The organism is Pantoea sp. PSNIH1 (assembly GCF_007680655.1).
Lineage (GTDB): Bacteria > Pseudomonadota > Gammaproteobacteria > Enterobacterales > Enterobacteriaceae > Pantoea > Pantoea eucrina.
In genome coordinates this window covers 1-92,763 of sequence record NZ_VEIP01000010.1, presented here as the reverse complement: position 1 = coordinate 92,763, position 92,763 = coordinate 1, and the positions used below count along the sequence as shown (strand labels likewise).

The window sequence follows — 92,763 nt, the reverse complement described above, 5'->3', positions numbered from 1 at the left end:
TGCTGTCGCTTTTCAGGTTCCCCCTGACTTCCATCGCATAAGCACTGTCAGGCAGACCATAGCTGGTGCCACCAACGATTGTCTGTCCCATCAGAAGGTTTGGCGCGGTACCCTGCATGCAAAGGTTCCAGCGGGTTACGCCGTCGCGGGCGTTCAGACGCCCGTCAAAAGCGACAGCCGAGAGGATATTTGCGCTGGTTTTATCGTAGGCGCGGAACGACGAAAAATTGCTGATTTTCGTGGTGCTGTTGACGGTACCGGAGTTCGCCCAGAACTCTACCGCGTCACCCAGCGTATGATCCGTCAGCCCGTCGCCAAACGTTATTTCAGTACCAAAGCCTATAGCGCGCGTCGTCGCGTCTGCGCCGATATTTGCATAGGCCATCGCCATCAGCTGCGTGGTGCCTGTCAGATTACCGTTGCCGGCGGTACCGTTACCCAGCGTCAGCAATCGTGAAGCGGACGCGCCAGCACCCAGGCCAATTGACAGCTGACCTTTAGAACCAAAAGCCGCGCAATACTTACTCCACGTTTTCCCGTTATCCCGGTTATCCGCTTCCAGCAGCAGATTAGTGCCGGAGGTTCGCCAGCGATATGACGGGTTATTTGTAGTGCGATCGACGAGCGCCAGCGCAGGCGAAAAGCTGTTAACGGTAATGCCCTGGCTGCCGTCGCTGTTGCTGCCGTTCACCACCAGCGCCGCATTAGTTAGATCGCCAATGGCAGTTGAGCCTTTCGCCAGGACGGTCACCGGACCGGTAAAGTCAGCGCCGGCCGCAACAGTCAGACTGCCTGCGACTGAAGCACCGCCGCGGAACTTCATTGTCGAGACGTTGGTGTCGCCCGTGCCGTCGGCTGAGAGGCTGATCCACGTATTCGGGACCGAATTTCCCCAGGTCACGGTATCGGTGTTATCAACTGACTGGCCAAGATACCAGTGCAGCGTATTATCCTGCTTACGCCCGCGCAGGTAGTAAGCCTTGTCTCTGGTTGCAGGCTTCAGCTGCAGCGCGATTTCATCAGCCGTAAACAGGCCTGCGCCATCTGACCGGAGACCGCCGCCGCCAAGCACTGAAAGCCCGCCGGACCCCTGCAGCGTGGCGGTACCGTCGCCGCTGTTGAGAGCAAAGCGCGCCGTGGTCGCGCCGGAACGCGCGCGCGCATCGAGCGCAAGCTGTCCGCCGCCGTGCGTCATGTTCGTGATAGTGATACTGCCGAGCACCCTTCCGCCCCAGGTATCGGTCGTCGTGGACGCCAGACGCCCGAAGATGTTCATCACGTCGGTGTCATACGCCGTCGGCGTATCTTCCGGCTGATCGGTACGCACAAACGTCATGACCGGCGTTGACGGCTCAGAGCGGATCACACCCATACGGAATCCGGCCTGAATCTGTGAATTAACTTCCAGATTCTTTGCCAGCCTTACCTTTGCCGTATTGATATCGGTCAGGCTGTTCAGGCTGGTAATGTCGTTGTTCCAGCCCGCCCTTGCGGCGCCCAGGTTCAGCAGATCGGTCAGCGTCATGCTGGCCGTGTCCATCTGTTTACGCCAGCCGTTTGCATCAGCGCCGCTTGTCAGGCCATGCCACGCCCAGGAGCCGTTACCGCCGCCTGCGGTGCGGATATACACCGTGCCGTTCTGCGCGGCCAGCAGCTGCACCAGCGACGCGCCGGCATCATAGCTGCGGCGCATGTTAATCAGCTGCCCGCTCAGCGCCAGTGGCGCTTTACCAAGCTCAACCGGACCGTCCGTAAAGCTGCCGCTCAGCGTCCAGAAGGCACTCAGGCGGGTGACGACTATGTTAGACAGTGAAGTGATTTTGCTGTCCAGCACGGCAGACGCGGCGCCCAGGCCAAACGCCCCCACGGCCATCAGCGCGCCTGCCGTATTATCAATCGCTGATTGCTGGACGTTCGCCAGCGCGGCGGTACCAAGCCCAAGATGTTTACGGGCTTCCGGAACGTCCGGCAGATCCCCCAGGTTTTCAGAGGCCTTCAGCTGCTTGTCATTGGTTACCTGGTCGAGCCCGATGTTCTGACGAAAAAGCGCTTTATCCTCAATGTCCGAGCCGTTGTTGGCGCTGACCATGTTGTTATCGATCAAGGCCTTCAGGATTTTCAGCCCCTTCAGGTTAGCGGCGGTCAGTTCGTCGTCGCTGTCGTTCACGGAGTCGAGGGTGATACCTACCTGCCGGTTGATGCGGTAGTTCGTGACGATCATTGCCTGCGTCACCTGCGTGGTGCCGGTTGGCACAAGCACGCGGCAAAGCTCCAGCTGGTTCGGCGCCAGCGCAACCGACAGATCCTGCGCAAAGACGCGCGCGGCCTTAACGACGGAATCGCGGTTAACCTGTTCTGTCACAGTGCCGACTTTGTAGTTCGCCTCCAGCACTATGCGGGTGGTTTTGCCCGCCACTACCGGCAGCGTGAGATCCGCCAGGTGCTGTACCGTGATCTGGTGCGCGTTCACGTCAATGGAGGCGGCGCCCTGCCCGTCCTCTGCCCCTTTTGAGGTGACGACAACATTCAGCCCGGTCCCGGCAACCGGCGAGAAGCCCAGGTAAAAGCCGGGGCGCACCACCCCTTTTAACTTCCTGTTGAGCGCGGAACTGGTGTAGGTCTCCAGGTACTGCATGTCCGCTGACAGCGGCGCGGTACCATACGGAATGCCGGACATAACGCCTACGTCGGTAATTTCGTTATCAGTCATGTGCGTTACGCCGTTTTCTGTTCAATGGTAACCAGCAGGTTATAGGCCTTGCCGCGGAATACGCTGTCCTGCTGCAGACAGAGCACGGCAAAGGCGTTGCCGTCGCCGTCCACCAGCGTAAGGGTGTTCAAGTCATAGGACTTATCAGCGGCCAGCGCAGCGTCATTCAGCTGGATGGAGATAGAGATATCCGCGCCCGTGCTGGTCAGGATCAGCGGCGTTTCCGTGAACTTGTTCGTCAGGTTGGCGTTGCTGAAGGTGGAAGGAATATCCGCAATGTTCCAGCCGCCGGCGGGATTGCTGGTGACTAACGCAGACTTGCCCCAGTAGGCTTTGACCATCAGGAAGCGGCTACCCTTGCCGATGGATGATTCAGCGCGTCGGATGTAGTAGTAGTCCAGCAGCTTCGCCTTAAACAGCTTGCTGCTGACGGAGATAGTATCAGCCATAAAAAAGCCTCTCAGAGTTAAGAGGCCAGAGGGTAAGGAGTTTGTAAAATCCGCAGGTCAACTATGAGACAAATTGCTCATAAAAAAGTGTCGTGACCGTGCTGGTGCCGCTGTCGCCCGCGGGCAGCGCCAGAACAAACTCCGGCGTGCCATCGAAGGGAAACGCCACTGTTTCCCTGCTGCCGTCGTCGCGCGCGATCGTAACGCCCTGATAATCGCTTTTCAGAATAGCGATATACTCCACGCCCTCCTCTGTAAACAGCCGCGCGCGGCTGTCGTCGCCAGCGCTGGCAATAACAACCGGCGCCGGGGCAGCGTCGGGTTTGCTCCGGTAGTCATTCCACCACGCGTCCGCCGCAAACATATCGTAGCGCTCGCACCGCTTCACCTCCCGCACCGGCACGGCAGGGACCGCATACTGATGCCGTGTGGCCATGTGCAGGTTTTTAATCTCCGACTGAAGATCCGCGTAGGTCATTTTGGCCTGGTAGTCGATGCCGGCGCTGATAAGCCGGATGCGATCCCGGTCCGCGGTCATTTCAAACGAGATAAAGAGCGCTACCCCGTCAAACACGATGTGCAGCGGCAGCAGCGGCTCGATAATCTGGTCAAACTGGCTCAGCAGCTTGTTCACCGCCTCCGTCTGCTCCTGATAGCCGTAGCGCTCGTACAGCTCGTTAAGCGCCACGGAGATTTGCGCGCGCGACGTCAGGAAAAACTCGCCGTAATGCTCCTGCGCGACGTCCACGCCCTCTTGTGTGGTAAAGAATGAGCCATAAGGCGCTTTCTCCTGATCCACCGGCGCATAGAGCGGTTGCCAGGTCACGGGCAGGTTATCGAACTCGCGCCAGAACGTTGACGTGATCGGCTTATCGGTCCCCTTAAAATGCACTTCGTCCAGGCGCTGCGCCAGCAGCACCGGCCTGCTGGTGTCCGTGGTTTCCGCCACGATGAAAAAGCGGCCATATTCGCTCATGCGCAGCGTCAGATCGTCTTTGTTCATCGTGAAATAGCTTTTGCGATTGGTTATGCGCTCAAGCGTTGGCTCTACCGCCTGCTCAAATACTGACTGCAGGATATTTGCAAAGCCTGACCACAGCTCTGACGTGCTTTTCTCTTTAGTGAGCCGGTCTTTTACCCAGTTTCTGATCATGGCTCAGCCTCAGAGATAGTTAATTTCGATGCTGGAGTTAGCAACGTCGAGATAGATAAAGTCATTCAGCTGCACGGCAGTTTTCAGATTGTTTGTCTGCACGTCATAGGAGATAAACAGACCAAGCTCCTCAATGACGCGCCACAGGTCTTTTACCTGCACCTGCGCAAACTGTTTGCCGGCGGCGACATCACTCTGATAGCTGTCGCCAAACGTAGTCGCGTCGCGCCCGAATTGCGCCTCAAGCAGCTTCTGCACCTCGTCTTTCGCATCAGAGATAATGACGTTCTTCTTCGCCACGGCGTTGATGCTTACCGTGAAAGGCTCCTCCTGCGTGCGCACGTAGCGGAAGGTTTTATTAAGCTCGTTGGGTACCGACAGAACGGCGGTCATGATCAGTTCTTCGAGCTCTGCCTGCGTGTAACCTGGTTTGTGGCCGCAAAAGAAAATCGTGTTGATGTTGGAAAGCGATTTTATGCCGGTTGACTTCTCCTGCTCCTGCTCACCCCAGGCGCTGATCCACGACATACCCGGCACTTTACGATTCAGGAAGTATTTGTAATCACCGCCCCACACAACCTGCTCGTCATAGGCAACGTAGTACTGCGCCCGGTTGCGGGTTTCTTCAGTCGTTTCAAAGCCGCTGCCTCCCGTTATTGGCGTGGTTGTCACTACCTCAATTTTACCGCTCAAATCGGCAATATTGCCCGCCGGCGTCAGCTTCTGGCCCTGCGTCAGCGTGGTATCGCCCCGGCTGCACCAGACGTCCAGATCGACTTTGCTGCCGGTTGTTGGCATTTTGCCGATTGCACCGTCGCCAAAGCGAACGCCCAGCTGTTCGGACGGCTTATAGACCATCACGTAATGCTTACTGGAGCCGCGCGACAGGCGAAACAACGGATTATTTGTCCACTGCGTTTTGTCCTCGTTTTCCGTTACAAAAACGTCGAGTGAAACGGCTTCCTCGGTAATGTCACGCGGCAGCATAACCGTGTAAAACGCCGATTCAGCCTCAATGGTAGTGGACACGTTGACGTACTCCATCTGGCGCACGTCGTTCACCGTCACGCTTTTGCCTGCCGGAATATAAATCACGTCGGTTGTGACGTAGGGCAGCTGCGCCAGCGACAGTAATTCTGCATAAATCGGCAGCTGAATGTCCTGATCCGTTTTATTAGTGATCTTCACGCTGCCCCAGGACGGCGTGATTAAGTGGCCAATGTAGTTACGATCTTCGGCTGCGGCCAGAATGCTCGATCGCTTCGTTGCCGTGGAGATAAAGCCCTCAGTCAGCCCGCGTTCAGCGGTGCTCTGCGCGGCGTAAATGATCTGCGCGCCAAACACGGCCATCATCTGAATGAACTGGCTATTGGTAAACTTTCTCCACCAGCTGTTGCTCTGCAGCAGCCCGTTAAATTTGTCCTGTAATGCCTGAATGTTCACGATATTCCCCGATTAACTTTTGTTCATGGACACGGCCAGCGTGCCGTTTGATGTGACGAATGTGATTTGCCAGGTATCAACGCTCTCCGGGGCGCAGCGGATAGCACGCAGCCCCAGCCCCGGCAGATCGATACGCAGCTTGCGCAGCAGCGCCGCTTCTATGGCGACTTCGGTTAAATGGCCGGTCTCCGATCCGACCGGCTCATGTTTGTAGTCCTGCATGGTGTTCCCCCAGCCAGGCAGGCCATAGACGCTGCCCTGCGGGGTTCTCAGCCACTCCTCAAGGCGGGCAAGCCACGCCTGAGAATCGCCCTCTTTCAGCACGACGCCGCCCTGATCCACGCGCATCAGGCAGTCAATTTCATTTTGCATGCGTTAGTCCCTCAGTAATTCGTTGAGCGCCGGATCGCTGATGCTCAGCGACGACGACTGGCGCGGCGCCGGCTGCGCGGTATTGACCACTTTATCCGGTGCTTCTTCGCCTTTTTTCTTGGTGACGCCCAGCAGCGCCTCCAGCTGCGTGCGCATGGCTTTCAGCTCTTTGAGCATGTCTGAATCCTGACCGGCGCTGTCGCCCTTCATCATCGGACGCATGCCGCTGGCGCCTAAATCAGTGACGTTCGGGATTTGTGCCGGGTGACTCAGCAGCGGCTGCTGCGGTGCGGAACGTGCCGGGGATGCGCTGCCGCCTGTAAAAAATGACTGGCCGGCGCTGGCCAGCGACTCTATGCCGCTGTCCAGAAAACCGCCCGCTTTGCTGGTGAGCGGTGACACGGCCCTGAGAATCCCCGGATCGGATATGCCTGCCTGACCCAGCACGCCGCTTATCATGTCGTTACCGCTGAAGCCCCCCAGCGTCTGGCTGAAAGTGTCGCCCAGGGCAGGCATGACGGCAGAGCCAACGGCTTTCACGCCATCCATCGCGCCACCCATCATGCGATCAAAAAATCCGGCTTCTGCTGCAGGCTGCGCTGGCGCGCTGTCAGCCGCCATAGCCCTGTTGATGACCTGCTCTTTTGCCGCATTAACAACGCTGCCGGACGTGGCAGAGTTCGGACGGACGCGGGCGCGGCCAAACGATACGCCTGACGTAGCAACGGGACGTGAGCGCGTGGCAATCTGGCCCGGTGAAAGCGCCGCCAGCTGCAGGCCAGCCGGGAGCGAATCGCCGGCAGGCAGCGAAAGGCCGCTGGTTGGACGGTTGCGGGCCAGACCTTCCACGCCCAGTGATTCAGCTGCGCCCTGCAACTTGCCGTCAGCCCACTGGTTGAGGCCTTTCACGCCGCCCCAGGCGGACGACGCACTCTGTCTGATTTTGTCGGTTAAGCCCGCGGCAGGTTTGTCTTTGTCAGATTTCGCGGCGGCGGCGGCAACCTGTGAGCCGGTTGGCGCAGCGGGCGCATTTACCACGACGGCGGGTGCTGCAGCAGGTGTCGCTGGCACGGCAGTTGCGGCAGCGGGTGCCGCTGCGCCAGGCGTTACTTTTACCTTGTCGCCGGCTGAATAAAGCGAATCGGCGGCAACGGGTGCCAGCCCCTGCTTTGTCCGCGCTTCGTTTACCGATTTCAGGGATTCATCGCTGAATTTGCCCCCTACCCACTTGCCGTTTTCATTGTGGCCAATGGCATTCATCATGAAGTCATTCGTCACCTGCGGGTTTCCGCCCTCAATGGTGGCGATACCCCGCATCATCTGCGTCATGACTTTGGGATCTTTGAGGTCAAGCTGCTGATTGCTTTTCACACCCAGCTTTTTAGAGAGTGAATCGACGTAATTTGACGTGTCATTTTCACTCTGCGGGGCATACAGCTTGATAATGTCCTCAACGGTATTGAGCTTCTTGTAACCGGCAGCTTTAGAGGTGCCTTCGGAATAGCTGGTGAGCTGGTTGGCCAGCGCCCTGAAACCTTCCTCCGGCGTGTTGAATTTCGCAAAGCGCGCCTCGCCTTTGGCGTTCTTCGCTTCCAGGCTTGCGCCCTCCTGCCCGACAAAATTCAGGTTGCCAAAATTGTTGTTGCGAAAGGATCGGGTTTTCGCGTTGGCGCCGCCGATGTTGAGACCCGCGCCGATGCTGTTTTTCGCCACGTCGGCATAGTCAGCTGTGCTTTTACCCTGTGCACCTACGCCATCCTCACCCCATGTTCCACCCTGCAGCTGTGAGCCCAGCCGGTTGATCGCCGTAACGGTTTTCTCGGTCCCGTCCGTGATCGCCTTCGTCTGCTCAGCGCTGGTGCCGGTGAGCTTGTCATAGGCGCTGACAGCGCTGGTGGAAAACGAGGTGAACACGTCGCCTACCTTGCTCAGCCCCGAATCCAGCCCCTTAGCGATATCCCCGGTGTCAAACGTCAGCGCCTTAGCCGCACCATCCATACCCAGCGCGCTCGCGCCCTTCGCCAGCAACCCGGCGCCGCCCGACAGCAGCCCGCCCATGTTCAGCACGTTAGCAGCGGTGTATTCGCCTTTCTGTCTGCCGCTGACAGCCTGATTCTCTTTCAGGCCGAACGCCTTTTTCTGGCCGTCGGTATCGTGAAAGCCTTCATAGGCGTCCATTCCCGCACCTATTGCGGTACCCACCAGCGGGATCGCTTTCAGCGCGGTTTTTCCGGCGACCTTCCCGGCCACTTTAAGACCACCTTTCTCAGCGGTTTGCTCAGCGGCAGCGGCAGCGGCTTTCTCAGATACGGCAATGCCCTCTTTAGCTGCTACCTTGCCTGCGGTATCTGTAGCGGCTTTAGCTCCTTCCTTTGCGGCGGCCTCGCCTGCTGCTTTCGTACTGGCGAGCACTGTTGCGCCGGTGGCCGCTGTTGCTGCTGCAGCGCCAGCGCCGGCAACAGTTGCCGCTTTTTTGCCGCCTTTCAGGGCTTCCATTGCCTTTGTCAGCAGGCTTTTCTTCTTAGGCTCAGGCCGGGTTTTTTCCCCATGAGGCTTCTTCTTGCCGTCCGGCAGCAGATCGCCTGCGGTATCAAGCGCCCCTGCAGCGGCAGTAAGCGCACCACGCTTTCGTCCGCGGGAGCGTCGTTTACGCCTGCCGGGTATGAGCGAGTCCAGCAGCCCGCCGTCTTTCCCACCCGACGCATGCGCGAGCTTTTTGATTTCGTCGCGCACGTCGTCCAGGCCGCTGATGATGCGATCGTCATTGGCGGCGAGTATTTTGGTCTGCTCCTGCGTGACCTGTACGGCCTTTGCCTGCTGCGCGCTCTTATAGCCATCAGCTGATTTTGGCTTGCCGACGGCCGGCGGCTGCTTCGCTGCTGCGGTAACTGGCGGGTGCGTCACCGGCGGTTCAATTTTCAGCGCGGCGTTGCCTTCGGTTTTTCCCTGCATGAAGTTTTTCAGCGAGACGACGTTTTTACCGACTTCGGCGGAAATGTCGTACATGCCTTTACCCATCATCCAGAGCGGCCCCCCTGCGGCGGTACCGGCAATGTCTGTCCCTGATGACATGGCATCGCTGTTTGTTTCAGTAGCAGATTTCATCATGCTGGTTAGCGATCGGTAAAAGCCCTGCTGCTGCTTATGCTCGGCGCGACGGGCATTTTTCTCCTGCTGCGCAGCCGATGCATCACCTGACTCAGTGCGCGATTTGAAGCGTCCGTTAGCGTCCCGGTTGGACTGCCCCTCAGCCTGCGGATCAGAATTTTTAGCCGCGGAATCACGGGCTGCAGGCGCACGGTTTCCTGCTAAATTTGTGCCGCTATTTATGCGCGTAATTCTATTTTTATGCCCCGATTGTTGCTTAATTTTTTCATTTTTTTGTCTTTCATTACGTCTAAATTCTGAAAGCGTTACTATATTGTCGTTATCAGACACATTAAAGCGCGATTTTTTGACGGATGATCTGACTTTTTTATCACCTGAATTTTCATTTTTGTGATTAATTTTCTCATTTGTATTATTTGTGGATTTTCTTCTCTCTTTTTTATCGTTTCCTGCGTCATTTTTTGGCAATTTTTTCTCATTTTCACTGTATGAAGTCCGCTGTGAAAGGGATCGCCTTACTGTTAACCCGCCCGTATCTTTACTGCTTTTTTCTGTTATCTTTCCAGCATTATTCAGCAGGGCGCGCCTGATTATCGCCAGTTCTTTCAGTTCCTCGCGGCTGGCATGCTCTATGGCTGAAATTATTTGTGAAAATTCTTCTACGTTTTTCATTCCGATCCGCCCCGGCTCCTTTGCAGTTGGTCGATAAGCGTTTTGTTCATCTGGATTGCCCGCCATAGCGGCAGGGCATCCACGTCACTGACAGGCTGGCGCGCAACCAGCGTCAGGTTGTCAATGATGGTTAGCCATCCACTGAGTTGAAAATTTCGGAATAAATAATCCAGAGCGAAAGGTGATAAACAGTTGAGTGGTGTTCATCTGCATGCCCTCCTTTTCGCATGGTGTTGGCGGAAGCAGCAGGCGCACCTGACCCTGTGTGATCTGCATGCGCAGACCGTGACGCAGGTTTCTCTGCATCAGCTGGATATGCGCCACCAGTGGTGCAAACTCCAGATCGGGAACCATGTTTTCCATGATGTCGAAGCGACGGTTTGCGGCAGCTTCAAAATCCTCCGGATCGTCATCCAGCGCGGTGCAAAGCGCAAACTCAGCAATGCGCATGCGTACAAGCGCTGCCTCATACTCCGGCGCGTCTGCATCCGGCAGGCTCACGCGCAGGCGCTCCAGCATCTCCTGACCGCGCCCGGTAAGCGGCTTTAGCGTCCAGTTGGTTGCCACGCCGTTGACCGGCACGCTCACGCGCTCGTATGGCTCAATGGTCAGCAGCTCGACGGTTTCCGCCAGGTCTGACAGGTCAAAGTCGTAGGTATGCACTTCGCGGCAGTGTTCGCAGGTGTAGTGAAACGCCTCAAGGTTATCTGCGCGGCTGTTAATCATGATCCACCAGAGCGCGGTGCGCCGTTCCTGCGCAGTCCAGTCGCGGCTGTCGCTCAGCGGGCCTTCCTGCAGGTGATTGAGGTATTCAGTCACGCGGCGTTCGTCACCGATTTCATCCGGCGTGCTGTATTTGAGCGCGTCTTTCATGACCGGCTGGCGAAACTGGATTTCGGTACCGGGACGCGAGGCCAGGGGAAGCGGAGGAATATTCACGGCAGTGTCCTTCAGAATTTAATGAGGTTTGATGCGGACGATTGAACCTGGTTTGTAATTCCCCCGGTTAATCCTTTTACCAATCCGTTTAATGCGCCGCCGGCGCTGGTGTACTTCACAAAGGTCACAGGGAAGGTGGCAAACTCGCCCACGGCATCGCGCGCGCGGGAGATCTCGCCAATCGTGGTAATGAAACCCTTCATTTCCTCTTCCAGTGAGGCCTGACCATCCTGCGTCACCCGGTAAATCCGGATGTTTAACAGGTAGGCAGGAGGGAGGTTAAAGGTGCCGTCGCCGTTGGATATGCGCGCCCGCTTCTCCTTGAATTTCTGCAGCAGTTCGCCGCTTTCGTTGTCGCGGAGCGTCATGGTGACAGAGCCCGCCGTAACGTGGGTTGGCTTCACGAACTCCACGCCGCCAATCAGCTTGCTCTCGGTCTCCACGTTGTTAGCGCTGTAGGTGATATCTTTCACGTACATATCCACGCGCGAGAAGCCGTCTATTTCGATGTTCCATTGCCAGCCCTGCGCGTAGCGAATGCGCATCGCCATTTCCAGAATGGCTTTAGCACTGGAGAGCTCAGGCGGCAGGCCTGCATAAGACGCGCCACCGCCGCCGCTCATGTTTGAGGAGGCACGCGCCAGAATGTTTGATATCAGGCTACTGCCAGCCTGTCTGGCCGTACTGGAAGCCAGGCCTTTGATGTTCCCGGCCAGCCCGTCAAAAAAGCTCATGCAGTCTCCTTACCAGGAACTCATTGCGGGGATAATTGCCCGGTTAGCGGAGATCTGCGCTTCCAGATCGGTTTTGCGCTGGTGCAGCGTGGCTTCATCCGGCAGAAACGTTGCATCAAACTTTCCGGCGATATGCAGCCGGCGCAGGCGCTCCACGTTAGGAATCGCTATCAGCGCTTCAAGGTAATCTTCAATCAGCCCGGTAATGTCCGGCGGCAGCGTCGCCACGTCATAATCGCAGTCGCGGATATTGCGAAAGTAGAGCAGGGTGAGCGGCCACTTTTCGCGGCCAGTCAGCTCAAGCTCTATGGTGGATTCCCAGGGATCGGCGTATACCAGCGCGCCATTGAAGTCGTTCACGTTTACCAGCGAGAGGTAATCAGACGGAAACGGGAGGCTTGCGCCCCCCGTTTTTTCAATGCGTATGCGACCGGTTACGCCGGCCCGATCCTGATAGACGCCCAGTGCCTGGCGGAGAAGGCTTTGCAGCAGCGGTGCCTCGTCCACCAGCAGCGTCGTGAAGCGCGTTTTTACGGCTTCAAGCAGTTCGGCCGGCGTCATGATTATTCAGCCCAGTTGTACACAACGCGCAGCGGCAGCTTGACGGCTGCAGTCGTGTCCTCGGAGCCAAAATCCACGGCATCTGAGTAGATTTTGCAGTGCAGGTAGTTACGCGTCAGGCCAGCGTCAGCGCCGCTGTTTGACTCGGCGGCGGCGGCAAAGGTGAGATCCAGATACTCTTTGTTGAGCACCATTTTGCGGACGGCTGCAAAGACGTCGCCCTTAATGGTTTCAACGCAGGTCATCTGGAACTCGCCGGAGTTTTTCAGTACGCCGTGCTGGTTAAACTTCATGCCGCCTGGCGCAACGTCCTCAACGTCCTCGCGCGCCATTTCAGGCAGCTGAGTTGTGCGGACCAGAATGGACAGATTCGGGTAACCCTTAACGGTCATCCAGTATTCGGAGCCGATAAGTTTTTCACCGGCGGCAAGGTTCTGGTTAAAGCGTTTTTTCAGAAATGCCACGTCGGGTTTTGTATTTGAAAAGCCGGACATAAATTGTTCCTCAGATAAACATAAATGGAATATCAGACTGGTTCTGGACGCTCTGGCCGGAGCACTGCAACGTAACGGTGTTGTGCGTGTAATACCCCTCAGCGGTGCGGGGCGCGTCCAGCTGGTAGCTGACGCTTTTGATCACAACGTCCATGATTTTCAGGCGGCGACCGACATCCAGAATGACGGGGAGAGGACGGCGACCGCCGGGGAGGGCGGCGTTCAGCTCAGGCGAAGCCATCTGCTGAAGCGCCATGATTGCGTCCATAACTTCGATCTTCGCGTTCACGGTGGCCATCAGGTCTACCACGATGCTGAACTCTGGCGGCTGCTGGCCTTCCCAGATAAGCAGGGAGTTGAATTCTGATTTTGAGGTGTTTCCGGTTGCCGCCTGCGCGCCGCTCGCCAGCTTGCCCGCTGCCGTGCTGACCGCGCCGGCAACGCCGCCAAGTGAGTCATTGGAAAAAGGAGATTCCCACATGGATTCGAGACTGGCGCTCGACCCTTCCCCGATATAGCCCACGACCATCGCCGTCTGAGACGTGATGTAGAGCTTCAGGAATGGGCTTACCCCGTCCGGCATGATTGCACCGCAGATCATCGCGCTATCCTCATTGCCGCCGGCGTTAACCGGCGGCTATCCCTTACAGACCGCGCTTTTTGCGCAGCTTCATCGACTTCTTACGGTGCGCGTTCGCCATTGAGCTGTGCGCCTTCATGCGGGCTTTTTTGAGCGCCTGCTTCTGCAAAGACGTCATGCGGCGCTTCTTCGGACGCTTGCGGATAAGCGTTACCACGCCATCGCGCACGGCTTTGAACGTGGCTGACTCAAGCATGGCTTCGCCACCTTTGCCGCCAGCAACGGTGTAATCAGCAATGGCTTCGTCGTCGTCGCTCAGGCCGGAAAGCGCCTCGAATACGTTCTCAGCGGCGCTGTCGTCGTCGTCGTCGATCATGCTGGTGACGTCATCCTGATCCGCACCCAGTGCAACGGCAGCGTTAGCCAGCTGGCCCAGTGCGTCGTTAAACTGATCTACCTGGTCATCAGTCAGATCGTCGTCCTCTGCAATGCCATCCAGACCGGCCAGCACCAGCGCCAGCGCTTCAAAACTTTCAGCGTCGGCTTCGCCGTCGGCAATCCAGCCCGCCAGCAGGGACGCTGCAACAGAGCGGGCATCCTCACCGGCGCGACGCTCCACGGCTTCAAACATCGCTATGACGCGCGACTCTGCCGCTTTTTCGTCGTTGACGCCTTCCGCCATAAAGTCCTGTTTTACGGGCTCAGCTGCCGGCGCGGCAAACGCCGCGCCCAGGAGGCCATGAGACTTGTGGTTAAAAATGTTGTTCATAATTTCCTCTGTTAGCGGAGCAGGGTTGGCTTACCGACAATGCGGCGTGAAGAACCGGTAGGGCAGACAGACCAGGTGGCTTCCCACAGGTCGATATCTTTCTGCACAACGGCGATGACAAACGGCTCGGTACCCTGCGTGGCGTCACGCGGCTTAACCAGCGCCTCAGCGGCAACGAAGCGCTCCAGAACGTCTTTCAGGCCATCCGTGAGGCCTTTAAAGGTGATACCGTCCGGCTCATGCTTGAGCGCTTCCGCCACGTCGTAAAAACTGCGCGCGATTGCGTTCATCAGTGAACTGATGTGCTGCAGGCGCAGGTAGTTGTTTTTGGCGAAGGTGGTCAGGGAATCGTCAATGTACATATTCCCGTTCTTGTCCAGGCTGACCGGGTTAATACGCGCATTTACAAAGGCTTCGCGGTCGATTTCATCCAGGCTCGGGATCGGCTTGATGTTCTGGCGTCCGATAATGGCGCGCGATACGCCTGCCGGCGCGTAGTGCCAGCCACCGACGTCGGAGACCAGCGCAACGCCTTTCGCTTTCGCCACAAACGCATCGCAGGAGATCCCCCAGCTGACGTTGGTCCCGGTAAACGCGTCGCGCGCGGTGTATGGCCAGTAGTAACGCGCCGCCTGATGCGAACCGCCGAAACTATGGCTCTGCGCTTCGGCAATAGCGGCGGCTGACAGCTGCGCCCCGTGAATGTCATAAAACATATCGGTACGGGTATCTTCAGCCAGCTTCACCAGCGCGGCGAGGATGGTCGGGTCATAGCAGCCCAGCGACAGCACGGCGGTCCAGGTGAACATGGACTTGCGCAGCACGGTCAGCGCTTTGGAGTAATCCGCCGTTTCAATCGCAGACAGATCGCCGTCGGTACCGCCGCTGAACTGCATATCCTCGAAGCCTTCGGTGATCTGCAGCATCTGCGTTTCAACGTCATCAGCTACCACGGCGCGCAGGCGGGTAGAGCCGTTTTCCAGCGCGGTCGGCAGAAACGCCGGAGATCCCATATCGCTTGAGGCGTCGGGATTAAAGGAGATCTGATGTGACTCCAGCTGCGTTTCACCGCCAGCCGCATCAACCTGCTTCAGCGTCAGGATGTAGAAGCCCGGAGCGGTTTTATCCGCCTCCATGCTCAGCGTGCGGTCTGCAGAAGCGTCGCCATCCTCGATGTAAATCATGGCCGCAGCGCCAGCCGCCAGAACCGGGTCGGTCCCTGGCGCGAAGTTGGTGGCCACCACGCTCAGCTCCTGCATGGTGGTATCAGCAGTCAGGGTCAGAGCGGGGATCTTCATTCCCGGCGCCGGCACGCGTACCACATAACCGTCGCCGCCATTTACCGCCGTTGCAACGTGGCGCAGAGGTTCAAAGGCAGCGCCGCTGCGCGGGTGAATCGCCGCGCCCAGCACCGCCTGAAAGTTGTCAGCGGTAACGCGCAGCACGGAGCCAATTTTACCGCGGCGGGAAATGACCAAACCTGCAAAGACAGACGCGCCGCCGGATGTGACCGACGTCGTTGCGTCAGCATTGACTTCACTTATGCCGACGCCAGCCGCCTGGCCTACTGCAAAAGGGATCTTATTCATGTGATATTTCCATGAAATGCCCCCTTAACGGGGGCGTTAAAGGGGATTAGCTGGCAGTACCGGTAGTGGCAGCTTCAGGTGCGGTTTCGCCCTGAATTTTCTTGCCGGTCAGCATGTCGTAAGCGCCTTCTTTCGCATTGGTCAGCGTCAGCTTGGCGAAGTAGTTTTCACCATTGCGCGGGTGCAGCTCGTTGAGGGAAGAACCCCAAAGCGTGGTGCGGTTGACCAGAGACGGGTTGGTTTCGTGGACATACGGGATTGCCGGAACGGCGTCACCGGCGATCAGGCCAGCGTCACCGATGGAATCACCACGGCCATAAAACAGAATGTCCTCTTTGCTCAGTGCGACGCCGTTGGCCACGAACTGATCGCAGATAGCGGTCGGTACTTCGTAGATCGGATAGATGCCAAACAGGGTGCCGATGCGCTGAATGTATGGCGACTGGACGAAGTTCGGATCGGCCTGGAACACGTTAGCCGGAAGGCTTTTCAGGAAGTTTGCCGCCTCGCCACCTGCAAAACCGCCACGGATGCCAGCCTTACGGGTACGGTTCACCATGTCAGTGCTCAGCTGCGTAATGGCATGCTTCAGCAGCGTTACCCACGATTCGTAGGTCTGGCCTTCCGGCAGCGCTACGTCAAACTCACGATTGTAAACGGTGTGGAATGCCATAGTGCGCAGACGCATCATGTCCTGCTCATGGCTCAGCCAGTTACGCATTGCAGTAAACTGCGTGGACGACAGGTTGATGCCAAATTCACGGCTCAGATCGGACGCAGACATCACGGTGTGCTCGGACGCAATAACGAACTGCGACGGCTTGATGGTGAACTCACGCATGGACTGGTTGATAACCGGGATCAGGCCTGGCGCTTTTTCAACGTTGATCTCGACCTGCGCGGCCAGCTCAGTACCTTTAGCCGGCGCATCGGTAAAGGTTACAGCGATGGTGCCTTTGTCGTAATCGACTTTACAGGTAGCCTGGAACTGGTTGCCTTTAACGTCTTTGTCGGAGAAAAACAGGTTGCCATCAGTATCATCGACTTTACTCGGACGACGGTTGATCAGTAGCTTGGTGCGGCCAGCACGGATCGGCATATCCGCGTTCTCAATCGCCTTAATGCTGAAGGTGAAGGTTTTCTTGGTGCCGTCCGGCTGCGCGGCAGCAGGGAACAGGTACAGGCGTTTCATCTGCGAGTAAACCGCCGCAGACTGCATGTGCATTTCATCGCCCTTCTGGAAGGTGCCAAAGCTGGTACCGGCCACGTTCATCAGCTCATAAATCTTCGCTTCGTCGCGCTCGCACGGAACAAAGGTACATGCGTCGCTGGTGGCAGCGCCCAGCACCGCAGGCAGGATCAGCGCTGCAAACTGCGCCTGACGCATTACGCCGTCAGAGGTGCGCATATCAGCAGCCACGGACTCAAACATCGCTTTGCCGTTGCCTTCATGCTTTTCAGCCGCTGATTCGATCATCAGGTTTTCAAGCGCGCGGCTGGCGTTCGCCAGCTGGTCAGCAGGTGGATAGGTGCCATTACGCTCTTTGTATTCGATCATGCTCGACGCCCACGCGGTGCCTACCAGACGGCAAAACTCCGGGTTAACGCCTTCAAACATCGGATCACGGCCAGCCGCCTCGCCAATACTGACGGACATATCCTGGCGGTTAGAAATCATTGAGCCATCTGCGTTGCGCTGTGCGTCAACGGTGAAAGCCATAACGCGCGATGCACGCTGCATAACGTCCTGCTCGCGCTGGCGAGCCGGGGAAATATCTTTACTCACAAGTAGACCCTTTTTTCAGGGCGCGGCTGCGAGGGAACTTTTGACGGGGCAAATTTAGGCGGTTTGTAATTTGCGTTGTGCGATAGGCAAGAAAAAATTGCAATTATGAGGATTTATTTTAGAAATGAATGTACATTTAGGCAATGAATTTGACCACTGGTATACCTCATGGCTTATAAGCTCTACTTTCAATACGCAAACGGCTCCCGCTCACACATGCTTTCGACCGGCAGCCGGCGCGACGCTCAACAGCACCTTGATTACCTTCTGAGTGAGGCCGAACCCCGCTCACTGGCGCAGCAGATCATCATCATGTACGGCTCAGAAATCATTATGGAAGTCAGCCCGACATTAGATGATGACGGGATTCGCGCACTGCCTCGCTGGCGCAAAGCCGGGAATACGCAGCAGATGCACAACCCGGTTACGGCGTCTATTTACATGCCAAGCGCGGCGCGTGATTTTCTGCTGCTGGCGGGTGAGGGCAATCTGGCGGCAGGAATGCGTAAAATCATGCTGGAAACAGGCAGGCCGGAAATCACAGCAGCGTATATGGCAGACACAGCGGGTAATTCTGAAACTGCCGCGCAGCCAGTGAATTGAAAGTCTGAATAAAATAAAATAGCCATACATTAATAAATCATAAGCCGCTATGTCAGCGGCTTTTTTTGCGCGCGATTTGCGCCTTGCAAGGAACACACATGGCTATTATTTCTACTCAGAATAAAAATAAATCCAATCGTAACTACTGCCGAAGCATACTACTGGCTGCATTAGCATCAACTGCCTTCGCTGGCACACCAGCGGTGGCGCAAAACGATATGGCAGCATTTCAATATCAGAAAGTTAGCAGCTACTATCAGGCAATCTGGACTAATCCCATTACTCACAACAGAGTTTATATGGATTCTTCCTGGAACATTACTACAAAGTATGAGAATGGAAACCCAGTCAGCACCTTTAATGATCCAACTATATCTGGTGGATTGAGTGTAGTAATTGGTCAAAGTCAGGAAGATTTAAAAAGTAACGCAGAATACCTTTTGAACACTAACGGTAACGGCGAGTACCATTTTACTCATTCAGAATTTTTTAATTACAAAAACGAATTAACATGGTTTGCATCCGGCTACTTAATAAGTAAGCCAGACCACGGATTTATACTTTACCTGAGAAAATCGGGTTCATCTTTGTACAATGTGCTTGGGATATATACGTTGGATAAAGAAACCAACGATAAAGTGGGGCATCTTAGCTCTAAGTTAGTTGATTCATTCTCTAGGTAAAACAGCCCCGAAGGGCTGCTTTCAGCGACTGGCGTTATAGTCTGATATCAGACCGTTTCGCCGGTTGCATTCATCGACTGAGGCCAGTATTCCTGCCACATAAGCGGGTAACCTGTCGGTGAATCCGGGGATGTTTTCATCCACCTGGCACGGCTGGTAGGCCAGCGCCTTTTGAGGCGGCAGTTCCACCAGCTTTGTGACCGTCACGACTTCGGGAATTAACGGCGCGGGCTTTGTCCCGGAGCATGCGAATAACGCTGGCAGGCAAAGCAGTATGATTAACGCCGGCAAGCAGTATCGCCCGGTTAATTTCATCAATTTCATTCTGACTATCCTCTTTAAGTCTCTGCAGATCCTGCTCAAGCTGCGCCTGTTTCTGCGCGTAGTCCTGGCGTTCTTTTTCCCGTTTCTCCAGCGCCTGCTGCAGCGTCTGCAGCTGCGCCTGCTGCTCAGAGAGCGAGGTTTTAAGCGTGCTGTTATTACCGGTCAGCGTTTTGTTGTTCGCAGTAAGCGTGCTGTTTGCCGCCTCCAGCTGCGCAACGTGCGCAAAGTGATCCGTGACAATCACATATCCCTTATGGCCTGCGGTCAGCAGCACGACGCAGAGCGCCACGGCTACCGCACGCTTGAGCCAGCCGGTCAGGGTGATTTGACTGAACATAGTTACTCCTCGTTGAGCGCAGCCAGAACGGCCGCGGGCATAATGGCGCTGACGGCCTGACCCATAATCGGATCGCCGCTCAGGCCGGACGTAAGCGCAATGGCCACCGCATCCGACATGGCTTTTTTTGCCGTGCTGGTGGACGCGCTGACCTGATCCGCCAGGCGGGCAAGTGCAGACGTACTGCCGGGAAGGGGCAACAGCAGTGCATCGAGCGCGCTGGTAGCCTCGCTCAGCGCGGCTGTTTCCTCTTCGGTGAACGCCGGCGCGGTTGCGGCACTTCCCGTAGCGCCCGGTGCTGCAGCAGCACCTGCTTTTGCGTTAATTGCCCCCATTGCCCCGGAGAGCGCGGAGAGCGATACAGCCTGCAGCAGATCGCCCACTGCGCCTGTAATGGCTTGATCCCCCATTGCGGCCACCAGCGCGAACGCCGGAGCCGGAGAGAGACGATTACCCTTTACGTGACACTCCCATCCGGTTTTCAGCTGCAGCAGCTCTGACGGGCTGCTAAAGGGCTTAACCGCTGCTACGAATCCAGCAGCAGCGCCTGCTGCAGCGTCCAGGCTCGCCGCATAGCCTGACAGCTTCCCGGTATAACCGGAGACGTCCGTCGGATAGGTGACGTCCGGCAACAGCAGCGCCCTGACAGATGCGGCCAGCTGCTCAGCGCGCGCCTGCGCCCCCTCGCACACTACGACCGGCGCTGGCGTAACCATGCCGGAGGCGGAGAGGGCAGCGAACGCGTTGATCTGTTTGTCGTTGTCGAGCATTACTTAACCTCGAATCCGGCTTCGCCCGTGGCGACCACCGATCCGCACGAAACCGGATCGTTGACGCACACAATGCCTTTGCCGTTGATGGTGAACCACGGACGGCCCGTAACAGCCGTGCCGTTGTGAGTACTGCTGCCGTCGGTGTGATCCGGAAACAGCTTGCCGTCCACCAGCACGGGCTTGCCGTTGATGGTGAGCCCCGCGTCAGCCTCAGCGGTCTGACGCGAGGGGAAGCCATCGTGTCCGGAACAAACCGAGTCCAGCGTGCCGGCGGCAGGCATCAGACTGCCCCGGCGCCGGAGCGCGTTTTATTCGTCATCAGGTATCAGCTCCAGATCCCCGCGGGTGTAGTTAAGCGGGCAGGTGTAGTACGGGTGTTTCAGCACGAAGCGCTGCCCGTTATCCAGCCAGTCCACCCGGTCAACTACGCACACTTCACCGTTAAACAGGTTGCCGCGTATGCGCACGCGGGAGCCTTTGCGGATCGGCTTCTCAGCTGCGTCCATCAGGATTCCAGCAGCTCGTAAAAGTCATCAGGGATATCGCTGAACGACATGAACATACCCAGCCAGACGGCGCGGCTTGCGTCGGTGATATAGCGCGACATTTTGACGGTAGACAGCACGTTACTGACCCATTTGGTCTGCGTGCGCTGGTCAAGCGGTGACATTTCATCCCACTTATCCGTAGCCATTTCGCGGGCCAGGTTAAGGGCGTACATGGTGGCCCACATTACCGGCATCAGATCGACGGTTTCCGGCTCGTCCGGCAGCTCTGCCTGCGCTTCCAGATAGAACTCATATGCGACCTGGCAGACGTAGGTTGGTGTCAGCATGTAGCGCGATTCCGGGCGCATGGCCATCAGGCGCACGCGGGTATCTTCTGCCGTGGCGTTTGCCATGATCTGCTCAATCATGATGTTGCGTGTGGCGCGCTGCGACGGGGTAAAGCGCCAGTAAGGCGTTTCCAGCAGCACGCGGGTTTCAGGGGAGTAGTTATATTCGTACTGGAACTGCGGATCTTCGCGCAGCGCCATGCTCAGGTTGTGGAAAAGCTCAAATGCGGTAGGCTTACGGTTGCTCATAATTTACTCTGTTGAGTTAAAGGAAGCGGCACCTTAACCAGTTTGTAATTTGCAGGCGGAGAACAAGAAGGGAATTTATATACTTAGTTTCTGATTAATTTATTTAGAAACCATGTTGCAGTTTTTGTATATTTTGGCTTATAGTCTGGCCTGCGGGCAGGTAGTGCCTGCGCATAAAAAATAAGGAACATTAAATGAAAAACCTTTTTGGAAACGTTGTCCCGATGAGTGGTCTGCCTGTCGACAAAACCGTGCTGGCGTCGTCCGGCAAATCCGGCGTGCAGCTGCTGGACTGTGGCGAGGAATGTCAGGGCCGTTATGAAGTGGTTTCTCAGGGCGTGCTGGTGGCCTGCACCGACAATTACGCGAAAGCGAGTGATTACTACTTTAAAGAGAGCGCACGCATCAGCGCTGAAAGCCAGGCCAGCTATAACGCTAAGGTCAGAGAGGCAGAGTCAGCAGGGCTGAGCGGGTATCGCGTGCGGGATTATGCCAATGACCGCATAACGCTTAGTGACGCGCTGGCGCAGCAGAACACACCGCGCGGCATCCCGGCAGAGTTTCTGCCCGCTCACAATCCAATGTGACGCACCACGAACAAAAAGAACCCCGCACAGAGCGGGGTTTTTTGTTTTAGAGAACAGCAATTATGTCGTCTGCCGTTTTGCGCGTATCGCCCTTACAGGACACGGATCGGCGTGCGGCCAGCGGCATGATCCTGAAGCCGTTACGCGTGTACAAATCCACGACTGACGGCGCGCTGCTGTTGGTAATGACTACCTTAGCGCCGCGCTTGCGCGCTGCCACCAGGCACTCCACCAGCCGCGTCTGATGCTCAAACGTGAAGGCGTTGCCGCTGTAGGCAGTAAAGCCGTTTTCGTCCGGCATCGGCTCATAAGGCGGATCGCAGAAAACCACGTCACCTTCGCCCGCCTGGCCGATCACATCCTCAAACCCGGCGCAGACAAAAGTCATTTCTTTCTGCAGGCCAGCGAAGTGCTGCAGTTCATCCAGCGGAAAGTAGTTTGTCCCTGCCTTTTTGTTCCAGCCCACGTTAAACAGGCCTTTCAGGTTATACCGGCACAGCCCGTTAAAGCAGGTGCGCATCAGCGCCAGGAACAGCGCCGCATGCCGCACCGCGTGCGCCTGGCGTCCGTTAAATTCATCGCGTATGGCCACATAGGCTTCGTTAGTGAGACAGCCCTTTTCCAGCTGGTGAGCCGTATTAATCACGGCGTCCGGGTTGCCCTGCAGCTGATTGAAGAGGTTAATCAGATCCGGGTTGATATCCCCCAGCAGGTTGCGCTTAAAGCCAGCGTTGATGAATACGGTACCGCTGCCAACAAACGGCTCAATCAGGCGCTTCCCGGCTGGCATTACCGCCAGTATTTCATCAAGCACAGAGTGTTTGCCGCCCGCCCATTTCAGGAACGAACGCGGGTATTTGTCCTCTGCAACCTTTCGCGCCGGCGCACGCTTTTTCTTTGCCGCGGGCGCTTCACGGACGTAGGCTACGCCGTGACGGTCAGCAGCAGTAAGGCAGGGCGCTATGTCGATCATCGGCTCAGTAGCGTTACCGCCGCTGCCCGGAGCGCGGCCTATCCAGTTGCCCGGAATCCCGTAAATCGTGCCATCCGTATCAGCGCTATTTTTTGTCGGTGCCTCCGGCGGCGTGGTTGTGGCCACCAGCATGATCTGATTGGCAATGCGATCGCCAATCCAGCGCATAACCGGTACCGCCATAGAGTTACCAATCGCTTTATAACGCGGACCATCAGCCGCCAGGCGGTGCGCTTCTTCTTCAGGCATGTCAGGGTGCGTCAGGCGCAGGTAAGCCAGTTCATCAGCAGCAAGCGCGTTGCGTTTCTTCTCCGGTATCAGTGTCCAGCCATCCGGGAAGCCCTGCAGGCGCTCACATTCTTTAGGCGTCAGGCGCCGGACTTCGCAGCGGGTGACAACAGAAGGGTAGCCCTGTCCGGGCTTTCCGCCGCCGGCCGACAGTGCGCCCGTTATCTGTCCGTCGCCGTTGAACAGGCGGACTTCACCACGGGTGTTTTCAGCAAACGCTGCGTGCTCCTCACAGCGGGCAACACATGGCGCTGCATCACCTTTGCCCGTTTCGCCGGATTCAGCGTTAAGCGTGTGGCACAGTTCGCCCATGTCACTACGCCCTATTTGTGCGTGTTGCAGGCAGTAAGTAATTACTGGTGACTCGTCGGCGCCCGCCTGACTCTGGGTGCATCCGGCAGCATCTGACGCTGGGTATACATCCTTAATCGCACCCTGCCCGCGGTCTTTGGAAGAGAAGGCAACAACGGGAGTGCCGCGCCCGGTACCATCTTCTGAGGCATCATGCCCCTCAGCTGTCAGGGTGTGGCTCACTTCGCCCGTGGCGCTCTGTACTGCGAACGTCTCAACGTCAAAGTCATTACGCTGCCCTTTAGCCGTCAGGCACGCTGCCACATCCAGTGCGCCGGAACAGTTTCCGCCGCCAAAAGCAACAGGAGGAGTATAGCTGCCGTCGCAGTCTGCTGATTTAAGGCCGTTATCGCACTCAGAAACTAAATGACCGGCTGCGGCGTGTGCGAAGTCAGGGCCACCGACTCCAACGCCACTTGCAGTAAGGGCGGCAACTGCCTTCCCCGTTTTTCGGCACGGCGGAGAATCCCGACGCATGCCGTCGAACTCAAGAAGTATTTCTGCGGGATCAACATCGTTTCGAGCACTTGCGACAACGAAGATACGACGGCGGCGTTGGGCCACTCCGAAGTATTGGGCATCAAGGAGTCGCCAGGCGAGTTTGCGCTGTCGCCCATAAACGCAACCAGACTTTGGCCACTTCGGAACATGCTTACGCTCGCTTTTGTTCCAGCGCCAGCCCGGTCCGCTTTTGCCGTGCTCAGGTCTTGGGCCTGGTTCAAATGCTTCATTTTCGCCAGCCATTCCGGCAAGGAAGAATCCAAATGCGTTGTCAGGTGTGCTGAGACTTCCCGGCACGTTTTCCCACAGGTGGACGGCAGGCTGCTCGCCGTTTTCAATTCGTTTTTCATCAATGGCATTCGCTAAATCTACATAAGACAGGGTGAGCTGACCGCGCGGGTCATCGAGGCTTTTACGGAGCCCGGCGATAGAAAACGCCTGGCAGGGGGTGCCGCCAACCATGACGGCCGGCGCCGGAATAGAACCGGCGCGAACGCCGGCCGCAATCTTTGTCATGTCGCCCAGGTTCGGCACGTCCGGGTAACGGTGAGCCAGCACGGCTGCAGGAAACTTTTCTATCTCCGCAAACCATGCTGCTTTCCATCCAAGCCCGTCCCAGGCCACGCTGGCCGCTTCAATGCCGGAACAGACAGAGCCGTAAGTGATCATCGTTTTGCCTCACCGCCCAGCGCATCCACCAGCCCGGAGAAGAAAGCAGAAAATTCGGACGTGAACAGCATAAAATCAGCCAGCATGCGTGCGCGCTGATCCTCACGGTCAATGTCGTCGTTCTGCTCAGTGAGCATGTCGGCATACTTAATGCCCTTGATGCTCAAATCGTCCGCCACACGGCAGAAAATACGCTCCTGCCAGTCAAGGCTCAGGTGCGTGACTACTTTCCCGGCCTGGATATGCGCGCGCACTTCTTCGCTGATTAGATCCTGCTTCTTACAGCGGATTTTGCCGCCTTCTTCCAGAATCGCCGCAAGTCCGGCCTCGTCGCCCAGCATAAAGCCCGCCGGCAGGTCGCCGGAGCGCAGCCATTCAGTCAGCGTGAGCTCGACAGGCTCCTCAGCCATCAGCGGCACAACCGGCAGCGAGCCGATAGTTTTGCGCAGCATAGCGAGCATATCCTCTGCCGCTTTGGCGCTGGCCGCGTCAACGTAGATGCGGCTATTCACGCTGTCTATCCACAGATAAGCCTGCGTGCGGCGGGTAAAGGCGCGCGGCAGCAGCGTGTGAAGGGCTTCATCCTTCAGGGAAACACGTTCGCTGCGACGTACCTTGCGCGCCTCTTCCTGCTCAATTTTCGCCACGCGATCGGCCACAAACTCGTTAAGCGTGGCGGCGGGCATGATCTTGCTTTCGGTCTGACAGCACAGCAGGTACTGCCCGTTTTCAGCCAGCAGCAACTCTTCTGAGGTAACGTTGATCCAGCCTGATTTCGCCATGTCCTGCGCGGTACAGGGAGTAAACGCCATCGTCTGCAGCTGCTGCGCCAGTTCTTCCGCGTCTAACGGAATATCCCGGCTCAGGCTGTAGACCATGACGTTTTTGAAGAAGGGAGATTTCATGCGGCTATGTCTCTTAGATAACAATAGCCGCCATTCTAAATTAATGTTTTAGAATTACACTTAAAATCACTGACTGAACTCAAACTGAGGCGCTTTAGCGCTGAAGGTATCGCCTGAATCAAACACGGTTTTCCCGCCTGCTTTGACCTTCACATTACCGCCCACGTCGATAACCAGATCACCCGGCCCCAGAATGTAAATCTGCCCGCTTTCATTCATGCCTATGCGTGAACCGCTGGCCGTGTTGGTAATTTCATACCCGCCACCAGCGGACCGGAGTTCCAGCAGATTATTACGATGCGAGACAAAATCTTCCGTTGCGCTCAGGGCAGGGCGCGCCGGTGCGCCATCAACAGCTGGTGGCTCGTATGTACTGCCCTGTCCGGAGGCTTCAGGTGCCACGCTTGGCACGCCGCCTGGCGCTGATTGTGCCGCGCCGGTGATAAGCGGCCGGCGCGTGTCCGGGCGCCCGCGCGCGTCGGTGTACGGAAACTCTACCCACACTTCATCCCCCGTTTTGCAGGGAATAAACGCGTTGCCTACAGGCAGCTGGTATTCAGCCCAGGGCAGCGTCTCCGCTTCGACGTCCGCCCACTGCGGTGTAAGGCGGATCTGCGCGCGCATGTGTCCTGACGGGTCTTTGGTGGCCGTGATTACGGCGCGTTGCTTACTCACTGGTTGGGTACTCCTAAAATCATGCGCGTGGTGTAGCCGATGCGATCCTCATGATGAATAGCCGCGGTAACGATAAAGTTTTTCGGCAGCGTCTCGTCAGTCTGGTTTTCCGGGTCATAGCGGTGGATTTGTACGCCTATCACCATGCCAGCGGTAATGTCCGCGTTGCCGCTGACCTCAATATCCAGCTTTGGAATAAGCACGCGCCCCATATTGGTGAGCGTGGCCACGTCGGCATCAGAGATATATTTAACCGGCTTGGATTTATCGCCCACGGCAATGTAGCCATCAGTCATGGAGTAACCCACAAACTGATAATCAGCGCTGCTGGTGGCGGCGGCGTCCTGGTTGATATGGCTCAGCTTGCTTATCGTGTATTCCGCTTTCGGGTTATTGGCCTCGTAGACAACCGCCGGTTTGGTGCCAATGAGTTTGCCTATCTCCTTCATGCAGAACATGCCGCGGGCGCACCACACCAGCGCGCCATGATCCTCTGCCATCTGGCGCAGAACGCCGGACGGCTTCTCGCTCATATTCAGGTGATAGGTCATCGCTTTTTTGAACGCATCAGCCTCGATCGTCAGTGTGCCGGCGAACTCTTTCATGACGTCGCCAGGCTGACGATCGGCGTACAGGCGCACGCGGGCTGAGGGCGTTTTCAGGCGCTTCAGGTCGGCTGACACGGCGATAATGCGCACCACGTCGCCGCTGGCCGGCGCGGACGTAACGAAAAACGTCTCACGGTACGCGCCGCGCTTCCCGGTCGGATCGCCCAGCTCCGCCACCAGCGTTGCGCCGTAGCGGGCGCCCATTTCGTCCATCAGCTTGCCTTCCGGATCGTGCGCCTCCAGCACCAGCAGCGGGGCAGTAAGGGCGGTTTTCTCAATGTAGAGCGCCGACGTTATCCAGCTGCGCGGCAGTTCTTTGTCATTGATGATCACCGACTGCAGGAAGTACTGCATGGGCTTGTTCTTCTGCTCTGCTGCCATCCGTTATGCCCCCGCCGGCGCAAGCTGCGTGTCGTGGCGCACGCTGCGCGCCGTGACTTCGTATGCCGTCAGCACGTCCACCATGACAATCATCGACGTCTGGCAGGCGTAGATGCGCTCCTGAGTGAACGGCGGCGACATATCGCTGTACATGATGGATTTTGCATCCTGAATGCTGCAGTTAAGCTCAACAGGCCAGCCAGCCAGCTTGTCATGCGCCATAAAGCGGGTGGAAAGGCGGGAACGGAAGTTAGCGGCCAGCGTATTGCACATCAGCGACAGCGTATCTTTGTCGCCGGCAATCAGCGTGATGGTGTAGTTCAGCGAGGCCTGCGCGGCTTCGATCTCCGCCAGCGGTTTAGCATCCTGCTCAGACACGATCACATTGGCGTAGTTGCGGCGGTCAATCTCATGATCGTTGTTGTCGTAGGTGATATCGAACCCGCGGGAGAGGTTGATAACCGGCAGCGCGTCGCGGTTGAGGTTCGGCATATCTTCCTGCTTTACGCTGTGGCGTCCGGCGCCCGCCAGGCGGACGGCGCGCAGAAACTCCAGCACGTCATCAAACTTGCCGACGAATACCCGATCCTCCGGTTTGCGTGCCAGGAAGGCGGCGTAGCGCGCTTCATGCGGGCGCGGTGCGACAATGACAGCACCGCGGAACACGTCATTCAGCGCCTTTGCAATGGCGGCATCAGCAGCGGTAAAGCCCGTACTCTGCATCTGGCCGGTGCGCGTGGTGTCCCATTCGCGGGTGCGGGCGAGTAATTGTTTCATTCGATACGTCCGTTGCTGGTGGTGTCAAAGTTGCGGGCGGGAATGCAGTAGTAGAGCGATCCGACGTTCTGCGTGCCGAAGCCGTAAATGCGGTGGACGTACCACCAGCGGCGCGCCAGGGTGCCGCTGGCCATCTCTTCGTTCCACTCAAGAATTGAGCCAACCGGCACGCCTTCTGCAGCAATGCGCAGGATCAGCACGTCATCGGTTAAGCCGTCCTGCTCGTCGCCGGAATCGAGCACCTGGAAACTCTCGCGCTCGTCCGGGCAGTCCAGCACCGTGACAATGGCCGGATCGGCATCCTGATAGCTCAGCGTGCGCTGGTTATTGTTCAGTTCGGTAAACGCGGGTTGTTCAAAGCCGGTTTCGTCGTCCACCTCGCCCACGTCGCGCATATCCGGCAGGTACAGCAGCGCCTGAAACGCGCTGTAGTCGCTCTCTATTGCCTTAACCCAGTCGCGGCGGACCATGTTGTTGAAGGGGGCGTGACCTTTGAAGCGGGGCTTAATCGCCGTGCTCTGCTCGCGTGCCGCCAGGGCATCCGGCAGTAGGGCGCTCAGCGGGTCATAATCTTCACTGCTGCTGCCGTCAGGGTCATCAGCACCGCCAGTGGCAGCGCCATCGGGTGAGGCGGCGGCGGATTCACCAGACGCTTCCAGATCGGTTGCAGCGCTGCTGCTGTCCGGCACATCTTCTGCAGGCGCGGTCTGCTCTGTTTCACTGCGGGTTTCCTCGCTGGTGGAAGGGGGCGTGTCATTAAGAAATTCGTCGTAGCGTCCCATTACTGGTTACCTGCTTTTGTCTGGTTCTTTGCATAGTCGATAAACATTTTTTCCGCCTGCGCGCGCGGCGTGCCGCTCAGCACCAGGGCATCAATGAACGTCTGGCGCTGGATCTTCGCCTGGTCGGCCAGCTGCTGACGCAGCAGCGCGTTTTTCGCCTTTTCGTCCGCCAGCTGCGCCTGCTTTTTCGCCGCACGGGCGCGCTCCGTGGCGGTGACCTTTTTGGCACGGGTCAGCTGGCCGCGCAGCTTGTCGATCCGGCCATCGTCGTTGTTCAGCCGCTTCGCCAGCGCACCCATGCGCTTCTGGTATTTTTCATGCTCGCGCTTTACGGCGGCGGCGTTGGTCTGCGAGTTGCGGTTGCGGTTGAACTTCGCTTTGTCGGCGTCGGTGAAGTGCTCAGTGGTTTTGCGCGGATCGTCGCCGTAGGCGTTGTTGCCGGCGCTTTTGAGCATCGCCTGGCCGATCCGTACCTGCCATGAGGCGGACTGCAGGCGGGTGAAGGCGTGAATGACGTGCTTACAGGCCACGCCTTTCAGATTCGGGTTTTTCTCTTTCGGGTAGGCGTACTCTTTTGGCGGGGCAAGGGCGAAGTTGCCCGCCGTGGCAATGTAGCGGTACCAGTACTGGTGACGGCCACAATCGCAATCAAAAGAGACGCGGCCAGCGCAGAGTCGCTTGGCAATTTTGGCGCTGTCTTTGCCATCAGTGACCTCCTCGATCAGCTGATCCCACTCCTCAAAGCGGAACTTCACGCGGTGATGTTTATCAACCGATACGGCGGACGCCTCCACGCTTACCGTGAGCACGTTGTGTTTGAGCGTGGTGGGCGTGGCGCGCTTAATACCGGAACCGTCATCCACGCGGTTATTGGCGCGCTTAATGTCGATCTGCTGACTGCCCGCCACCAGCTGCGCATACGTGATCCCCGCAACAGCCGCGTTGAACTGCTGGCGTGCGCCGGCGCGGTTTTTCTCAAACCCTTTAAGATCCTCTCTGGTGTAGAAGGTGCCGGACTTCTTTTTGCCCAGGGCAATAATGTCGTCGAGCGCCTTGTTCTTCAGGGTGAGAGGGTTAAGCGTGCGGTGCGCAATGCGGCGCGAACGCCGGCGGTCTTTGTCTATCTGGTCGAACACGCGGGAGAACTCTTTCGAGGAGAGCCCGGCGGTGTCGTAGCGCCCGGATTCGGTGCGGGCAAACGGAGTATCAGCCACTGATTAACTCCGGCTTGCCGCCCGCGTATTCGCGCATGCGGTTACGCAGCCACGCCATATCCGGCAGGGAAAGCGTCTGGCCGGCGGGCAGCGGCTCCATCTCTGACTCAATCCCGCATAGCAGCCGGAAGATCCAGCGCAAATCCGCGTTGCCTTCATAGGCGCGGTATGCCGCCAGGTCAGCGCGGAATATCTCGTCGAGACGGATGGTGTAGTCCTGGTTCTCTTCGTGAAAAGAGGCGGAACGCTTTATGACTTCCTGGTGAAAGAGGCTGCGCAGTACCACATCCTCAATAGAGCGATCGTCGAGGCGGTTATAACTCACAGAATCCGCTCCTCGTCGCTAATGCGCTTCCCGGCCAGCGTCTCCGGTACGGCTTCTGCGGCTTTGATTTTCTCGTAGCCGATAAGGCGCTTAAACGCGTCCATGACGGACGGCTTTTCCTCTACTGCAGCAGCGCTCATGGCGTTAACGTAATCCGCTGACGCCACGTTGTTATAGCCCACGGCAAAGCAGCACAGGATGGTGAGCACATGCTCCGGGCGTATATCGCGCCAGTTGATGCGGTACACCTCCTCACCGCTGGCGTTGTATTCCACCTCCACGATGGAATCGGGGATCTCAAAAGCGCCTTTGTTTTCTTTTGGCAGCGCGAGATTTTCCTGCAGCATGAGCTCGTTGTAACGCTCAATGCCGATCAGCACCGCCGCGCGGCCATCGCTGCCTTTTGCCTTGAGAGAAACGTGATTGCCGCCCACGACGCCTGACACCTTGCCCGTGGCTTCATCTACCAGCACCTTAAAGCCCTGCGCGCGCAGCGTTTCAATATAGGGCGTGAGTTTGGCTACCTGCGCCCGCATGCCCTTTGGCAGCGGCTGCGGCTTTGACATGACCAGCGTGTGATCTTCGTAAATGGCGGTGATCGCCATTGGCTGACTGGTTGAGAGACTGATTACTGCAATTTTCTGTTTCACGTCTGTACCCCTGAAAAGGCGAAAGGCCGCATATAGCGGCCTCTCTGGCTTTTAACGTTCCCAACCGCGCGTTGCAGATTAGGTAAGTTGTCAAAAATTCCATCAGGGAACCGCTAACAGCTTGGGGCGACTTTAAGCGGTTTGTAATTTGCAGTGTTAGTTGTCAATCATTTTTTTTACCCCCCATCAGGCCGTAAATGACTCAAAAAATAGTCAGCTTTATCTTCTGCTATTCAACATCATCAGGCTCAAATGAGTCGCCTTTGCGTAGACTTTCTTCGATAAACAAGAACATACATTCTACAAAAACACTAACGCTTTTAATGTATTCTTCAACAACATTTTTATTAATATCTAGTTCATTACCATCTTTGTCTTTGCCATTCCGGTGAGTTATGGCATGACGCATCGTTACAGCTTTAAATATATTTGCTCTATCGGCTCTAGGTATGCCAAATTTGCTACTACCAAAAACAGCATTATAGTAATGGAAAACATCTAAAATTCTATGATAAAGCAAACTATTCAGGGTATTAAAGATTCTTCTTTCTAAAATTTCACGACCCTTATTATTAAAAATATGTTGGGCTTCAATATTTGTATCCTTAACTCCTTTGAGATTTTTAGCAGCGTTATTTTTAAATTCGTCCTTAGCAAAGGCTGCTGCTCTCAACATTTCACCCAAACAAGTCTCCATTAGACCGATTGTATAGCTCATTCTAATCTTTAATAAAATCTTACTATTCTGGTCTTTATGTCCACTTGAAAGTTCTTCAAGCTCTTTCATTTGGGCTAAGAAATCTTTGTATGGCTTTCTGTGCTTCGTATACTTAGCAACCATATCTCGCTGACTCTGAAATTCGATTCTTTCGTTTATTTCTTCATCAGTAAATGAATCTTCAAAGTCTTCTTGATGGCTAAGGTATTCCTCAGACATTACACCGTTTAAATAATCTTCATAATCTTCATTTATTTCTTCATCTGAACGGGAGTAGTATTCATCTTCCCAATGAACCCATTCGTCACTACCTTCTTCCACATCTTTACCAGCTTTAAAATCAATCCATTTTTTTATAGCTGCTTCTTCCTGCATTTCTATGTGTCTATCACTTGAACTTAGCATTAGCATCTTCCTTTTAGCTTGTTTAATGAACATCGTGCAGCTTATCTTATGGATTATACTTTTGCATGTTATAAATGAAGTCTGTATTTAAATTGGCTAGTTCATAGGACTTAATCATCAGATCATTTTCAGTACCGTTATGCCTGCTGAACTCTGCTTTGCCGCCTGTTATGCCGTCCGCGTGTACTGGCACCAGCCAGGGAAACTCTGTGCGGATGTGTGCTGGCGCGGCATGCTGGTGGTGATATTTGCAAAGGGGTATTTGCAGCAGGTGCGCGCCGGGTTTGGTGCGACCGTCGATGTGATGCAAGCTGATTACCGGTGATTCCTTGCCGTGCTGCAGGCAGGCAATACAGGGTAGTTTGCCTAATGCATCCATAACCACGCGCTCTGCTGCAGTAGGCGTTCGCCCTTTAAGCCCTTTTCCTGACGTGCTGGCGCGCGTTTGCGGCTTCGCTGTTATCCGTGCAGGCTTTTTCTCTTTCAGGCGCTCAGAGGCGCTTATAGCGCGTTTTGCTGCTTTAGCTCTTTGCTCTGCTTTCCACTCCGGGGAGTTACGACGTTCAATCTGCCTGGCAAGCATTCTGCTGGCGCTGGCCTGCTGCTTGTCGTACTGCTGCTGGCGGTACTCCGGATCGGCCTGCTTTGCCGCCTGCCTTTCACGCTGGCGCTGCAGCGCTTTAGCCTGTTTTTCCCGTGCGGCCTGATACTGTAACGCTTCCATAAAAAACCTAATTCTAAATACATTATTTAGAATTGTTGATCGTTTACAAGGCGCTGTAAAGCAATATGAAATTGTCCAATGGACAATCTGCATGCTCTGATCTAGTAACGTGCGTGTTACCTTCCTTGCCAGAAGTGCCACACATTCAGGATTTTAAAAAAAAAGGAGCGCAGCATGTTTGTTTACCCGGTACGGCTCGTTCAGAACACGTCAGCGAGCGTATACGCTATTTCCTGCCGTGATTTGCCATTCCTGTATGCCACAGGCGATTCGGCAGAGAAAGCGCTGCAGAACGCCTCTGAGGCGGTGATTCTGGCGATCAGCGCAGTAATGGGAGAGCGGCGCATGGTGCCAACGGGCAGTAAGGTGCAGAGAGGGGAGCATCTGGTCAGCATCCCAGTGCTGGTGGCCATGAAAGTAGTTTTGCACAACACGATGATTGAGAAAGGCATGCGCAAAGCAGACCTGGGGCGCAGCCTAAACCTGAAGAACCCGCAGATAGAGCGGCTGCTGGATTTGCACCATCCCTCAAAGGTGGAGTTAGTTGAAAAAGCTATCCACCAGCTCGGGCGTGCAGTAAGACTCACTGCCGTTGAGGTTTACGCTCCGAACCGGTCAGCATAGAGCGCTGGAATGTGGGTAACTGCATATTCACATCGGTTATCCACTTATCCACCGGATAGATCCAATAATAGTACCGTATAGATCCTTCTTTAAGATCCAACAGATCCCCGCAGCCTTTAGCCTTACTGCCACAAGGGATGAGAAGGGGTCAGGGTGTGCCGTGAGGGGAAAAAGGTGTGCCGTGGGGGGATGAAAGGTGTGCTGTGGGGGGAGAAAGGTGTGCTGTGAGGGGAAAAAGGTGTGCTATGAGGGGAAAGCATGTTATTTTCATGTATAATTCATAATCTGTATGGCTGAATGCGTAAACATATGAAAAGTAAAATGTTAATCTCTGATGTTCTTTATGCTGATACATTGAAGAAAAACAAAGAGCTCACAGTTAACCAACATAATACCGTTCAGCCGGTAGCCATAATGCGGTTAGGTGTGTTTGTACCTAAGCCAGCCAAGAATGCTGCAATAAGTCCGCTGGTAGATGCCTCTGAATTACTGAAAGGGTTATCTCTTGCACGCGCAGAAGGTTATGACAGCATTCAGATCACAGGCCCGCGTCTGGATATGGATACAGATTTTAAGGTTTGGATAGGCATTGTTCGATCTTTTCATGACCACGGTCGTCAGGGAAATTCAATTTCGTTGAAGTTTACTGAGTTTGCCCGTAATTGCGGTTTCCCTTCCAAAAAAATTGACTCTGAATTACGTGAAAACATTCATCAATCTCTGATTAAAATACGTTCCAAGACAATAGCTTTTAAGCGGGGCAAGACAGCTATTGCAGGTTATATAACGGGGCTACTAAAAAGCGGAGGGTACGATTCCTCAGAAGATACAATTGAGCTTGAGGCTGATGAAAGACTATGGGAACTGTATTACTTTGATCATCGAGTATTGCTACAGCAGCACGCTATTAAGGCATTGCCGAAGAAAGAGATAGCGCAGGCTTTGTATACATTTATTGAAAGCCTTCCTGCTAAACCTCAGCCTGTATCTTTTGCTCGTATTCGTGACCGGCTATCACTTACAAGCCTGGTAAAAGAGCAGAACAGAATGATTAAAAACGCTGTGAAGCAGCTACAAGACATAGGTTATCTGGAAGCATCTGTTGTAAAAGAAGGCCGGGAAAATTACGTTTTAATTCATAAACGTAACCCAAAGTTGAAGCCTTAGCCTATGACTCAAGGTGTGCTGTGAGGGGATAGAAGGTGGTTGGTTAAGGGAAAAAGGTGTGCTGTGGGGGGAATCTTTAGCTCGCTTCCTCCAATAATCAGATACATGATAGAAATGCGCCTGTTTTTTATACTCCGACGAACACTTATTGATCATGATTTGCACTAAAACCTACTCGCTTCAACACATCCATCAAGCGCCTCCCCTTACAGCCCACCTTTTTCCCCTCACAGCACACCTTTATGTGATGGAACACGCAAAAAACGACACATTGGATCAACCTTAAAAAATAAATAAAAACAGTTATATAGTCAGGATAAGGTGTGCCGTGAGGGGAAGTGAAGGAGTTAACCGATAAGAGGCATTTTTGATTATTAAAAATGTAGAGAATAAGGTCGCCTAACAACAATTTCAGGCATTTAAACGCAGGTATGAGGGTGGACATGATTATGATTTGAGCTTTGGAGTAGTTTATGTGACGGCTCTCCTTTTCAATCACGCCTTTTTTCTCCTTTGAGTACTGTGGTTCCCCCCACGGCACACCTTTTTCCCTTTATCACCCACCATCTATGGAAAAAAACACTTTCCTATCAATATCATATGAAGCGTTTGAAAATCATAGCTGAGGGCAATCACTACACATTACCTCTGGGCTAATACTGCCGCGGCTGGTGGTGCAGAACGCTGGCAATGATGTTTGCAAACATGATAGCCACCAGCATTTCGCCGGAAAGTGTTTGTAAACATGATGGACGCTGCTCAAGCACGATAAACCGCCCTGGCGCAATTGAGCTGGTACGCTCGTCAGCATGTTTATAAACACTTTTCAGCCTGGCACCCGATCCTATCATGTTTATAAACACTGTTAGTCTATTCATGGCAACGGCTGACGCCTGCCATGAACCAGCAACACGGCAGCGATTGGCCGTTCAGGCCGTGAGGGCAATTTCTACACTTCTCACATTTCCACAATCGGCCCTGCCGCTGGTGGCTACCATGAATAGACTAACGTTGCCATGAAACCAGCAACATGAGGGCAAATCTTACATCGCTGGTGGTGGCTGCTGGAAAAGGATATGGAGTATCTGCTGGAACGTCACGCAGGCACCTTTAAAGCGCTGGCTGACAGATAGAGCCTGCGCTGGCCACCAGCATAAAAAAGCCGCATTTAGCGGCTTTTTTGTTGGGCTCAGGATATAGTTTTAAGCAGTGGATAGAGCATGACATTAGAATTAACTGCTTTTCCTCTGTCGTCATATGACACCCACTGCTTTTTCTCAAATACAATGTGATAGTCACCGCGATCAATGCGTAATGGCTGCTCTTTCACGCGTGAATCCCGGAATCCTTTTGCTCTCCAGTACCCGCGCCACTTATCCAATTCAATCTTCTTTAAGCCCAAACAAATCATCATAAAAACATTAGTAATTTAGAATGGCGCGCATTCTCGCCTGAAATCATCCACTGGTCAATTCCCGGCGCTTAATCTTATACTGTATTTTTATACAGCCAAAGGAGGTGGATATGATGCGATTAGAACTAATAGCCAAACCGGCACACACCGCGCCACGACAGGCGTACTTACAGTTTCTGGAGAAGGTGGCAGCAGGTTTTCCGTCGCCGGCAATAGGCTACGAAGATACGCCTCTGGATCTGAATGAGTATTGCGTCCGGGCTAAAACAGCGACCTATTTTGTCCGTTGCCAGGGCGAGTCGATGATTGATGCCGGTATTTTTGACGGCGATCTGCTGGTGGTGGATAAGTCCCGCACGGCAGCAGACGGGCAGATCGTGATTGCCTCAGTGGACGGGGAATTTACGGTAAAAAAGCTGCAGCTGAAGCCGGAGCCGATGCTGCTGGCGATGAACCCGCGCTATAAGCCGATCCCGATTGAGCCGGAGTCACTGGAAATATGGGGCGTGGTCACTTACGTGATCCACAGTACTGACAATGTTTCTTCACAGTGACGTTAACGCGTTCTACGTGTCCGCCGAGCTGGCATTCAGACCGGACCTGTACGGGCGCCCGGTGGTGGTGGCGACGAACAATGACGGGTGCATAGCCGCGCTGAACAAAGAGGCGAAAAACGCAGGGCTGAAGCGGGGCGATCCGCTGTTTAAAATCCGCGACACAATCCGGCGCTATGGCGTGGTGGTATTCAGCAGCAACTACACGCTGTACGACGCATTCAGTAAGCGTTTTCATTCCATTGTGGGTGAGCATGTTCCTAACCTGGAAGCATACTCAATCGACGAGGTATTTGGCTCTCTGGATGGCATGTCAAAGCTGGTGGACTATCAGGCGTTTGGAGAGGCGATCCGCCGGACCGTCATACAGCACACCACGATGAAGTGTGGCGTGGGGATAGCGGAAACCAAGACGCTCTGTAAGGTTGCCACGCACGCAGCAAAGACCTGGCCGAAAACAGGCGGCGTGGTGGTGCTGACCGACCCGGCGCGGCGTGACAAGCTGCTGTCGCTGCTGGACGTGTCCGAAACGTGGGGAGTAGGGAGCCGGATAGCTGCCAGGCTTCGCATGATGAACATCAAGACGATGCTAGACCTTGCCCGCGCTGATACAACCACGATCCGCAAAACGTTTAATGTGATGCTGGAGCGCACGGTAAGAGAGCTGCGCGGCGAACGTTGCTTTGAGCTCGAGGAGAACCCGCCCACGAAGCAGCAGATTGTGGTGAGCCGATCCTTTGGCAAGCGCCTCACCAGCCTGGACGAAGTGAGCAACGCAGTTTGCTTCTTTGCCACCAGCGCCGGCGAAAAGCTGCGGCGTGAAAAGCAGTATTGCCGGAATATCACGGTATTCATCCAGACCAGCAAACACGATCCGAACTACCCGTATTACTCGCGCGGCGCCAGCCATTCGTTTACCACGGCCACACAGGACACGCGCGATCTGATTGATGCCGCCGTTCGCGGCCTGCGGGCTATCTGGCGCGATGGCTACCAGTATGCAAAGGCAGGCGTGATGCTGGGGGAGTTTTGCGGCTCAGAGCAGCAGTTAAACCTGTTTGATGAAGCGCCGCCGCGACCCGGCAGCGATAAGCTGATGGCTGTCATGGACAAACTGAACAGCTATCAGCGCGGCACGCTTTTTCTGGCAGGGCAGGGCGTGAATCCGGCTTACCAGATGAAACGCGAAATGCTCTCACCGCGCTACCTCACGCGATGGGAAGAATTGCCAGTCGTGAAACTAAAATAGCCGGGATTAATCCCTGGAATTACAGTAATTTAGGTTAAGTGTACTCAGCCATTATGTTATTCCGATTTATTTGCTGAAAGAGCCGATCAAATGTTGATCACCTTTTAGAATGTGCATACAATCAGAAAAAACTGAAAACGTACATTTTGAGTGCGTTAATTTTCCGGACAGGGAGTTTTACGGATATGGCTGATATTTTATACACTGCGATGATGGGCTTTTATGCGCTGCTGGCGCTGGCTTCTTCTGTAGTTATGTGCCGATTACCCGGCATGATCAAAGCATTTGATGCCGAAGTAGCAAAAAATAACCTGTCTGCCTGATCACCGCTTTACACATCGCGTAACCCCTCATTTTTCTCATTCCCGGCTGGCTACACATTGCGCCAGCCGGAAATGACGCCTCATTTCGTCAAAATATAACACTAACAAACAAAATTAATTTAGAATCCAGATTACTAATTATGAAATTGACCAGTGGATTGCAGAACTTGACCAGTAAAAGTACCTCTCCTTCTTTAAACCAGCCGGCGCTTATCGGGGCCATCATGTCAGAAATTGGCAATCAGCAACCGGGTGCAACCATCAGCGCCGCACAGTTCAAAGCGATCACCAAAGCCGCTAACAAGGTTATCGACGCTTTCAGGCCTGAAGCCGCTGAACAGGCTGATGAATAATGATCATAGCGCTGGCGTCCGATTTAAGCGCATGGAGGGTATGTAGATGCCGGTAAGCAGAGCACAGCTATTTACTCTGCGCAGAATGCGCAACGGAACCCGCTACATGATGCGGGGCGACAAGGGCTATGGCATTGAAGTTCGCTATGACGTTGCGACCGGGAACCGTGACGATGTTAATTGCCGCAGTCTCGCACCGCTGATGCGCAGCGGGCTTATCCGCTTCAAGACCAAACCCACAGACATGACACGCTACTACGAAGTGGATCTGACTCCACAAGGTGTTACAGCAGCGAAAGGGAATATTCAATGAGCCAGGCAGTAAAACATTACCCGATGCCGGTTGTGCCGGCGGAGCTGGTGGAGCCTTTGATCCGCTTTCTGTCCGACCGTGAGGAGCGTATCGAGTTTCCACCTCATATGTTTTCAATACTAAACGCTTTGGGGGAGGAGATCGCGCTGGCCGCACTGACTGCAAAGCCTGCCGGGTACACGATTGTTACCGGAGCAGGTAACACATTATTCAGGAAGCATAGGCCAAGACTTCGTGTAACCAACGAAGCCCCCGTGCCGGTTTATACCGCTCCACCAGCGTTAGTGAGTACCGGGCAATGAACCTTCGTAAATTTTTTCGCCTGAAAGCGCCCTGCGCAAATTGCCCGTTTTTAAAAGTGGGTGGCATAGAGCTGAACACCGGACGGCTGGAGGGGATCAAAGCTAACCTTCTGCGCGATGATTTCAGTTCGTTTTACTGCCACAAAACCACGCATCTGACAGGCGAGGAAGAGGACCAGGACGGCGAACAGGGTTACACCGCGTCCGGCAGAGAGGCACACTGCGCCGGTGCAGCCGCCTTTCTGCTTTCCCGCGGCCGTCAGAACATCGCCATGCGCCTGGCGTTTGATGAAGGGGTAATAAAGCCCGCTGATTTTGAACCGGCAATCGCCATGATCGACACGAAAGACTGAGGACACCACCATGATTACCGATCGCATCACCGACGACGAGCTGAAATTGTTCGCGGCAGAGCCTAAAAACAATCTGGCGCTGATGCCTAATCACGCCATGACGCAGAAGATGGCCGCAGAGCTGCTGGCGCTGCGACACGCTGCCGCTGAGCTGGTGGAGATAACACGGGCAGGGCTGGAATATATTGACGCCATCCCGGCGGACATAGCCAGTAAGTTTGAAGCAATGCCGGGGTTTAGCCGTGACTGGGCGGAGGACACTATTAACGAGGCCAGGCAGCTGCTGCTGACTGGACAGCCGCGCTATTAGTCAGCTTTTGGGTGCATTTTTGGAGTTACCCGGCGCGTGCCTTCTTCGATTTCTTTACGAAGTTCCGCCGCGCGGGCTTTCACGCGAGCGCGGCGTTCCGGGGTGAGCCTGTCCATTAATTCTTTCAGTGTTGCCATGTTGTTTTCTCCTAATTATCAGGCACAGCGACGGCGTTCTATCAGCATATGTGCCATAGATTCCACTTCCTCAAAATCTCTTGAGGCTGCGGTTCTCAGTATCAGGTTCCATTTACTGAGTGTGCGCGCATTTTTAGCCAGATCGCTTCCTGCTTTCACGCGTCCACTTTCTTCCAGCCAGGCTGCTACTTCTGACCAGTCCCAAAGAGGAGACTGGCCTTTTATGCGCTGGACGGGGCAGGGAAAATTGCCGTTGCCGCGTGTGCCGTCTTTGAGCATGGCGATTGCCTGGCGTGACATTTCGGTATTATCTGCAATGTCGCTTAGTCCCACCAGCGCCGAATCGACAGACGCTACTACAGCGCCGATTCCGGCTGATTCAACGTTTTCAACCGCCGACATAATGGCTTCATGCAGGGATTCTGCTTCGCGGTCAAACTCCAGATAAACGGCGTGGCCGTATGCGCAAATCAGCGCATCATCACAGCCGCTTTCAAACAGCGCATCTTCCAGTCCTTCGGTCTCATACGTTACGCCTGAGAGTGTCAGAGTGAAGTTATAAAGCGCCATAGTACCTCTTCTTTTTCGTGGGTGTGTAACTCGGTAAAGAGCGGCGTTAACCACTCCTTACCGGGCAAAATCATGTGCAGTGATCGACCTTGCGCCTGATTTGCTTCGCGTGGTTCTCCGGGCTTCGCGGAGTAGACCACACACTCATTTGATGATCTCGGTGTTCATCTTCTGGATTACCGCAGCGCAGCTTGCAAAAGCAGTGAGCTGAATCGCCCGGTGGAACCCAAACCCAGCCTTTCGTTAACGCATAATCAATGGCTGCCTGAATATGCTTGTTCGGATGTTTCTTCATTCTCCTCCGAATAACAGTATTCTATTCTCCGTGTTGACATCCGTCAACGGTGGTAACTCTATCCGTTGATGCCCGCACCCCCTGACTACCTGGTCACGCGCTGCTGACTGCCAGCCCGGACTAACGACAAGATAATCTATTTTGCTTGTATTGACAAGCAAAACCTTTGCCTGTACATTACACCTCATGGCGCAACGGTGCGCCGTCGCCCTGGCGCACCAGGCATAAAAGGAACCTCTTCATGACTCACGCATCAATGACTTCTACCGCCGCTATCCAGCATATGTCTCACACCCTGACCGGTGCGATTGCTCAGAGCCACCAGCCTGGTTTCGTCGCTGCTGAAGCGTATGCGGATATCAAAGCCAACTATGAGCTGGTGGCCTCCAGCTGTACTGACCTGGCAACCGTAGTCTGGCTGCGCAACAACATCTGCTTTGGTTACATAGGCGATGACTGCACCTTTGAAGAGGTCAATCTGCAATACCGTGATCACTATGACTTCATCCTCAAGTCTGGCTGGCGTCCGGGTACTGCACCTGCGAATAAGCTGGTGCTCAGCAATATGTATGAGCTGGACTGGTGGGAACCACAGGATATCGTGGTAACAGCCCACACCGACACTGAAGTCAGCGGCACAGCCACCATGACAGACACTGAGGGCGAGTATCAGTTTTCGTTTGAGTGGACGATGATCATGGGCGAAGAGGCCGAGCAGTACGATATACCGTTCATGGTAAACATCACGGCAGCACGCTTTACCCTGCCGTATGAGTTTGAACTGTTTGAAGATGACGGACGCCCGCTCGATGCGCTGACAGCTTTGCAGGAAATGGATTGCGGTCTGGGATTTTGTGTTGAGTTCTTCCCGGACGTTTACAAACAATACGCTCCGGCTAAAGGAGCCACTGAACGAGGTTAATTATGACCGATAAAGCACGCGACCCACGGGCTTTAAACTCAGTTAAGGGAGACGTCCCGGCGACGTCTCAGATTCAGATGCGCGTTACGCCTGATATCAAAGCCCGCTATGTCACTCAGGCACGGCGGGAGGGCATGAAGCTGTCAGAGTGGATTCAGCTTCACCTTAATGCGGTGTGCGATAAAGCAGAGGCTGATCGTCAGTGGGAAGAGAAGATCGCCGAGAATAATAAATATTTCCGCATTTACAGAAAGCGGGATAACACCTGGAGAAAGCAATCACCGCGTACTGACATATTTGGGATGCCATATCCTGATTACACTGACAACGAATCAGAGGCAGGCATCTGGCTAAAAATCGAAATTCGCGCCGCGTCATATAACCCGTATTCACATATGCATCTTCGGGAGGGTGAAGAACTCATTGAGTCTACGCCAACGCGAGATCAGCTTGAGTTGCGTGCCTGGCTATCGGACTAGCCCCCGACTACCACAGAAAAGCAATGACAGGATTAGAACACCAGTGATTAAACAGGAAATCAGGGCGCTGTTTCTGGCGCACGGCTTCAAAATGGAGCATCAACCTGACGGCAGTACCGATTTTGACCCGGCGTATTACAGCGTCGCTCAGGCGCTCGCAGAGCGATTTAATGATATTTACGGGCAACCAGTAGGAAACGTGGAGATCGCCGCTGCTGGTGGCGCAGAGGCGCGAACAATGCCGCTCTTTCACGATAAGGCAGCGAGTATTGAGTTTCCCGTGTATGTCATGCGTGAGCCGTCCCAAAAGCCCGCGCTGGCCACCAGCAACAATCCGGCGTTCGTGCGCTGATGGACGAACGATTGAGGCAGTACGGCTGGAACTCATTTGAGGGCTGGCCGGAAAGTGAAGTGCGCGACTTCCTGACTAACAAATGCCGTATACTCCACGCCCGCCAGCTACCCGACGGCAGCTGGTGCGGGCTGCTGCAGCTGTTGTACACGCTCAGCGTCTGCATGGGGATCACGCCCACTGATGCATATATGTACCGCTGGTGCTTTGAAGATCCGGCAGAGGCAGTACACCTCTACAAAACCGCCGTGGAATGTGACGAAATTCCTGTGCGCCGGGAGTCGCTGGTGGGGCATCGGCATACAACAGGCATGCCGCTGTACGTGGAGTTTGATCAGCTTGGCCTGCCTAAGTGGCGTTAACACCTTTTTACTGACTGACCACCAGCTATCCGGCTGGTGACAGTTTTTTCAACAACAGCAATACAGAACGGTACAAAATGGAAATCAGGATTAATTGCCCGAACTGCGGATCAGGGAGCGTCAAAAAAAGCAGGGCGGTTTTTGAGCAGGGAACTTCTAACACCCGAAGCGTTAGCCATACAGGATGGGTGTCGAGAGGCGGATCGGGTAGTAGTGGAAGCGTAGGACGATCAACGCGTCAGTCAGGCGCAGCAGCACGTAATGCACCAGTACGCAGCAAGAGAGAAGCCCAGGTATTTTGTCTGACTTATGCCGCAACCTTCCTGGCTTTTTTCAATGGCCTGGATGTTGAACTCATGCCGTCGGCGCTGATAGCTCTTTATTTCGGGTTCGTATCGTACTGGATAGCGCGATTCTTCAACCGGCATTACAGACGCAGGTTGAAAGAGGTTTACGAGAAGCAGTGGTACTGCAGTAAATGCGGCGACACATTTTTGCGTGATAACGTTGCCAGCGCATAACACATGGAAAAGGAGCAGGCGCCATGAGCAGTAAGGTCGAAGTAACCGCGCGGATCGATCCGCAGATTAAGGCTGAGGCAGAGGCCGTACTGGCACAAACAGGGCTGTCGATGGCCGCGTTCCTGCGTCTCTCTCTGGCGCAGCTGGTGGAGAAGCAGGCAATCCCGTTCACCACCGGGGCCACCAGCCCGCAGGAATAACAGATCCACTTAAAGCAGGCGCTCTCTACGCCTGCATGGCGGTTGCCCTCAGCCGCCACCATTCCTAAAATGCGCCCTTCTTTACGCTACACAGACGATTTTCTTACGAAATTATGACACAACAGCTCAAATCTATTCAGGCGCTGCGCGGGCTTGCCTGCCTTGCCGTCGTTACCTTTCATTTCCGCTACCAGATAAAGGCGCACTACCCGGCATTAACCAAACTGCTTTCAACCGGCGCTATTGGTGTGGATCTGTTTTTCATCCTCAGCGGCTTTGTTATCACGCTCTCTGTATCGCGCATGGGTACTGGCTTTGCTGCAGCGGGTGACTTCCTGAAGCGCCGCGCGCTGCGCCTGCTGCCCGCCTACTTCATTCTGCTGCTGATTAACTTCCTGTTAAGCGGGGCAATGGCGACGTTTCACTATGCTGATAAGACGCAGGCGCTGATTAGCGCGGCGACGCTCTCTGTCTACCTGCCGCAGCACGCGCCGTTTTACGTGGACGACAGCGGGTTTATGGGCGTGCGCTGGACGCTCAACTATGAGTTTCTGTTTTACCTGATGATGGCCGTATGCCTGCTGGTGCGCGCACGCTGGGTGGCGCTGGCCACAATGCTGGGCGCGGTGCTGGTGGCAGTACCTATGGCAGCAGGCCACCAGCCGACGCTGCTGGTGCGCGGATATGACATGGGTTACGCCTACCTTAACCTGATGACCAATCCGATTATCTGGCAGTTTGCCGCGGGCGTGCTGATTGGCCTGGTTTACCCGTACATGGCGCGTCTGCCGGTGGCAACCCGTGTGCCGTTCCTGCTGGCAGCGGTTGCCCTGTTTGTGCAGCACATTATCAGCCACCAGCATATCGGGCATGGTCTGATGGCGTCCGGTACCGTGCTGGCGCTGCTGCTGGCCGCTGTAGCATTCAACGACAGCTGGTTAGGCCGCATCACGCCGCGCTGGCTGGTGTTCCTGGGGGATATCTCTTTCTCCGTCTACCTGATCCACATTGTGACCAAAGACCGGTTATCGAAATCCTTTACGGATCAGGGTATGGCGTTCTTCGTGTGCAACGTCCTGCTGGCGCTGCTGCTCGGCTGGCTCAGCTACCGTTATATTGAGCCAATTGGACAGAAGATTGTGCGCCGGCGCAAAGAGAAAGCGCTCCGCACCGCAAGCGATGCCGCATAGCCCGTAACCCTTCTGCAGCAAGGCTTTGAGCCTGTCAGCTATACTTAGTGAACAGGCTCAACAAAGGAGTAAGCGATGAAATGTCCGACATGCGGTGCAGAGGCTTTTGTTTACGACACGCGCGACGTCCAGCTGAATACGGGCAACCCGGATGACATTGTAGAGGATGTAAAAGGGAGTCATTGCCTGGCCTGCGGAGAGGTGATCGTGGATATGTCAGAGGCCGATTCATTCATGAGGAAGGTCAGCGCACTGGAAGCTGCAGCGGCACACAATCATTGACACAACAGCCCGCATCAAGCGGGCTTTTTAATGCCTTGAGTTACTGAAATGCATAACTGGCAAGTAAACTTATCAAATTCTGCAAAGCTAGCTTTGCAAAAATCAATTAAATCATAAACATACATAGATTTTTGTGGTAAGTGGTGAGTGAGCCTTGTATGGTGACTACAAACACCACATACGATGAATCTGCCCATGACTGACCAGCCAAACCGCCGCGCCCGCCAGCTTGTAACTGACCTTGAACAAATCCAGCAAGACTTATCGCAAAAGGATTTTTGCTGGTTGAATGTTGTCGATCTTACTGATTACAAGGTGTTCCATATGGTCAATGAGACTGATGGCCGTGCAACCATTTCTGTTACATGCTCGCCTAATCTGGTTTCAGTGGCATTTTGGGACACACGCAACGGGTATATGTTCAAAACTAAAACCCGAAATCCGCTTACAGTCATGATTGCTGAAGAACCCATATGTCCGGAAGATTGGGAACAGAATCTGTTCTCACACTCTAATAACGGACCAGAGCAGGAAGGCTACTATTGGGACTGGACCGGTTACTCGATGGCGTTAACTGATCTAACAGAAGAGTGGAGCGAGGACAGAAAGCTGACGACTGATCGAATCACCAGGAATGCATTGCGATCTTCAATCCGGCAAGCTGATAAGATTATCGGCGTTGCTCCCTCTCTGGCTGATGTAGTAAGCCTGAATAATAGCTGGCAGGATAAGTGGCATCCCTTACCAGAACTAGTGCCTGTTGACGACTACCTGATATGGCACAGGCCATTTCTGCGCGCGCTGGCCGTCATTTATCAGCTGTCTACAAACCCACCAGCGTGATGTGTTTCTTCACCGTTAGCGCCTCATAAAGCGCTTTAGCCAGACTTGCAGGCTCCACTAAGCCAGCCCCTGACTGCGCCCCGTCTGGATCGGCCCGGAATGATTTAATGCGCAGCAGGGTGTTTATGCCGCTCACGCGCTCCAGTTCCAGCACCGCCAGCGTCCGGTAGCACGTCCCTCCTTCCGTCTGTATGGCGTCCATCTCAATGACAGCAGCACTGGGAGCCGTGCTGTTGTAGATGACGTGGCAACGCGCACCGTTCAGGATGAACGTGTCGATAATTTCATGTAACTGTTGTACAGATTCTGCACTATAGGATGCGGGCATAATAAACATGGTCATTCCCTCTGACGTGGACTTATGAACAGCCAGCATAGGCGAAGCCGCAGAAAGGGAAAGTGATTGTTTTTCCAGCACAAATAGCGATGACAGCGGTGATAATGACTGGCGTGATGTTAATTCCAGATGTGGCTGGCGCTGGTGGAACGTGCCGGCGCGGATAATTACCTCGGGCGGACGCGGGCTGGCGTAAAAAAACTGCCCGCGCGGGGCGGGCCAGGCGAATCAAAAGGGGGAAATCTCGTAGCACGCCTGCAGGGCGTAACCTGCAAGCGCAACGGCATATTACACGGGAAAGGTTAGTCTTAAATTAAGAATATTCTCTGTACAAAACCGTAAATCGTTCAGCTGCAGCAGCGCTGCGCCAGCGCCCGCCGGCAGCAAAAAAATGACCCGCAGGAGCGGGCCAACAGAGTAGGACTTATCATTATTTTTAGAAGCTGATATTAAGAGTAGTTGAAGCGGCGGGCGCCAGCCAGCAGGCGTAAAAAAACCCGCCAGAGCGGGTTAAGTCATTCAAACGGAGGTTTTATCTCACTCGCGGCCACGATACGCGGTTGCGGTGAGAGAGAACAGAGTAAAGCCTTTCAATTCAGATAACTGCGATACCGCGCTCACGGTTTAAATTACAAACCGCTTAACCTGGCCCCTTTGACTCTGAGGCCACCAGCATGAAAAACGAAACCTTCACACCCGTACCAGTCGTCGCCGGCGAAACGCTTTCCGTCAGAGAGGGCATCGGCCTGTCTTATCCGCTTGCCCCGGTGCCACTGGTGATGACGTTAATCGGCAACGACGGCACGCGGGCGCAGCTTACAGTGAATAACGGAAAGGTGACGTTTGAGGGCGATCCTGACGCTGCAGCGGAGATGTTTATCGAGGCGGTGACGCGCCGGCACGCGCAGCAATGGGCCGAACAGCAGGCGAGGCTGGATAAAGCGGAGGCGCAGCTGGCGCAGTACTCGCACCATAATGGCCTGATGATGCTCTCACAGCGGCTGGTGGACGCAGAGAAAGAGCGCGACACGCTATGGGCGGAAGTTCACCGCCTGCGGTCGGGCGGTAACGTTCACTGTAATCAGTGTATAAGCTGTAGTGAGTGAGTTAGAGCCAATAAAAAAGCCCCTGTCACGGGGCTTTTGGCAAGGCTGCATGGGTCACTTAATCAAAGGCTATAATCGCATCTAATTTAGATAGTGGGGTAGTTAATTTACCCCAGCTCCGCACACTGCCTGATGCTGATCAGCGTTACCGGTGCTTATTCCGCTGCCGCCGGCGCAGCCTCTGACGCTGCGGCCACCAGCTCCGGCTCAGGCTGTGGGGCGTCAGTTTTCGCCTTTCCCAGCGCAATCGTGCGCAGCAGCTGCGCTTTTTCAACCGCTTCCTGCACCAGATCCTGATCCATACCCACTACAGCATATTTATCCAGGCCTTCCATGCGGTAACGGTCGAGCTCCGGCACGAACTGCAGCATGTTCTTTTCGTTATCCGGCGTCAGGTAGACCAGCTGCCCCTGCGCGTCTGCGCCGGCAGGGAACAACACCCAGGCACGCTGGCCCACGCCCAGAACCTGCAGGAACAGCAGGGAAACCGCCAGCGGCAGAGACTGCGACGCGCAGCTGACGTGCTGCTGCCTGTCTACCAGCAGGCCGTGGCTCTGCACATCATAGGGGTTAAAGCGGGAAACGGTCTCCGCGCGCCACTGGCCCGCCAGGGAACCCGACACAAACGCTTCGCCGGTTACGTTCATCGGCAGCTGGCTCATGAGGTGCTGCGCAAAGCTATGATCCATTGACGGCATCAGCAGGCGGGCGCCCGTTTTCTCATTGATGGCTTTCACCGCTGCGGCGCGTTCTTCGTCGTCCGCCGGCAGCGGCTGCTCATGCGCCAGCCAATATGCTTCGTTCTGGTTGTTCCAGACGGTTACACCATCAACGTCTTTCGATTCAAAACCCAGTGTGGCCAGCAGGGCGATTTCCAGATCGGCAGGGCTGATCTCGCCTTTCCCGTTAAGCTCAATGGACGTTTTGCTGCTCAGAATATATTTGGTCATGGTCTGGCCTTACTTGCTGGTGGTTTTCTTGGTGGTCGTGGTGGTTTTGGTCTCTTCAGCTGGCTCAGCATCCGACGACTCTGCAGGGGCATCCTGCGACGTTACAGGCACGTCGATTGGTGCTGGCTCCTGCGAAACTGCTGCGGTGCTGTCGTCGGCCGGCGTGCTGTCGGCAGCAGGCGTCGGATCGGTTTCCGCCGGGGTGGTGGAGCCAAAGCCGTTGTCGCCGCGGTCGGTTTCGGACAGTTCATCAACTTCTGTCCAGGTGACAGGCTCCACCTTCTCAATCACGGCCTGCGCAATGACCATGCCCGCCTTCGGCTCGATGGCCAGACCGCCTTCGTCGGCAATCATGCGCAGCTTGATCTCGCCGCGGTAGTCGCTGTCGATGATGGCCACGCAGTTAGACGGGCGCAGGAAGTTAGCGGTACCCAGCCCGGAACGCGCGTAAATCTTCATGCAGTAGCCCTCGGGGATCTCCACGGCCAGCCCGGTAGTAATCCACCACGCGCGCGGCTGGCGGGCGCCGCCCTGCGTCTGTACAACGTTGAGTTTCACGTCCAGCGCGGTGATATCCCACGCTGCAGCGCCTTTTGAGCCACGGAAAGGCAGGACGGCATCAGGGGTGAGGCGTTTAATCTTTACTTCAGGCATGACTTACTCCGGGTTTTTGAAGGTGTAATGACGGCGGTAGCTTGTCGAAAGAGGCGCAAGCGGGACGTCGTGAAATTCCACCAGCCCGCGCTCAATCAGGCGGCGGACGGGTTTAAGAAACTGCGCGCGGATCACGCCGTACTCGTTGAAAACGTCTGATGCAGTAATGACGTTTTTCTGGTTGAGCAGGGCGAGAATGTTGTTTTCCATCTTGGACATGCGGACCGGCGCAAGGGACGCAATAAATTTCACGGGGCGCGCCAGGCGATAGCTTTTCTCCGGCGACAGTTTGATCAGGCCGATATCCATCAGATCGGCCAGCGACTCGCGGATAGCGCAGGCGGACGTGTCAGCGGGCAGGGCGGCGGTAATGCCCCGGCGCAGGGCTGATGGCTTCTCGGTCAGCAGCGCCAGAATAGCGGAAGCGGTTTCCGGGTACCTGGCGCGAAAAATACCTAATTTAGTTAAAAGTCTGCTCAAAGTTCTGTTATCCTTGCCAGTGGTTTATTTCAGAATCCAAAACCCAATGGTTATGAGTAAACCCGATTGAACGGAATCAGGGAGCCAGCGATGGCTCCCTTTTTCTTTAGTCCTGCGTCCACTTCTCGCCCGTATCAGCACACTCCACGCCATGACACACGCGCCCCTGATCCAGACGGTAGGCCATGCCCCCCTGCTTTATGCGTTTGCGGCAGTGCTGCGCGCCTGACAGATAGGCATGCGGAACGGCGGAATCAATCGCCCCTTCCTCGGTGCACAAGCCGTCCTCAGCATCGCTGTAGCCGCGGGCAAACTCGTCCAGCACTTCGCGCCGATCCTCAAAACGTATTGTTTCGCCCCGGTCCTGGCAGCGGGCGTACTCAATCGCGCCATACTTCGCCAGGCTGGCAATAGTTTTGGGGTGCCTGAAAATCTCCTCGCCCCAGTAATGCCCGGTGCAGGAGTCAACGTAGGAGCCGTTGGAATAGGTGCCGATAGGATTAGAGACGTCGTGTGCGGTCGCCACTGCGACAAAGAAGTTAACGACGTTGCCGGTAACAGACATTATTGCCCCGCAAAAAGCCGCTGGCGGCTGCTGAACATGGTTTTACCCTGCTGGCTGAATGCGTCGTCCACCAGCCTGACAAATCCGGCAAATTCCTTTCTGTAATACTCCAGGAGTTTATTTGCGGCGCGGTCGGTGATGTTGGAAACGTAGTAGCAGGCGCTGTGTCGGTCGCGGTAGGTCTTATCGAGGGTCAGCAGCGGGGCTGCTTCTGACAGGGTGCTGACACCAAACTCCACCAGCGCAACTCCGCCGCGCATAATGGCGGTAAAGCTCAGCTGGTGGGCGTCTATGTCAAAGGTGCGGTGCAGCAGTATCTGTTGTATGGCCATCGTTAATCGCAGGTGCGGGACGGCCTGAATTGTGGGCTAAAAAACGCCATGTTACAACGGTAATTTATTTAGAATTATGTGTGTTTCATATCGGTCATTCTCCGTCGAGAATCCCGGACATTTTGCCTTTCTGGCTTTCGGAGCGGCGCAGGTAGCGCATGACGGTTTTTGGGTCAGTCCAGGTGCCTTCCTGCATGATCTGCGTGATGGTCGCGTCGCGCTCCGCCATATCCATTGCTGCGCCCACGCGCGCACTATGGCCGGACCATTTCGTGTAGCGCCCTTTATTGTCTTTAACCGGATCTTTACCCAGCAAATCCCACGCGTCTTTGAAAATCTTCTCAGTGGCCGGGGCGCTCATGGGCTTTTCCGACACGCCGGCCGTGTTGTTATGACGGACGGGGCCAAATATCACGGCGTCGGGGCAGTTAATCAGTCCGGACACGTCCAGCCAGCGCAGCAGGTGGCCGGCGGCAGATTTGCTCAGGTGCTTTATCACGCCGGCAGCGGTCACCATCGTTTTTGTGTGGGTCAGGTTAACAATTACATGGCCGCTTTCGTCGATATCCAGATCGCGCACCCGGATGCGGCTCAGTTCGGACATGCGGCACAGGGTGTTATAGGCCAGATACAGGAACGCCAGATTGCGCATATCGGTGAGTTTGTCAGACCGGCTCATGATGTGCGACAGCAGCTGCAGATCCGGTAGCCGGAACGGAATAGCCTGGCCGGTGCGCTCGCCGCCCACCACGGCCTCGCGCTTGATGCGCTTCATGGCGCGCTGCACGTCCACGTTCAGCAGCAGCTGCGGCAGGCCGCACTGCTTGCACAGCATGTTCATCATGGCGTAGTGCTTTTCGATGGTGCTCGATGCAAGCCCGCTTTCCGCCATGGACAGAAAGTAAATGCGGGCCAGCTCCGGATCGATTGGCAGATACGTCAGGCCGCGCGCGCTGCACCACGTCGCCCAGCGCCGGATCACCGAAAGCAGGTCACGAAAGGTGTTCTCAGAATAAGCGCCTTTATCCGCAATAAAGCGGCGCAGATTATTAGCGACGTCCTGCGGCGTTAATGTGGTTAATTCCGCCGGAATCACGCTGCTTTTAATTTCCGCTAAATCTTTCATTTAAATATTTTCCTTAAAAAACGGCATGGCGTCGCTACGCAAAAGTTATCAAAACGTCAGGGGGGTTATGCGTCAGATTTCACGTAGCGGCGTCTGACTATGCCTCACTGCTGTATAGCTCAGAATCTGTACAAAATGCCACGATGCGCACCAACTGATCATTTGATCATCCAACTACTGATCAAGCATACATGAAAGCTATCAAACTTTATATAAGAGTAATTATTTAAAGTTTCATTTCCCGGCCAAAAACAGGCGCGTCGCGTGCTGAAGCGTCAGAAAAGTGTAAAATTTAGAATCCGGGAGGTTTTTCCGCGTGATCGGTCTCAGGGCTTCATATATGATCATCTGGCAGTCTTGTTTGTTACTTTGGGTTATAGTTCTGACTCGTAACATTGCAGGTAACATAAAGCGTAACTGCGGCGATAACACCTGTGAGAGACATGCGGACTTGTAGATAATTTATAAGGTCACTAAATACGGACTATTCTTAATATAGGGCTTTCTAAGAAGTTATCGTTTTACAGCATTTCTTTGCCCGTCTATATTTCCGCTCATTAAGTCCAGAGAGACTGCACAGCTGCCGCCTAAAAATTTTTGGAACACATTATGCCTAAGTTTAGCGACGTAGAATTTGAACAAAGCTATAAACATTTCCTGCAGGTTCAGCGTGAATGGTTCGGCCTCATTACACCTTTAATCGTGTACTCAGAGGAAAACGCCAATGGCGAAGATGCACGCCCGATTGCCTTCACGAACGACAAAAAGATTCTGGACCGCGCACAGCACCTGATTACCGAATGGCAGCGCTTTGCAGACCTGGCGGACGCCAAGCGCGCAGAGACCCAGGCTAAAACGCTGGCCGTCCATATCTCGGGCTACTCGCCGGTACCGACGATCATGGTAAACCCGCGCAAGGTAACAGTAACCCGTTTTCCCGGAACGTCATCAGGCAAAGCCACCCGTGAGAGCATTCTAAACCGCTATCACCAGCAGCTGCGTAAGCTGGATAAGGTTCCTTTTGCTGCCGGCGCTATCCTCTCACTGAAAGAGGAAATGAAGGCCTTTGAAAACTCACCGGAAGGGGCGCTTTACCGCCTGCGCATGAGCAACTACTTCGATACGCAGGTTATGGCGCGGTTTGATAGCCCGAACGATGAAAGAAACGTGGATAACTACCGTTACGGCGCTCACGGCATGCTGATTTACAGCGAGTACATGGATCTTAAAACGGATTTCACGGCAAACCTGAATCCCTCCAGCGGTGCAGTATCAGTATTTGACCTGATAAAGCCGCTGCCATGCGCCGTGCTGCCGTCCGCCACTGTTTACCTGATGGACGACGTGGACGCCGCCAAGCTCCACCACAAGCAGATTTACGTCATTGAGACGGCTATCTACCAGCGCGAACGCCTGTTTAAAAAGCGCAGCGAGGCGCTGATGCTGCGCTCCAGCACGCAGGAGCAGGCGCAGAAAGCGCAGGAGAAGATTAAAGCTGGCGCAGAAGCCGTTGCTGAACTGAATGCCATGGATCGTGAACTGATGAACATGAAAACAGCAGCCGGCGACACTGAATTGCTGACCGTGCCGGAAATGCGCGCGCGTTATGCAAATGAGTTTGGTCGCCGCAGTGGCCACACTCTGCAGCAGCTGGTGGAGCGTGCACAGAAACTCAGAAAGGTGTAACAGGACAGCATGAAAGGGCGCACAAGCGCCCTTTTTATTGCCTGGCTGGTGGTCACGCCAGCAGCGCGTCCAGCTCCTCCAGCTCTTTGAGTTTGCTCTCCGCAAAGTCTGCCATACCTTCGTCAATCTCTGCCTCTGCCGGACGGTAACCAATCAGGAAGATAAAGCAGTACGTGTCCCAGCGGTCAGGCGACTTGATGTTGAGTTTCTGGCGCATCTGAGGCTTTGGCACCATCATGATCCGCCCCATTTCATCCATGTAATACGGTATCTTCGATCCCTGCTCCGCCGTGTGCTGAAAGGCGTCTATGCGCATCCTGCCGGACCGGACAGCATCAGCGGCCATGATGTTCGCCCAGGCGCGCTGATTCTTGAAGCGCTCGCGCACCTTCTTACTGAACGGCGGTTGCCCCCAGCGGATATTGACCGCATTCACGCCCCGGCGCTCCAGCTGCTTCAGCGTGGCAGAGCCCACGCCGTCACCATCGACGGCAATTGTGATCCCCGGATAGCGCTCCTGCGTGCACTCGTTAGCGATGAAGTCACCGAAGGATATCGGGTCCATCGTGCCAGGCATTTCCACCAGCTTAAACGACACCACGCGCCGCGCATCGCCATGCCCGGACACCCTGCAGATGTTGAGTATCGACTTATCGCGCCCGTTACCGACGTCAGCGGTAGCCACCCAGCCCCAGCCTTTCTCCAGGTATACTTTGCGCCGCGCGGCGCGATCGCACTCGTCACGCCCCAGCAGATAGCCACTGATGTTGCGCGGGAAGCGCCCCAGCACCTTCACCATGTACTCCAGCGAGTCGCGCCCGCCATACTCCAGCAGCTTTTCCCTGATGAATTTCAGGGTAACGTGCGGCGCCTCTTCAGAATTGAGGACAATGGCATTCCAGATCCCGTCCGGGTTATCAGGGTTACGGGCTAATGAATGGTGCGAGTCATAGAAATAGCCGCTTGGCCGCGTGGGCTGCGACATCATCAGCATGCGGTTATCGGTCTCTGTCAGCGCACCACGCATGATAGCGATCGCTTTATCAGAGATACCCGATGCTTCATCGAGGATCAGCAGGATATGCGCGGCGTGCTCGCCGGCCAGCGCCTCCTCGTTACCCAGGCGGAAGCCCTTACAGAGCACTTCCCATATCCCCTTACGCGACTTCTCATAAAACATGGTGTCCGTCAGGGTGAAGTAGTTCTGCAGCCAGGGGTGACGTTTGGCGGCGTTAGCCCAGTAGGTTTTGACGTACTTGAATACGCCCGTTTTAACCTGCCCGATTTTGTTGGCCACGATGATTACGCGCGCATCCGGGAACATGATCATGTAAATCAGCAGCATCATAGCCGTCAGGGATGATTTGCCGGTACCGTGGCCGGACGTTACCGTAGTCTGGCTTCCTGTCTCCTGTACGGAGTTAAGTATCTCTTCCTGCTGCCAGGTGGGGATAAGGCCAAATAGCTCGACTACTGCCGTCGCCCAGTCATAGCGATAGCGGATCACCATGTCGCGCCAGCGCGGATCGGTGGTGACGCTCCTGATGCGTTTTTTGCCGCTCATTCTGCGCCATCCTTGTCTTTCATAACGGATAGCGTATCGGTCATAACGGATTCATCGTCGGACATAACGGATATCTCCGGCGGGATATCGTCGTCGTACAGGTCAGCAGTAGCCTCATAGTCAAAGTTGCCGCTCAGATTGCCCTCGCCTGCGGTTTCGCCGGCGCGCAGCTCTCCGTCTGCCTGGACGTCACCAAACCCGTCTTTGTCCACCAGCGCGGCAACCTCTGCGCGACGCGTTTCAACAAAGGCAGCGGACGCGGCCTGTTGCCGGCGATACTCCTGCGCCTCCAGTTCCAGCTCCGCCTCGCTGACCTGACCGCTTTCATCTACCGGCGGCTCGGCGTTCTTGAGCTCGTTTTCGAGACGTCTGGACAGAGACTCAGGCAGTTTGATGCCGTGGCGCTCGATGTACTCTGCCGTCTGCAGCAGATCCCAGTCCTCCGCCTCGCGCAGCTGGTATGCGCGGCTGATAACTTCGCCGGCATTGTGCGTCAGCGCGTGCTTTTCATTGTCGCGTCGGTTCTTATCGGTACTGCCGGCGATCGCTGCTACCCGTGAGGCGTGGTCATTAACCAGATAGCCCACTTCGATCATCAGCTTGGTCATTTTCAGGATGGGGTGTGGCCCGCCGCCGCCGCCGCCGCCGTCGTCGTCATCGCCCTTCTTTTTGCCGCTGGCCATGTTTTCGGCTTCAAGCTCAAACAGCTCTACCGCACGCGCCGTGGTGCGTTTAAGCAGGTCCATATGCGCCAGCGAGTCAAACAACGCCGTCATGGCGCTGGCTTCCAGCCCCTCGCCCAGCACCTCTAACGCGGACTCATAATCCTGCGGCCGGGGGTAGGCGCGCCGGTTAGCAACCAGCTTGGTTTCATGGCCTTCCTCAAAGGGTTTACCCTCGCCGCGGGGCTTTGCGGTGTGCTTCGGGCGTCCGTCACTTTGATCACCGTCATTTATGATCTTTTTGGCATGTGAAGCATTAGGCTTTTTCTTCCCGCTAGGCTGCGGCGCTGCGTCAGCGCGTGGTTCCAGCACCCCCTCTAAAGCCGCGCTGTGCCTGAGTTTGCGCCCGTTCCGGCGTATGGTGAGGTCGTCTTTTCTGGTGTGATCATTTTGATGATCAGAAGCGTGATCACCCGAATGATCATGATTGTGATCACCACTTTGATCACCCATCGCGGCCAGCGCTTTACCGTTCAGCTCCCGGCGGGCCGTGTTGAATGGCAGGCCATGGTACTCGCAGTACTCTTTGACGGTTATCCCGCTCTCGGCCTTCTGCTCAATGAAAGCCCTTCTGTGTTCATCCCAGTTAACTTTGGACATGGTTTATCGTTCAAATGAGGCCAATAAACCGGGATGGTAAGGAGTCTGTATTTTGCAGTGATCACAATAATGATCACGAAGCGCGCAAACGCATCTGAATTTGTCAGATGCAGAGACACTTTTATAAAAAACTGTGTTATTTTTATGTCTCAATCGAAGTGCGAAATTAACCATTGGGTAAATAAATGTCTAACAAGAAAGCAGTTTTAGTAGCAGTGGATGCTGGTTCCGGAAACGTGACTATTGCCTATGAGGAAAAAGGTCAGTGGGTCTCTCGTATCACGCCATCCCTCGTTGAAGTAGGCCACCAGCAGTCTATTTCCAGCAACGCCTCCTCTATCTGGCTGACAGAAGGCGACTTTGGCAAAGAGACCGCATACACCGTCGTTAAAAAGGGCTTTACCGACCTCTACGACACCTGCGACCCGGACTATCAGATCTCCGCGCCTCACCGCGTGCTGGTGCATGAATGCCTGAAACGCGCGGGTATCGTGGACTGCGACGTTATTCTTGGTGAGACGCTGCCTATCGGGCAGTACTACAGCGGCAACGGCGTGATCAATCAGGCGCGCATTGATAAGAAAGTTGCCAGCCTCAAAAAGCCTGTGCGCAACTACAGCGACGACGTACAGCCGGCGCGCATTAAGCACGTACAGGTATTCCCGGAAGCAATCCCGGCTATTCTGGCGGCTCAATCTGAGTTCCCGGAGCTGGAAGAAGAAGCGCAGACCATTCTGGTAGTGGATATTGGCCGCTTCACCTGTGATATCGCTATCGTGGATGAAGAACTGGTTCCAATCAAAAAGGCCAGCTTTGAGCATGGCATTCAGAAGATGATCAACCGCGTTCGCGTGTTGCTGCAGGAGTTTGAAGTCACCTCTGGCCGCTCTTTTAATGCAGAAGAGATCCCGCCAGGTGCAATCGACGACATTATCCGTCAGGGCTATATCGGCTCACGTCTGGAAGCAGCAAAAGCCAAGCGTATCGACGTCACCAGCGTAATTAATCAGGCCGCAGGCGAGCTTGCAGCGGAAATCTGGCGCGACGTGCGCTCTCTGCTGCGTAACGCCATTGCGGTTGATGCAGTGCTGGTGGTAGGTGGCGGCGCTAACTATCTGGCTGGCCGTCAGGAAGGGCTGACCGACTTTACAGCGGACTGGCATGATGTGGTCATGGTGCCGGAGAACCCAGAAGAGGCTAACGCACGCGGCGTATTCATTGCACTGATGGATGCAGAAGATGAATTGCGCGATATGGTAAAAGACGCCAGCAACGTCAGCGATATTACCAGTCGCGTCAGCGATAAAGGTTAATCATGAGTCAGGTATTAAGAATTGTAGGCCTGGAAGAAGATGGGCTTTTCGGTTCCGCCGTTTTAAAGTCATACAATGGTCTGGCAAGCCACAGCCATAAGCGTAACTATCTGGCGCGCATAGTGCGCAACGGGTACGCAGTGGATGAAATGGGGCTTAGCACCCTTATTGAGCTGATACAGACGACTGACGGCAAAAAGTTCATGAAGATGAACCAGCGCGACCGTATGAAGCGCCTGTTGAGCCTGATTAACGTCGTTATGTGTGAAGATGTACCCGAGCTGCCGGAGTCAGACGTACAGCCTGCGCCTGCGCCAGTGGTAAAGGCCGCGCCAGCCGCTGCAGAGCCACCAGCTGCAGCCCCGGTATCACAGCCGGAACCCGTGGCCACTGTAAGCGAGCCAGAGCCAGAGCCGGACCCGGTGCCACCAGCAGAGCCGGTAGCCGAAGCCAGCAATCCTGAAGAGAAAACGTCTGCATCAGTTGCCCCTGACGCAGATTCGGAAGGTGAAGCGAAGGTGTTTGGCTCAACGCGCAAAAAGTCGGGTAAAGGGCGCAGCCTGATAAACCCGGCAGGCGCGAAAAGCTGATCCTGCCTTCTCCACCCCGTTCACATGAGCGGGGTGTTTTCTATCCTTCCCCGCATACACCTGTCCATCAGTTCCCTTGCCATCACGCATACAGAACGTAGCTCCATTTCTTTTGACTGGAGGCGGCGCTTCGTGGCGCTGGTAACAATCAGCGAATCGTAGTCAATGTCCGGGCGTCCGCGCGCTTTGAAGGTGTAGCCTTTTAACGCATCCAGGCGGTACTGACGTGGATAAGCGTCAGGGTGTACGCAGCATTGCGCAAAAGGAGAGCGGACAAAAGAGCGCAGAATATTAGTGATAATACCGGGATTGACTAATAAGTGCGGGTACTTTGCTTCCACCAGCCGGGTAACCTCTGCTACCGTCATATAATCACGATTGCGAACCAGCAGATCCGCCACCTCTATACTGCTCACCTTTTTGACCATGTATCGCTCCGCTACGAAAACAATACATGCAATTCTAAATGATGTGAATTTTGCGTGGATTACAAAACGCGCATTTTAGAGTTTTCCCATTCAGATTTTCTTTGTGCTATGAATTTTTTACGTCTGGCTGGTTTAAGGTTGGTTAAGGTTAAGGGCTGTTACGGGAGCGTGAAGCAGAGCGTAAATAGTTCTGCGCGGAGTGAATTATCTGAAATTAGTGCCATATAAAATTGAATTTTTCTACTTTGGGGTATGCGTTCCCTAAAGACTATTTTAGAAACCTGTATTTAGGGCTGGTTCGGCCAGCCCATCCAGATCAGCGGTAGCTTTTCAGCAGGTGACTGACAGTGTTCGACCAGTTGGTTACAGTGTCACGTGCTAACCGGTGGACAACCTGGCTGTAAAGGTTGTCCGGCAGCGGCTCCCCGGCTTCATCCTCAAACCGTAATCCTTCCGTCGTGCCTGACTTACTCATATTCACGCTGTAATCAAACTTACCCTTTGCCCCGTAAACCCTGCTTAGTTTATGAACTTAGCATCGGTAAAATATGAGACGCGGACATAACGTCCGCTATGTGCCAGGAGCGGACGTTGTTTTTCAACTATTACCCAGGCCTGCGAACCACCTCATCTTTATCCCTTAAATTCTCAATGTATCGATAACCGCTCTTAGAGCGGGTGACACATTGCGGTGCGGATAATAGATATATGAACCTTCCAGGCGCTGACTGTAGCATTGCAAAACTCTGATCAGCGCCCCCTGTTCTATATCATCAGAAACTAATTCCTCCGGAACATAAGCCAGTCCCAGGCCTAGCCGGGCTGCTTTGGCTTCCATATAGCTGTCAGCAAAGGCCCATTGTCCCTGAGGCTGATGGGTTATCTTTTTACCGTCTTGATTGAGTTCCCATGCATACAGGCTGCCGTCTCCAAACTGGTAAGCGATGCAGGGATGAATAACTAAATCGGAGGGAGTTTGCGGAAATCCGTAGCGACGAAAGTGCTCGGGCGTGCCGACAACGGCCATCTCCATATCGGGCGAAATGCGCACAGCGACCATACCGCTACCTACTTCCGAGCCCAGACGTATACCGGCATCGAAGCGCTCAGCAATAATATCGACAAACCGGCTTTCGCTGATGAGCTCCAGCCGAATATCTGGGTAGCGTTGTTTAAACACCGCCAGCTTCGGCAGCAGCACTTTATCAATGGCGTGCTGACTGGCATTAATACGGACCGTACCCGATGGGGTATGGCGATAATGGGCCAGCGTGGCAAGCCCCATATCTAAAGCGTCAAATCCAGATTCGACGGTTCGATAGAGCAACTCGCCGGCATGGGTGAGCGATAACTTGCGCGTGGTACGCACCAGAAGCTGCACGCCCAGTCGTTCTTCCAGCTCGCGCACTGCACGACTAATTCCTGACTGCGCCAGGCCAAGCCTCTGCGCGGCGGCAGTAAAACTCCCTTCTCGCACGACCTGCATAAACAGATAGAGATCGTTATAGTTTTCCCGTTTCGCCATCATCCTTCCCATGCTGCCGCATCACAATTCAGAACAATATGTTATCAATCTTAGCATTTTTCACCCTCTAATCAGTACTATTTCTGCTAACTATAATGTGCGCATTGCAACAAAGCACAGCAGCGTTGTCCGTAGGAAACCTGTTTCTGGCACGTTTTATGAAGGGGATTTTGATGACTGCTTTCACCCAAAAATTGACAACTGCGATACCCGCCCTGTTGTTATGCGCATCATTAAGTGGAGTCACAAATATGAGTTACGCTGATACAGCCAATCCGAACGCGCCCGTTTCGCTGGTCGAGAAATGGGATAAAACTTTTGCTGAGAGCACGAAAGTTGATCACCGTAAGGTGACCTTTCCGAACCGATACGGGATCACCTTAGTCGGGGATCTCTACATCCCGAAGGATCGTGGGGATCGCAAGCTGGCAGCTATTGCTGTTAGCGGCCCCTTCGGGGCGGTGAAAGAGCAATCCAGCGGCCTGTATGCGCAGACGCTGGCTGAACAGGGATTTGTCACTCTGGCTTTCGACCCTTCATACACGGGCGAAAGCGGCGGCTACCCGCGCAACGTCGCATCTCCGGATATCAACACCGAGGATTTCAGCGCGGCGGTTGATTTCTTAGGCCTGCAAAAAGAGGTGGATCGCAACCGTATCGGGCTGCTCGGTATCTGCGGATGGGGCGGCATGGCCTTAAACGACGCCGCGATGGACACGCGTGTCAAGGCGGTGGCGACCAGCGTGATGTATGACATGAGCCGTGCGATGGGGCATGGCGTGGGCGATGGCAAAGACCGCTATACCACTGCCGATCGTCGTGCCGTATTGCAGTATCTGAACAAGCAGCGCTGGAAGGATGCGGAAAATGGCGCTTTCGCGCCAGGCGGGCATGACATTTATGTTGATGAGAAGGGCAACGTCACCGCTTCCGATCGTATTCTGCCGGAAACTCTGCCCGCGAATCCTAACCCAGTATTGAAAGAGTTCTTTGATTATTACCGCATGCCGCGTGGTTTCCATGAGCGTTCGGTCAACTCAACCGGTGCCTGGAATGCAACCATGCCGCTGTCATTTATGAATATGCCGCTGCTGAGTTACGCCAATGAAGTTACTATCCCTACACTCATCGTGACCGGCGAAAAAGCCCATTCACGCTATTTTGCTGAAGATGCCTTTAAGGCAATCGGCAGCAAAGAGAAAGAGTTAGTGATTGTCCCTGGGGCAAACCATGTTGATCTGTACGACAACGTTGCGGGTAAGATCCCATTTGCCAAATTTGAGCAATTTTTCAAAGCAAACTTAAGGTAACCCGAAAGGTTTACCAGGCCACCTGTCATAAACGGGTGGCTTTTACCTGCCTGGTGTGACGCAGAATATGTCACATCGCCCCATATTCTCACCCACCTATTATGTCGTTATTCCCTGAATAACTTCTGACCCGACTGCGCCTGAATCTGGCTGGTTCGATATTAAGGGATGCTAATAATGTCTACTGTAAGTCTAAAACCATCATACGAAAAAAAGCATGCATACTGGAGCGGCGTATTTGCCATGACGCTTTGCGTGTTTGTGCTGATCGCTTCTGAGTTTATGCCAGTCAGCCTGCTTACGCTCATTGCCCGCGATTTGCACGTTACCGAAGGGTTGGCAGGGCAAGGAATTGCCGTCTCTGGCGCACTGGCAGTGCTGACCAGTCTGACTATCTCCCATATTGCCGGAGACCTGAATCGTAAATATCTTCTGCTTGGGCTAACGGTCTTAATGGCCATATCAGGGTTAGTTATCACCATGGCGCCTGACTATCCGATTTATATGCTGGGGAGGGCTCTGATTGGCGTCGTCATCGGAGGGTTCTGGTCAATGTCGGCTGCAACCGCCATTCGGCTCGTGCCACAGCACCAGGTTCCCCGCGCACTGGCAATTTTTAACGGCGGTAACGCGCTGGCCACCGTTGTGGCTGCGCCGCTTGGTAGTTATCTGGGGACAACGGTCGGTTGGCGTGGGGCCTTTTTATGTCTCGTCCCTCTTGCGATAGCTGCGTTCTTCTGGCAATGGTTCAGCCTGCCTTCAATGGAAAGCGATAAAACACAAAAACCACAGGGGTCTGTGCTTCGTCTGTTCAGCGTTGCCATCGTACCAACGGGAATGCTTGCCTGCGGGCTCTTCTTTATGGGACAGTTTGCTTTGTTTACCTACGTGCGCCCCTTTCTGGAGAGCGTCACCAGAGTGGGACCTTCTAACCTTTCTCTGATTTTGCTTGCAATAGGCATAGCAGGTTTTGTCGGCACAATGATCGTCTCAACATTCCTGAACGCCAAATTTTACAAGACCTTAATCATGATCCCGTTGCTTATGGCCGCGATTACTGGTGCGTTACTGCTGGTCGGACACCACATCTGGGCCGTTGCCGTATTATTAAGCCTGTGGGGGCTACTTGCGACGGCTGCGCCAACAGGATGGTGGACATGGATAGCACGAGCGTTACCCGAAGATGCAGAGAGGGGTGGTGGCCTCATGGTTGCGGTGATCCAGCTATCGATTGCGCTTGGTTCAACGGCTGGAGGTCTGGCATTCGACAGTCTGGGATGGAGAAGTGCATTTGGTTTAAGTGGTTTGTTACTACTGGGGGCGGTAGTGATGACATATGCAACATCCCGTCAAAATAGGAAGGTACACTAACGCAATTCTTTTATATCTGGTGTGCGCTCTTTAAGGACATACGACAGAGGGGCGAATGTCCGCTCCTCGCTCATAGCGGACCATTCATTTTTTCAAGCCTGAAGAATTGCACGCATGCAACTGACTAACACTTCGCACCACTCAGATTCCTGAGCTCAAACACAACGGTCCCCTCCACCAGCATTACTGACTGCTTCTCACCTGTAGACAGTGACTTATTGCGGCATGCCACCGATGTGACTTTGCAGTGATCCGTACGCCAGCCCAGCAGTTCCAGCCCTTTAAGTATTAGCGTTTCCATTAAATCAGTCTCCAGTCGCTTGCCAGCAGATCGGCGGTTACGGGCGTCCAGTCAGCCGTTGTCAGCTGCTCAGTATTGGTCAGAACGAACTGAGGCATACGCGTTACGGACGCCTGCGGATCGTGGTCAAAGAATCGCGCCGGCACGCCGTACATATCGGTGCCGTTTAGCGGGTGCCGTGTGGTGCCTCTGTTGAGGCGCAGATGTGTTCCCTCTCCCCACGCTTTACGTGCCACTTTTGCGCCGTCAGAGAGCCACACATGCGCGACGGCCATCGGCGCGCCCTCTTCCCTGAATTTCAGCATGCCCTCGTCTATCAGCTGCTCGTTGCGCAGGATCAGATCGTTCAGCTTCAGCATGGCCAGACAGGCAGCATGATTAAGCGATTCCCCGCGGGCGGTCATGGTCAGTGCGCCTTTGCTCACCGTGGCTGACCAGTCTGTTGCGGTCTGTGACTGGTGCGTTACCACAAAGCCCAGGTGCTCCAGAACGTTCAGCAGCGCCATATAGTCACCGGTATAGTTGCCTGCAGCGCCGGCAATCATGCCAATCATTCCGTTTATTTGTTGATCGTTCATCTTTAGTAACCCCGTTTGATTTTGCGCTTGTGGGAGCTCTGCCTGCGCTTCTGCGCGGTCTGCCGTTCACGTTCGCGGTGCTGATGCGCTTCTTCCATGCTGGTGGCCAGACGCTGTATTCCGTCCTCGGCGGTCAGCTGTGGGCGGTCCGGCAGCTGCAGCGACCTGACCTGCAGCACGGGAACGGTTGGCGGCCGGCGCGCCAGCCAGGTGAGACTTCCCATTAATGCGCCCATCAGTGCGATCTTTTTCATGCTCTCTCTCTGTCGTGCAGGCGTGCAGAATCCCCGGCGATTGCCGGTGATCAAAATTCACCTAATTAATTCCGGCGCCGGGTGCGCACGGGGATGTTCTGAGGCCTGTCCCGGCGACTGGCCGGGTGGCTATGTAGGCATTGTGCTGGCCGGAATTGAACCGGCGACCTTTCGCTTGTCCCTTTCACCGCCCTGCAGGCCGAATAAAAGAGCGAACGCTGCTGCCGCTGAGCTACAACACAACGATAAAAGCCCGTCTGCCGGTGCTCTTACCTGTTGGCCTGTATTAGCTGGCCACCAGCTGTGCGATTAGCCATTTATGACCGGCAAACAGTCCAGCATTCAGCAGCAGATGAAACATGACAAACTGCATCGCTCTGACTGTTTTGGTGTACATGCTGGTGTCCATACTGCTTAAACCCTGATTAACTGACTGAATTGCTCTAATCATGCCTGAATTTTCATGTCAGCGCTTATGCGTGCGTATCTGTTATGCGTTAGTGGTGGCCGGTGCCATACCCGGCAAGTAACCTCTCAAGCGACTGGTCAACTCGGTTACTGGCGGCTTAAACCCCTATGCGGTGCGATTGATGAAGCGGGGGCCAGTCTTGCGATCGCAGCAGCAACTGCGAATGCCCCACAACGGAGAGAGCACTGAGCGGCTAATGCACTTTCCTGTTGGGGTGTCGTGCTATTTGCGGCGCTTTTTCTTCGCGTCGCTGCGACAGGCTTTAATAACCGTTTCAAAGCCGTAAATGATCACCAGCGTGTAAATGATGGTGAGGGCTGGATGCTCTGCAGCAAACGCTAAAAACGGCATATCGTGTCCTGTCTGTTAGGGATGCTGGCTCCAATCCAACTGGTCTGTACTGAAACTGGCAGTGACGGCTGGATTTGAACCAGCGACCTTCCGTACTCCTGAGTTAAAGCCGGACGCTCATTCCCCTGAGCTACATCACCATAAACGGGTTGCTGTGATCGGTTTCCGTTAGCGCGATTGTTCAATGAGGCGGGAGTGATACCCACTTTGCCTTCGCAGCCCATCGCTGACCGCCGGCGTCGATTCGCCGGCAGGGCTTTCGCCCCGTGGATTGACTCCACAACTCCTACGGTGTGTTAAAGCAATCACCACAACGGCTAAGAGCACTGACTCCCTGCCCGGATAACGGAGCCTTTACCAGTCTCCGCCCAGTGCTCTCACCGTTGTGTGCCGGTCTTTCCCGGCTGTCACGAACTTTTTTGAGGTCTGCCGCTGACCTTGCCCTGCCAGCAGCCAAATTAGCCGGTAAGCAGCGCGTCGCCCGGTGTTGGCGTGTAATGCATGGGGGGCTGGTGCCTCCAGCTGTCCGATACGGAACCTACGGACGGGGATATTGAACAGTTACCAAGAGTATATATCTGAGTTCCGCCCCGCGTGCGCATAGCCGCATTCCCCCATTTTTGAGCGTGCTGTCAGAGGTAGTTACACCCGTCGCCAGGCAGCAAGAGGATGCCAGCACGCTCACAAATGGCGATCCCTTACGGGGATCAGGCGGGAACTTGTTTAAGCCTCACGGGGCGTTCTATGCGCGGGATAGTCCAAAACCGCGTTCACTGCCGTGACAGGAGGGGCTACATGCCGTTCACCCTACTCATAACACACCCGGAAAATCTGGAGACTACCGGGGGCGGCCTGTTACGAACTGGTGCATGGGGCCGGATTTGAACCGGCGGCGGACTTAACAACTTCTGCGTTCGGCCTCTTCGCTACCCATGCTGAATTAGTGCCGGTGCATACCCGGCGCGGACACTTAGGCGTCTGGTCAACCTGTCCGCTTGCGAAACAAAAGGGAAGAACCACCCCTGCCAGATTTGCATTGCGTCTGCCTCGCTGCTGAATCCTCTCTCCGATTCAGCCGTGAGCACACATCATGCGCTCACGGTTAAACCTGAAAAAAAAGCCCGAAAACTATCGGGCATTAAATGTTACCAACCAATATAAAGCGCACTCACAAAATGCGCTTTAGAGTGGGGAAAAAGACAGGCTAAACAAAATGTTACCGTCCAGCCTGATTGCACTAAGTTTTTAAAGACACGATGTTACAGCGAGAAGAAATGTACACAAAAATACGGAAAAAATCAATTAAAAATGGATCTGTATTTTAGAAATGTATGTGTTTATTTCAGGCTGCTTTTTGGCCCTTAACGACGTCTGGTATTTGGGTTTTTGAGGTTTTCAATATCGCCATTGGTTTTTGACCAGGCAATGCACCAGCTGTTAACAGCAGCGCGGATCTCGTCTACCGTGGCCTCGCTCAGCCCTTTAATCTTCACCAGCTCCGGCGGCAGCTCACCGCCCACCGCTGCCACCGTGTCATAACCGGCTTTAACCAGCGCGTTAAGCGCACGCGCAGGGATAGCCAGCTCGGAGACCGGCGCGGCCTTACCGTCAGTGATGCGCTTGTGGAGTCGCGGGAAGTCCAGCGCCAGGCGGGTCATGATGCGCTCATGCAGTTCATCGTTGATGGCCGTGTCCCACATAGGGAGTAAATCAGGCAGGATGCGGAATACCGGATTACCCCATATACCCGGCACTACATCCATTGCCAGCATCATCGCCGTGCGGATCTGATAGTGGAAATTTGCCGTCTCAATGGAGACGTCACGGATGCCGTGAAACACGCTAAGCCCGAAGTGGAAGTTATAGATATAGCAGCCCACGTCACCGCTGCCGTCCGGCAGCTGTAGCAGGAATTGCGCCACATCCTCCTGCCCGTCGTGAAACTCCACGCGCTCTTTCAAATGATTGTGCGAGGCAGTGAGTTTAATGAGATCGTTGGCCGTCTCACCGCGCAGGCGACGTTCTTTACCCACTTCTTTATCTGCAATATTCAGCTTCTGCTGCAGTTCCTGTATCAGTGCGCTTTGCTTTTTGCGGTCGGCGCGGTGCTGAGATATGGTTTTGTCGCGCTCCTGCAGATCTGCCGCCAGGCGTTCAGGATTCTTGCGGCGGTAGTGCGCAAATTCCTGATTCAGAGTGGTCAGCGCCAGCTGCGCGGTAACCAGCGCATCTGAGTTGCGATCACGGGCGTTTTCAGCATTGATAGCGCGATTTTCGGCCTCACCTTCACGAATACGGGCTTCCTGAATGGCTTCATCAGCGGCGTTCTTCGCCTCAAGGCGAATCTGAGCTATCTCTGCGGCCAGCACGGAATGGCCGTCCAGCTCCTGCTGTACGTGCTCCAGCGCATCTGCCAGCACGTTATAGGTATCAGCTTCGTGGTTAAGGCGCAGGTTGATATCAATCTGCACCTGCTCCAGCGCAGACAGGCAGTTGTCCAGCAGGCGCTTTTCTAGATCGTCGAGTTTCAGGCGCTTGCGCATAGAACTCAGCTGGCCATAGGCCGTTACAAACGTCTGGTGCAGTACTTCATCGTCAACGGGGCATTCAGGGAGTTGCTGCAGCTGCTTGAGCACATTTTGAGAAGTCATGGTTGGTTTCAGATCCGCTGTAAATTTGCGGCTGATTCTAACGTGAAATTAACCACTGTCTATAAAATGTTTTAGAATTGTGTGTGAATTTTTAGGGGGAGTTAAGGAAAGAGGCAGGGGGAGATCCCCTGCCTGGTATAAAATTTAGCCTGCGAGGAGAAACGCGCAGTAAAGCGCTGTGGCTGCAACAGTCAGCCAGAACGCCTGCAGCAAAACGGACGGCGGGCGCACGCGTCCGGTTTCGTATTCCTCCTGCGTCATATGGCCCAGATAACTCATGGCCACCAGCACGGCGTTTTCGTCAAAGTCGAGCGTTGCGCGCAGATGCTCCAGGGCAGGACGCGTCACCTGGCGCGTGTTCAGGGTAACCACGCCGGATCGCATTCTTCCTGATTCGCCGGCAAAGCAGACGGAGTGATAGTGGAAACGAGACATACGGCGCATCAGGTCACCGTATGCCAGTCTGTCATTTCAAAGTCCGGCAGGCTCGGCTCATAAGGATGTTCGCTGCCGTCAGCCTGATAAAGCACCAGCTGTATTGCGCTCGGCCTGTGGCTGCGTGACTTTTTTCGTCCCATCAGAAAATGCCCCGCTGGCCACTCGGTCCGCCTCACGGCAAGCTCCAGATTTTCGTGCAGGCGATTCATGGCGTCGTTGTACCCGAAAAGCGCGACAGGCTGGCTGTCTACGTCAATGGCACCGATACCAATTTTGCCTAAACCCTCAACCTGAACCGTTGTCATGCGTGCGCGTCCTTCTGTAAATGTTTTGCGTAAAATTAAACCAATGCCCTTCACGCCGCCGTAGTAACACAGCGTGCGTTCGCTTAAACCACTGCGGGATTTAAGCTCGTCTTTCGACACTCTCAACGTTCCAGCGTCTGCTGCCATTTCGGCAAATACCGCCAGCCCAAGCTGTAGGCTTTCGCGCGTTTTTTTACGACGCGCAGCGAGCCGGAAAGCAGGGCATGGCAGAAAAAAATTTGCATTAAACAGCACTTAATTGCTCCAGAACTTTTCATTCTCATGCGCCGGCATGGCTTCGCCAGGCTCAAGCGCCACGTACTGTCTGATAACCCTGATGGTTTCTTCCGGTGAAAACGAGAGCAGGACATAAAATCCCCCGGCGCGAAGCCGGTTCATCCATGTGACCTGTGTCTCAGCAGGCATTCTCTTGCCGTGCTTTTGCTCTATCCGCATGCCGTGGTAAATGCCCGACGCGATCTCAAGCCCCATGTCCGGGTAACCGCGCTTGGCTCCTTCGGCCTCAATAGCTGCCGCGGTCGCCTTTAAACGGAATCCTCCGTTTGGTATGGCAAAAAGGTGATCGTAGATATGGCTGTCTGAACGGTGAAAATGGTCGAAGATAAAGACCTGATCGTAGTGTTCCTGCTTGCCTTTACGCTTTTCAGGGTTTTTTACGAGAGCAGCGAGTGCTGTTGCGTGGGCGGAAAGCGCTTTAACTGGTGCTAACCAGTCCGCCGCCTTGCCTGCTTTCGCTTTTGCCGGAGCCGCTTTCTTCCCTGAGTGAGTGCCTGTCTGTTTTTTCTGCCTGTAGGAGTGAAGCCAGTCTTCAGTAAAACGCATGTCCGGAATCTTAAACTGTAGATAGTGTTTCTAAATGGAATTTGCGTCGGGGGGTATTCTTAACGCTTGGAAAGGAAAAAACAAGCCTGTAATTTACATCTTCACGAAGTTAGCAATTACAGGCTTTTATCAGGCTGTTAGTGCGCCAGGTAAACAAAGTAAAGGCTGAAAATGATACCTAAAGTTGAAAGAACGAGTGTGACAGCCTGCCTGAATACATTAGCCGCGCCTGACTCTTGAGGTGTTTTTGTCTGGTAAACGGTGGAGTTAACAAAGTCGCGCTGTGCAAAATTTTTCATGATATATTCTCGTTGTTGTGTGCAGGGGTGCCAGTCGCCACAACTTAACCCCTGCAATTTGTTGAAGCCCGGCCATATGGCCGGGCTTTTTCGTCTGGACTCCCCAAACTTCAAATGCAAATCTAAATGCTTGCCTTAGAAAGATCAATATAAATGTGCAGGTTTTTGTATATTTTCAGGCGTGGCAAGGCCTACAGCGCCTCTTTCAGCCGCTTTATGGCGTCGTCCAGTGCGATATACCAGCTCTGTTTATCCAGTTCGCGCAGCGTTTTTACGCGCTGCTGCGTGTACGGATTGATCACCCAGGCCCACGTCTCAAAGTCACCGTCGGCGTAAACGTAAAACACGTTTTTGGGCCGGTTGAAGTGTAATAGTGCTCCCGCTGCGCTGACATACTGCTCGATTTCCTCTTGCTTAATGTGCTTATTAATTCGTGGCACGGCGGCTCCTAATTCTTCGTTTTTCTATGGACTCGTCATAACTGACATACAAATACGGCTCTGTATCGTCCGCTGACGGGATAACGGGCAGCAGGTGGTTTGCACTGTATACCGCGTCGTTTTCTGTTCGATCGTCAGCGTACAGGTGCGCTGCTACTACCGTCAGGGCTGGCCGGGAGAGCGAGTATATTTCGGCAACGTCGCTTTCGACTACCTGCCCAAATTGAGTAATAGCACTTTCCAGTAAAAGTAGCTTGATTGCAGGCCACCACGGGCCAAACGCGCGATACGCAAAGCGCGCGCTGCTGACGCGCTTCACAACGTTTTCCAGGTAATATGCGACAAACGCCTCTTCAGTGCGCCCGTCCAGGGCAAGCGGCAGCAGGCTTTCTATGTAGGTCTCGGTTGGCTTAATGGTATCAATCAGTGTCGTCATGTGTGACGGCCCTTTCGGGCCGCTCCTGTGTTATGCGTTTTCGATATCCGCGCGCAGCGCATCGAGATCGTGTGAGGAAGGGATAAGCCATGCAGGCTGTGTGAACTCGTTCCCGGCTACCGGATCGGCTTCAAAGTTCCAGAATTTCGCGCCGTACTTCTCTTTCATCAGGTCGCGCACCGCTTTGCGCTTGAGCACCGGCTTATCGCTGGTGTCCGTCAGCACGTAGGCGCCGCCGGCCGGGAAGTCGATTTTAAAGGTGCGGTTCTTCCACTTACGCGAGGCCACCAGCTCCAGCTCGTTTTTCAGCACCTGGAAGCCGGACGCCTGTTTCTGCGACTGCTCAGCCCGCACGGTGGTTGCCGCTGTGGTGGCCGCAAGGTTCGCTGACGCGCGGCGCTCCGCCAGTTCTTCAGGCGAGAGTTTGCCGGTCAACAGCGCTTTATAGTCCGTCCACGTCGGCGCGTGATCCCGATATCCGCCCTCCTCCATCTGCTCTAGGAAGGTATAAAGACCGCCCACCAGCGCCTTGACGGTCCGGGAGGACAGGAAGGTTTCAGCCGTCACTTCTGATTCGCTCAGATCGCCCAGCGCCACGCTGGCGCGCAGGAACTGTGCCGCAGGCGACTCGGTTACGTTGGCCGCGTTATCAATATCGCCCATCGCTTCGTAGCGTGTTTTATCCAGCACCGTGGCAATGGTCGCCTGGATGCTTTCCGGGGTGTACTGGCGGAACTGCTGCAGCGCTGCAGCGGCGTACTGATCAGCCAGCGCCCTGACGGCTTTAACCTTGCTTTGCCCCATCTCGTTGCGCAGCTGGTTAAACATCGCCTCGTACTCGTTGCTGTTGGAAAAGCCCCTCATGGCATTACGGAACTGGCGGATGCTGATGCTGTTGCTCCAGAAAAAGCTGTCCTGGCTGGTGCCTAAGAAGTAAGCCTTTGCCTCAGCGTCTGTTGCGCCGGTCACTTTGCGCCCCTGTGCGTCGCCTGCCTCAAACTCCGCTACCAGCTGGCTGAACACCTTAACGACGTCTTCCATGTCCGCCTGCTCGCCGTAGCCCTGCATTGCCGTGTTGTAGTTACCGCCAAATACGGCCTTAAATACGGCCTGCACTGAATACAGGTTTCTGGTCAGGCTGTACTGATACAGCTCGCGCTTCAGCTGCTCGTCGCCGTGATCCGGATAGAGCCAGTCCTCCGCTTTAATGCTGTCCCGGACGGTAATGCCCGCGTGAATATATTCATGCTTCAGCTCGCCGGCTGCGTCGCGGTACATCCAGGCGTCCGCCTTCACATTCATCACGCCGGCGCGAATGGCGGCGTAGAAGTCCGCGCGGCTCAGCGTGTCGGCCAGCGAAACCGGATCGATACCTCTTGCCGCCTTCTGCAACGCTTTCGCCTGGTCAGTCGTGATTTCCACGCGATCGCCAACCAGATCCGACGGCATTTCCGCGAATCCGCCAATGTCCGGCCTGGTATAACAGCGAAGCGGCTTGTGGATCAGCTCAACCTCAACCGTGCCTTTTTCCGGGAAGAATTTGCGGATCTGGAAGACGCCCTTTTCCTGCTTATCGTCATCCATCCAGATTTCATAGCACGCCCCGATGCGCACCAGCTGCCCGCCGGCCAGCTTCATGTACTGCTCTGGCGCGCGCAGCACGTCAGGATCGACTTCCAGCGCGCCGGACAGAATGGCACGCTCAACCTCACCGCGTGAGCGCTTAATGGTGCTGGCGGCGCTTTTAGAGCGCGTCAGCGCCTTGCGTGCGCCGTTCAGCTCCTGCTCCAGCTTCTTCTGCTTCGCCAGGCCTTCTTTAAGTGCCGCACGCGCGTTGCGGCGGTCCTGCCCGCGCCAGTTGTCCGCAGACCGCTTGCCGTCTCTTTCGAGCTCAATGTTATAAGCCGTTTCGGCATCTGTGACGTCTGCACGCAGCCCGTCAATACTGCCGTTGATTTCGTCAAAAGCGGCTGACAGGTCAGTGATATTCGCTTCCAGTACCTCTGTCGGCGTGGCAGCGGCAACGCTCGCTTTCAGGTAGATATCCAGCGCGGCGGCGGCTTCGCGCTCGGCCTGCTGGCGCTCTGCTTCGCGTTTTGCCTTCAGCTGTGCGTCCACGCGTGCGCGGCGTTCTTCCGGGTTTGCGGCCAGCAGCAGGCTCTGCTCCTCTTTGGATTCCACATCGCCGTTTTTCATGCTGGACACGTCAGACTTCATGACATCGTTGATCCAGTTTTTCTTACGCTGCAGCGTCTCCAGGCGGAACTCGTCAAACGAACCCTTACCGCAGTAGTAATGCACGCGCATGCTGTCGCGCTCCGAGCCCACGCGGGCGCCGCGCCCGTTGCGCTGGTCAATACTGGCCGGCGTCCAGGGCAGCGTAAGATGGTGCGTATCAGCGGTGCCTTTGTGCAGGTTGATCCCCACTTCGGCTTTTTTGTTGCAGATGATGATCGGCGTGCGGCCTTCGTTGTAGTCGGCGGCGATCCCCTCCATTCCTGCAAGCGAGGCGTCATTCAGCGCGGCCTGATAGTCCTCATAGCGTGCCAGCTCCTGATAGTACTTATCCCACGCGCCCTCCTTAAAACTGCCGTCCGCTTTCTCTACCGATTCTGCGGGCTTTTTCACGGGCTTCACCTTCACGCCGGATGCTTTCGCTACCGTCGTGGCGTTGATGATCCCTATCTGCTGCTCCTGCAGGCCCAGGGCGCTTGCGATAATACGGCGCAGTTTGTTGTGCTGCGTCTTTTCATCCATGAAGATGATCTGCTTACCGTCCGGCAGGCCAGCTTTGAGGTTTTCTATCAGCGCGGCGTACTTCGGCGGGACCGGGTGCGAGACGTGCTGCATATCAATGCCGGCGGCAGCGATCGCGTCCAGCACCTGCTGCTCCAGCGTGTCGCTTACCACCAGCTCCACGACGCCCCCGCGGTTCTTCAGCGTGGTTTTAACAACCTTGCTGGTGCGCGTGTCGGTCAGGCCGCTCTCTGCGTCCTCCGCTACTTCTTCTTCGTCGCCCGCCAGCTGCACGCCGCCCGCTTCGCCCGGAAGCGCGCGTGCAACCTGCTTCACCTTTTCAAGATCCTCTTCGCGGAAGCGGAACGTGATAGCGGAGCGATACAGATCCGGGTCAATCACCACCTTATCCATGTCGCGGATCACGGAGAAAATGAAGTCATCATCGTTCTGCACGATGGACACGGTGCCGTCGCCGTTATCCTGCACGCTCTCTTTCTGCCCGATGCGGCTGGCACGCAGGCGCAGCTCCTCATAGAGCGCCTGTTGATCGCGCGTCATCGGCACGCCCACGGTTTTCTCGTCCAGACCGGGGATTTTCACGCTGTCTTTCACGTCAGCAGCAGATTTAAGCGTCGTCCAGAGGTGGAAGATGCCGCGCAGGCCATCAAGGTTTTTAAAGCCCACCAGCCCCTGCTTATCCTCGAGCTCGCCGGAAATTTTCTGCACGGTTACGGTGTCGGTTTCCCCGAACACCCGCACAAAGTCATCCGGCGTCAGAATCCCCATCGCCTTCCACTCTTCCAGCGACACAACGTGTGAGAGCATGTTGAATGCGTCGATCGGAGAGTTAACCAGCGGCGTTGCGGTCAGCATCACCACCCCGCGCCCGTTGTACTTTTTCATCATGTACTGGCTTTTCACGGCCATATCTCGGGCTGTTTTGGAGACGGACGGATTCGGCAGGTAAGCCAGCTGGCCAGCTTCACGGCCGGCGCTGTGCGAGTTGCGGTAGTTATGGCCTTCGTCTGCGATCACGCTGTCAAAGTGCATATCCTCAAAATAGGGGATCTGGCTCTTTTTCTTCGTGCCGGTATCGGCGGCTTTATCGCGGAGTTTGTTGCGGGACGTGGCGGCGCGGTGCGTGGACTTCATCAGATCCGTGCGGCCATTCTCAATCTGGTTAAAGACTGCCTGGCTGGAGTTTTCTTCAATCGTCTCCGGGCGCATCGGGATATCGCCAAACTGCTCTTTGGTCATTACCACGGCGCGGTAGTTGGAGACCGGGATCATGTTCATGCGCTCAAGTACGGTCGCGGCAGCGGACTCTTTTACCACGTTGCGCATGACCGGCTGGCCATCTTTGTCCAGCTTAGGCTCGTTGTTTTCGTCGCGCTCCGGCGCCTGCATGATCTGGCCATCATCGCCGCGCACTTCGTCCAGGCCAACAAACAGGATTTTCTCAAACGCCTCGGCGCTATAGAAACCGTGGGCTTCGTGATACCAGTTCTGCAGCACGGCTTTAGGCACGACGTACACGGTACGCTTGCTGCGCCCCACCTCGTAGTTATAGGCCTCCAGCGCCAGCGCGGTAGTGGTTTTACCCAGCCCGGTACCGAACCCCATAATGCCCCGGCCATCTTCCGACAGGCGGCGCACTTCGGCGTTCTGATAGCTCAGCGGAATGCGCTTGCCGCTGATCTGCTGCAGCTGCAGGGACGAGGACGAATGCTCAAACGGCACGTAGCCGTTAAACGCGTCGTTGTAGTCGCTGACAACCGATTCAACGTCCGGATGCGTGCGCAGCCAGTGATTAAACTGCGCCTCCAGGCCGCTGATGCGCTTCAGGTAGACGTTAGCGTTCACGCCGCGCGGCTTCACGCCGTTCAGGTAGTTTTCCAGCTGGTTGTAGAAGCCATCTTTGTAACTGGCGCGCTTAAATTCAGTCACGCCACCTTTGCCGGTGACGGAGCGCACCTGGTAGCCGGAAAATACGCCGTCTTTCCCCGCGTAATTATCCTCCGCGGTCAGGTAGCCGTTTTCGTTTTCCAGATCCTGCGTGTACTTGAAGTCATCAAAGCCCTGGTCAATCAGGAACTCTTTGATAAACCGGCGATCCAGCCAGCGTGCGTTAAGGTTGACCGTAATATCTTCAATCGGTGTGTGGTTGCGCTTCTCGTTGATCGTTTCCAGCTGGCGAACGTAGTTAGCCTTAACCGGCCCGTCCGGCGTGTCGTTAATCAGCGCCGCCAGGCGAGACACCTTGCCGCGCACGTTGCCGGTTGTGGCGCGCGCCAGCGGCATGATGTTGCCGTTACCGTCGAGCGCAATCTCCGGGAAGGTCGCCAGGTGCGCCAGTAGCGCCTCGTCATCTTCCGGCAGTTCGCCTTTAAACGCGGCGCGGAAAGCGGCCAGTGCCACCGGTACCAGATCCACGTCGCTGAAAAGGTGCGATACCACCTGCTCCGGGCTGGCAAAGTCCACCGCCACCGCTTCGCTGCGGTCAATGGTCCCGCTCAGCAGCGCGGACAAATCCCCTTCGCGGCTGACGTTGGCCTGAAAACTCAGCCAGCCTTTGGCGCTCGCATCAGAGAGACCGGCCAGCTTCAGGCCTTTCGGCGTGCCGTACTGCCCGACTTCCTCACTCACCAGGCGCGCGGCGTCAGCGATGATGCCACTGGCGTCGCCGCCCAGCATCTGCGTATCAAGCGCGTCGTTGATGCGCAGGCCGATGATGGACGCGCGCATAACGCGCCAGCGGTGGCCTGGCTTCTGCTGCATCGCAAACCGAATGGCCGCGTGAATGCGATCGTCAAACAGCTGCGGGTATTCCACGCTGGCCGCGTACAGGGCGCGACTGTCCAGCGAAAGCATGCCGTTAATCGTGCGCGTTTTCGTCTGCAGGTCGCCAAACGTGGCGGCACCGAACCGCTTCGCGTCGATCCCGCTCGATGCCGTGGTGGAATCCTTAATAAACCGCGTGCCGTCGTAGGTGTGCCAGACGCCGGCCATCAGCCGCTTATCACCTTCTACCGGCGACTGCCACACGGCAGCAGGCGTACCCAGCTGATCCCAGTCAATACGGCTGTCAAAGCGGCGCGACAGCGCGGCTTTCATGGCCGCATTGGTCAGCTGGCCATCTTTTTTGACCACCAGGATGTTATTGAAGTCAGACCGCTCGGTTTCGCCGTGAACGAAGCGCCGCCCCTCGGTTTCAAACCACTTACCCCGGATAAACGTTGGCCACAATACGCTTGCCGCCTCAAGTGACGGTTCATCGCTGTCATGCACCAGCTGCGTCAGCGCCTCGGTGTGCTTTCGCAGCACCCACACATCCACTACTGTTGCGGTACCGCTCTCGGCAAACGTGCCGGACGGCATGCGGTGTGCGCCCAGGAACTCCGCCACACGGGAAACGCGATCGCGCAGCTTTTTGTTAGCGCCGCCGCCGTCGGTCATGCCGTTTGGCACCACCAGCACCACCAGCCCGCCGTATTTCACCTTGTCGATGGTGCGCATCACGAAGTAATGCCCGACGTTGGTTTCATCCCGATAGGCCGGATCGAGCTCGGCAAAGCCCGTGCGCGAGTCGCCAAACGGCACGTTACCGACGGCGTGGTCATAGCTGTTGTCCGGTACCGACGCGGCCAGCTTCTCAAACGCGCCCATGCGCACGTCATCTTCCGGGTGCAGCAGCTGGTTAATACGCCCTGACGTGTCGGAGATTTCCGCGGACGTCATCATTGCGCCGGCGGGCTTAGTTTCCTGAAATACGCCCGTGCCGGCGGACGGCTCCAGCATATGACCGCCGGTAATGCCGTAGTCCGCAAACAGATCCCATATTCCCTCCGCCATAAACGGCGGCGTGTAATATTCGTACTGACTGCCGCCACCGCCCTCCAGACCACCCTCGCCGCTGTACCCGGCCAGAATCCGGCGCTGTTCATCAGTGAGTTTGTTCCCGTCAAAACCCGCCGGCAGCGAGTTAAGCAGGCTCACCGCGTTATCATTTGCGGTGCGGCGCTCGCGCTGCAGGCTTACCCCTTCCCGTTTTGTCACGCCAAACGCCACAACGGTTCGCTGTTTGTGCAGACGCATCACCAGGCGGATCAGATCTTCGACCGTCCCCGCCTCCTGTATGGCCTTATTTGCTGAGTTTTCCACCAATCATCCTTATCTACAGATTGCATAAAGCTAATACACTCCACATTCTAAATTGTTAATGTTTTACAGAGGTATATTTTGGCAAAGAAAAATAAAGCGCTTTCCGTATTAAGCGCGCTCAGGCAGGCATTCAGGGCCGCAGATGCTGACGCGCCTGAAAGTTTGCCGTGGAGTAACGGCCAAAACGTCGTGGTGTCCCGTTCCGGGCTGGCAGCACTGGCGTATCAGGAAGGTAAGGCAGGTGAAATGACCACGGCCGGCGACAGCCTGTACCTCGGCGCAGAGTTGCCGCTGGACCGGCTGCAGCGTTACGCCATTCTTGAGGAAATGGCCAACAGCCCGACCTGCTCCGCCGCGCTGAATATCCACATTGGCCACGCGCTCGCGCCGGACAAAAAGACCGGGCTGGCGTTCTGCATTGCCCCGGTTGACCCGTCGGACAAAGAAGGCGCGGCGCGCGCAAAAGAGCTGCAGGATGATTTGGGGGTGATGATCAATAAACACTTACCGTCGCTGGCTATGACTATGGCGATTTTTGGCGTCTCCTACGTGCGTCCTTATGCCCGGACCGGCAGCGGGATCACCAGCCTGGAAAACAGCTATTACTCGCTGCCCTACTTTGTGCAGGAGTTTTATAAGGGCGATCAGCTGGTGGGCTTCGGAGGGGATTACGTGCTGTCACCCGATACGCATACGCGCACGCTTTCTTCGCCGTGGTCTCTGGTACCCATGAAAAACCCGTACTGGACACCCACACGCAACGTGCAGCCGGTCACATCCGGCAACCGGGGCTATTCGCTGCTGACTGAGGAGGAGGATAAGGAAGTCGCGGAGACGCAGAACTACGGAACCAGCTTCCTCGCGCACGCCTATGAGCCGTTCCTCAATCTGACGGGCGCACTGAATGCGCTGAAAGCCACGCGCTACAACGCCGCCAAAATTGACCGCCTGATTGCGCTCACCACCAATTCGCTCGATCCGGTTGTGGGCGCCAACTACACCCGCACCGTATCGCAGACGCTTAAACGCCACGGCGAGGCGCTGCAGAAAAAGGCGGTGAACGGGAACACCATGCCAACCGTGATGAACCATGTGATCCCGGTTATGGGGGATGGTAAAAACGGGATCACGATTGATACGCAGTCGATACCCGCGGACATTACCGGCATCGAGGACGTGATGTTTCACCTGCGCCAGCTGTGCGCCGCGCTAGGTATTGATTCAACGATGCTGGGCTGGGCGGATCAGATGGCCGGCGGGCTGGGGGAAGGCGGCTGGATTCAGACGGCCATACAGGCGGCGCTGCGGGCGCAGTGGCTGCGCCAGGGTGCGCAGGAGATGATTTACCGGCTCATAGATATTCACCTGGCGTTCAAATACGGCAAGGTTTACCCGGTGAATGATCGGCCCTACGTTGTACAGTTTAACTCCATGAACACGGCGATTCAGGAAGAAGAAAGCCGCGAAATGGACGCGCGCGCCAACTTCATTACGCTCATGGTGCAGGTTATGGACGCGCTGCAGGCTAACAACAAGCTGGCGGAGAATGACACGTTCATGCGCTACCTGTTCAGCGATCAGCTGAAAATGGACGGCGGCACCCTGGATAAAATGCTGGCGGAGTTCAGCAAAAGCCGGGACAAAGCCGACGCGCAGGAGGAAGAGAACGGCAGCATGATGAACGAGTCAGCGCCTGAAGGAGACGATCCGGCCAGCTGGACGCATGAGGAGCTGGTGGCGTTTGCCCGGTATGTTGTCAGGCCGGAAAGCTAATTTCCGGAAAAACTAAAAAGGCCGCACACAAATTCACAGGGGAGTGTGCGGCTTGATGAAATCCGTCATCGAAAGCAGATATAAAAACTGAAGGAAAATATATCTGCGCTCCGGGATGATTACTTGCCCTGCCTTTAATTGTTATCCAGATGCTTTACCGGTCTGAATATCTTTTTTTCGGCAGGTTTTTTAGGTTTTTTCGGGGTATTAAGTACCAGGTATTCATTCTGCCCTTCTTGTTCGTCCGGCCTGGTAATACAGAACGGACAAACCTTAACGCCCGAAAAGTGTATTCCGGCTACGGTCAGCGCCTGATTCAGCGTATAGCAGCTGCCGATAAAGGTGCGCTCCTCAATGGTCGGCAGCTGCGGGCAGTCTGCGCGGTGCAGGAGCAACCCGGACGGGAAATGGTCGCTGACATAAAACTTCATAGCCTTGTACATGCTTCATCCTCTTGCTGCGTGCATAAAACTTCCATGTTGAACATGAAACTTTTCAGCGTAAATTTACGCGTGAAAGTTTCCGCAAAAGCTACGTGATGTTTATTTAACTTCGTCAACACATTAACTAATTTGCGTTAACTAAAAGTATCATCATTAATTTAATTTAAAGAAGCACTTTTTCAGGTCTAAATTAATGTCCAGCCCTTAAAGAGGGGGGGGCAAAATGTCTCTTTTAATGGTACACAATCTTTAAGTGTATGATTTTTCGCGCTTCGGTTACCATTATCGCGCAGTAGTAACCGGAAGTATTAGGAAAACCCCCCGCTGAAAAAAACCAGACGCTTTCTGAGTGCTTTATTTACCCTCTCGCGCCACGGGCTCACTCCCTCAGTATTTCTGACTTAAACGCAGGCTTATGCGCAGAATATTTGCCGCTTCACTTTTTCCATACAAAGATGATAATCCACTCTGGCAACAATCTGTAAGCAAAGCCGTTGTGTGGTCAGACCATCTGATTAAATAAACTTCTGACTCCAGCTGTCACTCTGTAACCCGGATAATCTGCCAGTCCTCGGAAGTCAGATCTGCAGGCGACGGAACGTAAACAGACAGCCTGCCGGACTCGTTCATGAAGATGAGACTCAGCAGATCCTGCGCGTCAGCCTGGAAAGATACGTGACGGGGAGTGTTGCCCCACCGTGCGCGGCGGCAAATAACACCAGCGTTCTCGCAGATAATTGAAATAGCTTGGCAGTACAGATACGCCGCAGGGGGTGGCGCGTGAGGGATATCAGACATGGTGTGCTCCCTGTGCTTTAAGAAGCGTCACGACAGGAGGTTCCAATCTCCGGGTGGTGACGTTGACAGGGTTGGAACTACCGGTGCACAAGAAAACCGGCCTACCCGAAGGTAGCCCCGCCAACGCCACCATAGATACGCCCGGAATTTTCCGGACGTGGTAGCGCCGAAGGCACTGTGTGCCAGCTCTCATGCTTTTTCAGGGTTCCAATCCCGGCCACTGTTTTGCAGCGGCGCGCACACTATATCCGCCGTGCTGATAAATTCAATATGTCTAATGTGAAATTATCCACTGGTCATTAGATCCACGCATGAATCAAGAAAAGTTACCTACGCAAATTACAACCTTCCTACCATCAGTCCGCGCAGGCAACCGCCAGCGCTGCCGCCGCTTTGCGGGGCATCACCTGTAGTTATGAGGACAACATGAAAGCACTCCGCACGGTAACGGATCGTTTTTCACTCATTGATAAAATTCGTCGTTTCACGCCGCAAAATGATCGCAATTACCTGCTGCGCTCGGTCCGGGAAACGTTCAGCAGCCCGGAAACGCAGGAACGTATTCAGCTGGGGGAAATGTTCGGCTACTACGGCCACGGGCGACGCGCCGCCTACTATGCGAAAACCGGACGTCTGAACCTGCCGGAATTTGCTGTGGTCATGGTGGACGGCAAGCCGGTCACGCTTGAAAATGTGCCTTCTAACCGGACGCTTGAGGTAAGCCTGGACGATAACGGCGTGGTCACCCATGTTCAGGAAATTCTTGATACTGAACCCGGCAACATCGTAGACGGCATGAGCCGTTCCCGCGCTGGCGGCTGGTCATGGGCAACCGGCGGCGATGATAGCGCGGTCTCCAGAGTCAACAGCCTTCACGGCTTTGATTACGTGACTTTCCCTAACTACATCAGCTTGGATAACGCCTCAGCCATGCTGGAATCAGCCAGCGATCGTGAAAGTATGATTTGCGCAGGGCTGGTGGAAAAAGGGTATTCGGAGAATCAGGCAGCGGACATTTTCCAGCACTTTGAAAGCATGCGCGGCCAGGCAGCAATGTTTGAATCGGGGGATGCATCTTTGCTGGAATCGGCGCTGCACATCGAGCACGGCAAGCGACTGGAGCTGGAGGATCGGCTGCGCAGCGCCAATCTGATGATCGAGAGCGCCGGCAACGTGGCAAAAGCCCGCCGCAAAGTTATGAAAGAGGCGCTGGCCAGCCTGCCGCTGTTTATCAGTAAAGAGCAGACTGCCGCGCTGTGCCGGATGGACACCCCGGAAGATGCGCAGATCGTCGCCGCCATGCTGGAATCCATCGGATCGAACGCTACGGCTACGCTTCCTATTGGCGTGCAGCAAAAACATTCGCTTCCGCAGACGCGTCAAAAAGCGACGGAATGTAACCCGCTTTTATGGATAAATTCAGTAAAATAAAGGGGATAAGGAGAGTACGCCCTATACAGGGCGTTTCCCTGCGCGGATTCTAAAACACCGGAAAATTCTTACCTGTGTTGATCCTTTTACAGATCACGTTTATTATCCGCATCTGACCAAGCCGGCAAGCCTGGTCAGAACAAAAAAAAATCGCCTGCTGGTAACAGTCGATTTTTCTACAACTTTACACGGTTTAGCAGACCGTATCGGCGTTGCGCCGCACTACACAAACACAATGAATGCTTACTGGGAGGTAAGTGGTATTCATCTTGTTACTTACTAGGAGGTAAGTGGGATTTATGTTAGCTAAAAACGCCGATCACGGCAACTCTTTTCCCTCATTTTGCTCAGATAATAAGCAGAATCCTGTACGAATTACCGGGTATGATTTCACCCACGTTATTGAGCTGTCACCTCTCCCTAAGTCCCTCACCCGCGTACTGAAATTCGCGTGTAATCTGGCGTGCTCTACGTCCAGATTTGAGATCATCAAATCCCTCAGCACTCTGGCAGAAGAAGCAGGCGTGAGCGTTTCAACCGTACAGCGCGCTTATCGCCTGGCGGTTAAACTCGGCATCCTTACTCATGAGGAGCAGCGCTGCAAAAATAACCACAAATGGAGTAAGCCCAGCAAATACACGTTCACCAGCAAAGCACTGGCTTTTGTACAGGCGAGTCTGGCTGAACTGAAAGCGGCTAATCTTCAGCCTGCGGGGCGTCAGAGTCTCGTCCGGAGAATCGTTGCTGACACCTTCTCAAAATTAAATTTCACCCGCGCTACCCCTGGTCAGAATGAACAGGCTACCCCTGGTCAAAATGACCAACAAGAAGTAAGAGATCTCTCCAGAACAAGAGAAACACAATACAGTGAGTCAGCAATTTCGGAATCGAAAGAGATTGCGTCAGAGCCACCAGCGCCAGAGAAAAAATTCGGGATTTATCAGGAATCACTGCAAAGCCTAGCAGCAGGATCAGCAGCAGCAGACAAAGAGCGCCGCGCAGAGGCATATCAGCGCAACGGCCAGCTGATGCACAAGGTGTACGGCTATATTAAATCCACGTTTAAGCCCAAACCAGCTGCGGGCCGGAAACCAGAAAGCCGCCGCCAGACGGGTGATTTCGCCGGCGACGGTCTGAAGCATGATAACTACGCGATCCCGGAAGGGTTCAGAGGCGCTTAATCCGTAACTGTGCCACCAGCATCACGATAGGCAGTCAGCAGCGTTTCAATGGCGTGCGTTTTCTGACCATACGGCGAGCCGGTTAGCGACGCCCAGATATCGTTGGTTTTGCCAATGGCCGTGCGGATTCGTCCGGCGTGAACATCGGCATATGCGCCCTGCTCTTTCAGCAGCTGGTCAAGCAAGCGCTCCTGTGACGCGGGGCTGAAGTTGGGCAGTTTCAGCTGTTTTTTGTAGACCGGCCAGTAGCGGTAAAGCTGCTGATAACGCCCTGCTGCAGTCGAGGCCAGACCCTGCTTATTGAGTTTTTTCGGGCTGCGATTTGTGAACGGGTGATCGGTGAAGTCGGTGAAGATTTCGCCCAGCTTGTCGCCCAGCCCGGTCACGATAACGTCATAGCCACGCATGCGGGTTAACGGGTGAGTACTGGTGCCTTCTGAGAACGCCAGCATGTCGCCAAAGGCTTTACGGTTTGCGGATTGCTCCATTGTGATACCACTCTGTAATGATTGAGAGCGGAACTGTATGGAGTTTGTAATTTGCGATGGGAGGAAAGGCCGCATGGTGCGGCCATTGTGTTAGCTCATAGCTGGCATTAAGCATCTACAGTCCGCTCTGTGCCAGAAGCCGACATTGCCATCACTATTTAAGGTTATCATTTAATACGCATCTAATTTAAATTTGTATTTAACTTCCATGAAATGGATAAATTCCATTATGCTTTTTTCGATTGCTTCTAATATATGAATGTATCCATCCCGATTTAAGGATCTATCTAATGCAAAATGATGAACTATCCCATGCCGGTACTGTATGATTTCAGAAATTCTATTCTCAAGAAAACTGACTGACTTTCCAATTCTTTTTTTCTTGAAAAGAATTGCTCTTACATCTATATCTAACCATTCTTTATAAGCTTTGTTAAGTTGGTCTAAATTTTGAAAGGTGAAGTTCCTTGCAATGACATTTTCTATTGATATATTTCCCTTTTCTATTTCAAGTAGAACATCAAAATCAATTTTTTGCTTATGCAATGATCTCTTTTTTATTGCAAAAGGGTCATATTTTATCAGCACCTGAAAAGCTTGGGAGAAGAAATATTCAAACATTGCAACCGCAAAAGGCACTAATCCATTATATATAACCCTACTCGGATCAATGCTTTGCATGAGATAAAATAATTCGCACGATTTGCCATCTTCCGGTGAATTTAATTTAATTGAGGATTCAGGTAGGGCATATTTAACAGAGGATATTTCTTGGTGAATATGATTATATATTGAAGAAATCCCCCTGCTGATAGGCGTGCTACAATCCTCCCATAGGGTGGCATATCTATTTTTTCCGTAATCACCTATAATAGTTCCGCCAAAAAGGCTCCTTGCACCTTTTAGAACATCGTTGAGCATTTTTACATCATGCCAGCTGGCGCTATATAAGTTACGCACATGCAATGCCCATTTGTTACCAGATATGTGTAATTCGTCATCTGAAACAGGATATATATCAGCTGAAACTCCATCAATTGATTTGAAGTCTGTGTTATCAAACCAAGAGTAATTCAAAGTTCCTTTAGGCCATTCCCAAAGATGCTTACACTTTTCGAACCCCAAACTTTCAAGGTAATTTTTAAGTTCATTTCTTGTTGCCTTTTCAGGGTACAAAGTTATCTTTCTTCCCATATTTACATCCAATATTTATGTTTTATATCTAACCTCTCATTATGTGAGAGGCTTTACATTGGTTGTGTAGAAATCCAACAATTATCGAAGGTGCGTTCTCCACTGTTTACTCATGCGTACAGGGCAGGTAATTAGACTGCAGGTGACCTGCTCAACGTTGATTAAGATACCCCAATTTAGTATTGCCTTCATCATGATTCTGATCACGAATATGCTCCCATCATAATCGGATGTGAGACAATCTCGAACTAAGGATGAGGGTGAAAGTCTTCGCCCGCAGGTAAAGGTAGTAGCGATGTAAATTGGCTAGTGGATTATTGGCTAATCAAATTAGTTAGGGGAGCAAAACCCTGGCTAACTCCGCGTAGAGGTTCGCCAGGGATTGAGGCGATATCACTGTGCGGTTGCAACCTCGGTCACTGGTTTCTTATTAAGAGCATCGTTCATCTGAACCAGTATACTCTTTCTTTTGGATTCAATATCGCGGCGGGCTTTGACATATTGAGTTAGCAACTTGTGTTTCGCATCTACCAGCTTAGCTGCCGATGCAGAGAGAGCGTCCAGGGCTTCTTTCGATGCATGCATTGCTGTGGCGCGATCTACAGATGCCTTTGCACCTTCCTGCATAGCATTCAGATCGTCATAGGCCTTTCTGATTTGTGATGCCAGCGCCTTTTTCTGGCAATCAAAACCTTTATTTACGCTTGTCATTGATGCCAGTGTCATCTCTGATTTCATCGCCGCACTAATTCCGTTTAATGTGTCCTTTGATTTAGACGCAAGTGCTTCCGCTTTAGTACCGATAACTTTGCTCTTTTTTTCTATGTTATCAATCACCAGTGCAGGATAAGTAAACGATATTTTCTGTGTCTCCATTTTCGTCTCAGGTATGGCCATAACCCAGTCTTGCCGTTTCATTGTGAATTCTGGAACATCAAGCTTAATCTCATTGCGGACCATTTTAATTACAGGAATATGAGTACACATCTCTTTACCCGGCCTTATTTCGACTTTAGGACAGTCGAATTTAATGCCAAACGCCTCACACGTACCGATTGATACGACAGTTTCCGGTATTCCTGGAACGCACTGAAGCTCCATCCTCGTTTCAGGAAAATCCCATGACCACGTTTGAGTTTTCATTGTGGTTTCTGGTAAATCCATAGACATCTTTTGGTCGACCATTGTCACCGTTGGCAGGTCTAAAATTATTTCCGCAACTTCATCCCTGAAGTGAAAGGTTATGCCCAGAATTCCTGAGTTAGGATCTGGGGCTTCAGATTTAAGCTGCTTAATACCATCTTCAATCTTGGTTTTTTCCGTATTCATGATGCCTTCATATTTCATCTTCACGGCATCAGTATCTACATTCGAGATATTAGCGCATGTTGCGGGGGCAGCAACCAGAGCATTGCTTATGTCAGTGCTAAGGGATTGTGTTTCTTGTTCAACAGCATAGAGAGGCGTGGATACTAGAGACAGCATGATTAACGAAGATTTTATTCTCATTTATGTTCTCCAGAGGTAAATGCGGCGTTATACCGACACATTTTGTATAGCTTGAATTTTGTACAGAATTTGTGATGCAGGCTACGATTTGCACCCAGTGAAAACCGTCAGCTCAAGTCTGAGCTGACGCATATTTTGAACGAGTGAAATCAATTCGTTGCCGGCGGGCTGACAGACTCGAACATGGCAAAGCTCAACCCCTTACCTTCGCCAAATTCCTCCTCGATTTCTCCTGATACCGCAGTCAGCACGTCATTCAGCGTCAGCTCTCCGCCGCCGAACATATCCCCCAGCGCCTGCTGCTGGTGTAACAGCTCGTCGTTGATCTTCTGCGCCATCTTTTTAAACGCTGCACCGATCCGCTTCGCGCTGCGGTTGTTGGCCACGATAAACAGCGCCAGGGCTTCGGCTTCTTTGCTGGCCTCTTCAAAGAGTCCCTGCTGCGCCAGCACTTCCTGTATCGCCTGCCCGCTGTCCTTCGCCTGGCGCACCAGCTTAATCGCCTCCTGCAGCGCGGCTATCGCCTGCTGATCCAGCCCGTTCACCGATTGCACGCCGTCCACCAGCCCGATAACCGCCTGGCGGTGAACGTCTCCGGAGAGCGTCTGCATCTGCGCAAACTCACTGGCCGCGGTATTAAGCGCCGTCAGGATGTTGCGCATATCCGGATCGGGTTCCTCAGATACCACCTTTACCAGCCGTTCATCCTTATAGGCGCGGGCAAAGATCGCATTCTGAATGCGGTCAATCAGCTGCTTTGTCGGGCGCCCGTCGTCGGTCAGCAGGCCTGCCGTTGCCGTGTCGCCTATCTCTTTCATGAATGCCCGGATAAAACCGTCATTTGAGCGCGCCAGCAGGTTGCCATCGTCGGACGGATTGAAGATGGCCATCAGGCGTTCGTCGAGCATTTCCGCATCCACAAATGCCTTTTCGCTCGCCGCCATTTCCTGCAGATCGGAGAGGTTGGAATCCTTCGCAAACTGCGCCCGGTCAACGTCCGTCAGGCGCTCGCGCACCAGCACGGGCATATCCATCTGCGCGATATCCGACGCCTTCAGGCCATAGTCTTTCGCGTGCTCAATCAGGTACTGGCGGTATTCATCGGCCTGCCCCTGTTCATAGGCGCGCGTGATCCCCATTGAGCGCCCGTTGCCTGACTCCACCACGTTATCCGCGCCCACGATTGGCGCACCGTGGCTGCTCATGCCGGAGTCGGTCAGCTTCGCCGGCCGCAGGTTGCCCGCAATTTTTGAAACCTGCACTTTACTGGTCAGGCGCGTGCGGTCGCGCGGTTGCAGCTCTGCCGGAAACGCCGGATTAATGGTACCGTCGAGGTTGTTTGAGATAATCAGGTCGCGGGCATCCACCACCTTAAACGCAGTTTTCACTTCCTGACCTTTGCCCGTCACGACGTAGGATGATCGCCCGGTTTGGGTCTCTGTTTTGCGCAGTGAACCAACGAGCCCAATCAGGGCAAAAATGCTGCCGGCGTCGCCCAGCAGGCTCTTTAATTTCTCGTTAAGCATTGTGATCCAGGTAATAAAAAACCCCGCCGAAACGGGGTTGCTGATTAAGCTGCGAGGCCGCTGGCGGCTATCCAGCTGGCGGTTTGCTCTTTCGCGTCGTCCAGCGCCAGATAAACGCCGATGTAGTCACCGACTTTGCGCAGCGTCTCCACAAAATCCAGCTGTGCCTGATTCGTGAATTTCCCGGCCAGAAAGTCTTTAACCACTTCCGGGACAGGCTGATCCTCTTTAACAGGGTCCGGCTGTGGCTCCGGTTCCGGCGCCGGGGCGGGCGCTGGCTCCGGTACCGGATCGGGAGCGCTGGTGGCTGGTGCCGGCGCTGCGCCATAACCCAACTGCAGCATGATTGCTTCCATCTGGTCATTAAGATCCAGAAGGTCCAGCCCCTTTACCGTCGGGGCTTTGATAATCAGTTCGTCCAGCTGATCGGCTAAATCCAGCTTTTCAAGGGCGGTTAACGTCATGCTGCTACCCCTTTACGCTGCACGGCCACCAGCAGATCGCTCAGGTGCTGCACCGCGCCGTTCACCAGCGCTTCGTTTTCATCAAACACGCCTGCAGCCGTCAGCGCGGCAATCGCCTCGCGCACCTGATTGCGGCCGGCGCGGATCACGTCCATGTCGTCGGTATCAAGTGAGGTCAGCCCCTGCAGGTAGTCGATCGCCTTCTGCGCTTCAGAGTCTGCTTCCGGCACGGGCTCCGGTTCCGGCTGTGGTGCTGGCTCAGGCTCTGGCTGTGGTTCTGGTGCCGGTTCCGGGGTGTTGAGTTCCTCCACCAGCGGAATACGCTTGCCGGTGATCATCGCGGTTTGTGCTGCCTTCAGATATTCAGGACTCTGATTAGCTTCCACGTAGTCAGCCGCCTGCTTCAGCTGCTCACTGCCATAGCCCAGCGCCTCAGCCCAGGCGTTTACCAGGTCAGATGCCCAGCCCACCAGGTCGCCCAGGCGTTTAGCAGCAATCCAGAACGGGTCTGTGGTTTCACGATCGTCAGTCACGTCGGTCTCTTCTCCTTCGCCTGCTGCCAGCTGCTGCAGCGCGGCTTTGATAGCGCCCGTGAAATAGGCCTCATCTTCACCTTCCGGATATGCCACGCCGGTCAGCTGCTTACGGGCCACCATGCGCACCTGTTTGGCGTAGGTGTCCGGATCTTCTTCTGACATTTCCAGATACTGCGCGGCGTAGTCGCTCATTTTCTCCGCCACGGTCGCGGCCAGCGCATCGAGATCCGCATGCGTCGGAATCAGCTTCAGCTCAAAGTCAGCAATCTCTTTGTCAGTCAGCGGACGGTCGTAGGAAATGATGCCGTTACGGGCAACGCCGCTGTAGGGCTCGCCTGCAGCTGGCTGCTCCGCCACGGCGGCAAAGTTCGGCGGTACCGCACCGATACCTGCAGGACGGTTAACCAGCGCATAGCGCCAGACGGTTGCCGGCGTAACGGGTTCCGGCTGTGGCTCAGGGGCTGGTGCTGGCTCAGGTTCAGGCTGTGACGCGGGTTTAGGCTCTGGGGCTGGCTCAGCAGCAACGCGGTACTTTTCCGCCGCGCCGGTGCGGTAGGCTTTCAGCATCTTTGTTGCCGTTTTACCCATCTCCGCACCCTGGCTGGATTTAGAAGGCATTTCATACGTGGTGCCGTCGGCTTCTGTGATGATCACTTTGCCTTCCAGTTCGCCGTTCTGGTCAGCGACGTGATAACGAACCGTCGCGCCGTTGCTCAGCGTGGCCTGCCCGTCCATGTTCAGGCGCGCTTTAACCTGAATAGTGCGATCGCTGAAAGTGTCCGTGTTTTCCGGCTCGCTGGTTTTTGCATGCTGCAGCGCGGCCAGCTGCCCGGTAAGGTCGGCATTCAGCTGTTTCTGGCTGGCGAGTTTGCCGCGCAGCGTCTGCTCATTGCCCTGCATCTGCTGCGCGCGTGCGGTCTGAGTGTCCACCTGCTCCAGCAGCGCTGACTGCTGCTCTGCCAGCTGATCGGTCTCAGCCTGCGTGGTTTCCACTTCCGCGCGCAGCTTCGCCTGTGCGTCCTTCTGCTTCGTAAATTTGCCGCTGTTCTTCTCGATCAGGTTGGAAAGCGCCTGCGTCACCTGCTGCAGCGACACGTCACGCCCGCCAATCGGCGCAACGATGTGCGTCACGTCGCGCTTGTTGATCAGGAACTGGAAGGCTACCAGCGTGTCCTGGTTACGGATCTTGCCGTTGTCAGCGGTCGGTGAGTGGAACACCAGCGACACGGTTTGCCCGTCGGATAACGGGATAAGCGCGCTCAGAACCGGAATGCTGGCCACGCGGCGCACTTTGCCGATCACCGCGCCGCCCACGGTTTTCTGCCCGGTCGTGTCCGCGCCGGCGTCGTCGGTCCCGGCGATAATGTCGGTGCCGTTCAGGCCACGGTTCAGCGCCTTCACAAATGCGCGCATGGTCTGCGCCAGGCGCATACGCTCCGTGCTGATCGCCTCAAACATCGCGCCCGGTAACACGCTTTCTTCACCCAGGTAGGCGTGATCGATATCGTCGATAGTGGCGCTTTCCAGCATCATATCCGCGCTGCTGCCGTTCATCAGGCCGTCGTACACCGCCTGCGCCAGCTCTGCGCCCTGCGTGCGGCGCTGGAAGTCCAGCACCATACGGTTTTTAAGGATCTCACTCATTACGCTGCCTCCTCCAGTTGGGCGATCTGCTCTTTAAGCTGCCGTGTCAGTGCCTGCTCCTGATTAAGCTCCGTCTGCAGGCTGTCCGCACTTTTCTGCGCGTCGTCCGCGCTGCGCGTCAGCTGCTCCACCTTCGCTTTGGTTTCCGCGATGCCTGACTTATAGGCGTCACGCTGCTGGCGCACTTCGGCCAGCAGCTGCACCGAGGATTTCACGCCGCGCTTGGGCTGCGCAGTGTCATCGCTGGTGGCAGCAGCACGCGCCATCCTGCGCGCCAGGGCTTTCTGAAAAGCCGTTGAGCCTTTGCTGAATAGCGTGGCCAGCTGGCGCCCGAGTTCAGGGATCGTGGTGACGTGGGTAAACGGCACGTTTTTCCCGTTCAGCTTCAGGCCGGAAATGTCGCCGCTGTCGTTGACCTGCACGGTCATAACCTGCTCGTCCATGCCAGTGAGGCTGAAAGTTTTGGTCGGTACGCCGTCTTTTCTGCGTGCGGTGCCGGCGGCGGTGACTTTGGCAATCTCATAGCCGCCGGTGGCGATCGCCTTCTTCAGCTTCGCCAGGCCCTTATCGTTGAGTTCGTCAAAATTAAGCAGCACATAGCCTTTAGGATTCGACACTGAATACCCCCTGCTCTGACTTGCTCAGCTGGTACTTTCTGGAAATGGTGTCCTGAAGCGGGAAGATCCGGTAAAGCGGGTTCAGGCGGCTGTTGCCATGCGTCACGCGCACGGTAAGCAGCCATTCACCCGGCTCAAGATAACGCGTGTCGATCAGCAAAAATTCCTCGCTCACGCCTTTTGGCGAGAGGTCGAGCGTGCGCTGCTTGCCGGAAATAACCACCGTCGGATCATTGCTGTCGCGCAGCCAGTACTCAATTTTTGCGCCCGCCAGCTTGCCGGCGCAGGCGATGTTAAGCCGGACCGGGAACGCCAGCGCGTTATCGCGCACCACGGCGGTACCGCATCCCAGCAATTCCACCTTTTTACGTGCAAATACGCAGCGATCCGCCACCATTGCTGCAGCCATCGCCGTAATAAACAGGTTCTGATAATCAATCATTGGCCGGAGCCTCCTTTTGACCCAAGCACGCCGTTTATTGCCGCAATGAGTCGTTCTTTGAATACAGTTGAAAGTTCACGCCAGTTGTTGCTCGCCACCAGCACGGCGAGGTAAATCACGATTTCGTCCAGTCCCTGCTGCCGCGCAAAAAAGTAGGCCGTGAGGCCGGTAATCAGCGCCAGCACCAGCTCAGTGACAAAGTTGAATACGTTCGGTTTGATCCGGTATTCGCGCACTCCCAGCAGGAAAACGCCTGTGCCACTCAGCAGGGACAGGAGAAGCGAAACCGCGAGCATTTTTTCTACATCGGTCACATACCCCCCTTTGGTACCTGGTTATCAGGTGGCGAGAGGGTAAGCAGTCTGTAATTTAGAGAGGTAAAGAAAAACAGCGCCCGGAGGCGCTGTTTTTTGAGGAGGTTAGCTGGTGGGCGGTACTTCCGGCCAGGCTGCGCTGTCAACCGGCCCCGGTTCCATGCCTTTAAGCGCCCGGATATAGCTCAGCCAGCGTACAAGCAGCGCCTTTTCATTGTCAGGCAGGATATCGAGCGAAAGTTCCGCCTGCCATTCTGTGATTGCTGTCCGCGCCTCGTTAAGCAGGCGATCGCGCCGCATATTGAAACGCTCCGTGATTTCTTCCTGAAGCAGTGCGCGTGGTGCGATGACGCCATTTTTATACGCCCACTCGCCGTTAGGCTGAATATCATCAGGTACCTGGTGTTCATCCACCTCAATAACGGAATAGCCGTCCGGCCAGAGTTTTGATGCGTCTTTATCCAACGCCCAGATACGATCGTCAGCACATACCATGAGTTTAATGGTGTGTTCGGCAAACTGATGTTGCGCCTCATACCAGCAGACGTTATTTGCGCACCGTGTGAAGGAAATATTGCGCTCAAGCAGAGTGTTCAGAAAATGGGCTTCTTCTTTTTGCTCGTCTGTAGATTCATCGGTAATAACCGGCAGCTCTGGCATATAAGCTGCAAATTCAGAAAATTTCATAAAGTTTCTCATGTTGAGGTAGCTGTATACCAGCCGCCTTTAATGCAGTACTGAAGCGGACGGGAATAAAGGCCATCAATGTATTCATCCTGATTGCCATTCGTGGCGGCGGTTAACACATAGCCCTTCAGCTCTTGTAAACCCGGCCCTTTCCAGGCTGTTGCATATCGGACCGCACCAAGCCGGACAGCGGTAACCATACGAGCCATAATCCAGTCATAAAGCCAGGTGTTGCCCCACTTTGTGCCATACAGGTTGCCGTCAGGCGGAACGCGTGCTGCCCCGATATAAAGACCACCCGTTCCGCCAATAAAAACAGCGCTATCATGCAGAGATACAGAGCTATCTCCGATATAGTTGGTAAAAGCGATGTTATCTGAGTTGGCTGACCCCTGACCTAAGTACCAGTGTTTAGTGCCATCGTATTTTTCTCCTTTCATCCAGTAGCCCTGATTGAGCTCCGCTGGCCTGAGTACGATGCTTTCACCGTTTTTCACATGAGTGGTATGCGCGTTGATTCTTATATCGCCCCGGAAGTCAACTTGTTGACCAAAACCCGCATTACCTGTAGCAAGGTCGAAGAACATTGGCCTCAGTGAGTTCCAGGTACCTTTTTGATCATCTTTATCCGTAAACATGAGATAAAGTCTGGTGCCATCGTTACGAAAGAATGAGGCGTAATCGCCATAAGCAATGCGGTAATTGTCAGGTACGGAACTGATCAGTTGCATGCTCATTTCAGCCCGTGGCCCGTCAGGACTGATAAAGCTGATGTACTTTTCGTTGTTGAGATAAAGGTCAATCGTGCCATCAGCAGAGCCAACGAATCCGCTGTCGGCATCGCCAATATTTATCGACGGTGTGGCATCAGCAAATACCCCTGTGGCAGCTTTACCAAGACTGATGCTGTCGCTTTTCAGGTTCCCCCTGACTTCCATCGCATAAGCACTGTCAGGCAGACCATAGCTGGTGCCACCAACG

The 92,763-nt window shown here is 54.7% G+C and carries 97 protein-coding genes, 2 tRNA genes and 2 pseudogenes; 30 read left to right on the top strand and 71 right to left on the bottom strand.

Annotated elements, in window-relative coordinates; all coding sequences use genetic code 11:
• From FS690_RS17410 to FS690_RS17345, 14 genes and pseudogenes are all read right to left on the bottom strand, one after another.
• Positions 1 to 2,710 (bottom strand): annotated as a pseudogene (locus FS690_RS17410) (hypothetical protein); the annotation flags it as partial.
• A gap of 5 nt (positions 2,711 to 2,715) precedes the next feature.
• Positions 2,716 to 3,159, bottom strand: a complete 444-nt coding sequence (locus FS690_RS17405) for a phage tail protein (protein ID WP_145340010.1) — start codon at positions 3,157 to 3,159, stop codon at positions 2,716 to 2,718.
• 61 nt (positions 3,160 to 3,220) lie between these two features.
• The gene (locus FS690_RS17400; protein WP_145340009.1) at positions 3,221 to 4,312 is read right to left on the bottom strand and encodes a phage tail protein; all 1,092 of its coding nucleotides are present in this window, start codon (positions 4,310 to 4,312) and stop codon (positions 3,221 to 3,223) included.
• A 9-nt stretch (positions 4,313 to 4,321) separates the two neighbouring features.
• Positions 4,322 to 5,755: a baseplate protein gene (locus FS690_RS17395; protein ID WP_145340008.1), complete on the bottom strand. Its 1,434-nt coding sequence runs from the start codon at positions 5,753 to 5,755 to the stop codon at positions 4,322 to 4,324.
• Between the two features lie 12 nt (positions 5,756 to 5,767).
• Positions 5,768 to 6,127 carry a hypothetical protein gene (locus FS690_RS17390; protein WP_145340007.1) on the bottom strand — a complete coding sequence of 120 codons (360 nt, stop codon included), beginning with the start codon at positions 6,125 to 6,127 and terminating at the stop codon, positions 5,768 to 5,770.
• Positions 6,128 to 6,130: 3 nt separating this feature from the next.
• Entirely contained in the window at positions 6,131 to 9,199 is a 3,069-nt protein-coding gene (locus FS690_RS17385; protein WP_145340006.1) for a hypothetical protein, read from the bottom strand.
• A gap of 828 nt (positions 9,200 to 10,027) precedes the next feature.
• Positions 10,028 to 10,846 carry a hypothetical protein gene (locus FS690_RS17380; RefSeq protein WP_145340005.1) on the bottom strand — a complete coding sequence of 273 codons (819 nt, stop codon included), beginning with the start codon at positions 10,844 to 10,846 and terminating at the stop codon, positions 10,028 to 10,030.
• Positions 10,847 to 10,857: 11 nt separating this feature from the next.
• Positions 10,858 to 11,580, bottom strand: a complete 723-nt coding sequence (locus FS690_RS17375; protein ID WP_145340004.1) for a phage tail protein — start codon at positions 11,578 to 11,580, stop codon at positions 10,858 to 10,860.
• A gap of 9 nt (positions 11,581 to 11,589) precedes the next feature.
• Positions 11,590 to 12,141: a hypothetical protein gene (locus tag FS690_RS17370; protein ID WP_040113244.1), complete on the bottom strand. Its 552-nt coding sequence runs from the start codon at positions 12,139 to 12,141 to the stop codon at positions 11,590 to 11,592.
• A gap of 2 nt (positions 12,142 to 12,143) precedes the next feature.
• A complete protein-coding gene (locus FS690_RS17365; protein WP_040113245.1) occupies positions 12,144 to 12,635 on the bottom strand; it encodes a hypothetical protein in 492 nt (163 codons plus the stop codon).
• Positions 12,636 to 12,645: 10 nt separating this feature from the next.
• A complete protein-coding gene (locus tag FS690_RS17360; protein WP_145340003.1) occupies positions 12,646 to 13,236 on the bottom strand; it encodes a hypothetical protein in 591 nt (196 codons plus the stop codon).
• Between the two features lie 43 nt (positions 13,237 to 13,279).
• On the bottom strand, positions 13,280 to 13,984 hold the full coding sequence (locus tag FS690_RS17355) for a hypothetical protein (protein WP_145340002.1): 705 nt from the start codon (positions 13,982 to 13,984) through the stop codon (positions 13,280 to 13,282).
• Between the two features lie 11 nt (positions 13,985 to 13,995).
• Positions 13,996 to 15,573: a phage tail protein gene (locus FS690_RS17350; RefSeq protein WP_145340001.1), complete on the bottom strand. Its 1,578-nt coding sequence runs from the start codon at positions 15,571 to 15,573 to the stop codon at positions 13,996 to 13,998.
• A 46-nt stretch (positions 15,574 to 15,619) separates the two neighbouring features.
• Positions 15,620 to 17,359: a capsid protein gene (locus FS690_RS17345; RefSeq protein ID WP_145340000.1), complete on the bottom strand. Its 1,740-nt coding sequence runs from the start codon at positions 17,357 to 17,359 to the stop codon at positions 15,620 to 15,622.
• Between the two features lie 168 nt (positions 17,360 to 17,527).
• On the opposite strand from FS690_RS17345, the gene FS690_RS17340 reads away from it, so the two are divergent.
• Together FS690_RS17340 and FS690_RS17335 are read left to right on the top strand one after the other, a co-directional pair.
• Positions 17,528 to 17,962, top strand: a complete 435-nt coding sequence (locus FS690_RS17340) for a hypothetical protein (RefSeq protein ID WP_040113250.1) — start codon at positions 17,528 to 17,530, stop codon at positions 17,960 to 17,962.
• Between the two features lie 98 nt (positions 17,963 to 18,060).
• Entirely contained in the window at positions 18,061 to 18,645 is a 585-nt protein-coding gene (locus FS690_RS17335; protein ID WP_145339999.1) for a hypothetical protein, read from the top strand.
• A gap of 136 nt (positions 18,646 to 18,781) precedes the next feature.
• Here the strand turns inward: FS690_RS17335 and FS690_RS17330 are convergent, their stop codons facing one another.
• The 5 genes from FS690_RS17330 to FS690_RS17310 are packed head-to-tail and all read right to left on the bottom strand — an operon-like array spanning position 18,782 to position 21,163.
• On the bottom strand, positions 18,782 to 19,306 hold the full coding sequence (locus FS690_RS17330) for a hypothetical protein (protein ID WP_145339998.1): 525 nt from the start codon (positions 19,304 to 19,306) through the stop codon (positions 18,782 to 18,784).
• 2 nt (positions 19,307 to 19,308) lie between these two features.
• Positions 19,309 to 20,076, bottom strand: coding sequence for a hypothetical protein (locus FS690_RS17325; protein WP_145339997.1), 768 nt, complete (start codon positions 20,074 to 20,076; stop codon positions 19,309 to 19,311).
• Entirely contained in the window at positions 20,076 to 20,360 is a 285-nt protein-coding gene (locus tag FS690_RS17320) for a PAAR domain-containing protein (protein WP_040113254.1), read from the bottom strand. Before FS690_RS17320 ends, FS690_RS17325 begins: the two co-directional genes overlap by 1 nt.
• 27 nt (positions 20,361 to 20,387) lie before the next feature.
• Positions 20,388 to 20,585, bottom strand: coding sequence for a hypothetical protein (locus FS690_RS17315; protein WP_145339996.1), 198 nt, complete (start codon positions 20,583 to 20,585; stop codon positions 20,388 to 20,390).
• Positions 20,585 to 21,163, bottom strand: a complete 579-nt coding sequence (locus FS690_RS17310; protein WP_145339995.1) for a hypothetical protein — start codon at positions 21,161 to 21,163, stop codon at positions 20,585 to 20,587. Before FS690_RS17310 ends, FS690_RS17315 begins: the two co-directional genes overlap by 1 nt.
• 194 nt (positions 21,164 to 21,357) lie before the next feature.
• Between FS690_RS17310 and FS690_RS17305 the strand changes: the two genes are divergently transcribed.
• Positions 21,358 to 21,750 carry a hypothetical protein gene (locus FS690_RS17305; protein ID WP_145339994.1) on the top strand — a complete coding sequence of 131 codons (393 nt, stop codon included), beginning with the start codon at positions 21,358 to 21,360 and terminating at the stop codon, positions 21,748 to 21,750.
• A 46-nt stretch (positions 21,751 to 21,796) separates the two neighbouring features.
• Here FS690_RS17305 and FS690_RS18605 read toward each other — a convergent pair whose 3' ends face one another.
• From FS690_RS18605 to FS690_RS17245, 11 genes are all read right to left on the bottom strand, one after another.
• The gene (locus tag FS690_RS18605; protein WP_255471515.1) at positions 21,797 to 24,532 is read right to left on the bottom strand and encodes a Dam family site-specific DNA-(adenine-N6)-methyltransferase; all 2,736 of its coding nucleotides are present in this window, start codon (positions 24,530 to 24,532) and stop codon (positions 21,797 to 21,799) included.
• Positions 24,529 to 25,437, bottom strand: a complete 909-nt coding sequence (gene rdgC / locus FS690_RS17290; RefSeq protein ID WP_145339993.1) for a recombination-associated protein RdgC — start codon at positions 25,435 to 25,437, stop codon at positions 24,529 to 24,531. Before rdgC ends, FS690_RS18605 begins: the two co-directional genes overlap by 4 nt.
• Before the next feature lie 66 nt (positions 25,438 to 25,503).
• Complete coding sequence (locus tag FS690_RS17285; protein WP_145339992.1) at positions 25,504 to 26,112, bottom strand: baseplate protein; 609 nt, start codon at positions 26,110 to 26,112, stop codon at positions 25,504 to 25,506.
• Positions 26,109 to 27,101 carry a hypothetical protein gene (locus FS690_RS17280; RefSeq protein ID WP_040113261.1) on the bottom strand — a complete coding sequence of 331 codons (993 nt, stop codon included), beginning with the start codon at positions 27,099 to 27,101 and terminating at the stop codon, positions 26,109 to 26,111. The genes FS690_RS17285 and FS690_RS17280 overlap by 4 nt, the downstream gene beginning before the upstream one ends.
• 3 nt (positions 27,102 to 27,104) lie before the next feature.
• Positions 27,105 to 27,878 carry a baseplate gene (locus tag FS690_RS17275; RefSeq protein ID WP_145339991.1) on the bottom strand — a complete coding sequence of 258 codons (774 nt, stop codon included), beginning with the start codon at positions 27,876 to 27,878 and terminating at the stop codon, positions 27,105 to 27,107.
• The gene (locus FS690_RS18600) at positions 27,875 to 28,660 is read right to left on the bottom strand and encodes a phage tail protein (RefSeq protein ID WP_255471514.1); all 786 of its coding nucleotides are present in this window, start codon (positions 28,658 to 28,660) and stop codon (positions 27,875 to 27,877) included. The genes FS690_RS17275 and FS690_RS18600 overlap by 4 nt, the downstream gene beginning before the upstream one ends.
• Positions 28,660 to 29,874, bottom strand: coding sequence for a phage tail protein (locus tag FS690_RS17265; RefSeq protein WP_145339990.1), 1,215 nt, complete (start codon positions 29,872 to 29,874; stop codon positions 28,660 to 28,662). The genes FS690_RS18600 and FS690_RS17265 overlap by 1 nt, the downstream gene beginning before the upstream one ends.
• Complete coding sequence (locus tag FS690_RS17260) at positions 29,867 to 30,199, bottom strand: hypothetical protein (RefSeq protein WP_040113265.1); 333 nt, start codon at positions 30,197 to 30,199, stop codon at positions 29,867 to 29,869. The genes FS690_RS17265 and FS690_RS17260 overlap by 8 nt, the downstream gene beginning before the upstream one ends.
• The gene (locus FS690_RS17255) at positions 30,196 to 30,849 is read right to left on the bottom strand and encodes a maturation control protein (protein ID WP_145339989.1); all 654 of its coding nucleotides are present in this window, start codon (positions 30,847 to 30,849) and stop codon (positions 30,196 to 30,198) included. Before FS690_RS17255 ends, FS690_RS17260 begins: the two co-directional genes overlap by 4 nt.
• A gap of 229 nt (positions 30,850 to 31,078) precedes the next feature.
• Complete coding sequence (locus tag FS690_RS17250; protein ID WP_145339988.1) at positions 31,079 to 31,972, bottom strand: hypothetical protein; 894 nt, start codon at positions 31,970 to 31,972, stop codon at positions 31,079 to 31,081.
• A gap of 46 nt (positions 31,973 to 32,018) precedes the next feature.
• The gene (locus FS690_RS17245; RefSeq protein ID WP_370512316.1) at positions 32,019 to 32,789 is read right to left on the bottom strand and encodes a Ref family recombination enhancement nuclease; all 771 of its coding nucleotides are present in this window, start codon (positions 32,787 to 32,789) and stop codon (positions 32,019 to 32,021) included.
• Between the two features lie 81 nt (positions 32,790 to 32,870).
• Between FS690_RS17245 and FS690_RS17240 the strand changes: the two genes are divergently transcribed.
• From FS690_RS17240 to FS690_RS17195, 10 genes are all read left to right on the top strand, one after another.
• Positions 32,871 to 33,320, top strand: a complete 450-nt coding sequence (locus tag FS690_RS17240) for a type II toxin-antitoxin system HicB family antitoxin (RefSeq protein ID WP_145339987.1) — start codon at positions 32,871 to 32,873, stop codon at positions 33,318 to 33,320.
• Positions 33,321 to 33,629: 309 nt separating this feature from the next.
• Entirely contained in the window at positions 33,630 to 34,487 is an 858-nt protein-coding gene (locus FS690_RS17235; protein ID WP_145339986.1) for a RepB family plasmid replication initiator protein, read from the top strand.
• Between the two features lie 1,527 nt (positions 34,488 to 36,014).
• Complete coding sequence (locus FS690_RS17225) at positions 36,015 to 36,455, top strand: LexA family transcriptional regulator (RefSeq protein ID WP_040113297.1); 441 nt, start codon at positions 36,015 to 36,017, stop codon at positions 36,453 to 36,455.
• Complete coding sequence (umuC, locus tag FS690_RS17220; RefSeq protein ID WP_145339984.1) at positions 36,439 to 37,704, top strand: translesion error-prone DNA polymerase V subunit UmuC; 1,266 nt, start codon at positions 36,439 to 36,441, stop codon at positions 37,702 to 37,704. Before FS690_RS17225 ends, umuC begins: the two co-directional genes overlap by 17 nt.
• Positions 37,705 to 37,889: 185 nt before the next feature.
• The gene (locus tag FS690_RS18440) at positions 37,890 to 38,027 is read left to right on the top strand and encodes a hypothetical protein (RefSeq protein WP_186369005.1); all 138 of its coding nucleotides are present in this window, start codon (positions 37,890 to 37,892) and stop codon (positions 38,025 to 38,027) included.
• A 167-nt stretch (positions 38,028 to 38,194) separates the two neighbouring features.
• Positions 38,195 to 38,380, top strand: a complete 186-nt coding sequence (locus FS690_RS17215) for a hypothetical protein (protein WP_145339983.1) — start codon at positions 38,195 to 38,197, stop codon at positions 38,378 to 38,380.
• Positions 38,381 to 38,486: 106 nt separating this feature from the next.
• Complete coding sequence (locus FS690_RS17210) at positions 38,487 to 38,693, top strand: hypothetical protein (RefSeq protein WP_255471513.1); 207 nt, start codon at positions 38,487 to 38,489, stop codon at positions 38,691 to 38,693.
• The gene (locus FS690_RS17205) at positions 38,690 to 38,995 is read left to right on the top strand and encodes a hypothetical protein (protein ID WP_145339981.1); all 306 of its coding nucleotides are present in this window, start codon (positions 38,690 to 38,692) and stop codon (positions 38,993 to 38,995) included. The genes FS690_RS17210 and FS690_RS17205 overlap by 4 nt, the downstream gene beginning before the upstream one ends.
• Positions 38,992 to 39,348 carry a hypothetical protein gene (locus FS690_RS17200; protein WP_145339980.1) on the top strand — a complete coding sequence of 119 codons (357 nt, stop codon included), beginning with the start codon at positions 38,992 to 38,994 and terminating at the stop codon, positions 39,346 to 39,348. Before FS690_RS17205 ends, FS690_RS17200 begins: the two co-directional genes overlap by 4 nt.
• Positions 39,349 to 39,358: 10 nt before the next feature.
• Positions 39,359 to 39,658 carry a hypothetical protein gene (locus tag FS690_RS17195; protein ID WP_255471512.1) on the top strand — a complete coding sequence of 100 codons (300 nt, stop codon included), beginning with the start codon at positions 39,359 to 39,361 and terminating at the stop codon, positions 39,656 to 39,658.
• On the opposite strand, the gene FS690_RS18435 is transcribed toward FS690_RS17195, so the two are convergent.
• From FS690_RS18435 to FS690_RS18595, 3 genes are all read right to left on the bottom strand, one after another.
• Positions 39,655 to 39,795: a hypothetical protein gene (locus FS690_RS18435; RefSeq protein WP_186369004.1), complete on the bottom strand. Its 141-nt coding sequence runs from the start codon at positions 39,793 to 39,795 to the stop codon at positions 39,655 to 39,657. The two genes, FS690_RS17195 and FS690_RS18435, sit on opposite strands and share 4 nt — an antisense overlap.
• An 18-nt stretch (positions 39,796 to 39,813) precedes the next feature.
• Entirely contained in the window at positions 39,814 to 40,365 is a 552-nt protein-coding gene (locus tag FS690_RS17185; RefSeq protein ID WP_145339979.1) for an AlpA family transcriptional regulator, read from the bottom strand.
• Between the two features lie 70 nt (positions 40,366 to 40,435).
• The gene (locus tag FS690_RS18595; RefSeq protein WP_104086110.1) at positions 40,436 to 40,660 is read right to left on the bottom strand and encodes a hypothetical protein; all 225 of its coding nucleotides are present in this window, start codon (positions 40,658 to 40,660) and stop codon (positions 40,436 to 40,438) included.
• A 241-nt stretch (positions 40,661 to 40,901) separates the two neighbouring features.
• On the opposite strand from FS690_RS18595, the gene FS690_RS17175 reads away from it, so the two are divergent.
• The 8 genes from FS690_RS17175 to FS690_RS17140 all read left to right on the top strand — a co-directional run bounded on the left by FS690_RS17175 (position 40,902) and on the right by FS690_RS17140 (position 45,811).
• On the top strand, positions 40,902 to 41,582 hold the full coding sequence (locus FS690_RS17175; protein ID WP_145339978.1) for a hypothetical protein: 681 nt from the start codon (positions 40,902 to 40,904) through the stop codon (positions 41,580 to 41,582).
• 2 nt (positions 41,583 to 41,584) lie between these two features.
• Entirely contained in the window at positions 41,585 to 42,061 is a 477-nt protein-coding gene (locus tag FS690_RS18430; protein ID WP_186369003.1) for a hypothetical protein, read from the top strand.
• 43 nt (positions 42,062 to 42,104) lie between these two features.
• Positions 42,105 to 42,413: a hypothetical protein gene (locus FS690_RS17165; protein WP_145339977.1), complete on the top strand. Its 309-nt coding sequence runs from the start codon at positions 42,105 to 42,107 to the stop codon at positions 42,411 to 42,413.
• The gene (locus tag FS690_RS17160) at positions 42,413 to 42,775 is read left to right on the top strand and encodes a hypothetical protein (protein ID WP_145339976.1); all 363 of its coding nucleotides are present in this window, start codon (positions 42,413 to 42,415) and stop codon (positions 42,773 to 42,775) included. Before FS690_RS17165 ends, FS690_RS17160 begins: the two co-directional genes overlap by 1 nt.
• A gap of 544 nt (positions 42,776 to 43,319) precedes the next feature.
• The gene (locus FS690_RS17155; RefSeq protein WP_145339975.1) at positions 43,320 to 43,496 is read left to right on the top strand and encodes a type II toxin-antitoxin system RelB/DinJ family antitoxin; all 177 of its coding nucleotides are present in this window, start codon (positions 43,320 to 43,322) and stop codon (positions 43,494 to 43,496) included.
• 113 nt (positions 43,497 to 43,609) lie between these two features.
• Positions 43,610 to 44,686: an acyltransferase gene (locus FS690_RS17150; RefSeq protein WP_145339974.1), complete on the top strand. Its 1,077-nt coding sequence runs from the start codon at positions 43,610 to 43,612 to the stop codon at positions 44,684 to 44,686.
• 75 nt (positions 44,687 to 44,761) lie between these two features.
• Positions 44,762 to 44,968 carry a type II toxin-antitoxin system MqsA family antitoxin gene (locus FS690_RS17145; RefSeq protein WP_040113281.1) on the top strand — a complete coding sequence of 69 codons (207 nt, stop codon included), beginning with the start codon at positions 44,762 to 44,764 and terminating at the stop codon, positions 44,966 to 44,968.
• Positions 44,969 to 45,163: 195 nt separating this feature from the next.
• Complete coding sequence (locus FS690_RS17140) at positions 45,164 to 45,811, top strand: hypothetical protein (RefSeq protein ID WP_145339973.1); 648 nt, start codon at positions 45,164 to 45,166, stop codon at positions 45,809 to 45,811.
• On the opposite strand, the gene FS690_RS17135 is transcribed toward FS690_RS17140, so the two are convergent.
• Positions 45,792 to 46,148 (bottom strand): hypothetical protein, encoded by a 357-nt coding sequence (locus FS690_RS17135; protein WP_145339972.1) that lies wholly within the window; start codon positions 46,146 to 46,148, stop codon positions 45,792 to 45,794. The genes FS690_RS17140 and FS690_RS17135 overlap by 20 nt on opposite strands.
• Positions 46,149 to 46,822: 674 nt before the next feature.
• Between FS690_RS17135 and FS690_RS17130 the strand changes: the two genes are divergently transcribed.
• Positions 46,823 to 47,254 (top strand): hypothetical protein, encoded by a 432-nt coding sequence (locus FS690_RS17130; protein WP_145339971.1) that lies wholly within the window; start codon positions 46,823 to 46,825, stop codon positions 47,252 to 47,254.
• A 155-nt stretch (positions 47,255 to 47,409) separates the two neighbouring features.
• Here FS690_RS17130 and FS690_RS17125 read toward each other — a convergent pair whose 3' ends face one another.
• The 6 genes from FS690_RS17125 to FS690_RS17100 all read right to left on the bottom strand — a co-directional run bounded on the left by FS690_RS17125 (position 47,410) and on the right by FS690_RS17100 (position 51,361).
• Positions 47,410 to 48,204, bottom strand: coding sequence for a hypothetical protein (locus FS690_RS17125; RefSeq protein ID WP_145339970.1), 795 nt, complete (start codon positions 48,202 to 48,204; stop codon positions 47,410 to 47,412).
• A 9-nt stretch (positions 48,205 to 48,213) separates the two neighbouring features.
• Complete coding sequence (locus tag FS690_RS17120) at positions 48,214 to 48,858, bottom strand: dUTP diphosphatase (RefSeq protein ID WP_071882928.1); 645 nt, start codon at positions 48,856 to 48,858, stop codon at positions 48,214 to 48,216.
• Between the two features lie 3 nt (positions 48,859 to 48,861).
• Positions 48,862 to 49,338 (bottom strand): hypothetical protein, encoded by a 477-nt coding sequence (locus tag FS690_RS17115; RefSeq protein ID WP_145339969.1) that lies wholly within the window; start codon positions 49,336 to 49,338, stop codon positions 48,862 to 48,864.
• A gap of 106 nt (positions 49,339 to 49,444) precedes the next feature.
• Positions 49,445 to 49,903, bottom strand: coding sequence for a hypothetical protein (locus tag FS690_RS17110; RefSeq protein ID WP_145339968.1), 459 nt, complete (start codon positions 49,901 to 49,903; stop codon positions 49,445 to 49,447).
• On the bottom strand, positions 49,903 to 50,235 hold the full coding sequence (locus FS690_RS17105) for a hypothetical protein (RefSeq protein ID WP_145339967.1): 333 nt from the start codon (positions 50,233 to 50,235) through the stop codon (positions 49,903 to 49,905). Before FS690_RS17105 ends, FS690_RS17110 begins: the two co-directional genes overlap by 1 nt.
• 94 nt (positions 50,236 to 50,329) lie before the next feature.
• A complete protein-coding gene (locus FS690_RS17100; protein ID WP_145339966.1) occupies positions 50,330 to 51,361 on the bottom strand; it encodes a tyrosine-type recombinase/integrase in 1,032 nt (343 codons plus the stop codon).
• 609 nt (positions 51,362 to 51,970) lie between these two features.
• On the opposite strand from FS690_RS17100, the gene FS690_RS17095 reads away from it, so the two are divergent.
• Positions 51,971 to 53,047: a hypothetical protein gene (locus FS690_RS17095; protein WP_145339965.1), complete on the top strand. Its 1,077-nt coding sequence runs from the start codon at positions 51,971 to 51,973 to the stop codon at positions 53,045 to 53,047.
• A 52-nt stretch (positions 53,048 to 53,099) separates the two neighbouring features.
• On the opposite strand, the gene FS690_RS17090 is transcribed toward FS690_RS17095, so the two are convergent.
• Both FS690_RS17090 and FS690_RS17085 read right to left on the bottom strand, forming a co-directional pair.
• Positions 53,100 to 54,611 carry a terminase gene (locus FS690_RS17090; protein WP_145339964.1) on the bottom strand — a complete coding sequence of 504 codons (1,512 nt, stop codon included), beginning with the start codon at positions 54,609 to 54,611 and terminating at the stop codon, positions 53,100 to 53,102.
• Positions 54,608 to 55,933 carry a hypothetical protein gene (locus FS690_RS17085; RefSeq protein ID WP_145339963.1) on the bottom strand — a complete coding sequence of 442 codons (1,326 nt, stop codon included), beginning with the start codon at positions 55,931 to 55,933 and terminating at the stop codon, positions 54,608 to 54,610. Before FS690_RS17085 ends, FS690_RS17090 begins: the two co-directional genes overlap by 4 nt.
• Positions 55,934 to 56,118: 185 nt before the next feature.
• On the opposite strand from FS690_RS17085, the gene parM reads away from it, so the two are divergent.
• Both parM and FS690_RS17075 read left to right on the top strand, forming a co-directional pair.
• Positions 56,119 to 57,246 (top strand): ParM/StbA family protein, encoded by a 1,128-nt coding sequence (gene parM / locus FS690_RS17080; protein ID WP_145339962.1) that lies wholly within the window; start codon positions 56,119 to 56,121, stop codon positions 57,244 to 57,246.
• Positions 57,247 to 57,248: 2 nt separating this feature from the next.
• Positions 57,249 to 57,836 (top strand): hypothetical protein, encoded by a 588-nt coding sequence (locus FS690_RS17075; protein ID WP_145339961.1) that lies wholly within the window; start codon positions 57,249 to 57,251, stop codon positions 57,834 to 57,836.
• A gap of 20 nt (positions 57,837 to 57,856) precedes the next feature.
• On the opposite strand, the gene FS690_RS17070 is transcribed toward FS690_RS17075, so the two are convergent.
• The 3 genes from FS690_RS17070 to FS690_RS17065 form a co-directional block, all read right to left on the bottom strand.
• Positions 57,857 to 58,264, bottom strand: coding sequence for a late promoter activating protein (locus tag FS690_RS17070; RefSeq protein WP_145339960.1), 408 nt, complete (start codon positions 58,262 to 58,264; stop codon positions 57,857 to 57,859).
• 316 nt (positions 58,265 to 58,580) lie between these two features.
• A complete protein-coding gene (locus FS690_RS18425; protein ID WP_186369001.1) occupies positions 58,581 to 58,739 on the bottom strand; it encodes a hypothetical protein in 159 nt (52 codons plus the stop codon).
• A gap of 165 nt (positions 58,740 to 58,904) precedes the next feature.
• Entirely contained in the window at positions 58,905 to 59,789 is an 885-nt protein-coding gene (locus FS690_RS17065) for a LysR family transcriptional regulator (RefSeq protein ID WP_139569973.1), read from the bottom strand.
• A 173-nt stretch (positions 59,790 to 59,962) separates the two neighbouring features.
• Between FS690_RS17065 and FS690_RS17060 the strand changes: the two genes are divergently transcribed.
• Together FS690_RS17060 and FS690_RS17055 are read left to right on the top strand one after the other, a co-directional pair.
• Complete coding sequence (locus FS690_RS17060) at positions 59,963 to 61,099, top strand: alpha/beta hydrolase (protein ID WP_145339959.1); 1,137 nt, start codon at positions 59,963 to 59,965, stop codon at positions 61,097 to 61,099.
• Between the two features lie 177 nt (positions 61,100 to 61,276).
• The gene (locus tag FS690_RS17055; protein ID WP_145339958.1) at positions 61,277 to 62,470 is read left to right on the top strand and encodes an MFS transporter; all 1,194 of its coding nucleotides are present in this window, start codon (positions 61,277 to 61,279) and stop codon (positions 62,468 to 62,470) included.
• A gap of 300 nt (positions 62,471 to 62,770) precedes the next feature.
• Here the strand turns inward: FS690_RS17055 and FS690_RS17050 are convergent, their stop codons facing one another.
• From FS690_RS17050 to FS690_RS17005, 13 genes are all read right to left on the bottom strand, one after another.
• Positions 62,771 to 63,349: an MW1434 family type I TA system toxin gene (locus FS690_RS17050; RefSeq protein ID WP_145339957.1), complete on the bottom strand. Its 579-nt coding sequence runs from the start codon at positions 63,347 to 63,349 to the stop codon at positions 62,771 to 62,773.
• Between the two features lie 2 nt (positions 63,350 to 63,351).
• Positions 63,352 to 63,603 (bottom strand): hypothetical protein, encoded by a 252-nt coding sequence (locus tag FS690_RS17045; RefSeq protein ID WP_145339956.1) that lies wholly within the window; start codon positions 63,601 to 63,603, stop codon positions 63,352 to 63,354.
• Between the two features lie 140 nt (positions 63,604 to 63,743).
• Positions 63,744 to 63,845: transfer RNA gene (locus FS690_RS18420), tRNA-OTHER, on the bottom strand.
• A gap of 449 nt (positions 63,846 to 64,294) precedes the next feature.
• The gene (locus FS690_RS18590; RefSeq protein ID WP_255471511.1) at positions 64,295 to 64,423 is read right to left on the bottom strand and encodes a hypothetical protein; all 129 of its coding nucleotides are present in this window, start codon (positions 64,421 to 64,423) and stop codon (positions 64,295 to 64,297) included.
• An 863-nt stretch (positions 64,424 to 65,286) separates the two neighbouring features.
• Positions 65,287 to 65,359, bottom strand: a tRNA-OTHER gene (locus tag FS690_RS17040).
• Positions 65,360 to 65,784: 425 nt separating this feature from the next.
• Entirely contained in the window at positions 65,785 to 67,074 is a 1,290-nt protein-coding gene (locus tag FS690_RS17035; RefSeq protein ID WP_145339955.1) for a DNA-directed RNA polymerase subunit alpha C-terminal domain-containing protein, read from the bottom strand.
• Between the two features lie 144 nt (positions 67,075 to 67,218).
• Complete coding sequence (locus FS690_RS17030) at positions 67,219 to 67,518, bottom strand: hypothetical protein (protein WP_145339954.1); 300 nt, start codon at positions 67,516 to 67,518, stop codon at positions 67,219 to 67,221.
• Positions 67,518 to 68,072, bottom strand: a complete 555-nt coding sequence (locus FS690_RS17025) for a hypothetical protein (RefSeq protein WP_145339953.1) — start codon at positions 68,070 to 68,072, stop codon at positions 67,518 to 67,520. The genes FS690_RS17030 and FS690_RS17025 overlap by 1 nt, the downstream gene beginning before the upstream one ends.
• The gene (locus FS690_RS17020) at positions 68,073 to 68,660 is read right to left on the bottom strand and encodes a VRR-NUC domain-containing protein (RefSeq protein WP_145339952.1); all 588 of its coding nucleotides are present in this window, start codon (positions 68,658 to 68,660) and stop codon (positions 68,073 to 68,075) included. It lies immediately after the preceding gene.
• Positions 68,661 to 68,797: 137 nt separating this feature from the next.
• Entirely contained in the window at positions 68,798 to 68,959 is a 162-nt protein-coding gene (locus FS690_RS18415; protein WP_158448525.1) for a hypothetical protein, read from the bottom strand.
• 191 nt (positions 68,960 to 69,150) lie between these two features.
• On the bottom strand, positions 69,151 to 69,399 hold the full coding sequence (locus FS690_RS17015) for a hypothetical protein (protein WP_144380339.1): 249 nt from the start codon (positions 69,397 to 69,399) through the stop codon (positions 69,151 to 69,153).
• On the bottom strand, positions 69,386 to 69,835 hold the full coding sequence (locus tag FS690_RS17010; RefSeq protein WP_145339951.1) for an olxA: 450 nt from the start codon (positions 69,833 to 69,835) through the stop codon (positions 69,386 to 69,388). Before FS690_RS17010 ends, FS690_RS17015 begins: the two co-directional genes overlap by 14 nt.
• Before the next feature lie 30 nt (positions 69,836 to 69,865).
• Entirely contained in the window at positions 69,866 to 76,735 is a 6,870-nt protein-coding gene (locus FS690_RS17005) for an SNF2-related protein (RefSeq protein WP_145339950.1), read from the bottom strand.
• Positions 76,736 to 76,813: 78 nt separating this feature from the next.
• Here FS690_RS17005 and FS690_RS17000 point away from each other — a divergent pair, with 78 nt between their 5' ends.
• Complete coding sequence (locus FS690_RS17000) at positions 76,814 to 78,508, top strand: phage portal protein (RefSeq protein WP_145339949.1); 1,695 nt, start codon at positions 76,814 to 76,816, stop codon at positions 78,506 to 78,508.
• 134 nt (positions 78,509 to 78,642) lie between these two features.
• On the opposite strand, the gene FS690_RS16995 is transcribed toward FS690_RS17000, so the two are convergent.
• Positions 78,643 to 78,951 (bottom strand): hypothetical protein, encoded by a 309-nt coding sequence (locus FS690_RS16995; RefSeq protein ID WP_145339948.1) that lies wholly within the window; start codon positions 78,949 to 78,951, stop codon positions 78,643 to 78,645.
• Between the two features lie 790 nt (positions 78,952 to 79,741).
• Positions 79,742 to 79,882: an ash family protein gene (locus FS690_RS18695; RefSeq protein ID WP_158448526.1), complete on the bottom strand. Its 141-nt coding sequence runs from the start codon at positions 79,880 to 79,882 to the stop codon at positions 79,742 to 79,744.
• A 293-nt stretch (positions 79,883 to 80,175) separates the two neighbouring features.
• Here FS690_RS18695 and FS690_RS16985 point away from each other — a divergent pair, with 293 nt between their 5' ends.
• Together FS690_RS16985 and FS690_RS16980 are read left to right on the top strand one after the other, a co-directional pair.
• Positions 80,176 to 81,180, top strand: a complete 1,005-nt coding sequence (locus FS690_RS16985) for a head processing protein (protein WP_145339947.1) — start codon at positions 80,176 to 80,178, stop codon at positions 81,178 to 81,180.
• Positions 81,181 to 81,479: 299 nt separating this feature from the next.
• Entirely contained in the window at positions 81,480 to 82,361 is an 882-nt protein-coding gene (locus FS690_RS16980) for a hypothetical protein (protein WP_145339946.1), read from the top strand.
• Here the strand turns inward: FS690_RS16980 and FS690_RS16975 are convergent.
• From FS690_RS16975 to FS690_RS18405, 11 genes and pseudogenes are all read right to left on the bottom strand, one after another.
• Positions 82,358 to 82,849, bottom strand: a complete 492-nt coding sequence (locus FS690_RS16975; RefSeq protein ID WP_145339945.1) for a glycoside hydrolase family 104 protein — start codon at positions 82,847 to 82,849, stop codon at positions 82,358 to 82,360. The genes FS690_RS16980 and FS690_RS16975 overlap by 4 nt on opposite strands.
• Before the next feature lie 171 nt (positions 82,850 to 83,020).
• Positions 83,021 to 84,043: a HEPN domain-containing protein gene (locus tag FS690_RS16970; protein WP_145339944.1), complete on the bottom strand. Its 1,023-nt coding sequence runs from the start codon at positions 84,041 to 84,043 to the stop codon at positions 83,021 to 83,023.
• Between the two features lie 393 nt (positions 84,044 to 84,436).
• Positions 84,437 to 85,552 carry a hypothetical protein gene (locus FS690_RS16965; protein WP_145339943.1) on the bottom strand — a complete coding sequence of 372 codons (1,116 nt, stop codon included), beginning with the start codon at positions 85,550 to 85,552 and terminating at the stop codon, positions 84,437 to 84,439.
• Between the two features lie 149 nt (positions 85,553 to 85,701).
• Positions 85,702 to 87,078, bottom strand: coding sequence for a hypothetical protein (locus FS690_RS16960; RefSeq protein ID WP_145339942.1), 1,377 nt, complete (start codon positions 87,076 to 87,078; stop codon positions 85,702 to 85,704).
• Positions 87,079 to 87,122: 44 nt separating this feature from the next.
• Entirely contained in the window at positions 87,123 to 87,542 is a 420-nt protein-coding gene (locus FS690_RS16955; protein WP_145339941.1) for a ddrA, read from the bottom strand.
• A complete protein-coding gene (locus tag FS690_RS18410) occupies positions 87,539 to 89,722 on the bottom strand; it encodes a hypothetical protein (RefSeq protein WP_186369000.1) in 2,184 nt (727 codons plus the stop codon). The genes FS690_RS16955 and FS690_RS18410 overlap by 4 nt, the downstream gene beginning before the upstream one ends.
• Positions 89,722 to 90,339, bottom strand: a complete 618-nt coding sequence (locus FS690_RS16945; RefSeq protein WP_104086066.1) for a hypothetical protein — start codon at positions 90,337 to 90,339, stop codon at positions 89,722 to 89,724. Before FS690_RS16945 ends, FS690_RS18410 begins: the two co-directional genes overlap by 1 nt.
• Positions 90,326 to 90,781: a hypothetical protein gene (locus FS690_RS16940; protein WP_040113235.1), complete on the bottom strand. Its 456-nt coding sequence runs from the start codon at positions 90,779 to 90,781 to the stop codon at positions 90,326 to 90,328. The genes FS690_RS16945 and FS690_RS16940 overlap by 14 nt, the downstream gene beginning before the upstream one ends.
• Complete coding sequence (locus FS690_RS16935; protein WP_052246523.1) at positions 90,778 to 91,095, bottom strand: hypothetical protein; 318 nt, start codon at positions 91,093 to 91,095, stop codon at positions 90,778 to 90,780. Before FS690_RS16935 ends, FS690_RS16940 begins: the two co-directional genes overlap by 4 nt.
• 105 nt (positions 91,096 to 91,200) lie before the next feature.
• Positions 91,201 to 91,782: a tail fiber assembly protein gene (locus tag FS690_RS16930; protein WP_186368999.1), complete on the bottom strand. Its 582-nt coding sequence runs from the start codon at positions 91,780 to 91,782 to the stop codon at positions 91,201 to 91,203.
• Positions 91,783 to 91,790: 8 nt separating this feature from the next.
• Positions 91,791 to 92,763: pseudogene (locus FS690_RS18405) on the bottom strand (hypothetical protein); the annotation flags it as partial.

What these genes read in the sequence shown, in the direction of transcription:
- umuC (WP_145339984.1), top strand. Translation starts at nt 36,439, where the DNA reads ATGTTTCTTCACAGTGACGTTAACGCGTTCTACGTGTCCGCCGAGCTG.
- FS690_RS17315 (WP_145339996.1), bottom strand. Translation starts at nt 20,585, where the DNA reads ATGGACGCAGCTGAGAAGCCGATCCGCAAAGGCTCCCGCGTGCGCATA.
- FS690_RS17185 (WP_145339979.1), bottom strand. Translation starts at nt 40,365, where the DNA reads ATGGCGCTTTATAACTTCACTCTGACACTCTCAGGCGTAACGTATGAG.
- FS690_RS17175 (WP_145339978.1), top strand. Translation starts at nt 40,902, where the DNA reads ATGACTCACGCATCAATGACTTCTACCGCCGCTATCCAGCATATGTCT.
- FS690_RS16995 (WP_145339948.1), bottom strand. Translation starts at nt 78,951, where the DNA reads ATGTACAAGGCTATGAAGTTTTATGTCAGCGACCATTTCCCGTCCGGG.
- FS690_RS17150 (WP_145339974.1), top strand. Translation starts at nt 43,610, where the DNA reads ATGACACAACAGCTCAAATCTATTCAGGCGCTGCGCGGGCTTGCCTGC.
- FS690_RS16955 (WP_145339941.1), bottom strand. Translation starts at nt 87,542, where the DNA reads ATGACGTTAACCGCCCTTGAAAAGCTGGATTTAGCCGATCAGCTGGAC.
- FS690_RS17360 (WP_145340003.1), bottom strand. Translation starts at nt 13,236, where the DNA reads ATGATCTGCGGTGCAATCATGCCGGACGGGGTAAGCCCATTCCTGAAG.
- FS690_RS17390 (WP_145340007.1), bottom strand. Translation starts at nt 6,127, where the DNA reads ATGCAAAATGAAATTGACTGCCTGATGCGCGTGGATCAGGGCGGCGTC.
- FS690_RS17155 (WP_145339975.1), top strand. Translation starts at nt 43,320, where the DNA reads ATGAGCAGTAAGGTCGAAGTAACCGCGCGGATCGATCCGCAGATTAAG.
- FS690_RS18430 (WP_186369003.1), top strand. Translation starts at nt 41,585, where the DNA reads ATGACCGATAAAGCACGCGACCCACGGGCTTTAAACTCAGTTAAGGGA.
- FS690_RS17195 (WP_255471512.1), top strand. Translation starts at nt 39,359, where the DNA reads ATGATTACCGATCGCATCACCGACGACGAGCTGAAATTGTTCGCGGCA.
- FS690_RS16940 (WP_040113235.1), bottom strand. Translation starts at nt 90,781, where the DNA reads ATGATTGATTATCAGAACCTGTTTATTACGGCGATGGCTGCAGCAATG.
- FS690_RS18605 (WP_255471515.1), bottom strand. Translation starts at nt 24,532, where the DNA reads ATGATCACTTACGGCTCTGTCTGTTCCGGCATTGAAGCGGCCAGCGTG.
- FS690_RS17100 (WP_145339966.1), bottom strand. Translation starts at nt 51,361, where the DNA reads ATGAAAGATTTAGCGGAAATTAAAAGCAGCGTGATTCCGGCGGAATTA.
- FS690_RS17160 (WP_145339976.1), top strand. Translation starts at nt 42,413, where the DNA reads ATGGACGAACGATTGAGGCAGTACGGCTGGAACTCATTTGAGGGCTGG.
- FS690_RS17325 (WP_145339997.1), bottom strand. Translation starts at nt 20,076, where the DNA reads ATGCTCGACAACGACAAACAGATCAACGCGTTCGCTGCCCTCTCCGCC.
- FS690_RS18595 (WP_104086110.1), bottom strand. Translation starts at nt 40,660, where the DNA reads ATGAAGAAACATCCGAACAAGCATATTCAGGCAGCCATTGATTATGCG.
- FS690_RS17140 (WP_145339973.1), top strand. Translation starts at nt 45,164, where the DNA reads ATGACTGACCAGCCAAACCGCCGCGCCCGCCAGCTTGTAACTGACCTT.
- FS690_RS17125 (WP_145339970.1), bottom strand. Translation starts at nt 48,204, where the DNA reads ATGACCAAATATATTCTGAGCAGCAAAACGTCCATTGAGCTTAACGGG.
- FS690_RS17095 (WP_145339965.1), top strand. Translation starts at nt 51,971, where the DNA reads ATGCCTAAGTTTAGCGACGTAGAATTTGAACAAAGCTATAAACATTTC.
- FS690_RS18590 (WP_255471511.1), bottom strand. Translation starts at nt 64,423, where the DNA reads ATGCCGTTTTTAGCGTTTGCTGCAGAGCATCCAGCCCTCACCATCATT.
- FS690_RS16980 (WP_145339946.1), top strand. Translation starts at nt 81,480, where the DNA reads ATGTTAGCTAAAAACGCCGATCACGGCAACTCTTTTCCCTCATTTTGC.
- FS690_RS17075 (WP_145339961.1), top strand. Translation starts at nt 57,249, where the DNA reads ATGAGTCAGGTATTAAGAATTGTAGGCCTGGAAGAAGATGGGCTTTTC.
- FS690_RS16970 (WP_145339944.1), bottom strand. Translation starts at nt 84,043, where the DNA reads ATGGGAAGAAAGATAACTTTGTACCCTGAAAAGGCAACAAGAAATGAA.
- FS690_RS17200 (WP_145339980.1), top strand. Translation starts at nt 38,992, where the DNA reads ATGAACCTTCGTAAATTTTTTCGCCTGAAAGCGCCCTGCGCAAATTGC.
- FS690_RS17060 (WP_145339959.1), top strand. Translation starts at nt 59,963, where the DNA reads ATGACTGCTTTCACCCAAAAATTGACAACTGCGATACCCGCCCTGTTG.
- FS690_RS18415 (WP_158448525.1), bottom strand. Translation starts at nt 68,959, where the DNA reads ATGAAAAATTTTGCACAGCGCGACTTTGTTAACTCCACCGTTTACCAG.
- FS690_RS17210 (WP_255471513.1), top strand. Translation starts at nt 38,487, where the DNA reads ATGATGCGGGGCGACAAGGGCTATGGCATTGAAGTTCGCTATGACGTT.
- FS690_RS17400 (WP_145340009.1), bottom strand. Translation starts at nt 4,312, where the DNA reads ATGATCAGAAACTGGGTAAAAGACCGGCTCACTAAAGAGAAAAGCACG.
- FS690_RS17335 (WP_145339999.1), top strand. Translation starts at nt 18,061, where the DNA reads ATGGCTATTATTTCTACTCAGAATAAAAATAAATCCAATCGTAACTAC.
- parM (WP_145339962.1), top strand. Translation starts at nt 56,119, where the DNA reads ATGTCTAACAAGAAAGCAGTTTTAGTAGCAGTGGATGCTGGTTCCGGA.
- FS690_RS17065 (WP_139569973.1), bottom strand. Translation starts at nt 59,789, where the DNA reads ATGGCGAAACGGGAAAACTATAACGATCTCTATCTGTTTATGCAGGTC.
- FS690_RS17365 (WP_040113245.1), bottom strand. Translation starts at nt 12,635, where the DNA reads ATGTCCGGCTTTTCAAATACAAAACCCGACGTGGCATTTCTGAAAAAA.
- FS690_RS17330 (WP_145339998.1), bottom strand. Translation starts at nt 19,306, where the DNA reads ATGTTCAGTCAAATCACCCTGACCGGCTGGCTCAAGCGTGCGGTAGCC.
- FS690_RS17305 (WP_145339994.1), top strand. Translation starts at nt 21,358, where the DNA reads ATGAAAAACCTTTTTGGAAACGTTGTCCCGATGAGTGGTCTGCCTGTC.
- FS690_RS17355 (WP_145340002.1), bottom strand. Translation starts at nt 13,984, where the DNA reads ATGAACAACATTTTTAACCACAAGTCTCATGGCCTCCTGGGCGCGGCG.
- FS690_RS16975 (WP_145339945.1), bottom strand. Translation starts at nt 82,849, where the DNA reads ATGGAGCAATCCGCAAACCGTAAAGCCTTTGGCGACATGCTGGCGTTC.
- FS690_RS17240 (WP_145339987.1), top strand. Translation starts at nt 32,871, where the DNA reads ATGTTTGTTTACCCGGTACGGCTCGTTCAGAACACGTCAGCGAGCGTA.
- FS690_RS17010 (WP_145339951.1), bottom strand. Translation starts at nt 69,835, where the DNA reads ATGACGACACTGATTGATACCATTAAGCCAACCGAGACCTACATAGAA.
- FS690_RS17020 (WP_145339952.1), bottom strand. Translation starts at nt 68,660, where the DNA reads ATGCGTTTTACTGAAGACTGGCTTCACTCCTACAGGCAGAAAAAACAG.
- FS690_RS17085 (WP_145339963.1), bottom strand. Translation starts at nt 55,933, where the DNA reads ATGTCCAAAGTTAACTGGGATGAACACAGAAGGGCTTTCATTGAGCAG.
- FS690_RS18440 (WP_186369005.1), top strand. Translation starts at nt 37,890, where the DNA reads ATGGCTGATATTTTATACACTGCGATGATGGGCTTTTATGCGCTGCTG.
- FS690_RS17405 (WP_145340010.1), bottom strand. Translation starts at nt 3,159, where the DNA reads ATGGCTGATACTATCTCCGTCAGCAGCAAGCTGTTTAAGGCGAAGCTG.
- FS690_RS17225 (WP_040113297.1), top strand. Translation starts at nt 36,015, where the DNA reads ATGCGATTAGAACTAATAGCCAAACCGGCACACACCGCGCCACGACAG.
- FS690_RS17120 (WP_071882928.1), bottom strand. Translation starts at nt 48,858, where the DNA reads ATGCCTGAAGTAAAGATTAAACGCCTCACCCCTGATGCCGTCCTGCCT.
- FS690_RS18600 (WP_255471514.1), bottom strand. Translation starts at nt 28,660, where the DNA reads ATGGGACGCTACGACGAATTTCTTAATGACACGCCCCCTTCCACCAGC.
- FS690_RS17090 (WP_145339964.1), bottom strand. Translation starts at nt 54,611, where the DNA reads ATGAGCGGCAAAAAACGCATCAGGAGCGTCACCACCGATCCGCGCTGG.
- FS690_RS17340 (WP_040113250.1), top strand. Translation starts at nt 17,528, where the DNA reads ATGGCTTATAAGCTCTACTTTCAATACGCAAACGGCTCCCGCTCACAC.
- FS690_RS17035 (WP_145339955.1), bottom strand. Translation starts at nt 67,074, where the DNA reads ATGACTTCTCAAAATGTGCTCAAGCAGCTGCAGCAACTCCCTGAATGC.
- FS690_RS17045 (WP_145339956.1), bottom strand. Translation starts at nt 63,603, where the DNA reads ATGAAAAAGATCGCACTGATGGGCGCATTAATGGGAAGTCTCACCTGG.
- FS690_RS17105 (WP_145339967.1), bottom strand. Translation starts at nt 50,235, where the DNA reads ATGGCCATACAACAGATACTGCTGCACCGCACCTTTGACATAGACGCC.
- FS690_RS17280 (WP_040113261.1), bottom strand. Translation starts at nt 27,101, where the DNA reads ATGGCAGCAGAGCAGAAGAACAAGCCCATGCAGTACTTCCTGCAGTCG.
- FS690_RS17145 (WP_040113281.1), top strand. Translation starts at nt 44,762, where the DNA reads ATGAAATGTCCGACATGCGGTGCAGAGGCTTTTGTTTACGACACGCGC.
- FS690_RS18695 (WP_158448526.1), bottom strand. Translation starts at nt 79,882, where the DNA reads ATGGTGGCGTTGGCGGGGCTACCTTCGGGTAGGCCGGTTTTCTTGTGC.
- FS690_RS17375 (WP_145340004.1), bottom strand. Translation starts at nt 11,580, where the DNA reads ATGAGCTTTTTTGACGGGCTGGCCGGGAACATCAAAGGCCTGGCTTCC.
- FS690_RS17320 (WP_040113254.1), bottom strand. Translation starts at nt 20,360, where the DNA reads ATGCCTGCCGCCGGCACGCTGGACTCGGTTTGTTCCGGACACGATGGC.
- rdgC (WP_145339993.1), bottom strand. Translation starts at nt 25,437, where the DNA reads ATGAAATCTCCCTTCTTCAAAAACGTCATGGTCTACAGCCTGAGCCGG.
- FS690_RS17250 (WP_145339988.1), bottom strand. Translation starts at nt 31,972, where the DNA reads ATGCTAAGTTCAAGTGATAGACACATAGAAATGCAGGAAGAAGCAGCT.
- FS690_RS17370 (WP_040113244.1), bottom strand. Translation starts at nt 12,141, where the DNA reads ATGACGCCGGCCGAACTGCTTGAAGCCGTAAAAACGCGCTTCACGACG.
- FS690_RS17135 (WP_145339972.1), bottom strand. Translation starts at nt 46,148, where the DNA reads ATGTTTATTATGCCCGCATCCTATAGTGCAGAATCTGTACAACAGTTA.
- FS690_RS17030 (WP_145339954.1), bottom strand. Translation starts at nt 67,518, where the DNA reads ATGCGCCGTATGTCTCGTTTCCACTATCACTCCGTCTGCTTTGCCGGC.
- FS690_RS16960 (WP_145339942.1), bottom strand. Translation starts at nt 87,078, where the DNA reads ATGCTTAACGAGAAATTAAAGAGCCTGCTGGGCGACGCCGGCAGCATT.
- FS690_RS17350 (WP_145340001.1), bottom strand. Translation starts at nt 15,573, where the DNA reads ATGAATAAGATCCCTTTTGCAGTAGGCCAGGCGGCTGGCGTCGGCATA.
- FS690_RS17245 (WP_370512316.1), bottom strand. Translation starts at nt 32,789, where the DNA reads ATGCAGATTGTCCATTGGACAATTTCATATTGCTTTACAGCGCCTTGT.
- FS690_RS17235 (WP_145339986.1), top strand. Translation starts at nt 33,630, where the DNA reads ATGAAAAGTAAAATGTTAATCTCTGATGTTCTTTATGCTGATACATTG.
- FS690_RS16985 (WP_145339947.1), top strand. Translation starts at nt 80,176, where the DNA reads ATGAAAGCACTCCGCACGGTAACGGATCGTTTTTCACTCATTGATAAA.
- FS690_RS17275 (WP_145339991.1), bottom strand. Translation starts at nt 27,878, where the DNA reads ATGAAACAATTACTCGCCCGCACCCGCGAATGGGACACCACGCGCACC.
- FS690_RS17385 (WP_145340006.1), bottom strand. Translation starts at nt 9,199, where the DNA reads ATGTCATCAGGGACAGACATTGCCGGTACCGCCGCAGGGGGGCCGCTC.
- FS690_RS17130 (WP_145339971.1), top strand. Translation starts at nt 46,823, where the DNA reads ATGAAAAACGAAACCTTCACACCCGTACCAGTCGTCGCCGGCGAAACG.
- FS690_RS17110 (WP_145339968.1), bottom strand. Translation starts at nt 49,903, where the DNA reads ATGTCTGTTACCGGCAACGTCGTTAACTTCTTTGTCGCAGTGGCGACC.
- FS690_RS17070 (WP_145339960.1), bottom strand. Translation starts at nt 58,264, where the DNA reads ATGGTCAAAAAGGTGAGCAGTATAGAGGTGGCGGATCTGCTGGTTCGC.
- FS690_RS17055 (WP_145339958.1), top strand. Translation starts at nt 61,277, where the DNA reads ATGTCTACTGTAAGTCTAAAACCATCATACGAAAAAAAGCATGCATAC.
- FS690_RS18435 (WP_186369004.1), bottom strand. Translation starts at nt 39,795, where the DNA reads ATGGCAACACTGAAAGAATTAATGGACAGGCTCACCCCGGAACGCCGC.
- FS690_RS16965 (WP_145339943.1), bottom strand. Translation starts at nt 85,552, where the DNA reads ATGAGAATAAAATCTTCGTTAATCATGCTGTCTCTAGTATCCACGCCT.
- FS690_RS17050 (WP_145339957.1), bottom strand. Translation starts at nt 63,349, where the DNA reads ATGAACGATCAACAAATAAACGGAATGATTGGCATGATTGCCGGCGCT.
- FS690_RS18425 (WP_186369001.1), bottom strand. Translation starts at nt 58,739, where the DNA reads ATGAGTAAGTCAGGCACGACGGAAGGATTACGGTTTGAGGATGAAGCC.
- FS690_RS16930 (WP_186368999.1), bottom strand. Translation starts at nt 91,782, where the DNA reads ATGAAATTTTCTGAATTTGCAGCTTATATGCCAGAGCTGCCGGTTATT.
- FS690_RS17310 (WP_145339995.1), bottom strand. Translation starts at nt 21,163, where the DNA reads ATGAGCAACCGTAAGCCTACCGCATTTGAGCTTTTCCACAACCTGAGC.
- FS690_RS18410 (WP_186369000.1), bottom strand. Translation starts at nt 89,722, where the DNA reads ATGAGTGAGATCCTTAAAAACCGTATGGTGCTGGACTTCCAGCGCCGC.
- FS690_RS17205 (WP_145339981.1), top strand. Translation starts at nt 38,690, where the DNA reads ATGAGCCAGGCAGTAAAACATTACCCGATGCCGGTTGTGCCGGCGGAG.